Origin of the sequence: Roseateles sp., from assembly GCF_047654785.1 — a bacterium.
Lineage (GTDB): Bacteria > Pseudomonadota > Gammaproteobacteria > Burkholderiales > Burkholderiaceae_C > Pelomonas.
Genome location: NZ_JASGKQ010000001.1, coordinates 165,278 through 276,312 on the forward strand (window position 1 = coordinate 165,278; position 111,035 = coordinate 276,312).

Sequence of the window (111,035 nt, forward strand, 5' to 3'; positions counted from 1 at the left end):
GGCGGTCATGCTGGCGCTGCGGCTGGGGCTGGGCTGGTGAGCGGGCGGCGAGAATCGCGGCCGTCTTTTCCGGTTTCCCAACTCCCTTCCGCACGACCATGAACGTCATCCGCTTCTCCGACCTGATCGCCGCCGGCCAGGTGGCCGGCCAACGCGTCTTCATCCGCGCCGACCTCAACGTGCCGCAGGACGATGCCGGCCACATCACCGAGGACACCCGCATCCGCGCGTCGCTGCCCGCGATCCGGATGGCGCTGGATGCCGGCGCGGCGGTGATGGTCACCTCCCACCTGGGCCGCCCGACCGAGGGCGAGTTCAAGCCCGAGGACTCGCTGGCGCCCGTGGCCGCGCGCATGGCCGAGCTGCTGGGCCGCCCGGTGCCGCTGAAGGCCGACTGGGTGGACGGCGTCGCCGTGCAGCCGGGCGAGCTGGTGCTGCTGGAGAACTGCCGCGTCAACAAGGGCGAGAAGAAGTGCGACGACGCGCTGTCGCGCAAGCTCGCCGCGCTGTGCGACATCTTCGTGCATGACGCCTTCGGCACCGCCCACCGCGCCGAGGCCACCACCTACGGCATCGCCAAGTACGCCAAGGTCGCCTGCGCCGGCCCACTGCTGGCGGCCGAGATCGACGCCATCACCAAGGCGCTGGCCAACCCGAAGCGCCCGCTGGTGGCCATCGTCGCGGGCTCCAAGGTGTCGACCAAGCTGACCATCCTGCAGAGCCTGGCGAGCAAGGTGGACGGCCTGATCGTCGGCGGTGGCATCGCCAACACCTTCATGCTGGCGGCCGGGCTGAAGATCGGCAAGTCGCTGGCCGAGCCGGACCTGCTGGACCAGGCCCGGGCCGTGATGGCCGCGATGGCCGCGCGCGGCGCCGAGGTGCCGATCCCGGAAGACGTGGTGACGGCCAAGACCTTCGCGGCCGGCGCCACGGCCGCCGTCAAGGCCGCCACCGACGTGGCCGACGACGACCTGATCCTCGACATCGGCCCCAGGACCGCCGCCAAGCTCGCCGACAAGCTGCGCGCCGCCGGCACCATCGTCTGGAACGGCCCGGTGGGCGTGTTCGAGTTCGACGCCTTCGCCCAGGGCACCGAGACCATCGCCCGCGCCATCGCCGAGAGCCTGGCCTTCAGCATCGCCGGCGGCGGCGACACGCTGGCGGCGATCGCCAAGTACGGCATCGAGAAGGATGTGGGCTACATCTCCACCGGCGGCGGCGCCTTCCTGGAGGTGCTGGAGGGCAAGACGCTGCCGGCGTTCGAGATCCTCGGCCGGCGCGCGGCGGCTTGACCACGAATTCACGCCCGCGCCCGCGCGCATCTGCCTTGCGCCACCCGGTGATGGCCACAATGGCCTGATGGTTCTGCGCTGGCTGCTCGCCCTGCTCGTCGTCGCGACGCTGGTGGGGCTGTACGCCAACGAGCACTGGATGACCCGCCGGCTGCTGCTGGACGGGCGCAGGCCGGGCCAGCTACTGAAGGTGCAGAGCGACCGCCACGACGGCGGCCGCAGCGAGGCCTGGCTGCAGCGGCTGCCGTCCGGCGGCGCCGACATGCGCTGCGAGCTGCGCCCCGGCTATGCGTGGCCGTACTGCGAGCTGCAGGTCGCCATGGAGGGGCGGGATCTCGATGCCGGTGCCTTTCGGCTCATCCGGCTGTGGTTGCGGGCCGAGGGCCCGACGCAGGAGGGCGGCCCGGCACAGGTGCGCGTCTTCCTGCGCCACTTCGACCCGGCCTATTCGCGCTCCGGCGGGCTGGTGGACCTGAAGCCGCACGAGGTCGTGCTCACGCCTGCCGCCCAGCCCCAGCCGGTGGAGCTGCGGCCCTCGCAGTTCATGGTCAGCTCCTGGTGGTCGCAACGCTACCCGCTGCCGGTGCCGCTGATGGGGCCGCAACTGGACCGGGTGCGCGTCTTCGGCATCAGCACCGGCGGGCAGGCCGCGCCGGGCATCCACCGCATCCGGCTGGAGCGGGTCGAGCTGGTCGGCCACTGGGTGGCGCCCGAGACCTTCCGGCTGGGTCTGGTCGGGCTGTGGATGTTCAGCCTGCTGGGCTACCTGGCCTGGGAGGCCTGGCACACGCGCCGCCGGCTGCACAGCTCGGTGCGGCGCTCGCATGCGCTGGAGGAGATGGCGCTGCGCGACCCGCTCACCCAGGTGGCCAACCGCGACGGGCTGAACCACGAGCTGGACCTGCTGCTGCAGGTGCAGGGCGACATGGCCTTCCCGCTGTCCGTGGTGTTCCTCGACGTGGACCACTTCAAGGCCGTCAACGACACCCATGGCCACGAGACGGGCGACCAGGTGCTGGCGCTGCTGGCGCGGACGCTGCGCGCCAACCTGCCGCGCGACGACATGGTGGCCCGCTGGGGCGGCGAGGAGTTCGTCGTCGCGATGCCGCAGACGCCGGCCCACGAGGCCGCCGTCGTGGCCGGGCGGCTGCGCGAGGTGTTCGCCCGCGCCGCGTGGCCGGCCGGCCTGCGGGTGACGGCGAGCTGGGGCGTGGCCCAGGCCGGCGGGCCGGCGGAGATGGAGGCCGCGCTGCGCGAGGCCGACCAGGCCATGTACCGCGCCAAGCGCGAGGGGCGCGACCGCGTGGTGGTGGCCGCTACATAGATCACGAAGCGTCCGGCGCCGCCGGCGGCTGAAACCCGACGTAACCTCGCGGTTTCCCCTTTGGAGACCCAGCCGCATGGAAAACAACGACGCTCCCTTCGCGCCCGAGCTGGCGCCGGCCGAGGCCTCGCTGCGCGAGGCCGCGCTCGACTACCACCGCGCCCCCGTGCGCGGCAAGATTTCCGTCACGCCGACCAAGGCGCTGTCCAACCAGCGGGACCTGTCGCTGGCCTACTCGCCGGGCGTGGCCTACCCCTGCCTGGACATCGAGCGCGACCCGCAGCTCGCGGCCGAGTACACCTCGCGCGGCAACCTGGTGGGCGTCATCACCAACGGCACCGCGGTGCTGGGCCTGGGCGACATCGGCCCGCTGGCGGCCAAGCCGGTCATGGAAGGCAAGGGCTGCCTGTTCAAGAAGTTCGCCGGCATCGACGTGTTCGACATCGAGCTGGCCGAGCGCGACCCCGACAAGCTCATCGACATCATCGCGGCGATGGAGCCCACGCTGGGCGGCGTCAACCTCGAGGACATCAAGGCGCCCGAGTGCTTCTACATCGAGCGCGAGTTGAGCAAGCGCATGAACATCCCGGTGTTCCACGACGACCAGCATGGCACGGCCATCATCTCGTCGGCCGCGCTGCTGAACGGGCTGGAGCTGGTGGGCAAGGACATCGGCCAGGTCAAGGTCGCCGTGTCGGGCGCGGGCGCGGCGGCCATCGCCTGCCTGGACGTGATGGTGGGCCTGGGCGTGCGGCGCGACAACGTGTTCGTCTGCGACTCGCGCGGCGTCATCCACAGCGAGCGCGAGGACGCCCGGGCCGGCCGGCTGGACGAGTCCAAGCAGCGCTACTGCCAGGTCACGGCGGCGCGCACGCTGGCCGACGTCTGCCTGGGCGCGGACGTGTTCCTCGGCTGCTCCGCCGCCGGCGTGCTCTCGGCCGACATGGTCAAGGCCATGGCGCCGCAGCCCATCATCCTGGCGCTGGCCAACCCCGAGCCGGAGATCCGCCCCGAGCTGGCCAAGGCCGTGCGGCCGGACTGCATCGTCGCCACCGGCCGCAGCGACTACCCGAACCAGGTCAACAACGTCCTGTGCTTCCCCTACATCTTCCGCGGCGCGCTGGACTGCGGCGCCACCAAGATCACCGAGGGCATGAAGCTGGCCTGCGTGCGCGAGATCGCGGCGCTGGCCAAGGCCGAGACCAGCGATGAAGTCGCCGCCGCCTACGCCGGCCAGCAACTGGCCTTCGGCCCCGACTACCTGATCCCCAAGCCCTTCGACGCGCGGCTGATCCTGCGCATCGCGCCCGCCGTCGCGGCGGCCGCGGCCGCCGACGGCGTGGCCACCCGCCCGGTGCCGGACCTGGACGCCTACCGCCAGTCGCTGGAGCGCTTCGTCTACCAGACCGGCATGTTCATGCGCCCGGTGTTCGCCGCGGCCAAGGCGGAGAAGGCGCGCGTCATCTACCCCGAGGGCGAGGACGAGCGCGTGCTGCGCGCCGTGCAGGTGGCGCTGGACGAAGGCCTGTGCCGGCCGACGCTGATCGGCCGCCCGGCCGTGCTGGCCGCGCGCATCCAGCGCGCCGGCCTGCGCCTGCGGCTGGGCGAGGACGTGGCCGTCATCGACCCCGAGGACGACCCGCGCTTCCGCCAGTACTGGGAGGCCTACCACCAGCGCATGAAGCGCAACGGCGTGACGCCCGAGATGGCCAAGTCCGCGGTGCGCCGCTCCAACACCGCCATCGGCGCGCTGGCCATCCAGCTCGGCGACGCGGACGCGATGATCTGCGGCATGGTGGGCCGCTTCGACCGCCACCTGGAGCAGGTCGCCGACCTCATCGGCCTGCGCCCGGGCGCCCGCCAGTTCGCGGCGATGAACGCGCTGATGCTGGACAAGATGACGCTGTTCATCGCCGACACCTTCGTCAACGACGACCCCGGCGCCGAGCAGCTGGCCGACATCGCCGCCATGGCCGCCGACGAGCTGCGCCGCTTCGGCCTGCCGCCCAAGCTGGCCTTCGTCAGCCACTCGATGTTCGGCTCCAGCACGCGGCCCTCGGCGCTGAAGATGCGCCGTGCCTACGAGCTGTTCGCGCAGGCCCACCCCGAGGTGGAGTGCGACGGCGAGATGCACGGCGACGCGGCGCTGTCGGAGAGCGTGCGCCAGGTCTTCATGCCCGACAGCCCGCTCACCGGCGCGGCCAACCTGCTGGTGCTGCCGACGCTGGACGCGGCCAACATCCTGTTCAACGTGCTGAAGATCAGCGCCGGCCAGGGCGTGACGGTGGGCCCCATCCTGCTGGGCGCGGCGGCGCCGGTCCACATCCTGACGCCCTCGGCCACCGTGCGCCGCATCGTCAACATGACGGCGCTGGCGGTTGCGGACGTGCGCGAGGCGCGGGCCGCGAAGGGCTGAACTGCGCCAGCGCCACGCCGGCCAGGATGACGCCGGCGCCCAGCAGCTTGGGCAGCGTGAACCGCTCGCCGCCCCACAGCCAGGCGGTGAGGCCGGCGACCAGCGGCATCAGGTAGAGCAGCGGCGCGGTGCGTGCCACGCCGTGCCGGTCGTTCGCCCAGCCCCAGGCCAGCCAGCCCAGGAAGCCGCCGCCGATGACCTGCCAGGCCGTGCCCGTCCACACCCACGCGGGTTGCGCGGCCCAGTCCAGCGCGGCCAGCTGCGGCGCGCACCACAGCAGCAGCGGCGGCGTGCACACCAAGCTGCCGTAGCCCAGCACCGTGACGCCGCCGTGGTGCTGGATCAGCGGCTTGCTGGCGACGGTGTAGTAGCTGAACAGCGACGCGGCCACCAGCAGCGTCAGGTCGCCCAGGCCGGCGCGCCAGTCGGCGGCCAGCAGCTTGTCGGACGTGAACAGCAGCGCGCCGCAGGCCGCCGCGGCGACGCCGGCCACCTGGCCGCGCGACAGCCGCTCCAGGCCGCTGAAGCGCAGGATCAGCAGCGTGAACACCGGCCCGCAGGCCAGCAGCACGCTGGCGCTGAACGCGGTGGAGCCCTGCATGCCGCAGGCCGCCAGCAGCAGGTGCAGGCCCTGGCCGATCAGTGTCAGCCGCACCAGCGGCCACAGCTCGGCGCGGTCCAGCCGTGGCCAGCGCAGGCCGAAGCGCCAGCACAGCAGCGCCACGGCGCAGAACGGCATCAGCAGGTAGCGCAGCCCGATGAAGCCCACGGCCCCGACCTGGCCGTACAGCGCCTTCTGCAGCGGGAAGTTCAGGCCCCAGACCAGCACGACGGTCAGTGCCGCCAGCAGCGGCAGCGAATTCACGGAAGCAGGTCGGGACATGGGCTCGGGGCGGGTGGACGCGGGATTGTCCATGCCGCCCGCAGCTGAAACGCGATGAAACTCCGCGTGGGCCGCGCGGCCCATAATTCCCCGCCCTCCCTGACCCGTCGAGACCGCCCATGACCCGCGCCAGCAAGATCGTCGCCACCCTCGGCCCCGCCTCCAACACCCCGGAGGTGCTGGAGCAGATGATCCGGGCCGGCGTCGACGTGGTGCGGCTGAACTTCTCGCACGGCAAGGCGCAGGACCACATCGACCGCGCGACCATGGTGCGCGCGGCGGCCGAGCGGGTCGGCAAGTCCGTCGCCATCATGGCCGACCTGCAGGGGCCCAAGATCCGCGTCGGCAAGTTCGAGGGCGGCAAGGTCGAGCTGGTGCCCGGCGCCAAGTTCATCCTCGACGCCGACCGCGCCGAACCCGGCACGCAGGAGATCGCCAGCCTCGACTACAAGGAGCTGCCGCGCGACGTGAAGCCCGGCGACACGCTGCTGCTCAACGATGGCCTGCTCGTGCTGACCGTGGACGCCGTGCGCGGCGCGCAGGTGCACACCACCGTCAAGCTCGGTGGCGAGCTGTCCAACAACAAGGGCATCAACAAGCAGGGCGGCGGCCTCACGGCCCCGGCGCTGACGGCCAAGGACATGGACGACATCAAGACCGCGATGTCCTTCCAGTGCGAGTACCTGGCCGTCAGCTTCCCGAAGAACGCGACCGACATGGAGATGGCGCGCCAGCTCGCCAACGTGGCCGGCGAGCCCTGGCGGCACAAGCCGGCCATGATCGCCAAGATCGAGCGCTACGAGGCCATCCCGCACCTGGAGGCCATCCTGAAGGCCAGCGACGGCATCATGGTCGCGCGCGGCGACCTCGCCGTGGAAGTGGGCAACGCCGCCGTGCCGGCGCTGCAGAAACGCATGATCAAGCTCGCCCGCGAGCTGGACAAGGTCGCCATCACGGCGACGCAGATGATGGAGTCCATGATCGTCAACCCGGTGCCGACGCGCGCCGAGGTCAGCGACGTGGCCAACGCCGTGCTCGACGGCACCGACGCGGTAATGCTGTCCGCCGAGACGGCGGCCGGCAAATTCCCGGTCGAGACCATCGAGCAGATGGCCGCGATCGCGCTGGAGGCCGAGCGCGCCGAGTTCGTCACGCTGGACACCGACTTCGCCGGCCGCCAGTTCGGCCGCATCGACCAGAGCATCGCGATGGGCGCGCTGTTCACGGCCCATCACCTCGGCTGCAAGGCCATCCTGGCGCTGACCGAGTCGGGCTCCACGGCGCTGTGGATGAGCCGCCACCGCATCAACGTGCCGATCTTTGGCCTGACGACGACGCAGCAGAGCCAGCGCAAGATGGCGCTCTACCGCAACGTGCAGCCGCTGCTGATGCCCAAGTTCGACGACCGCGACGCGGCGCTCGCGGCGGCCGAGAAGCTGCTCATCGAGCGCGGCGTGCTGATGCCGGGCGACACCTACGCCATCACCTGCGGCGAGCCGATGGGCTACCCGGGCGGCACCAACATGCTGAAAGTCTGCCGGGTGGCCTAGAAAGCTTCTTGAGCGCGGCGGCGGCGCAACAGCAGCACTCCCAGCCCGCCGGCCAGCAGCGCCCAACTGGCCGGCTCGGGCACGGCCGAGGTCATGAACTGGCCGGAAGCGGAACTGGTGGTCACACCGTCAGGCAGCGTCCAGTTGAAGTGCAGCGTGTTGCCGAAGTCGGCGCTGGCATGGGGCGCGTCCGCATAGGGCGGTGCGAAGGCCGACGTTGACAGCTCGGCAAAGATGAACACCGTGGTGTTGCCCAGCGGGATGGCCAGCTCGTCACCCAGCACCGTGGTGCCCGAGGTGAGCGCCACCGCTGGCGCGTAGTAGTCCAGGCGGTTGAAGAAGTCGGGCTGGGCATAGCCGACGTAGAACCGCGCCGACGCCTGCGCGTTCTGCGTCAGCGTGCCATCGATGCTGACACTGAGCTGGGCCAGGCCCAGGTTCTGGCCGTTGCTGAAGGTCACCGTGTCCCAGTAGCGGGCGACTGACTGGGCGCCGCTGGTGCTGTGGCAGGACGGGCACGGCGTGGCGCTGGAGGCGGCGTGCAGGGTGCCGTCGCCCAGCCCGGCCATGGCCCAGGCATAGGAGTATTTGTAGTACGAGGGCGCGTTGGCCATGGCCGAGAAGCTGCCTTCGCCGCCGTTGCGCACGCCGCCCGTGGAGCCGGCGTAGGCACCGTAGCTGGGCGCAGCGGCGTGTGCGGTGACGGCCAGCGCGGCCAGGGCAAGGGTGATCAGGGTCTTCATGGTGTTTCTCCTTCAGGTTGGGGATGGGGGTTTTCGTCAGTTCAACAGCGCCGCCAGGCGCGACAGGTCCAGTGCGGCGATGGCGTCGCGCATCGGCTGGGCGTAGGCGGGGTTGTTCGGATGGGTGCTGGCGCAGACCGTCAGCAGCTGGATGCGCGTGCGGTTGCGGGCGTCCCATGGGAAGGCGGGGTCGAGCTTCACCAGCCGCTTCAGCGCCCGGCCGGCTTCGCCCGCGCCGGGCAGGCGGTGGCGGCCGGTGCCCAGGCGGTAGGGCTCGGCGAGCTGCCCGGCGCTCATGCCGGCGCGGGTGCGGCGCAGGTCGTCCAGTTCGTCCGCGAGTTGCTGGCGGACGCGGGCGAGTTGCGCGTGGTGGCCTGCCTCGCCGGCCTTGCGCTGGCGGGCGACCGCCAGCAGTGTGTCGGCGGCCCGGGCGTTCTGCGGGCGGATCTGCGCGGCCCGGCGCTCGGCGGCGGCGAGGTCGAAGGGCTGGAGCGCCTGCGCATGGCGGCGGTCCCAGTCGGCGAGCCGGCGCTGCTGCTCGCGCTCGAAGTAGTCCAGCATCTCGCCCACCGTGACCGGCACCCACGGCAGGCGGCCCTCCGGCGCGATGACGGCGCAGTCGTGGAACACCGGCCAGCCCTGCAGGGGCTCGCCGCGCTCGCCTTCGAGGTAGGCCGTGAGTTGCTCGTCGTGCGCCCAGCGGTTCATCGTCGCCAGCGGCGCGTTGATGAAGACGCTGAAGCCGGCGCGCGGGCCGATGCGCTGGGCCGCCTGGGCGTGGATGTCGCAGCCGTCGCCCGTCCAGGTCTTCGGGCCGAAGCCCTGGGCGTGGATGACGGCCTCGCGCGGCCGGCGCTGCGGTGCGTCGGAGTCCAGCACCGCGCGGGTGATGCGCAGGCGCACGTCGGGCAGCGCCAGCAGGCCGGCATTGGCGCGCGCCTGGGTCTCGAACTGGTCCATGGCCGCGTGCAGCGGCTTGAACGCGGCGTGGTGGACCGGCAGGCCGTCGGTGCTGATGGGCTCGGCGGCCGGGGCGGCCAAGCAGGCCGCGGCGCGCGCGCTGTCGGCGCACAGCAGCGCCAGCGTGAAGAGCAGGGAGGGGTGCTTCATTGAGCGGGTGGATCGGCGGGAGACAGGCAGCGGACTGTGGCTGGCCTGCGCCCGGCGCGCTGCTAGATGTCGGCTAAGGACTTGTTAAGTCTTTGCTAACCTTCCGCGCTCCGTTGCCGAACCCTTGCCGATGGCCCGTCTGCCCGAACCCTGGATCGCCCACCTGAAGCGCGGCGTCACGCTGCGCGTGGGCTCCAGCACGCCCGAGGGGCGGCCGGAGCTGCACGTCGGCCACGGCATCTGGGTGCTGCCCGACGGCCGCGTCGAGTTACTGGTGCGCCGCGTGCCGGGCGCCGAACTGCTGGCCGCGATCACCGCGACCGGCCGCGTCGCGGTGTCGGCCGGCGAGCCCGCCAGTTACCGCGTGCTGCACGTGAAGGGCGTGGACGCCGAGGTGCTGCCCACCGGCGACGCGCAGTGGGCGCAGTTCCAGCCGGGCTTCGAGGCCTGGCTGCGGCAGATCGAGCGCTTCGGCGCCGACCGCCGCCACGTGCTGGCCATCCTGGGCGACCTCACCCCGGCCGACATGGGCTGCGTGCGCTTCACGCCGCTGGCCGCCTGGGACCAGACCCCCGGTCCCGGCGCGGGCCAGGCCATCGAGTTGCTGCCATGAGCGACGTCACCGCACGGGCCGACCGCCGCGGGCTCAAGCTGCGCGACGTGCGCCGCCTGCTCGAAGGCGTGATCCCGCCGTCGATGTGCTCGGTGGCGGCCGACGGCATGCCGCACGTCAACTACCTGTCGCACGTCGAGTACGTGGACGACGAGCACGTCGCGCTGACCTACCAGTTCCTGAACCGCGCGCGCGCCAACGTGCTGGCCACTGGCCGCGTCGCGGTCAGCGTGGAAGACCCGGTCACCGGTGTCTCCGTGCTGCTGCAACTGCGCTACGAGCGCACCGACACCGAGGGCCCGGTGTTCGAGCGCCTGCGCGCCAAGCTCGCCGGCATCGCCGCGCAGACGGGCATGGAGCGCGTGTTCCTGCTGCGCGGCGCGGACGTGTACCGCGTCGAGTCGCTGCGCAAGCTGGACCCCGCCTGCCCGCTGCCCGCGCTGCAGCCGCGCTGCGACCTCGCCGCCGGCGTGCGCGCCTTGAGCGAGCGGCTGAGCGAGGCGCCGGACCTGCACGGCCTGCTGCAAGCCTTCATCGACGGCCTGCGGCACGAGCTGCGCATCGGCCACGCCATCGTCTGGCTGCTGGACGAGCGGCGGCAGGGCCTCTACACGCTTGCCAGCCTCGGCTACGAGCAGGCCGGCAGCGGCTCCGAGCTGCCGCTGGCCGAGGCCGGCCTGGCCGGCGTGGCGCTGCGCGAGAACGTGCCCATCCGCATCGGCCACATGAGCCAGATGTACCGCTACGGCCTGTCCTGGCGCACCCGAGCCGAGCAACTCGGCCTGCAGGCCGCGATGGCCGACACCATCCCCCTGCCCGGCCTCGCGACCCCCTGCAGCCAGCTCGCCGTGCCGCTGCGTGCGCGCGGCCGCGCGGTGGGCGTGCTGCTGGTGGAGAGCGAGCGCGACCAGTTCTTCGGCTACGACGACGAGGATGCGCTGGCCGCCGTCGGCGCCCAGCTGGCCCAGGGCCTGGCGGCGCTGGGCGCGCAGGAGCTGGAGGCCGTGCCCGCGGTGCCGGCCGCGCCCGCCGCCTCCGCCGCGGCCGGCGAGGTGCTGCGCGTGCGCCACTACCCGCGCGACCACAGCGTCTTCGTCAACGACCAGTACCTCATCAAGGGCGTGGCCGGCGCCATCATCGCCAAGCTGGTGCGGGACCAGATCGACACCGGCCGCCAGGGCTTCAGCACCCGCGAACTGCGTCTGGCCGGTGACGACCTGCGCCTGCCCGAGGTGCAGGACAACCTGGGCGTGCGCCTGCTGCTGCTGGAGCGCCGCCTGGCCGAGCGCGACGTCGGCCTGCGCATCGAGCGCAGCGGGCGGGGGCAGTACCGGCTGGTCGCCCGCGGGCCGCTGCGCCTGGTCGTCGAGGGGCCGGGCTGAACTTCAGCCTTCGGCGATGCGCCGCGCCAGGTGCGCGAGCGCCTCTTCCACCTGATCGACCAGCACCAGGCACAGGTCGCCCGGCCGCAGGCGCTCCAGTGCGCGGTCGATGGCGGTGAACTCGCCGACGATCTCCTCGACGTGCGTCGTGCGCGAGGCGCCTTCGAGCCCGGCGCGCAGCAGCGCGACGACCTCGCCGGCCGCGCGGCCGCGCTGGCAGGCGTCTTCGTACAGGATGACCTCGTCGAACGCGGCGCCGAGGATCTCGGTCTGCACGCGGATGTCCTCGTCGCGCCGGTCGCCCGCGCCGCTGATGACGACCACGCGCTTGTTCGCCGGCATCGCCGACACGGCGCCCACCAGCGCCTTCATCGCGTCGCCGTTGTGGCCGTAGTCGGCGATGACGGTCGCGCCGCGGTGGTCCATCACGTTGAAGCGGCCGGGCGCGTTGTCGGCGTCGTTGGCGAAGCTGCCGGCGCCGCGGCGGATGGTGTCCCAGTCCAGCCCCACGCCCCACGCGGCGGCGACGGCGGCCATCGCGTTCTCGACCTGGAAGCCGATGACGCCGCCGCGCGTCAGCGGGATGTCGCGCAGCGGGATGCTCTCGCGCCAGGCGCCCTGCGCGGCGACGAGCTGGTCGCCGTCCACGTAGACGCAGCGCTTGCCCTGCGCGCGGTGCGTGGCCATGACCGGGTGGTGGCGGTCGGCCGCGAAGTAGATGACCTGGCCCGGGCACACGGCGGCCATCGCGGCCGTCAGCGGGTCGGTGGCGTTCAGCACCGCGAAGCCGGTGGGCGCCACGTTCTGCACGATGACGCGTTTGACCAGCACCAGGTCCTCGGCCGTGTGCAGGAAGTTCATGCCGAGGTGGTCGCCCGCGCCGAGGTTGGTGACCACGGCGACCTGGCAGCGGTCGAAGCCCAGCCCCTCGCGCAGGATGCCGCCGCGCGCCGTCTCCAGCACGGCGGCTTCCACGTCCGGGTGCATCAGCACGTTGCGCGCGCTCTTGGGGCCGGAGCAGTCGCCGCTGTCGATCTGGCGGCCGTCCACGTAGACGCCGTCGGTGTTGGTCATGCCCACCTTGAGGCCGCAGCTGGCGAACAGGTGCGCGATCAGCCGCGTGACGGTGGTCTTGCCGTTGGTCCCGGTGACGGCGACGACCGGCACGCGGCCGTCCTCGGCCCGGGTGCCGGCGCCGAACAGGTGGTTGACGATGGCCTCGCCGACGTTGCGGCCCTTGCCGAAGCTCGGGCTCAGGTGCATGCGCAGCCCCGGCGCGGCGTTGACCTCGACGATGCCGCCGTTGATCTCCTCCAGCGGCCGCAGCACGCTCTCGGCCACCACGTCCACGCCGCAGACGTGCAGGCCGACCACCTGCGCCGCGGCGATGGCGCGCGCGGCCACCTCGGGGTGGACGTCGTCCGTCACGTCGGTGGCGGTGCCGCCGGTGGACAGGTTGGCGTTGTTGCGCAGGATCACGCGCTGGCCCTTGTCGGGCACGGACTCGGGCGTCAGCCCCTGCTGCGTGAGCCGCGCGACGGCGATGTCGTCGAAGCGGATCTTGGTCAGCGAGGTCGCGTGGCCGTCGCCGCGGCGCGGGTCGGCGTTGACCTTGTCCACCAGCTGCTTGACGGTGTGCCGGCCGTCGCCGATGACGTGCGGCGGGTCGCGGCGCGCGGCGGCGATGAGCTTGTCGCCGACGACGAGCAGCCGGTAGTCGCCGCCCGGCAGGAACTTCTCGACCATGACCTGGCCGATCTCGTCCGCCGCCTTGTAGGCCAGCGCCAGCCCCTCGCGCGTCGTCACGTTGACGGTGACGCCCTTGCCCTGGTTGCCGTCCTGCGGCTTGACGACGACGGGCAGGCCGATCTCCTCGGCCAGCGCCCAGGCGTCGTCCACCGAGTCCACCGGCCGGCCGGTGGGCACCGGCACGCCGGCCGCCTGCAGCAGGCGCTTGCACAGGTCCTTGTCCTGCGCGATGGACTCGCTGACGGCGCTGGTCGCGTCCACCTCGGCGGCCCAGATGCGGCGCTGCTTGGCGCCCCAGCCGAACTGCACCAGGCTGCCCTGCGTGAGCCGGCGGAACGGGATGCCGCGCGCCAGCGCCGCGTCGACGATGGCGCCGGTGGACGGGCCGAGGCGGATGTCCTCGTCCAGCTCGCGCAGCGCGCCGAGTACCGCGTCGGCATCGAACCCGCCGCCGCCCAGCGCGGCCTCGACGAGCTTGACCGCGTGCTCGAACGCGAGGCGGCCGACGTCCTCCTCGCTGTACTCGACGACGATCTGGTAGGTGCCGGCCTCGGGCGTCACGTGGGTCTGGCTGAAGGTGACCGGGCAGCCGGCCTGGGCCTGCAGCGCCAGCGTGGCCTGCTCCAGCACCTGGGCCAGCGAGGCGTCGGCGCGCAGCTCGCCGATGGTCGGGAAGAGCCGGCGCAGGCTGGCCTCGAAGCCGGGCAGCCGCTCCAGCGAGCGTTCGGCCTCGCTGCAGTGCACGACGGCCTCCAGGGTCGTGTGGCGGCTCCACATGTTGGGGCCGCGCAGCGCGCGGGTGCGGGAAACGTCCATGGTGTGTGGGGGTGGGTTGGCGTCAGGCCAGGTGGAGGTCGGGGACGAAGGTGTCCAGGCCGGCGGCGATCAGCTCGGGCGAGATGCCCAGCGCCCAGGCCGCGGCGACGGCGGCCAGCAGCGTGGGGGCGTCCACCGGCGTGGCGCCGAAGCGGTGCAGCAGCGCGTCGATGTTGGCGCCGGGCGTCTCGGCCGGGCCCCGCGCGAGCACGGCCGCGCCGCCGCGCAGGAACACCGCGCGGCCGCCGCGGTCGCGGTGCTGGCGCAGCGCGTCCAGCGCGCCGTCCTCGGCGTAGAGGACGACCTCGCCGTCGCTCAGCCCGGCCATGTCCACCAGGCGCGGATGGGCCGCGTGCAGCACGCTGGCGCCGTCGCCCAGCACCACGTCGACCTGGGTGCGCAGCACCTTGTAGAGCTGGTCGGTGTCGTGCACGTCGAAGTCGGCCAGGGCCTCGATGCCGTCCAGGTCGGTGACGACGCCGACGGCGGCGCGGTCGTAGGCCAGGCCGTCGCGCAGGATGGCGGCGGCGTCGTTCTCGACGACGACGGCGTTGACGCCGCGGTTCATCAGCAGGCGGTGAGCGGCGTCCCAGCGGGCGCTGTCGCGCTTCTCGACGCGGCGGGTGCCGAGGAACAGCCCGTCGCGGCAGGCCAGGCCGACGTGGCGGCCGTTCAGGTGCAGCAGCCAGGCGACCAGGCGCGCGACGATGCGCCCGCCGCGCGAGCCGGCCACGCCGACGATGGGGATGCGGCCGGTCTCGTCCTCGGCGAACAGGTGGTCGATGATGGCCTGGCCCACCGGCTGCGGCGCGCCGCCGGCCGGCTTCAGGTGCATCAGCAGCCCCGGGCCGGCGTTCACCTCGACGATGGCGCCGCCGGTCTCGGCCAGCGGCCGGGCGATGTCTTCGGTGACGAGGTCCACGCCCGCGATGTCCAGCCCCACGGTGCGCGCGGCCAGCGACACGGCGTGCGCGACCTCGGGGTGGACGTCGGGCGTGCAGTCGATGGCGACGTTGCCGTTGCGCTGGATCAGCACCGCCTTGCCGGCCGGCGGCACGCCGTCGGGCGCGAAGCCCTGGCGCTGCAGGTCCAGCAGCACGACCGGGTCTTCGCCGAGCGTGATGCGGTTCAGCGGGAAGTCTTCCGTCAGGCCGCGGCGCGGGTCGGTGTTGATCTGCAGGTCGACCAGCTCGGCCACGGTGTGCTGGCCGTCGCCGTGTACCCAGGCCGCCTCGCCGCGCGCGGCGGCGACGACCCGGCCGCCCACCACCAGCACGCGGTGCTCATTGCCGCGGATGTAGCGCTCCACCAGCACGGCCGAGCCCTCGGCGTCGGCCAGCTGGAAGGCGGCGTGGCAGTCGGCCTCGCTGGCGATGTCCAGCGTGACGCCGCGGCCGTGGTTGCCGTCGCTGGGCTTGACGACGACCGGCAGGCCGATGTCCTGCGCGGCCTCCCAGGCCTCGGCGGCGGTCTTGGCCTCGCGGCCCTCGGGCACGGGCACGCCGACGGCCTTCAGCAGCGTCTTGGTCAGGTCCTTGTCGCCGGCGATGCCCTCGGCGATGGCGCTGGTCATGTCGGTCTCGGCCGTCCAGATGCGGCGCTGGCGCGCGCCGTGGCCCAGCTGCACCAGGTTGCCGTCGTTCAGGCGGATGTGCGGGATGCGGCGGTCGGTCGCGGCGGCGACGATGGCCGCGGTGGACGGGCCCAGGTAGCAGTCGTCCAGCTTGTCGCGCAGGCGGGCCGTGGCCGCGGCGACGTCGAAGGGCCGGTCGTTGATCATGGCCATGATGAGCGCATGGCCCTCGGCCAGCGCGGCGCGGGCGACCTGCTCGTCCCGCGCGCGGAACACCATGCGGTAGACGCCGCGCCGGCTGGTGCTGCGCGTCTGGCCGAAGCCGGTGGGCATGCCGGCCTGGTTCAGCAGCTCGATGACGATGTGCTCCAGCACATGGCCCATCCAGGTGCCGCCGCGCAGCCGCTCGATGAAGCCGCCGCGCTCGCCGACGCCGCAGTGGTGCTCCACCAGCGCGGGCAGCGCGGCGATGAGCCGGTCGTTGAAGCCGGGCAGCAGGTGGGAGGGGTGGTCCTCCAGCTCGCCCAGGTCCAGCCACACCTCCAGCACCGGCCGGTAGGTCCACATATTGGGCCCGCGCAGGTAGTTGATGCGCAGCAGGCGGATGTCGTTCATCTGGCTCATGGAGCGTGGCGGGTGAGGGGGTTGTACGGGGCGCGGGGCATTGTGCGCTGAAGCTATGGCGGAGAATTCCGGCCGTCCGCAAGTGCCAGGAACCCCATGCAAGCCCCTTCTTCCGACGCAGCGCCCCATCCCCGCGCAGCCGCCCTCGACGGGCAGCTGCAGGCTGGCGAGAACGCGGTGGCCCTGCTGGCGGTTGACCTGGACGCGCACGGCCGCTTCGCCGACGGCCTCGTCGCGCTGACGACGCAGCGCCTGCTGGCCTTCGAGCCGGCCACCGGCGCCTGGACCGCGCATGCGCTGGCCCCGGGCCAGAGCCTCAGGCTCAGCGACCACGGCGGCCTGGCCTTCCTGGAGCTGTTCGACGCCCGCCGCCGCCTGGCGCGCTGGCGCTTCACGCTGGCCGGCAACCCGGCGGCCGTGCGGCTGGTGGACGCCTTCGAGCGCGAGCTGCAGCGGCTGTCGGGCGCGGCGCCGCAGCCGCACGAGGATGAGGGCGAGGACGCGGCGTTCGACTTCGGCGAGGCCGGCGCGCCGCCCAGCACCTGGGTGCTGCTGCGGCTGTGGCGCTTCGCGCGGCCCTACCAGGGCCAGCTGCTGCTCGGCTTCGCGCTGATGCTGGGCGCGACCGGCGCGACGCTGGTGTCGCCCTACCTGACCATGCCGCTGATGGACCAGGTGCTGATCCCGTTCCAGAACGGCCAGGCCATCGACCCCCACCTCGTCACGCTGCTGCTGGGCGGGCTGCTGGGCGCGGCGCTGTGCTCGTGGCTGCTGGGCTGGGCCAAGACCTATCTGCTGTCGCTGGTGTCGGAGCGCATCGCCGCCGATTTGCGGACGGCCACCTTCGAGCACCTGCTGAGCCTGTCGCTGGAGTACTTCGGCAACAAGCGCACCGGCGACCTGATGGCGCGCATCGGCTCCGAGACCGACCGCATCAGCGTGTTCCTGAGCCTGCATGCGCTGGACTTCATCACCGACGTGCTGATGCTGGGCATGACGGCCGTCATCCTGTTCAGCATCCATCCCGGCCTGGCGCTGGCCACGCTGGTGCCGCTGCCCTTCATCGCCTGGCTGATCCACCTGGTGCGCGACCGGCTGCGCACCGGCTTCGAGAAGATCGACCGCGTCTGGGGCGAGATCACCAACGTGCTGGCCGACACCATCCCCGGCATCCGCGTCGTCAAGGCCTTCGCGCAGGAGGCCCGCGAGGCGCGCCGCTTCAAGGAGGCGAACGCGAAGAACCTGCTGGTCAACGACCGGCTGAACAAGACCTGGAGCCTGTTCACCCCCACCGTCGCGCTGCTGACCGAGATGGGCCTGCTGGTGGTGTGGGGCATCGGCATCTGGCTGATCGCGCACCAGAGCATCACGGTGGGCGTGCTGACGGCCTTCCTCGCCTACATCGGCCGCTTCTACGCGCGGCTGGACTCGATGAGCCGCATCGTCTCCGTCACGCAGAAGGCCGCGGCCGGCGCCAAGCGCATCTTCGACATCCTGGACCACGTCTCCAACGTGCCCGACCCGGTCAACCCGCAGCCGCTCGAGCGCGCCACCGGCGCGATCTCGCTGCAGGGCGTGAACTTCCGCTACGGCTCGCGCTCGGTGATCCGCTCGCTGAACCTGGACATCCGCCCCGGCGAGATGGTGGGCCTGGTGGGCCACAGCGGCTCGGGCAAGAGCACGCTGGTGAACCTGATCTGCCGCTTCTACGACGTGACCGAGGGCGCCATCAAGGTGGACGGCGTGGACCTGCGCCGCGTCAGGGTGGCCGACTACCGGCGCCACATCGGCCTGGTGCTGCAGGAGCCCTTTTTGTTCTTCGGCACCATCGCCGAGAACATCGCCTACGGCAAGCCGGATGCGACACGGGACGAGATCGTCGCCGCCGCGCGCGCCGCGCATGCGCACGAGTTCATCCTGCGCCTGCCGCACGGCTACGACAGCCTGGTGGGCGAGCGCGGCCAGGGCCTGTCGGGCGGCGAGCGCCAGCGCATCAGCATCGCCCGCGCGCTGCTGATCGACCCGGCCATCCTGATCCTCGACGAGGCGACCTCGGCGGTGGACACCGAGACCGAGAAGGAGATCCAGCGCGCGCTGGACAACCTCGTGAAGGGCCGCACGACCATCGCCATCGCGCACCGGCTCTCGACGCTGCGCAAGGCCGACCGCCTGGTGGTGATGGACCGCGGCGAGATCGTCGAACTCGGGCCGCACGACGAGCTGATCGCGCTGCAGGGCCACTACTGGCGGCTGTGGGAGGCGCAGGCGCGGCGCGTCGATGCCGAGGCCGCCGACGATGGCGGCCTGCTGGTGGTGGCGCCCAACCCCAGCGCCCACACGGAGAACGCATGAACAGCCTGCCCTTGCGCGACCTGCAGCTGGACGGCCACGGCCGGCTGGTGCTGACCGACCTGGACGGCGTGGCCCACGTGGGCGTCACGCCGGTGCGCGCCCACCCGCTCTCGGCGCCCGACGAAGGCGTGTCGCTGGTCGGCACGCACGGCCACGAGCTGGCCTGGGTGCCGCGCCTGTCCACGCTGCCCGAGGGCCCGCGCCGGCTGCTGGAGGCGGAGCTGGCCGCGCGCGAGTTCCACCCGGTGCTGAAGCGGCTGGTCTCGGTGAGCACCTTCGCGACGCCCAGCACCTGGCGCGTCGAGACCGACCGCGGCGAGGTCGACTTCGTGCTGAAGAGCGAGGAAGACATCCGCCGGCTGGACGAGGGCCGGCTGCTGATCACCTCCAGCCACGGCCTGCAGCTGCAGCTGCCCGACCGCTGGGCGCTGGACAGGCACTCCAAGCGGCTGCTGGAGCGGTTCCTGTGAAAAGCATCGCGCGCCCTCGAGGGGCGCGCGATGCGTGCAGAGGGGCTTATTCGCCCATCTGCGACTGCAGGTAGTTCTGCTCGCCGACCTTGCCGACCAGCTCCAGCTGGGTTTCGAGGTGGTCGATGTGCTCCTCGGTGTCGTCCAGGATCTTCACGAACAGATCGCGGGACACGTAGTCGCGCACCTGCTCGCAGTAGGCGACGGCTTCCTTCAGGTGCACGTGCGAGGCGCGTTCGATGACGAGGTCGCAGCGCATGGTCTCCACGGCGTCCTCGCCGATGTAGAGCTTGCCCAGGTCCTGCAGGTTGGGCAGGCCCTCCAGCGTCAGCACGCGCTCGATCAGCTGGTCGGCGTGCTTCATCTCCTCGATGGACTCCTCGTACTCGTGCTTGGCCATCTTCATCAGGCCCCAGTTCTTCAGCATGCGGGCATGCAGGAAGTACTGGTTGATGGCGGTCAGCTCCAGCTTCAGCTGGGCGTTGAGGTGGGCGATGACTTGGGTGTCGCCTTTCATGGGGGAGCTCCGGAACGTGAAATCGGCCCGCAGTATCCCCAGGGAATGCCCCTCAGCAAAACCGCTCTTTTTGCAAATGAGAGCGATTCGCATTAGACTGCCGCCCATGATTGTCTGCGTCTGCCACCGCGTCTCCGACCGTGACATTGCGATCGCCGCCTCCAGCGGCTGCCCGAATTTCGAGGCGCTGCAGGACGATTTGCGCGTGGCGACGGCCTGCGGCGCCTGCCACGACTGCGCCTGCGCCGTCTTCGAGGAAAGCCGCGTGCAGGGCGGCGGAACCCATGTCCGCAGCATCGCCATCGTGCCCCAGGCGATGATGGCCGCCTGAGCGGCTACAATCCCACGTTCCGGTCGGCGCCCGCTGGCCGGGTCTCTGTCTGATCTTGAGTGTTGTGTTTTGCCGCAGCCGCTCGGGCTGAAGGCGAATTTGATCCAACGACACCAAGGAAATTTTTCATGAGCACCATGCAATCCGGCATCGTCAAGTGGTTTGACGACGGCAAGGGCTTCGGCTTCATCACGCCCGCCGACGGCGGCAAGGACCTGTTCGCCCACCACAGCGAAATCAAGAACAACGGCGGCTTCCGCACGCTGGCCGAAGGCGCGCAGGTCGAGTTCGAAGTGAAGCAGGGCCCCAAGGGCCTGCAGGCCGCGAACATCCGCGCGCTGTAAACCGCGCCCGGCCCGGCGCCACGGCCCGCTCTTCGAGCGGGCTTTGTGCTTTCTGGGCCGTCGCCACGACAATCCACCGCCTCGAACCAGCCCTCCGGGCCTGCTTCGCCCCCGGTCTCCGGACCGCGAGCGCGGGGCGGCCCGGCGCCACCGACATGTCCGCACTGCCCGCCACGCCGCCGAAGGCGCTGACCGCCTACCGCCCGTTCTGGGCCAAGCGCTTCGGCCCCGCGCCCTTCCTGCCGATGAGCCGGCAGGAGATGGAGCAGCTCGGCTGGGATTCCTGCGACATCGTCATCGTCACCGGCGACGCCTACGTCGACCACCCCAGCTTCGGCATGGCCGTCATCGGCCGCACGCTGGAGGCGCAGGGCTTCCGCGTCGGCATCATCGCGCAGCCCGACTGGCAGAGCGCCGACGCCTTCAAGGCGCTTGGCAAGCCCAACCTGTTCTTCGGCGTCGCGGCCGGCAACATGGATTCGATGATCAACCGCTACACGGCCGATCGGAAAATCCGCAGCGACGACGCCTACACGCCCGGCGGCCAGGGCGGCCGCCGCCCCGACCGCGCGACGCTGGTCTACACGCAGCGCTGCCAGGAGGCCTTCAAGGACGTGCCGGTCGTCATCGGCGGCATCGAGGCCTCGCTGCGCCGCATCGCCCACTACGACTACTGGCAGGACAAGGTGCGCCGCTCCGTGCTCGTGGACAGCAAGGCCGACCTGCTGTGCTACGGCAACGCCGAGCGCGCCATCATCGAGATCGCGCACCGCCTCGCGCGCCGCGAGCCCATCGAGGCGCTGACCGACGTGCGCGGCACCGCCTTCATGCGCCGCACGGGCGACCCGACGGCCGAGGGCTGGTTCGAGCTGGACTCCACCGAGGTGGACCGCCCCGGCCGCATCGACGAGCTGATCAGCCCCTACCAGGAGATCAAGCAGGACGCCTGCGCCACCGAGCCGGACGCGCCCCAGCCCATCAGGATCCACAAGACCGGCCGCATCACGATGCCGCCGCGCGAGCGCACCGTCGTGCGCCTGCCGGCCTACGAGGTGGTCAAGAGCGACCCGGTGCTCTACGCCCATGCCAACCGCGTTCTGCACCTGGAGACCAACCCCGGCAACGCGCGCGCGCTGGTGCAGCGCCACGGCGAGCGCGACCTCTGGATCAACCCGCCGCCGCTGCCGCTGAGCACGCCGGAGATGGACCACGTCTTCGACCTGCCCTATGCGCGCAGCCCGCACCCCAGCTATGCGGACGAGCACGGCGGCCACGACGGCGCGACCAAGATCCCCGCGTGGGAAATGATCCGCTTCAGCGTCAACATCATGCGCGGCTGCTTCGGCGGCTGCACCTTCTGCTCGATCACCGAGCACGAGGGCCGCATCATCCAGAGCCGCTCGGAGGACTCCGTGATCCGCGAGATCGAGGAGATGCGCGACAAGGTCAAGGGCTTCACCGGCATCGTGTCGGACCTCGGCGGCCCGACGGCCAACATGTACCGCATCGGCTGCAAGAGCCCCGAGATCGAGGCCGCCTGCCGCAAGCCCAGCTGCGTCTACCCGGGCATCTGCCCGAACCTGAACACCAGCCATGACCCGCTGATCAGGATGTACCGCCGTGCCCGCGCGCTGCCGGGCGTCAAGAAGATCCTGATCGGCTCCGGCCTGCGCTACGACCTGGCCGTGCAGTCGCCCGAGTACGTGAAGGAGCTGGTCACCCACCACGTCGGCGGCTACCTGAAGATCGCGCCCGAGCACACCGAGGCCGGCCCGCTGTCCAAGATGATGAAGCCGGGCATCGGCACCTACGACCGCTTCAAGCAGATGTTCGAGGCCGCCAGCGCCGCGGCCGGCAAGAAGCAGTACCTGATCCCCTACTTCATCGCCGCCCACCCCGGCACCCGCGACGAGGACATGATGAACCTCGCCGTCTGGCTCAAGCGCAACGGCTTCCGCGCCGACCAGGTGCAGACCTTCTACCCGAGCCCGATGGCGACCGCGACGGCGATGTACCACTCGGGGCTCAACCCGCTGAAGGGCATCAGCCGCGACGAGGCGCGCGGCGAGCGCGTGGACATCGTGCGCGGCGAGCGCCGCCGCCGGCTGCACAAGGCCTTCCTGCGCTACCACGACGCGAACAACTGGCCGCTGCTGCGCGAGGCGCTCAAGGCCATGGGCCGCGCCGACCTGATCGGCAACGGCCGGCACCACCTGATCCCCAGCTACCAGCCGCTCACCGACGGCAGCTACGACAGCGCGCGCCGCAAGAACTCGACGGCCGCGCCCGCGAAGCCCGCCACGCCGCGCAAGGGCCAGCTGCTGACCGCGCACACCGGCCTGCCGCCGCGCGTGACCGGCGCGGCGCGCAGCGGCGGCCCGCGTCCGGGCAAACCCGGTAAGCGTTGACACGCAGAGCGGGACATTTGCCCGCGCTTTTCGTGATGACGGGCCTGAGGATGCACTACGCTTGCGCCTCCTGACCGACGAGGGCGGCCACCGCGCAGGCCGCCTGTGCCTGGAGCCCTTCCTCCCATGCAAGAACTGCCTGCCGCGGACGACGACCTGCTGGAACTGCTCGACGAGCCCGAGCACGGCGACGCGGAACGCTGCTCGCACGACCGGCCCTGGCGCGTCCTCATCGTCGATGACGACGGCGACGTCCACAAGGCCACCGAGCTGGCGATGCAGGGCCTCACCGTCGAGGGCCAGCCGCTGGTCTTCCTGCACGCCTCGTCGGCCGCGCAGGCGCGCCAGCTGCTGGCCAGCGAGGGCGACCTCGCCGTCGTGCTGCTGGACGTCGTCATGGAGAGCGAGGACGCCGGCCTGCAGCTCGTGCACCACATCCGCGACGAGCTGCGGCTGAACGCCGTGCGCATCGTGCTGCGCACCGGCCAGCCCGGCTACGCGCCGGAGATCGAGACGGTGCAGGCCTATGACATCAACGACTACAAGACCAAGTCCGAGCTGACCCGCACGCGGCTGTACACCGTGCTGACGGCGGCCGTGCGCTCCTACCGCCAGATCCGCGCGCTGGAGGCCAACCGGCGCGGGCTGGAGATGATCGTCGAGAGCAGCACCGCGCTGTCGCGCATGCGCGGCCTCTCGCGCTTCGCCGAAGGCGTGGTCACGCAGCTGTGCGCACTGCTGGGCATCCTGCCGGAGGGCCTGGTGTGCGCGCAGCTCAGCGGCGAGACGGGCGGCGAGGTGCGCATCGTCGCCGCCGCCGGCCAGTACAGCGGCCTGATCGACCGGCCGCTGGCGCAGGTGCAGATCGCCGCGGTGCGCGAGCGCCTGGAGCGCTGCCTGGCCCGCCGGGAGAACATCTACGACGACGGCACCTGCCTGTACTTCGGCATGGGCCAGGGCCGCGCGATGGCCGCGCTGGTGGACGTGGGCCGCGAGCTCGACGAGCTGGACCAGCAGCTGCTGCGCGCCTTCTGTTCCAACATCGCCGTCGGTTTCGAGAACGTCGTGCTGTACAGCCAGCTGCTGGACCAGGCCTACAACGACCCGCTGCTGCGCCTGCCCAACCGCAACCGCTTCGTCGAGCTGCTCGACAAGAACCTGAAGGACCCGCAGGGCGTCACGCTCGCGCTGGTGGACATCGACGACTTCTCCGACATCAACGACGCCTTCGGCCACCACTTCGGCGACCAGGTGCTGCAGGCCGTGGTGCAGCGCATGAGCGAGATGCTGGGCCTGGACACCGCGATGGCCCGCGTCGGCGCCGACACCTTCGGCGTGCTGGGCGAGCACGCCACCGTCTGCCCGGAGCGGGTGCAGGCCGTGTTCGCCGAGTCCTTCGTCGTCGCGGGCGAACGGCTGCAGCTGTCGGCCACCACCGGGCTGGTGCGGCTGGGCGAGTCCACCGCCGTCGGCTCCGAGCTGCTGCTGGACGCGCAGATCGCGCTGAAGCGCGCCAAGCAGCGGCAGCGCGGCTCGTCGCAGTACTTCTCCGCCGCGATGGGCAGCGACGCGCGCGAGCGCTTCAAGCTGCTCAAGGGCCTGCGCACCGGCTTCGAGGAGAGCCGGCTGTTCGTCGTCTACCAGCCGCAGGTGGACCTGGAGAGCCGCCGCGTCATCGGCGCCGAGGCGCTGCTGCGCTGGCGCACCGACGAGGGCCACTACATCGCGCCTGACCAGTTCATCCCGCTGGCCGAGCAGAGCGGCCTGATCATCCCGATCGGCGAGTTCGTCATGCGCACGGCCTGCCACCAGCTCCGCAAGCTGCAGGCCCAGGGTCACGCCCATTTCCGCATGGCCGTCAACATCTCGATGGCGCAGTTCCGCCACCCGGGCTTCCTGGACATGCTGGCCCGCGCGCTGGAGGACTGCGGCGTCAGCGGCCAGAACATCGAGCTGGAGATCACCGAGTCCATGGCCATGGAGGACGCCGAGCTGGTGCAGCGCGTGCTGGCCGACATCAAGCACCTGGGCTTCTCGGTGGCCATCGACGACTTCGGCACCGGCTTCTCGTCCCTGAGCCAGCTGCGCCAGCTGCACGTGGACCGCCTCAAGATCGACCGCGCCTTCGTGCAGGAGGCGCAGGCCTCGTCGGCCGGCTCCACCATCGCGCAGATGGTCGTCAACCTCGGCCACGGCCTCGGGCTGGCCGTCATCGCCGAGGGCATCGAGACCGAGGCGCAGCGCCAGTACCTGATGGCGCTGGGCTGCCGCGAAGGCCAGGGCTGGCTGTTCGCCAAGCCGCTGCCAGCCGACGAGCTCGAAGCCTGGATGACGCGCTGAATACCGGCTGCGGGCCGGCCGCCGCACGATGTGCCTGCTGTTCCGTGCCGGTTGAGGCGCAGCCGCGCCAGCGGCACTCCGGGAGTCTATCCCTAGCCCAGCGGGGATGCCGGCGCGCGTCGGCCGCCCGATGATGTGGCGTGTCGTTGCCGCACCTTCGGCGACCCCAATGGGAGGACATCCATGCAAATCATCCGACGCTTGATGGCGTTGTGTCTGTTCGCCTGCACGTTGGCCGCGTTCTCGACGGGCGTGCGAGCGGCACCCGTGCAATTCCAGGCCAGTGGGCTTGCTGCGCTGGGGCCGTCGGCGCTGCTGGCGCTGGACTTCATCGACGGCGATGGTCCGTCCAACCAGATCACCACCTTCGGCTATGCCAGCGACGGCACGCTGGCGCTGCAGTCGCTGACCGGCGGCGCCAGCGGCAGCCCGGGCTCGGTGCTGGCGTTGCAGGACACCAGCTTCTTCAACGAGGCGCTGCTGCTGCTGGGCCAGGCCAACACGCTGAGCTTCCGCTTCGACGCCAGCGCCCATGCGCCGGCCGCGGTCGGCTTCGCCGACGCGTTCTCGGCGTTCCTGCTGGATGCGGTGACGGGGCTGTCGCTCATCGAGACCGACGACCCCACCGGCGCGAACGCGCTGCTGCTCTTCGTCATCGACGGCAGCGGGGCCGGGCTACTGCAGGTGTATGGCCAGGTCGCCGGCCCGGCCATCGCCTGGCAGGCGGAGCCGGTGGATGCCAATGCGGTGCCCGAGCCGTCGCCGGCCGCGCTGGTCCTGCTGGCGCTGGTCGCGTTGGCCCTGGCCTGCCGCCCGGCCGCACGGCGCGCGGCGCTGGCGGCGGCACTGGCGCTCGGGGCGGGCATCGCCGCGGCGGCCGACCTGGGCGCCAGCGTGCAGATCACGCGCTCCGGTTTCGTGCTGAACCGCACGAGCAACACCTACGACACCCAGGTCACCGTGCGCAATACCTCCGCCGACGCGCTGCTCGGCCCGCTGCGCCTGGTGCTCGACTCGGCCACACCCGCCAACGTCACGCTCTACAACAGCTACGGCAAGACGGCGACGGGCGCCGACTACCTCGTGCTGCCGCTGCCCACGGGCACGCTCGCGCCGGGGGGCTCGACGACAGGCATCGTCAAGCTGATCAACATTGGCCAGGCCGTCGCGCAGGTCGCCTTCGGCGTGCAGGGCGAGCGGCTGGCCGCTGCGCAGGCCGTCACGCTGAACGTCAGTGCAGCCTATGCGGCCGGCCCCAACGGCGACCAGGCCGGCGCCGCCGTGGGTGCGGGCTGGACGGTGCGGGTCGATGGCGTCGTGCGCGGCGTCACCGACGCCACCGGCAAGCTGACGCTGCAGGCGCCTGCGACGGCCACGCTGGTCGGCGTCGAGCAGGCGCCCAGTTCGGCCGGCAGCGTGGTGCTGCCGCCGCTGTCGCCGGGCCAGCCGCGCAACGTGCAGGTGCTCGTGGACGACGGCAAGGAAATCGCCGGCGAAGGCCTGCTGCGCTTCGACCAGGTGCAGCAGTTGCTGCTGCCGCGCCATGCGACGCGCGTCTCGCTGCGTTTCCTGAAGGACGAGCAGCCGATCCGGCTGGGCAGCTTGAACTGGGTCTCGCTGGCCGACGTCACCGGCAACCAGTTCAACCTCTCCAGCCTGTTCGCCGTGCAGGCCGACGGCATCGTGTCCGCGACGCCGGCGGCCTTCTTCCAGGCGCTGGCCGGCAAGGCCGGCCGGCTGGCGCTGAACGTCAACGGCAACGATGCCGGCGGCCAGGTGTTCGACGGCACGGCGGTCTTCCACATCGCCGACTACCGCGTGCGCATCCAACTGCAGGCACCGCCGTCGCAGCCCGCCCTGGCGCTGGCCGGCGTGCGGCTGACCGGCCAGGTGCTGAACACCGACATCCGCTTCAGCGCCCAGTCCGACGCCAGTGGCTACGTGGTGCTGCCCGACCTGCCGGCCGGCAACCTCAGCCTGAACGCGAGCACCAGCGCCGGCGGCATTGTCTATGGCGGCGTTGGCACGGCCGCCATCAACGCGAACGCGCTGATCCGCCTGACGCTGCGCGGCCCGCAGGACGTGCTGAACAACGTGCCGCCGATCGCCGTCGGCCCGCTGCCACCGGGTGCGCTGTCCCAGCCGGGCCTGAACGGTCTGGCCGCGCCGGGCAGCGCCGAGCGGCCGATCTTCTCGGTCGCCGAGCAGCAAACCCGTGCCGAACTGGCCGCGCGCTCGCGTCCGCTGCCGCCGCCGCGCAAGGCCGCCGCCGCCGACCCGGTGCCGCAGGTGTCGGTGTCCGCCAACGCCGCGGCGCTGAACCAGATCGTGCAGAGCACGGCGCAGCTCAGCGTCAAGAAAGGCCTCAAGAAAGCCACGCTGAAGTACACGGTCTACACCGCCGAATATCCCCATTACGTATTGCAGCAGAGCATCTACAACGACGTATGGAGCGTTTCCGTGCTGGGTGGCGATGGCAGCACGCTGTTCGACATCACGCGCCAGATCAACTCCCAGTTGTCCCAGGAGCCCGTGTGGCAGAGCAACGGCTCGACCGGCGAGATCAAACAGGACATTGACGTGTCCGCGCTGACCGCCGCGGCCGACGCCACGCTGATCCTGCGCGCGACGGCCGTCAACATCGGCGATGAACAGTTGCCGACGATGGCCAGCGCGACGCTGGAGGCGTCCGAACCCCTCATCATCGACAAGATCACGCCCAGCGCGATGCCGGCGAACACGGCCAACGACGGCAGCTACTACAGCATCCCGCGCAGCGGCGCCACCAACACGCTGGCACGCAGCTTCACGCTGGACGTCACCAAGCCCAGCGGCGCGACGCTGACCGGCGTCAGCCTGGAACTGCGCGACGCCAACGGCGCCGCGCTGATGACGGTGGTTCAGGAAGCGGCACCGGGCTCGGCCGACATCGCCGTGCTCAGCGAAACCGACACCAGCGTGCAACTGCGCGTGCGCGGAACCATCGCCAATCCGGCCTCCACGATCGCCGGCACGCCGCCGCCGACGCGCGACCTGACCTACCACTTCGTCGTCAAGGGCAAGGACAGCCAGGGCGGCGACATCCGCGACGAGAAGGACGCCAGCGGCAAGCGCTCGCTGTGGCGCATGCCCGACGGCCTGGGACGCTATGGCGCCCGTGACGCCGGTGGCGACGACTGGGCGGCGCGCGGCACCTACAACTGGCTGGCCACCAATACGGCGCTGCTGAGCGAGATCAACGATGTATCCGGCGAGCATGGCCGCAACCTCTCTCACCAGACGCACGCCCGCGGCACCGACATCGATATGTTCCATTTCTACCGCTTCCCTGGCGTCACGACGGCGCCTGGCGGTGGGGCGGCCAACCACACGGCGCTGCGCGACGGCATCGTGCTGGCCTTCCAGACGGTCGGCGTGCAGAACCCGCCGGCAGCCGCGACGGCCGCGCTGAACCGCGTGACGGCCTGGCTGCAGGCCACGCGCAACGGCCTGACCGCCATCGCCGCGCGGCCCGAGGTGTCGCAGGTCATCCATTGCCGCGGCCAGGCCGCAGGCGGCATGGCGGGCGGCTGGTGTGACACGCTGCTGCGCACCGGCGCGGTCACGCGCACCGTCACCCTGCCGAACACGGCGCCGCAGACACAGACGCTCAACGTCGCCGGCGCTTACGCCAACGCCAAGATGCTGAACAACGATGTGCACAACGACCACATCCACATTACGTTGAACCCCGGCCAGATCGGCGAATGAGATGGCCCCGGCAGCGGGCCTAAACTGGCCGGCCCCGTTGCCTGCCAGGAGCGTCCATGAGCCTCGCCAAGATCCTCGTCGCCCAGGGCGGCGGCCCGACCGCCGTCATCAACCAGAGCCTCGTCGGCGTCGTGCTCGAGGCGCGCCGCCAGGCCGGCGTGGCGGCCGTCTACGGCGCGCGCCACGGCGTGCGTGGCATCGTCAACGAGGACTTCGTCGACCTCGCGCAGGAGACCAGCCACAACCTGGAACTGGTGGCCGGCACCCCCGCCTCGGCGCTGGGCTCCACGCGCGACAAGCCCGATGCCGCCTACTGCCACGAGATCTTCACCGTGCTGCAGGCGCACGGCATCACGCACTTCTTCTACATCGGCGGCAACGATTCGTCGGACACCGTGCGCATCGTCTCGGAAGAGGCCGCTGCTGCGGGCTACCCGCTGCGCTGCATCCACATCCCCAAGACCATCGACAACGATCTCGTCGGCAACGACCACACGCCCGGCTACGCGTCCGCGGCGCGCTTCGTCGCCCAGGCCTTTGCCGGCGCCAACCTCGACAACGCGGCGCTGCCGGGCGTCTATGTCGGCGTCGTCATGGGCCGCCACGCCGGCTTCCTGACCGCGGCCGCCGCTTTGGGCAAGAAGTTCGACGACGACGGCCCGCACCTGATCTACCTGCCCGAGCGCGACTTCGACATCGACCGCTTCCTGCGCGACGTGAAGGCCATGCACGCGCGCTACGGCCGCTGCGTCATCGCCGTCAGCGAGGGCATCCACGACGCGGCCGGCACGCCGATGCTGTCGCGCCTGGCCGGCGACCTGGAGCGCGACGCGCATGGCAACGTGCAGCTCAGCGGCACCGGCGCGCTGGCCGACCTGCTGTGCGAGGAGATCAAGAGCAGGCTCGGCATCAAGCGCGTGCGCGGCGACACCTTCGGCTACCTGCAGCGCAGCTTCCTCGGCTGCGTCAGCGACATGGACGCGCGCGAGGCCCGCGAGGTCGGCGAGAAGGCCGTGCAGTACGCCTTCCACGGCGACCGCGACGGCTCGGTGGCCATCAAGCGCGTGGGCTACTACTCGGTGGACTACGAGCTGCTGCCGCTGGCCGCCGTGGCCGGCAAGACGCGCACGATGGAAGACCACTTCATCAACGACAGCGGCACCGACGTGACCGACGCCTTCCGGCTGTACCTGCGCCCGCTGCTGGGCTCGCGCCTGCCGGACGCGTTCCGGCTGCGGCCGAACCCGGTGGCCAAGGTGCTGAACCGGGGTTGATTCAGCCTAAATCCGGCAGTTGGGCATGCAGCGGTGCTCACCGAAGTGCTGATCTCCGCATGGGCGACAAGGTGTTGAAACATCAGCGCTTTCGATGAATGGCAAGCGGTCAACTGCCGGATTTAGAGCGGCTAACACAACCCTGTCATCGTCAGGCGGTTGAAGTGCGTTTGACGGTACATGGGTCGAACCAAGAACAAGGAAATCAGCGCGGCGCTGTTCAAGAAGATTGAGCCACTGCTGCCGGTATTCGTGCCCTCGGTCAAGGGCGGTCGTCCACGGGTGAGCGACGAGATGGCTCTGAACGGCATCCTGTTCGTGCTGCGCACCGGCATCCCCTGGGAAGAGTTGCCCCAGGAACTGGGCTTCGGCAGTGGCATGACCTGCTGGCGGCGACTGCGCCAATGGCAGGATGCCGGTGTGTGGCACCAATTGCATATGCTGTTGTTGGCCGAACTGCGTAGCGCCGGGCGGCTGGACTTCAGCCGAGCCAGCCTGGACGGGGCCAGCGTGCCCAGCCCCCGGGGGGCTCGCACACTGGCCCCAACCCCACGGACAGAGGAAAACTCGGCAGCAAACGTCACATCATCACGGACCGCCAGGGCATCCCGCTGATGTTCTGCGTGACCGGAGCCAACCGCCACGACTCGGTGGTCTTCGAGCAGTTGATCGATGCCTTGCCCGATGTGCGAGGAAAGCGTGGAAAGCCGCGCCGCTGGCCCGACAAGCTGCACGCGGACAAGGGCTACGACTTTGCACGCTGTCGGGAGCACCTCAAGCGCCGAGGCATCCAGGATCGGATCGCCCGCAGGGGTATCGAGCGCAACGACCGACTCGGGTGCCATCGCTGGGTCGTCGAACGCACGCATGCTTGGCTGGCCGCCTTCGGCAAGCTGCGCGTGCGTTTCGAGCGAAGCGTTCATACCCATGTGGCCTTGCTATCCCTGGCGTGCAGCGTCATCTGCGTGCGAGCATTGATTCAGTTTTGTTAGCCGCTCTTAGGCTCAGCCGCGCCTGGCCAGCAGCGCCCGCGCGACGCGCGACGCCGGCGGGCGGCCCAGCACGCCGGAGATGAAGGCGCCGGCATCCACCAGCCGGTCGAGGTCCACGCCGGTGTCGATGCCCAGGCCGTCGAGCATGAATACCACGTCCTCGGTCGCCACGTTGCCGGTCGCGCCCTTGGCATAGGGGCAGCCACCCAGGCCCGCCACGCTGGCGTGGAAGCTGTGCAGGCCGAGTTCCAGGCAGGCGTAGATGTTGGTCAGCGCCTGGCCATAGGTGTCGTGGAAATGGCCGGACACCTCCGCGAGCGGGAAGTGCTTCAGCGCCCGCTCCATCGCCGCCTGCACCTTGCGCGGCGTGCCGACGCCGATGGTGTCGGCGATGTCGATCGCATCCACACCCAGTTCGCGCAGCGGCTTCACGACCGCCTCCACCTGGCCGGGGCCGATGTCGCCCTCGTAGGGGCAGCCCAGCGCGCAGGACAGCGCCGCGCGCACCTTCACGCCGGCCGCATGCGCGCCCGCGACGACCGGCGCGAAGCGCTCTAGGCTCTCGGCGATGGAGCAGTTGATGTTCTTCTGCGTGAAGGCCTCGCTGGCCGCCGTGAAGACGAGGATCTCGTCGGGCTTGCTTGCCAGCGCCGGCTCCAGCCCCTTCAGGTTGGGCACCAGCACCGAGTAGCGCACGCCCGGCCTGCGTTCGATCGCCGCCATCACGGCCGCGTTGTCGCCCATCTGCGGCACCCACTTCGGGCTGACGAAGCTGGTGACCTCGATCTCGGTCAGCCCGGCGTCCTGCAGCATCGCCACGAGCTGCGCCTTGTGCTCGGTGGCGACGTTCTCCTTCTCGTTCTGCAAGCCGTCGCGTGGGCCGACGTCGAGGAGCTTGACGTGCGAGGGCAGCGTGGCCATGTCAGCCCTCCAGCCTCAGCAACTCGGCACCATCGCCCACTTGGTCGCCCACCGCGAACAGCAGCTCGGCGACCTTGCCGTCGCGCGGCGCCGAGATGGTGTGCTCCATCTTCATCGCCTCCATGACGGCCAGCGGCTGACCCTGGGTCACGGCGTCGCCGGGTTGGGCGAGGAAGGCGATCAGCTTGCCGGGCATGGGCGCCGTCAGCCGGCCGCCCTCGGCGGGGCTATCGCCGGCATGGGCGATCAGGTCCACCTCGGTCAGGACGGCCGAGCCGGTGGGCGCGAAGACGGCGATGCGCTCGCCCTGGGCATAGGTCTTCACACGGACGCGGTCGGCGTCGAGGAAGAGCTCGTGCGTCTCGGCGTCGCTCGATTGCACGGCGAACTCGATGGCCTCGCCCGCGACGGTCAGCGTCATGCCGCCGCGGTGGTGGCGGGACAGCAGCACCTCGTGGTGGGCCTCGCCCTGCGCCAGGTCGAAACGGCGCGTGGCCGCGCCGAACATCCGCCAGCCGTCGCGGGCGCTCCACGGGTCGGTGCCCTGCGTTGCCGCTTCCACGGCCAGCGTGTGGGCGACGACGGCGGCCGCGCCGACGCACAGCGGCAGGCTCGGCTGGTCGAACAGCGCGGCGCGTTCGCGCTCGATGAGGCCGGTGTCGAGGTCGGCGCCCGCGAACGAGGCGGTCGCTGCGCAGCGGCGCAGGAAGGCGACATTGGTGTGCAGGCCGACGATGTGGGTGTCGCGCAGCGCCGCGTCCAGCCGGGCCAGCGCCTGCGCGCGGTCCTCGCCCCAGACGATGAGCTTGGCGATCATCGAGTCGTAGTAGGGGCTGATCGCGTCGCCCTCGCGCACGCCGGCATCAATCCGAACCGGGCCGCGCTCGAAGGCCACGTGCGCCGGCCAGCGCGCCACGTCCAGCGTCCCGGTGGCGGGCAGGAAGCCGCCGTCCGGGTTCTCGGCGCAGATGCGGGCCTCGATGGCGTGGCCGTGCATGCGCAGTTCGTGCTGCTTCAGCGGCAGCGGCTGGCCGGCTGCGACGCGCAACTGCCACTCCACGAGATCCTGGCCAGTGATCGCCTCGGTGACCGGGTGCTCCACCTGCAGCCGCGTGTTCATCTCCATGAAGTAGAAGCGGCCGTCCTGCTCGGCGATGAACTCCACCGTGCCCGCGCCGACATAACCGACCGCCTTGGCGGCGACCACGGCGGCCTCGCCCATCTGCGCGCGGCGCTCCGGCGTCATGCCGGGTGCGGGGGCTTCCTCCAGCACCTTCTGGTGGCGGCGCTGCACGGAGCAGTCGCGCTCGAACAGGTAGACGCAATCGCCCTGCGTGTCGCCGAACACCTGGATCTCGATGTGGCGCGGGCGCTGCACGTAGCGCTCGATCAGCACCGCGTCATCGCCGAAGCTGTTGCTGGCCTCGCGCTTGCACGAGGCCAGCGCCGCGTCGAACTCGCCGGCCGCGTAGACCGCGCGCATGCCCTTGCCGCCGCCGCCCGCGCTGGCCTTGATGAGCACGGGGTAGCCGATGCGGTCGGCCTCGCGTTTCAGCAGCGCCGGGTCCTGGTCGGCACCGTGGTAGCCCGGCACCAGCGGCACGCCGGCCGCTTCCATCAGTCGCTTGGATTCGGCCTTCAGTCCCATGGCCAGGATGGCGCCCGGCGGCGGGCCGATGAAGACGACGCCGGCCTCGGCGCAGGCTTGCGCGAACGCCTCGTTCTCGGACAGGAAGCCGTAGCCCGGGTGGACGGCCTGCGCGCCGGTGCGCCGGGCGGCGTCGAGGATGCGCTCCCATTGCAGATAGGAGTCGCGCGGCGCCGGGCCGCCGATGTGGACGGCTTCGTCGCAGGCCTTGACGTGCTGCGCATCGGCATCGGCCTCGGAGTAGACGGCGACGGTCTGGATGCCGAGCCGCTTCGCAGTGGCCGCGACGCGGCAGGCGATCTCGCCGCGATTGGCGATCAGGATCTTCTTGAACATTCGGAGTCTCCTCAGCCGTCTTCTTGTGGATTCGGGATCGGGGTGCGCCGTGGCTCGGTAGGCTGTCGGCGCGCGATGTCGCGGGGGGTCAGTGCGTGCAGACCTGTACCTTGGCCGCCGCGTCCGTCGCCAGCCCGGATTCCGTCGCGCAGCGCATGCCCAGCCGCTCCAGCAGCGCGCGGTCCTTCTCGGCCTGCGGGTTGCTCGTCGTCAGCAGCTTGTCGCCGTAGAACATGGAGTTCGCGCCGGCCAGGAAGCACAGCGTCTGCATCGTCTCCGGCATCTGCTCGCGGCCGGCCGACAGGCGCACCATCGCGCGCGGCATCGTGATGCGGGCTACCGCGATCGTGCGGATGAACTCCAGCGGGTCCAGCGGCGCGGTGCCGGCCAGCGGCGTGCCTTCCACCTGCACGAGGTTGTTGATCGGCACGCTCTCGGGGTAGGGGTCGAGGTTGGCGAGTTGCACGATGAGGCCGGCGCGCTGGCGGCGCGTCTCGCCCATGCCGACGATGCCGCCCGAGCACACCTTGAGGCCCTGCTGGCGCACGCGCTCCAGCGTGTCGAGGCGGTCCTGGTAGGTGCGCGTCGTGATGATCTGGCCGTAGAACTCGGGCGCGGTGTCGAGGTTGTGGTTGTAGTAGTCGAGGCCGGCGGCGGCGAGCTGTTCGGCCTGGCCGTCTTCCAGCATGCCGGCCGTCAAACAGGTTTCCAGGCCCAGCGCCTTGACCTCGGAAATCATCGTGCTGATGGCCTCCAGGTGGCGGGGCTTCGGGCTGCGCCACGCGGCGCCCATGCAGAAGCGCGTCGCGCCGTTCGCGCGTGCCGCGCGGGCGGCTTCCATCACCTCTTCGAGCGGGATCAGCTTCTCGGCCTTCAGCCCGGTGTCGAAATGGGCGGACTGCGGGCAGTAGGCGCAGTCCTCCTCGCAGCCGCCGGTCTTGATGGACAGCAGCGTGGACAGCTGCACCGCGTTGGCGTCGAAGTGCTCGCGGTGCACCTGCTGGGCGCGGAACAGCAGGTCGTTGAAGGGCAGGTCGAACAGCGCCACGACGTCCTTGACCGTCCAGGGCGTGGCCTGGCGGCGGTCGGCGTCGGTGGTGGGCGTGAGGGTCTGGATCTGGTTCATGCGGGCAGCAGCGGTGAGAGGTCGAGGCAGGCGGGTGCGGCCAGCGGGTCCGCGAGGCGCGGCAGGTGGCCGAGGCAGGGCGTTTGCAGGCCGGCGCGCAGGGCGGCGAGATTGTCGGCCACGTGGGCTTGGTGCGGGTCCACGGTGTTGGCGACCCAGCCGGCCAGCGCCAGCCCCCGGGCGCGCACGGCCTCGGCGGTCAGCAGCGCGTGGTTGATGCAGCCCAGGCGCAGGCCGACGACGAGGAGGACGGGCAGGCCGAGGTCGGCGGCGAGATCGGCGGTGTCCCACGAGTCCGTGAGCGGCACGCGGAAGCCGCCGACGCCTTCGACGAGGGCGAGGTCGGCGTTCTCCGCCGTCGCGCGGATCGCGGCGAGCAGTGCGCCGCGGTCGATGGCGCGGCCTTCGAGCCGCGCGGCGATGTGCGGCGCGCAGGGCTCGCGGAACTGCAGCGGGCCGACGTCGGCGTCGCTCAGGCCCAGGTTCTGTGCGACATGCAGCGTGGCCACGTCCTCGTTGACCCAGCGGCCGTCGCGCAGTTCCTGCCCCGCCGCCAGCGACTTGATCGGCGCGACGCGCAGCCCGCGCGCCGCGAGCGCGCGGGTCAGGGCGGCGGTGACGAAGGTCTTGCCGATCTCGGTGTCGGTGCCGGTGATGAAGAAGCCCTTCACGCGGTCTGCTCCAGCGCCGCCAGCAGCGCGTCCACGTCGGCCTCGGTATGCGTCGCGCACAGCGTGATGCGCAGCCGCGCCGTGCCGGCCGCGACGGTGGGCGGGCGGATGCCGGGCACGCGCAGGCCGGCCTGTTCCAAGGCCGCCATCAGGGCCATGACCTCGGCGTTGCCGCCGACGATGAGGGGCTGGATCGGCGTGGCCGAGTCGGTCAGCCGCCAGCCGGGGCGGCGCGCGGTCAGCGCGAGCAGGCCGGCGCGCAGCCGCGCCTGCAACGCCGCTAGATGGGCGCGGCGCTGCTGGCCGACGGGGCCTTCGATCAGCGCGAAGCTGGTCAGCAGCGCGTGCTCGACGGCCGGCGGCGAGGCGGTCGAGAAGATGAAGTTGCGCGCGGCCTGCAGCAGGTACTCGACGATGGTCGCGTGCGCCGCGACGAAGGCGCCCGCGAGGCCGGCGGCCTTGCCCAGCGTGCCGACGAGGATCAGCCGCTCGCTGCGCAGGCCGAAGTGTTCGAGCGCGCCGCGGCCCTGGTCGCCCAGCACGCCGAAGCCGTGCGCGTCGTCCACGATCAGCCAGGCGTCGAACTCGTCGGCCAGCGCGAGCAGGCCGGGCAGCGGGGCGAGGTCGCCGTCCATGCTGAACACGGCGTCGGTGACGATGAGCTTGACGCGGGCCGTGCTGGCCTGCAGCGCGCTACGCAGCGCGACGAGGTCGGCGTGCGGGTAGCGCGTGACCCGGGCCTTGGCCAGCCGCGCGGCGTCGATCAGCGAGGCGTGGTTGAGCTGCTCCGAGAAGATTTCCGCGTGCTCGTCGCCCAGCGCGGTGACGACGGCGAGGTTGGCCATGTAGCCGGTGCAGAAGCCGATGGCGCGCGCCTGCGGGATGTGCGGCGCGTACCAGCGCGCGAGCGTGTCGGTGACGGCGGCGTGCGCGGCGCTGTGGCCGCTGACCAGCGGCGACGCGCCCGAGCCGCCGCCCCAGCGGCGCGCGCCCTCGGCCAGCGCGTCGGCGATCGCGGGCTCGGCGGCGAGGCCGAGGTAGTCGTTCGAGCAGAACATCAGCAGCGGGCGGCCGTCGACGGTCTGGCGGGGCGCGGTGCCGGTGTCGGCGTTGCGGAGCTTGCGGGTCAGGCTTTGCGCGGCGATGGCGTCGAGCTTGGCGCCCAGGTGGTCAAGCAGGGACATCGTTCAGCACATCGTCCAGCGTTTGCGTCACGGCGCCGGCCAGGAAGGCGGCGGCCGTGTCGTCGATCAGATAAGGGGGCATCAGGTAGACGGTGTTGCCGATCGGGCGGATCAGCAGTTCGTGCGCGCGCGCCGCGAGGTGGAAGCGTTCGGCGAAGCGCGGCGGCGCGTCCGGCACGTCGAAGGCCAGGATCATGCCGCGCTGGCGCAGGTGTGCGACGCGCGACGCCAGCGGCGCGAAGGCGCGAGTCAGCCGGGCGGCCTGCGCGCGGTTGTCGTCGAGCTGGCCGGCGTCGAAGCGGTCCAGCACCGCGTTCGCCGCCGCGCAGGCCAGCGGGTTGCCGGTGTAGGAGTGCGAGTGCAGGAAGCCGCGCGTCACGTCCTCGCTCCAGAAGGCGGCGAACACGTCGTCGGTGGTCAGCACCAGCGACAGCGGCAGCGTGCCGCCGGTGATGCCCTTGCTCAGCAGCATGAAGTCGGGCCAGTCGGCTTGCGTTTGCTCCCACGCGAAGAAGCTGCCGGTGCGCCCGCAGCCGACCGCGATCTCGTCGGCGATCAGGTGGACGCCGAACTCGCGCGTCAACTCGCGCAGGCCCTTCAGGTAGGCCGGCGAATGCATGACCATGCCGGCCGCGCCCTGCACCAGTGGCTCGACGATGACGCAGGCGATGGAGGCGTGCCGCCCGGCCAGCAGCGTGCGCATCGCGGCCAGCGCCTCGGCCTCGTTGCCCAGGCGCGCGTCCGGCGACGCGACGATGTGGGCGCGCATCAGCAGCGGGTCGTAGGCGTCGCGGAACACCTGCACGTCCGTCACGCTCAGCGCGCCCAGCGTCTCGCCGTGGTAGCCGTGCTTCAGGCAGACGAACTCGCGCTTCCCGGGCAGGCCGCGGTTCTTCCACGCATGGAAGCTCTGCTTCAGCGCGATCTCGACGGCGCTGGCGCCGTCGCTGCCGAAGAAGGCATGGCCCAGCGCCCCGCCGGTGCGTGCCGACAGCCGCTCGGCCAGCCGCACGGCGGGCTCGTGCGTACAGCCGGCCAGCATCACGTGGGGCAGGGTGTCGAGCTGGGCCTTGATCGCGTCGTGCAGCGCGCGGTCGCTGTGGCCGAACAGGTTGACCCACCAGGACGAGTTCGCGTCGAAATAGCGCCGGCCGTCGCTGTCGAACAGCCAGGGACCGGCGCCGCGGGCGATGGGCAGCGGCGGCACGTCGGCCAGCCGGGCCATCTGCGTGCAGGGGTGCCAGACGGCCGCGCGGCTGCGGTCTTGGAGGGACGTCATGTGGATGCGGGGCGCACGCGCCGGGCGAGGGCGCGCACGAACCGGAAGCAGAACCAGATCAGCACGGCCATCACGGCGAGCGCCAGCACCAGCAGCGGGAAGAACACGAAGGGGTGGGCCCAGGCCAGCCACAGCATGGACGGCACGGCCACGTCGCCGAGCAGCGACAGGCCGACGTTGGAGAAGGGCTCGGGCGAGGTGTTGGCCGCCGCGCGCGTGCTGGCCTTGGCCGTGTGCGCGGCCGCCGCGAGGCCGCCGCCGGCCAGCGCGGCGACGAAGGTCCAGGCCTCGCCGTGGTCGCCCGCCCAGCCGCTGAACAGCCCCGCCACCAGCGCCGCGCCGGCGGGGATGCGGATCAGCGTGTGCAGTGCATCCCAGGCGCTGTCCACCAGCGGGATCTTGTCGGCCAGGAACTCGACCAGCGCCAGCGCCCCGGCGCAGCCCATCACCAGCGGCGAGGCCAGCAGCTGCAGGCCGGGCGGCAGCGGCACCCAGCCGAAGTGGCCGGCGACGCCGACCAGCAGCACCGTCAGGTACAGGCGCAGGCCGCTGGCCCAGCCCAGGGCGGCGGCCAGCGCGAGCAGTTGGAGCGCGTCGAGTTTCATGGTTGCTGCCAGGCGGGCCGGGTTTTGTTGAGGAAGCTCCGCACGCCCTCGCGGCCCTCGGCGCTGGCGCGGATGTCGGCGATGCGGCGCGCGGTGTCGTCGCGCAGCGCGGGCGTGACCTCGCGGCCGGCCACGTCCTTCACCAAGCGCTTGCAGGCGCGCGCGGCGGCGGGGCCGTTGGCAGTGATCGCGGCGACGAGTTCAGCGACCGTGGCGTCCAGCGCGTCGGCCGCGACGACCTCATGCACCAGGCCCAGCCGCCGCGCCTCGGCGGCGGAGAAGCGCTCCGCCGTGACGAAATAGCGCCGCGACGCCTGCTCGCCCAGCGCCCGGACGACGTAGGGCGCGATGGTGGCGGGCAGCAGGCCGAGCCTGGCCTCGGACAGGCAGAAGCCGGCGCTGTCCACGGCGACGACCACGTCCGCGCAGGCCGCCAGGCCCACGCCGCCCGCGTACACGTCGCCCTGCACGCGCGCGACGACGGGCACGGGGCAGGCGTAGATGGCCCACAGCATGTCGGCGAGCTTCGTGGCGTCGGCATGGTTCTCGTCCCACGAGTAGCGGCCAAAAGCCTGCATCCAGTTCAGGTCGGCCCCGGCGCAGAAGGCTTTGCCCTCGGCGGCGAGCACGATGGCGCGCAGGTCTTCGCGCTGGCCCAGTTCGGTGAAGGCGGCCGTCAGCTCGGCGATCAGGCCCTCGTTGAAGGCGTTGCGCACCTCGGGCCGGTTCAGCGTGACGCGGGCGACGGGGCCGGCGGTGGTGATGTGCAGCAAGGGGGAGGTCATGGTGATGGGTGCGTCGTCAGGCGGTCAGCGGCCAGGCGCGCAGGCCGAAGCGCTCGACGTAAGGCAGGAAGTCGCGGTCGCGGTGCAGCAGGATGTGGTCGTGGTCGATGCAGTAGCTGGCCAGCAGCGCATCGACGCCGCTGCGCACCGTGTAGCCGACCGCGCGCAGGCTGCGGTAGCGCTCGGCGGCGCGCAAGGCAGCGGCTTCGCCGCCGATGGCGCGCGCGCCCATGGGTGCCAGGATGCGCATCGCGTCGCGCATCTCGCGGTCGGTGCGGAATCCGCGCACGATCTCGAACAGCACGAGGTCCGGCATCAGCACCTCGGCATCGCCCTGTATCAACCAGCCTTCCAGCGCGTCGCTGGCGGCGTTGCCGGCGCCGTTGAAGAAGTCGATCCAGACGCTGCTGTCGGCCACGAGCATGGTGTCAGCCTTTGGCGGCAGCCTTGCGCGAAGGCTTGGCGATGTAAGTCGCGCGAGGCTCCTGGACCATGGATGCGCCTTGGGGCTGCCGGGGTTCGCTGTAGGACCAGTTCGGCTCACCATTCAGCCGCTCTTCGTCACCCCAGCCCCATTGCAGCTTGCCGCGCCACTTCAGGATTTCGCCGTAGGCCGCTTGGCGCTCCAGCAGGCGCAAGCCGGCCTCGACGGCCTCCTTCTTCGTCTTGAACGGCCCGGCCGCCAAGGCGCGGGCCATCAACTCATCGTCGATCTCGATGTTGGTGCGCATGATGTGTATTGGGTTGGGTTTGTGTGTGCATTATGCGCGAATGACTCTGACCAAGTCCAGCGCCCGGGCCGATGCCCATCACATCCTGAACACCCCGAACTTCGTCTCCGGGATCGGCGCATTCAGCGCCGCCGACAGCCCCAGCGCCAGCACGCGGCGCGTGTCGGCCGGGTCGATGACGCCGTCGTCCCACAGCCGTGCCGACGCGTAATACGGATGTCCCTGGTCCTCGTACTGCTGGCGGATCGGCGCCTTGAACGCCTCTTCCTCCTCCGCCGACCAGGCCCCGCCCTTGGCCTCGATGCCGTCGCGGCGGATCGTGGACAGCACGCTGGCCGCCTGCTCGCCGCCCATCACCGAGATGCGCGCGTTCGGCCACATCCACAGCCAGCGCGGGCTGTAGGCGCGGCCGCACATGCCGTAGTTCCCCGCGCCGAAACTGCCGCCGATGATGACGGTGAACTTCGGCACCTGCGCGCAGGCCACGGCCGTCACCATCTTGGCGCCGGCGCGGGCGATGCCCTCGTTCTCGTACTTGCGGCCGACCATGAAGCCGGTGATGTTCTGCAGGAACACCAGCGGCACCTTGCGCTGGCAGCACAGCTCGATGAAGTGCGCGCCCTTGTTGGCGCTCTCGGCGAACAGGATGCCGTTGTTGGCGACGATGCCCACCGGCATGCCCTCGATGTGCGCGAAGCCGCAGACCAGCGTCGCGCCGTAGCGGACCTTGAACTCGTCGAACTCTGACGCATCGACGATGCGGGCGATGACCTCGCGCACGTCGAAGGGCTTGCGGGTGTCGGTCGGGATCGCGCCGTGCAGTTCGGCCGGGTCGAAGGCCGGCGCCCGGGGCGTTTGCACCGCCAGCGGGTGGGCCTTGACCCAGTTCAGCCGCGCGACCGACTGCCGCGCGAGGGCCAGCGCATGCGTGTCGTTGTTGGCGAGGTGGTCGGCCACGCCGGAGAGGCGCGTGTGGACGTCGCCGCCGCCCAGGTCCTCGGCCGTGACGACCTCGCCGGTCGCCGCCTTCACCAGCGGCGGGCCGCCGAGGAAGATGGTGCCCTGATTCTTGACGATGATGGTCTCGTCGCTCATCGCCGGCACGTAAGCGCCGCCGGCCGTGCAGGAGCCCATGACGACGGCGATCTGCGGGATGCCCGCGGCCGACAGGTTGGCCTGGTTGAAGAAGATGCGGCCGAAGTGGTCGCGGTCGGGGAAGACCTCGTCCTGGTTCGGCAGGTTGGCGCCGCCGCTGTCCACCAGGTAGAGGCAGGGCAGGCGGTTCTGCTGCGCGATCTCCTGCGCGCGCAGATGCTTCTTGACGGTGATCGGGTAGTAGGTGCCGCCCTTCACGGTCGCGTCGTTGCACACCACCATGCACTCCACGCCGGCGACGCGGCCGACGCCGGCGACGAGGCCACCGCCCGGCGCCGCGTTGTCGTACAGGTTCAGCCCGGCCAGCGGCGCCAGCTCCAGGAAGGGCGTGCCCGGGTCCAGCAGCATCTCCACGCGCTCGCGCGGCAGCAGCTTGCCGCGCGCGGTGTGCTTGGCGCGGGCCGCGTCGCCGCCGCCCAGCGCGATGCGGGCCAGCGTGGCGTTCAGGTCGTCGAGGTGGCCGCGCATGGCCTCGGCATGGGCCTTGAAATCGGCCGAGCGGGGGTTGAGCTGGGTGGTCAGGACCGGCATGGCGTCTCCCGGCGAGCCTGCCGTGCGGACGCTTAAGCAGGGCTCAACTTGATCATGGATGCAGCCGCGTGGCCGCGCGAGGACCGGCAGGATAGTCCAGTGTGAATCCGGGTGCAATCGGAACTTGAGTGTTACTCAATAAATGCGCAGAATGCGCCAGCCATGCCGTCCGCCGCGCCCACCCCGCAACGCCGCTCGCCCGCCGGCCCCAAGGCCGAGCAGCGCGTGCGCGACATCCTGCGCGTCGGCCGCGAGGTGTTCGCCGAGCGTGGCTACGAGCGCGCCACCACCACCGAGATCGCGCAGCGCCTGGCCATCTCGGAGGCCACGGTCTTCACCTACTTCCGCGGCAAGCGCGAGCTGTGCCGGCGCGTCATCCAGGACTGGTACGACGAAATCATCGCCGCCATCGAGGCCGGCCTGCCGCGCGAGGCGCCGGTGCGCGAGCAGCTGGAGTTCGTCGTGCTGACCCATCTGCGGCTGTTCCTCATCCAGGGCACGGGGCTGTGCGCGCTGGTGCTGTCGGAGGGCCGCAAGGACGCCGGGCAGGGCGGCCCGGACCTGGGCGACGACGGCTTCGTCGGGCTGCAGCGCCGCTACACCGCGCCGCTGATGGACCTGCTCGCGCGTGGCCAGCAGGCCGGCGAGGTGCGCCAGGACATCCCGCTGCGCCTGCTGCGCTCGCTGGTCTTCGGGCCGATGGAGCACATGCTGTGGGAGGTGGTCATCACCGGCCGGCAGATCGATGTGGAGGCGAGCGCGCGCGACCTCGTCGCGCTGCTGTGGCCGGCGCTGCAGGCGCCGGGCCGGGAGCTGCAGCGCCTGCGCCAGCTGCGCGCGGAACTGGCGCAGGCGCTGAGCCAGCACTGAGCCGGCACCGGGCACCTCGTTACCATGCCCGCCATGGGCAATCAAAGATTCCACATGAAGATTTCCTGCGTCTGGCTGGCGGCCGGGCTGCTGCTCGGCGGCGCGGCGCATGCGCAGGCCGAGGCCGACTGGCGCTACCGCGTGCAGCCGGGCGACACCCTGCTCTCGCTGACCGGCGCCTGGATGGCGCCGCCGCGCACCTGGCGCGACCTGCAGCAGCTCAACCGCGTGGCCGACCCGCTGCGGCTCCGGCCCGGCAGCACGCTACGCATGCCCGTCGCCTGGCTGAAGCGTGAGGCCGGCGTCGCCGAGGCCGTGTTCGTGCGTGGCGACGTGAGCCGCGAGCGCGGTGCCACCCGCGAGCCCCTTGCCGCGGGCGCCACGCTGCAAAGCGGCGACCGGCTGCGCACCGGCGAGCAGTCCAGCGCCAGCCTGCGCTTCGCCGACGGCTCGCGCCTGCTGATCCCGCCCGGCAGCGACATCGCGCTGGAGCAGTTGCTGGTGCTGGGCCGCGGCGCGCTGCCGGCGGTGCAGCTGCGCATCGCCAAGGGCGGGGCGGACAGCCGCGTCGCGCCCAACGCGCAGCGCCTGCCGCTGTACGACGTGCGCACGCCGCACGTCAACCTGGGCGTGCGCGGCACCGAGTTCCGCGTGCAGGCCGACGGCGCCACCACGCACATGCAGGTGCTCTCCGGCGCCGTGCATGCGGACGGCCTGCGCGCCGACGTGGCCGCCGGCCAGGGCCTGCTGGCCGAGGGCGCGGCTCGCGACGTCTCGCCGCTGCTGCCCGCGCCCGACCTGGGCGGCCTGGAGCCGCGCGTCGAGCGCCTGCCGCTGCGCCTGGCCTGGGCCGGCGGCCCGGCCGGCGCGGTCACCTGGCGCGCGCAGCTCTACGCCCGCGGCGACTTCGCCCATTTGCTGCTCGACGCCCACGTCGCCGAGCCCGTCGCGGCCTGGCCCGAGGCGCGCGACCTGCCCGACGGCGACTACACGCTGCGCGTGCGCGCCATCGACGCCCGCGGCCACGAAGGCGCCGCGGCGGACGCCGACATCCGGCTCGCCGCGCGGCCCGAGCCGCCGTTCATCCAGTCGCCGCCGCCCAGCGCGACGGTCTACGGCGAGCGCGCCGTCGCGCTGGCCTGGACGCGCAACACCGCCGCGCCGCGCGTGCGCCTGCAGGTGGCGCGCGACGCCGGCTTCGCCGACAAGGTGCTGGACACCCCGCCGCTGGACGGCAACGGCCGCCAGCTCGACCTGCCCTTCGGCGTCTACCACTGGCGCATCGCGTCGGTCGCGGCCGACGGGCGCAGCGGCCCCTTCGGCGACCCGCAGACCTTCGAGCTCAAGCCCCCGCCGCCCGCGCCGCCGCCGGCCGCGTCCGAGGTCGAGGGCGACCAGCTCAAGCTGCGCTGGCGCGCCGACCCCGGTGTCGCGCACTACGAGCTGGAGTGGGCCGGCGACGACGCCTTCGCCGGTGACGGCGTCCAGCGCTTCCAGGCCGCGCAGCCCGAACTGGTGCTGCCCAAGCCGCCGCCCGGCCGCTACTTCCTGCGCGCCCGCGCCGTCAACGCGGCCGGCGCCGCCGGGCCCTGGGGCCAGACCCAGGCCATCGAGCAGCCCGCGCCGCCGGTGCGCTGGCCGTGGCTGCTGCCGCTGCTGCTCCTGCCGCTGCTTTGAAGCCCCGCTGGCCCTGGCTCGCGCTGCCCGGCGCCCTGCTGCTCTGGGCCGGGCTGGCCCTGGTCGGCGGCCAGCCGCGCGTGGACCGCGCGCTCGGCGACCTGCTGCTGCGCGCCACGGCGCCCGCGCCCGGGGCCGTGCCGGGGCCGAGCCTGGTCGTCGACATCGACGACGCCTCGCTGCGCGCGCTGCGCGGCTCGCTGGGCGAATGGCCCTACCCGCGCGAGACCTACGCGCTGATGCTGGGCTATCTGCGCGATGCCGGCGCCCGCCTGGTGGTCATGGACATCGTCTTCACCGGCCCGCGCGACGGCGATGCCGCGCTGGCGCAGGCCCTGTCCGGCGGCCTGCCCGTCGTGCTGGCCGCTGCGGGCCAGCAGGCGCAGCCGCGCACCGCCGAGGCGCCGGAGCCGGCCGGCGCGGCCGAGCAACGCGCGCTGCAGCGCCTGGCCATGCCGGACACGCCCGGCCTGCGCTGGGACGCGCTCGCCCCGCCCGCCGACGCGCTGCTGGACGCGCTCACCGTGCCGGCCAGCCTGGGCGTCATCTCCGCCGCGCTGGACGACGACGGCGTGTTGCGCCGCCTGCCGCTGCTGCACCGCGTGCAGGGCCGCAGCCTGCCCAGCCTGGCGCTCGCGGCGCGGCTGCGGGCCGACGGCACGGCCGCCTGGCGGGTGGCCGACGGCGTGCTGGCGGCCGGCCCGCGCCGCTGGCCCGTCGACGCGGACGGCCGGCTGCGGCTGCGCCTGCCGCCGCATGCCGGCCGGCCGGCCATCCTGCCCTGGCAGCGCCTGATGCGCGCCGCGCTGGGCGAGGCGGACGACCCGGCGCTGGCCCGCGAGCTCGCCGGCCGCGCGGTGTTCGTCGGCAGCAGCGCCTTCTTCGCCGACGAGGCCGTGACGCCGCTGGGCCGGCTCCCCGGCGCCGCGCTCAACGCGGCGGTGTTCGACGCGCTCGGCGCCACCCCGCCGCCGCTGCTGCGCGACCGCGGCCCGGCCGCCTGGGCGGCGACCGCGCTGCTGTTCGCGCTCGGCGCGCTGCCGCTGCTGTGGCCGCGCCGCCCGCTGCTGGCCGCCGGCCTGGCGCTGGCCGGCATCGCGGCCGGCGCGGCGGGCGCGGCCTGGGCCGGCGTGCTGCCCGCGCCGGCGCCGGCGCTCTACCTGCTGGCGCTGGCGCTGGGCCTGACCGCCCTCGAGCGCCGGCGCCAGGCCCGCGCGCGCGGACGCGAGCTGGCGCGCCAGCGCGAGTTGGCCGACGCGCGCAGCCGCGCCAAGACCGAGCTGCTGGCCCAGGTCAGCCACGAGATGCGCACGCCGATGACCGCCGTGCTGGGCCTGGCCGACATCCTGGCCCGCTCGCCGCTGCGGCCCGGGCAGGCCCACCACGTCGAGCTGCTGGGCCACGCCGGCCGGCAGGTGTTCGCGCTCGTCAACGACCTGCTGGACGGCGCCCGCATCGAAAGCGGCCGGCTGGCGCTGGACTCGCAGCCGTTCAACCTGGCGGACCTCGTCGAGCTGCAGCTGGAGCTGCTGCGCGGGCGGGCGCAGCGCCAGGGCCTGTGGCTGCGCGCGTTCGCGCGCCCCGAGGCCGCCGGCTGGCTGCTGGGCGACCCGCAGCGCGTCGCGCAGATCGTCGCCCACCTGGTCGGCAACGCCATCGAGTTCACGCGCCGCGGCGGCGTCCTGGTGGACCTGTCGCGCGACGACGAGGGGCGCGTGCTGCTCAGCGTGCAGGACACCGGCATCGGCATCGAGCCGCAGCAGCTGGCGCGCTGGGCGGTGGCGGAGGAGGCCGAGCCCCGCGGCCTGGCCATCACGCGCGGCCTGGCGCGGCTGATGGGCGGCGACCTGCGCATCCACAGCCAGCCCGGCGAGGGCAGCCGCTTCGACGTGCTGCTCGACCTGCCCGACGCCCGCCCGCCCCAAGACGACGACCTGCTGGACGCCCCGGCCGGCCGCGTCGCGCCCGACCGGCCGCTGGCGCTGCTGCTGGCGGAGGACGACGACGTCAACGCGCTCGTCGTCGAGGAGATGCTGGCGCCGCTGGGCCACCGCATCACCCGCGTGCGCGACGGCGCGGCGGCGCTGGACGCGCTGCGCGCGGGCGGTTTCGACCTGGTGCTGATGGACCTGCTGATGCCCGGCATGGACGGCCTCACGGCGACGCGGCAATGGCGCGCGGCCGAGGCCGCCGGCGGGCATGCGCGCCTGCCCATCGTCGCGCTGACGGCGCGCGCCGCCGACGGCGACGTGCAGCAGGCGCTGGACGCCGGCTGCGACGCCCACCTCGCCAAGCCGGCCAGCCTGGCGGCGCTGCTGCAGGCGCTGGCCCGGCATGCGCGCCGGCCATGAAAAAGGCGGGCCCGTGGCCCGCCCGTGATGCAGCGGGTGCCGGCCTTCAGCGCTTGCCGGCGCTGCGGCGGCAAGCGCCGGCCGCGGCCAGCAGGGCCGTCAGCGCGAGGCCGGCGGACATGGGCTCGGGCAGGTCGACGGGCTGCGCGCGGGCAATGGGCGGGAACGGGTCGCCCGAGCGCGCGCCGGCGCCGCAATAGGACGTGAACGGCTCGCCGGGGCCGGGGCCTTCGCCGTCGTCGGCCACCGCGGCGGTCCGCTGGAGCCGCGGCTCCTGGCCGCCTTCGCCGCCGCCCTGCAGCACGGCCGTGCAGATGCCGGTCGTCAGGATGTTGCCGGACGCCTCGGAGGTCATGATGTAGGAGATGTCGTGCGTGCCGTCGCCCAGGTCGACCGCGTACTGGCCGCCCGACAGGCCATAGCTGAAGTAGCCCGTGCCGCTGAGGACGGAGGAGCCCACGGACAGGGCCACGTCGGTGTCGGCGCCCGAGGTGAAGCTGTTGGTGATGACGCCGCCCGCGCCGACCTCGGCGCTCCAGGCCTCGTCCAGGTACTTCTTGCCGTCGATGATGAGCTGGATGGTCAGCCGGGCCTTCTGGAACTCGCCGCTGGTGAACGCGGTGCTGCCGAAGGCGCCGATCTCGCCGGGGTGGATGTAGAAGCTGAAGAGGCCGTCGTCGGCGGTCGTCAGCGTGCCGGTCACCGAGGCCACGCCGCGCGCGAAGAAGGTGTTCTCGCCGGAGGAGCGGCTGCCGAAGTCGATGCCCCAGTCGCTCTCGCACGCATAGGCGTGGATGCCGATGCTGTTGATGCCCGAGCCGTCGAAGGACAGCGCGTCCTGGCCGTTCACGTTGCCGCAGCTGGTCTGGCCGGCGGGCGTGGCGCCGGGGCCGCTGGCGCTGCCCAGGTTGTAGGCGCCGGTGCCGGTGAGCGTCAGCGCGGCCCAGGCGGGGGCGGTCAGGGCCGTCAGCGCGGCGGTCAGGCAGAGTTTGTTGAGGGTGGACATCGCGGTCTCCAGACAGGGAATGGCGGCGATGCTAGGGGGCCGCACCGGGCGGGCACATCCCGGGTTCGAAGCGCCCCCCGCGAATGCGGGGGGGGGGCATGAGCAGGGGCTCAGGGCGCGGGCGGGTAGCCGGCCTGGGCCAGCGCGGCGGCCAGCGTGTCGCGGGGCAGGGCGCTGTCCACGCGGGCGATCCGGGCGTCGCGGTCGATGTCGATGCGGGCCTGCGCGTCGGCGGCGCGCACGGCCTCGGTGATCGCGGCCACGCAGTGGCCGCAGCTCATGTCGGGCAGGGTGAATTCATGCATCTCGGGCTCCGCGACGCGCCGGCATCACGCCTGCCCCTGGCCGCGCCGGCGGCGCAGCGCCATGGCCAGGCCGGCCAGGCCGAGCGGCAGCAGCAGCGCGCTGGCGGGTTCGGGCACGGGGCTGACCGTGCGCGTGAAGAGGGTGGCGCCGGCCGCGAGGCAGTCCTGGGCGGTGCTGAAGCCGCAGGTGGCGGCCGGGTCGAGCGTCGACCAGATCTTGTTGCCGTCGGCGTCCAGGCCGTCGATGTGCAGCACCATCAGCGAGCGGTAGAACTCGTAGTTGCCCGGGGCGGCGCTGCCGCCCACCGGCATGAAGGTGCCGAACAGGTAGGTGTGGCTCGCGCCGGCCGCCAGCTCGTAGGGCTCGGTGAAGGGCTCGGCGGCGAAGTCGAATGCGTAGGGGGTGTCATCGCAGCCGTGCGTGAACGTGCCGCTGCAGCTAAAGCCGATGTTGAGACTGAACGCCGTGTAGCTCGCGAACGGGACTTCGGCCGACTGCTGGGTGACGGGGTCATACCGCCAGCTGGTGGTGGGGATGTCGGCCGGGTTCAGGCCGGCCAGCGGCAGCGAGTTGTCGAAGACGAAGGCCTGGCTGCTGGTGTTCGTCAGGCGGACGTAGACGGGGATGTCGTCGGTGGTCAGCGCGGTGCCGGCCGGCTGCGCGAACTCCAGCTTCAGCGACGAGAACGCCGCTTGCGCCAGCGCGCCGGTGCTGGCGAGGGTGGCGCCGAGCGCCAGCGTGGCGGCGCGCAGGAGGGTCGAGATTTTCATGGGGGGCTTTCCGGGGGGGCTTGATGGAATTCTTGGGGGCGTGCGCGGGTGCGTCAAGGCTGCAGTGTCCCGCAGCGGCACGGGCTCTCATGTCACCCGCGCGATCTTCACCAGCGCCTCGATGCGCGGCGTAGCGTTCACCGCCACCAGCTCGACCTGCGGATTGGCGCCGGCGAACACGCGGAACAGCTCGTCCGTGAAGCCGTGGCCGACGTCGGTCACGCCGTCGAAGTCGATCTCGGCGCGCTTGAAGGTGGCCAGCCGCGCGCCGACGCGGCGGGCCTGGGCGCGCGAGTCCAGCGCCTGGCCCTCGGTGGTCAGCAGGCGCAGTGGCACGCGGGTCTGGTCGAACGCGATGCCGTCGCCGCCGAGGCTCCAGGCGTTCAGCACGCCGTCCAGCGTGCGCGTGGTGTTCAGCGCGATGGCCATGTAGATGCTGCTGCCCTGGCGCGGCAGCGCGCGGCCTTTCTGCCAGCCGCCGCCCTCCCAGGCGCGCCGCTGGTAGGCGGTGTTGTTGGCGTGGATGTCGAACACGTCGGCCAGCTGGCTGCTGAAGAACAGGCCGCGGCCGGTGTGGGCGTGCGGCGCGCTGGTCAGCCGGCCCTTGCTCAGCTCCAGCATCGCGTGCTGCGGGCCGTCCAGCGTGAAGGCGGCGCAGATCCTGTCGAACACGCCGACGCCGTCGTCGCTGACGAGCAGCTGCGCGTGCGTGGGCGTCTGGCGCAGCGACACGGTGACGCTGGTGCCGCCGGAATGGTCCGCGGCGTTGTTGACCAGCTCGGTGAAGCCGTGCTGCACCATGCGCGCGACATGCGGCGGCAGCGCGAAGTGCGGCGCGAAGTCGCGCTGCCAGGGCAGGTCTTCCTGCAGGCCGTGCAGCGTGTAGGCGCGCGCCACCTGGCGCAGGCCGCCGGGTGCGAACACCGGGCGGCGGCTGCTGCCGGTGCGGGCCAGCCAGCCGGCGTCCACCAGGCGCCGCAGCGCCGCCTGCGCCGCGCGGCGGCTGGCGCCGGTGCGCGCTTCGACGTGGGCGGCCAGGTCGTGCGAGTGCTCGCCGGCGGCGGCGGTGATCCAGTTGGTGAGGTCGTCGAGCACCAGTCGCGTCATGACCGCGCATTGTGCTGAGCACTCCCGACCGAGGGGGCTGGGGCATGCCCGCGACTCCCTAGAATCCCCCACCAGTTACGGCGCGGTTACGGCTCACGGCTGCCGCTGCGGCCCAGAAAAGTTTTTCAACTCCACCGGGAACCTCCCATGCCTCTCGTTTCCATGCGCCAGCTGCTGGACCACGCCGCCGACAACGGCTACGGCATCCCAGCCTTCAACGTCAACAACCTGGAGCAGGTGCAGGCCGTGATGGCCGCGGCCGACGAGGTCGGCGCGCCGGTCATCCTGCAGGCCAGCGCCGGTGCGCGCAAATATGCCGGCGAGCCCTTCATCAAGCACCTGATCCAGGCCGCCTGCGAGGCCTACCCGCACATCCCGCTGGTCATGCACCAGGACCACGGCACCAGCCCCAAGGTCTGCGCCGGCGCGATCGACCTCGGGTTCGGCTCCGTGATGATGGACGGCTCGCTGATGGAGGACGGCAAGACGCCCGCCTCCTTCGACTACAACGTGGACGTGACCCGCCGCGTCGTCGAGATGGCGCACCAGGTCGGCGTCACCGTGGAAGGCGAGCTGGGCTGCCTGGGCAACCTGGAGACCGGCGAGGCCGGCGAGGAGGACGGCATCGGCGCCGAAGGCAAGCTCGATCATTCGCAGATGCTGACCGACCCCGAGGAAGCCGCCGTGTTCGTCAAGGCCACGCAGCTGGACGCGCTGGCCATCGCCATCGGCACCAGCCACGGCGCCTACAAGTTCAGCCGCAAGCCCACGGGCGACATCCTGGCCATCGGCCGCGTGAAGGAGATCCACGCGCGCATCCCCAACACCCACCTGGTCATGCACGGCTCGTCGTCGGTGCCGCAGGAGCTGCTGGCGATCATCAACCAGTACGGCGGCAGGATGAAGGAGACCTTCGGCGTGCCGGTCGAGGAGATCCAGGAGGCCATCAAGCATGGCGTGCGCAAGATCAACATCGACACCGACATCCGGCTGGCGATGACCGGCGCGGTGCGCAAGTTCATGGCCGAGAACCCCGACAAGTTCGACGCCCGCGAGTGGCTCAAGCCGGCCCGCGAGGCCGCCAAGGCGATCTGCAAGCAGCGCTACCTGGAATTCGGCTGCGAAGGCCAGGCCGGCAAGATCAAGCCGCGCACGCTGGCCGACATCGCCGCCGCCTACGCGCGCGGCGAGCTGGCGCAAAAGGTGCAGTGAGCCCGCGCCACTGCTTCGCCTACGGCTCGCTGATGTGGGCCGACATCATGGACCGTGTCTGCGGGGCGGCGTTCGCCAGCGAGCCCGCTGCGCTGGCGGACCATGCCCGCCACCCGGTGCGCGGCCAGGACTATCCCGGCCTGCGGGCGGCGCCCGGCGGCCGGGTGGCGGGCCGGCTCTACCGCGACGTGGACGCCGCCGCCTGGGCGCGGCTGGATGCCTTCGAGGGCGAGGAGTACGAGCGCGTGGCGGTCGTTGTCACGCTGGCCGACGGCACGGCGCTGCCGGCCCAGGCCTACCGTTTCCGGCCTGAGTTCGCTGCCCGGCTGCTGCCCGGCGACTGGGACGCCGAGGCCTTCGGCCGCGAGGGCCATGCGCGCTTCACGGCCCGCTACGCCGGTTTTGGCCTCCTAGAATCCGCCGCCATGCCCCAAGCCCTCTATGAATCCCGCCTGACCTCCCTGCCGCTGCTCGGCCGCGGCAAGGTGCGCGAGAACTACGCCGTCGGCGACGACCGCATCCTGATGGTCGCCAGCGACCGCCTGTCGGCCTTCGACGTCATCATGGGCGAGCCCATCCCGGGCAAGGGCGCGCTGCTGACGAAGATGGCGCTGTTCTGGTTCGACAAGCTGCAGGGCATCGTCCCCCACCACCTGACCGGCGACGACCCGCTGTCCGCCGTGGCGAGCGACGCCGAGCGCGAGCAGATCCGGGGCCGCGCCATGCTCGTCAAGCGCCTGAAGCCGCTGCCCATCGAGGCCGTGGTGCGCGGCTACCTCGCCGGCAGCGGCTGGGCCGAGTACCAGAAGACGCAGAGCGTCTGCGGCGTCCAGCTGCCCGCCGGCCTGCGCAACGCCGACAAGCTGCCCGAGCCCATCTTCACGCCCGCGACCAAGGCCGAGATGGGCGACCACGACGAGAACATCAGCTTCGAGCAGGCGGCCGCCCTGATCGGCCCCGAGCTGGCGGCGCGCGTGCGCGACATCTCCCTCCAGCTCTACCGGCGCGCCGCCGACTTCGCGCTGGCCAAGGGCATCATCATTGCCGACACCAAGTTCGAGTTCGGCCTCGATGCCGACGGCACGCTGACGCTGATGGACGAGGTGCTGACGCCCGACTCCTCGCGGTACTGGCCCGTCGAGAGCTACGCGCCGGGCAGCAACCCGCCCAGCTACGACAAGCAGTTCGTGCGCGACTGGCTGGAGCAGGCCGCCGTCGACGGCAAGCCCTGGGGCAAGACGGCGCCGGCACCGGCGCTGCCGGCCGAGGTGATCGCCCGCACGGTGCAGAAGTACGAGGAAGCGCTGCAGCGGCTGACGGCTTGATGGCCTGAGGGCCGAGCAAATCCGGGGCCATCGCGGCCCCGGCTTCGCTTACGCTGCGCCCATGTCCAGCGCCCCGCATCCGCCTTCGGCGGCCGTCAGGCTGCGCAGCCGGCTGGCCCAGCGGCTCGACGGCGAGATCGCGGCCGCCGCCGGCCAGCCGGCGCGCGCCGCCGCGCTGCAGGTGCAGCGCGCCATCCTGTGGCTGCGCCACGGCCGCGAGGCCGAGGCCCGCGAGGAGCTGGACCGCCTGCATGTCTGCGCGCTGCGGACGCCGGACGTCGAACTGGCCGGCTGGCTGCACCTGGCCGAGGGCGTGATGGCCTATTTCGGCGCCTTCGGCGGCGATGCCCGCGACCGCGCGCGGCGCGCCCGCGCCATCGCCGCGGCGGCCGGCCTCGCGCCGCTGCAGGCGCTGGCCGATGCCTGGCTGGCGCAGATCGCCTACGTCGGCCGCGACATCGCCGGCATCCTGGACCATGCCCCGGCTGCGCTGGCGACGCTGGCCGCGCTGCCGGCCGCCGACCACGGCGCCGGCCACCGCATCGCCACCGCGCTGGCCTCGGTCTGGGGCCAGGTCGGCGGCGAGGCCGCCGCGTCGCCCTGGTATGCCTGGGCGCGCCAGCATGCCATCGCCGGGGGCGACGACGCCGGGCTGGCCGCGCTGCACTACAACCAGACGCTGAGGCGCGCGCTGTGCATCCGCCGCGCCGCGCTGACGGGCGAGCCCGGCGAGGCGCCGCCCGGGCTGCTGGGCGTGGCCTCCATCGACCATTTCGACGATGCCGTCGGCGGCTCCGCGCGCGCCGACCTGACGCCGCTGCTGCGCGCCCAGCTGCTCACCACGCAGGGCGATTTCGCCACCGCCGCCGCGCTGCTCGAAGCCCAGTTGCCCGCCGCCACCGCGGCCGGCCTGGCGCGGCTGGGCATCAGCCTGCTGGCGGACCTGGCCTGGTGCTGGGCCAACACCGGCGACCTGCCGCGCGCCCGCGCGCTGGCCGCCCAGGCCGCCGCCGAGGCGCTGGCCGAAGACCCGGCCTGCTGCGACTTCGACGAGCTCGCCACCCTGCATGCGCGGCTGGCCCAGGTCTACGCCCGGCTGCGCGAGGACGGCCTGGCCGCCGCCCAGGCCGACGCGGCGGCCGCCGCCTGGGCGCGGGACGCCGTGCTGCGCCGCGACTGGGCCGGGCGGCTGGCCGCGGCCGGGCTCGCGGTGCCGCCGCGCTGACGCCGGCCGAGGCTCCCGGTCCTCAGAACAGCGCCATCGACAGCTTGCGCCGGTAGCCGTCGATCAGCGGGTCGCTGTGCACCACAGCGGCCTTGCCGGCGATCTCCAGCGTGCCGCTCTTGGCCTCGGCCGCGGGCTTGGGCGCCGGCTTGGCCAGCAACTCCAGGATGGCCACGTAGGCCTTGCGCGCCGCCTCGTCGTTCCAGGCCTTGTCGCGCATGATGATTTCCAGCAGCTCGTCCATCGCATCGGTGAAGCGCTGGCCGGCCAGGTGGGTCTGCGCCAGCGCGAAGCGGGCGGCGAAGTCGCGCTTGTTGGTGGCGATGGCCGCCTGCAGCGCGGCCGGGTCGGCCTGCACGTCGCAGGCCTTCAGCCAGGTGGCCAGCGCGGCCAGGCGCGGCGAGGGCACCAGCGTGTCGGCGGCCTTGGCGGCCACCGGCTCGAAGGCGGCCCGCGCGTCGGCCACCCGGCCCGCTTCCAGCAGCGCCTTCACGTAGTCGAAGCGCGCTGCGTCGTTGGCCGGGTCGGTCTGCACCGCGTGCGCGAGCTTGTGCAGCGCGGCGTCCAGGTCGCCCTCGGCGAGCAGGTCCCCGGCGGCCTCCACGTCGGCGGCCGCCTCGATGTCCTCGCCGGCCGGCACGTGCTTGTCCAGGAACTCGCGGATCTGCGCCTCCGGCAGCGCGCCGACGAAGCCGTCCACCGGCTGGCCGCCCGCGAACATCACGCAGAACGGGATGGAGCGCACGCCGAACATCTGGCTGAGCTGCGTGGCGATCTCGGGCACCTCGTCGCTGTTCAGCTTGGCCAGCGTGAAGCGGCCGGCGTAGTCCGCCTCCAGCTTCTCCAGCACGGGGCCGAGCGTGCGGCAGGGGCCGCACCACGGCGCCCAGATGTCCAGCAGCACGGGGCGCTGCTGGGACGCGGTGATGAGTTCGGCTTCGAAGTTCTGGAGGGTGATGTCGATCATGGCGAGGGAGAAGGATGAGGGGCGCCACCTACAATTCAAGGCTTTCCTGAGCCTCGGAGCGCGCCTTGTCCACGTCAGCCCCCCAGAACCCGGACGCCGTCATCGGCATCGTCATGGGCTCCAGCAGCGACTGGGAGACGATGAGGCAGGCGGCCGAGATTCTGACCGAGTTCGGCATCGCCTTCGAGGCGCGGGTCGTGTCGGCCCACCGGATGCCGGACGAGATGTTCGCCTACGCCGAGGCCGCCGCCGGCCGGGGCCTGGCGGCCGTCATCGCCGGCGCTGGCGGCGCGGCCCACCTGCCGGGCATGCTGGCCGCCAAGACCACGGTGCCGGTGCTGGGCGTGCCGGTGGCCAGCCGCCACCTGCAGGGCGTCGATTCGCTGCATTCCATCGTCCAGATGCCCAAGGGCATTCCGGTGGCGACCTTCGCGATCGGCGCGGCCGGCGCGGCCAACGCGGCGCTGTTCGCGGTGGCGATGCTGGCCACCGGCGACGCGGCGCTGCGGGCGAAGCTCGAGGCCTTCCGGGCCCGGCAGACCGAGGCCGCCCGCGCGATGAGCGGGGAGCTGCGTTGAGCGCGCTGCTGCCGGGCGCGGCGACGCTGGGCGTGCTGGGCGGCGGCCAGCTCGGCCGCATGTTCGTGCACGCGGCGCAGGCCCTGGGCTACCGCTGCGTCGTGCTGGACCCGGACGCGATCAGCCCGGCCGGCGCCGTCGCCGAGACGCACATCCGCGCCGGCTACCTCGACCCGGTCGGCCTGGCGCAGCTGGCGCGCGACTGCGACGCGATCACCACCGAGTTCGAGAACGTGCCGGCCGTGGCGCTGCAGACGCTGGCCGGGATGCGCACCGTCGCGCCCGCGGCCGAGGCAGTCGCGGTCTGCCAGGACCGGGCCGTCGAGAAGGCGCATTTCGAGGCGGCCGGCGTCCCCTGCGCGCCGCACGCGGTCATCGCCGACGCGGCCGGGCTGGCCGCCGTCGACGCGGCGCTGCTGCCCGGCATCCTGAAGACCAGCCGCCTGGGCTACGACGGCAAGGGCCAGGTGCGCGTGGCCACCGCCGCCGAGCTGGCCGCCGCCTGGGACGGCCTCCAGCGCCAGCCCTGCGTGCTGGAGCGGCTGCTGCCGCTGCGGGCCGAGCTCAGCGTGCTGGTCGCGCGCGGCGCGGACGGCCGGACCGTCCACTACCCCGTGCAGCAGAACCTGCACCGCGGCGGCATCCTGGCCGTCACCGAGGTGCCGGCGCCGGACGTGCCGGCCGAGGTGCAGCGGCAGGCCGTCGCCGCCGCCCGCCAGGTGGCCGGGGCGCTGGGCTATGTCGGCGTGCTGTGCGTCGAGTTCTTCTGGGTGCAGGAGGACGGCGCGGCCGGCGGCGGCCGCCTGGTCGTCAACGAGATGGCGCCGCGCCCGCACAACTCCGGCCACTGGACCATGGACGGCTGCGACCATTCGCAGTTCGAGCTGCAGGTGCGGGCGCTGGCCGGCCTGCCGCTGCCCGAGCCGCGCCAGCATTCGGCGGCCGTCATGCTGAACCTGCTGGGCGACCTGTGGTTCGGCGACGACGGCGGCCCGACGCCGCCGGCCTGGGACCGCGTGCTGGCGCTGCCCGGCACTCATCTGCACCTGTACGGCAAGGCCGAAGCGCGGCACGGCCGCAAGATGGGCCACCTGAACATCACCGCCGCGACGCCCGAGGCGGCGCGCGGCGTGGCGCGCCAGGCCGCGGCCCTGCTGGGCCTGCCGGCCGATTTCTGACGCCGCCCGCGCCGATGCCGCTCCTGCCCGGCCACGACCCCGACGCCATCCAGGCCGCCGCGCGGTGCCTGGCCGGCGGCGGGCTGCTGGGCCTGCCGACCGAGACGGTCTACGGCCTGGCCACGCGCGCCGACCGGGACGCGGCCGTCGCCCAGGTCTTCGCCGCCAAGGGCCGGCCGGCCGACCACCCGCTGATCGTCCACGTGCTGGACGCCGCCGACGCCGAGCCGTTCGCCGCCGGCCTGCCCGCGCCGGCGCGCCGGTTGATGGACGCCTTCTGGCCCGGCCCGCTGACCGTCATCGTGCCGCGCCGGCCCGGCGTCGCCGAGGCCGCGGCCGGCGGCCAGGCGACGGTGGCGCTGCGTGCGCCCGCGCATCCGGTGGCCCGCGCGGTGCTGGCGGCGGCGCGCGCGCTGGGCGTGCAGGGCGTGGCCGCGCCCAGCGCCAACCGCTTCGGCCGCGTCAGCCCGACGCTGGCCCGCCACGTCGCCGAGGAGTTCGGCCCCGGCCTGATGGTGCTGGACGGCGGGGCCTGCGAGGTGGGCATCGAGTCCAGCATCGTCGACTGCAGCCGCGAGCGCCCGGCGCTGCTGCGCCCCGGCCTCATCGGCCGCGCGCGCATCGAGGCCGCGCTGGGCCAGCCGCTGGCCGAGCCCGACGCCGCAGCGCCCAAGGCCTCGGGCACGCTGGCCGCGCACTATGCGCCGCGTGCCCGCGTGCGGCTGCTGGCCGCCGGCCCGCTGGCTTCACGTCTGGCGGCAACGGCCGCCGGCGGGGGGCTGGAGGGGGTGGCGGTATATTCACGCGCCCAGCCGCCGGCCGGGCTGGCCTGCCGCTGGCAGCCGCTGCCGGCCGATCCGGCGGCGGCTGCCCACGAGTTGTTCGCGGTGCTGCGGGCGCTGGACGCGGCCGGCGCGCGCGAGATTCTGGGTCGAGGCGCCGCCCGCCGACCCGGCCTGGGACGGCGTGCGGGACCGGCTCGGCCGGGCCGCCGCCGCCTTCACCGATTGAGTTTTCCCTGTCCCCTGAGTTGATCGTCATGCAACGTGTTGTCTCCGAAAGAATCAAGCGCGGCCTGGTCGCGGTGGCGGCGGCAGCGCTGATGGCCGGCTGCGGCGGCGGCGGCACCTCGCAGATCGACCCCTTCCAGCCGACCCGGGTCATCGCCTTCGGCGACGAGACCGGCGTCATCCTGCAAAGCGGCAAGAAATACACGATCAACGGCCTGAACAGCGACACCCGGCTGGTGGACTGCAAGCTGCAGCCGGTGTGGAGCCAGATCCTGGCCAGCGGCTTCGGCTTCGTCTACCCGCAGTGCAACACCGACTACGTCGCGCTGCCGCAGGGCATCATGTACGCCTCGCTGGGCGCGAAGGTGGCGGACGTGCGCGACAAGATCGACCAGCACCTGTCCAACGACCGCTTCGGCCCCAAGGACATGGTGGCCATCATGGTCGGCGTGAACGACGTGCTGGAGCTGTACCGCCAGTTCCCGGCCGTCAGCAAGGACTCGCTGGTCAACGAGGCCCGGGCGCGCGGCAAGCTGCTGGCCGAGCAGGCCAACCGCATCGCCAACGCCAACGGCCGGGTGCTGATCGCCACCATCTTCGACGTGGGCCTGACGCCCTTCGGCCAGAAGGAGCGCCAGCAGCAGACCGACATCGATCGCGCCGCATTCCTGGACGAGCTGAGCAACGCGTTCAACATCTCGATGCGGCTGAACCTGCTGAACGACGGCCGCCTGATCGGCCTGGTGCTGGTGGACGAGTCCATGCAGCAGATCGCGCGCTACCCGTCCGCCTTCGGCTACGCCAACGTCACCCAGGCCGCCTGCCGCAGCGACGTGGCGCCGCAGGACTGCACGACCGAAACGCTGGTGACCGACGCCAGCGCGACGACCTGGCTGTGGGCCGGCGACACGCTGATGGCCCCGAGCGCGCAGCAGCGCGTGGGCGAGGCCTTCCTGCTGCGCGCCAAGAACAACCCGTTCTAGACAACCCACCCCGAGGCGCTGACGCGCCGCCTCCTCGAGGGGGGCGCAGCCTGCGGCCGGCCGGTGCTGGCGTGGGGTCAGGCGGCCGGGGAGCGCAGCTCGCGGCGCAGGATCTTGCCGACGTTGCTCTTGGGCAGCTCGTCGCGGAACTCGATGAAGCGGGGGCGCTTGTAGGCCGTCAGCTGCGCGGCGCAGTAGCTGGCCAGGTCTTCCTCGGCCAGCGCCGGGTCGCTCTTGATGACGAACAGCTTCACCGCCTCGCCGGACTTGGCGTCCGGCACGCCCACCGCCGCGCACTCCAGCACGCCGGGGTGCAGGTTGACGACCTGCTCGATCTCCGTCGGGTACACGTTGAAGCCGCTGACGAGGATCATGTCCTTCTTGCGGTCGACGATGCGCACATAGCCATGCTCGTCCATGATGCCGATGTCGCCGCTCTTGAAGAAGCCGTCGGCGCACATGACGTTGGCGGTCTCGTCGGGGCGCTGCCAGTAGCCGGACATCACCTGCGGGCCGCGGATGCAGATCTCGCCGCGCTCGCCCAGCGCGACGTCGCGGCCGTCGTCGTCGCGGATGGCGATGTCGGTGGACGGCATGGGCAGGCCGATGCTGCCGTTGAACACGCGCAGGTCCAGCGGGTTGATGGTGGCCACCGGCGAGGTCTCGGACAGGCCGTAGCCCTCGACGACCGGGCAGCCGGTGACCTTCAGCCATTTCTCGGCCGTGGCCTGCTGCACGGCCATGCCGCCGCCGTTGGAGATGACCAGCTCGGAGAAGTCCAGCCGCGCGAAGGCAGGCTCGTTGGCCAGCGCGTTGAACAGCGTGTTGACGGCCGGGAAGATGTGGATCTTGTGGCCGCGCAGCGTCTCGACGAAGCCGGGGATGTCGCGCGGGTTGGGCACCAGGATGCTGAGGTGGCCCATGCGCGTGCCGAGCATGAAGCAGGCAGTCAGCGCGAAGATGTGGTACAGCGGCAGCGCGCAGACGCTGGTGAACTGCACGCTGCCGTCGGCGTAGCCGGGCACCTTGGACAGCATGGGCTGGAACCAGGCCTCGACCTGCAGGATGTTGGCGACGACGTTGCGGTGCAGCAGCGTGGCGCCCTTGGACACGCCGGTGGTGCCGCCGGTGTACTGCAGGAAGGCGACGTCGTCCGGCCCGAGGTCGGGCTTCTTCAGCGTCAGGCGCTCGCCCTGGCGCAGCGCCTCGTTGAAGCGCAGCACCTGGCGGCCGTCGCCGACGGGCAGCCGGAACTCCGGCACCATCTTCTTCAGGTGGCGCACGGCGAAGTTGGTCAGCGGGCCCTTCCACCAGCCCAGCAGGTCGCCGATCGAGGCCAGCACGACGTGCTTCACGCCGGTCGCGCCGATGACCTCGGCCAGCGTGTGCGCGAAGTTCTCCAGCACGACGATGGCGCGCGCGCCGGAGTCCTTGAGCTGGTGCTCCAGCTCGCGCGGCGTGTACAGCGGGTTCACGTTCACGACGACGAAGCCCGCGCGCAGGATGGCGGCGATGGCCACGCCGTACTGCAGCAGGTTGGGCATCATGATGGCGACGCGGTCGCCCGGCTGCAGCCCCTGCGCCTGCAGCCAGGCGCCGAAGTGCTGGGACAGCTCGTCCAGCTCCGAGAAGCGCATGCGCCGGCCCATGCAGATCGCCGCGTCGCGCCGGGCGTGCTGGCGGAAGGACTCGTTCAGCAGTTCGGCCAGCGAGCGGTAGGCGGCGGTGTCGATCCGTGCCGGCACGCCGGCCGGATAGCTGGCCAGCCAGGGCTTGTCTTGGGCGGTCAGGGCGGGAGCGGCATCCAGGGTGGCAGCGGTCATCGGCGGGGTCTCGGAGGGTCTCGGCGGGAGAAGGCCTGCGATCTTGAGCGGGGCCGGCGGCCCGGGCCAGGGGAGTTGCCCTACGTCGCCGCAGCGACAGGCCGTGGCCGTGGGCGTCAGCCGCCGTCGAAGAGCGTGCGCGCCAGCGCCTCCTCGCGCTGCTTGACGGTGGCGAGGAACTCGCCGGCGCCGCGCATCGCCTTGAAGGTGTCGAAGCCGCTTTCGAGGAAGTGCTGCAGCGCGCCCAGCCCGGCCGCCTGCGCGGGGCCGCGCATCAGCTTCAGCGCCTGGCGCAGCAGCGGCTTGCGGGTCAGCCGGTCCAGCGAGCCGCCGACGGCCAGGGTCAGGTCGATCTGCTGCTGCCGGGCGGCCGGCTCGCCGCAGGCGCGCCAGGCGGCGGCGTAGCCGTCGGGCGTGACGCCGGGCGAGGGCAGCTGCTCGGCCATGCGCGTGTCCAGCCGCTCGGACAGCGCATGCAGCCGCGCCAGCCTGGCGACGGTGTCCACCACCTCGGCGGGGAACAGCCGGGTGAGCGTCGGGATGACGCGGGCGAACTGCGCGTCGCGCTGGCGGTAGTCGCCGGGGCCGTACAGCTCGTCCAGGAAGAAGTGCGCCGCGGCCTCGTAGCGCGGGTGGGCGAGCAGGTCGGCATAGGTCTGCGCGAAGCGCTGCTGCTGGTAGGCCTTGAGCGCGTGGACGCGCCCGGCCAGCGCCGGGTCGGCCGCGCGGCGCGCGCGTTCGGCATCGACGGCGCGCAGCTCGTTCAGCAGGGATTCGGCAGGCAGCGGGTCCATGGGCGCGCCGGATTTTGCCCCGCATAGACTGGGGCGATGAACGGGACGCTCCAAAGGATCTGGATGCTGCTGCGGCTGGCGGTGGCGCTGTGGGTGGGCTGGCGCTTCGGCTGGGGCTGGGGGTTGCTGACGCTGGGCCTGCACGCGGCCGTGCTGGCGCTGGGCTTCGCGCGGCTGCGCTGGGTGAACCGCGGCGCGGCGCGGCCCGGTTGGGGGCAGCTGTTTTCCGCCTGGTGGCGCGAGGTGCTGGACAGCGAGCGGGTGATGTCGTGGCGCCAGCCGTGGCGGGAAGGGGCGGAGCCCGACTTCCTGCCCGCCGGGGCGCCGGCCGCCGTGCTGCTGGTGCATGGCTTCACCTGCAACCGCGGCTTCTGGAACGGCTGGATGAAGCGGCTGCGCGCGCAGGGCGTGGCCTTCGTCGCGCCGTCGCTGGAGCCGGCGTTCGGCAGCATCGACGCCTATGCCGACCAGGTGGAGGCCGGCGTGCGCCGGCTGCAGGCGCTGACCGGCCGGCCGCCGGTGCTGTGCGCGCACAGCATGGGCGGCCTGGCGGTGCGGGCCTGGTGGCGCAAGTTCGGGGCGGCGCATGCGGCGCCGCCGCGCGTCATCACGCTGGGCTCGCCGCACGGCGGCACGCGCATGGCGCTGCTGGGGCTGGGGGCCAACGCGCGGCAGATGCGGCTGGGCAGCCCGTGGGTCACCGGGCTGGCCGCGGTGGCCGACGTGGACTGCTTCTGGACGCCGTGCGACCAGATCGTCAACCCGGCCGAGACGGCCATCCTGCCGGGCTCGCGCGCCCACCGCGTGGACGGCCTGGGCCACATGGGCCTGCTGCGCGCGCCCGCAGTCTGGCAGTGCCTTCAGGAGGCCTTGGCGTCGGCCAGCACGCCGCGGCGGATCTGATCCAGCTCGATGCTCTCGAACAGCGCCTTGAAGTTGCCCTCGCCGAAGCCCTCGTTGCCCTTGCGCTGGATCAGCTCGAAGAAGATCGGGCCGATCACTTCCTTCGTGAAGATCTGCAGCAGCAGTTCGTCGTCCGCGCCCATGTGCGTGGCGCCGTCGATCAGGATGCGCAGGCGGCGCAGCTCGGCGACGTTCTCGCCGTGGCCGGGCAGGCGCTTGTCGATCAGGTCGAAGTAGGTGTCGATGGTGTCCTGGAACGCCACGCCGCCGTGCTTCATGCCCTCGACCGTGCCGTAGATGTCGGTCGTGCCCAGCGCCACGTGCTGGATGCCCTCGCCGTGGTACAGGTCCAGGTACTCGGCGATCTGGCTCTTGTCGTCGCTGCTCTCGTTGATCGGGATGCGGATCTTGCCGCAGGGGCTGGTCATGGCCTTGCTCTTCAGGCCGGTCAGCTTGCCCTCGATGTCGAAGTAGCGCACCTCGCGGAAGTTGAAGAAGCGCTCGTAGAACTCCGACCACTCCTTCATGCGGCCGCGGAACACGTTGTGCGTCAGGTGGTCGATCTCGGTCAGGCCGTGGCCGGCCGGGTTGGGCTCGACCGGCTGGCCCTGCGCGTCCAGCAGCGGCACGAAGTCCACGTCGTAGATGCTGATGTTGCCGATCGCGCCGGCTTTGGCGCCGCCCTTGCCCTGCCAGCGGTCGACGAAGTAGATCAGCGAGTCGCCGATGCCCTTGATGGCCGGGATGTTCAGCTCCATCGGGCCGGCCTTGTTGTCGAAGCCCCAGGCGCCCAGCTCGAGCGCGCGCCGGTAGGCGAACGCGGCGTCCTGCACGCGGAAGGCGATCGCGCAGATCGACGGCCCGTGCAGCCGCGCGAAGCGCTGCGCGAACGAGTCCGTCTCCGCGTTGATGATGAAGTTCACGCCGCCCTGGCGGTACAGCGTCACGTCCTTGTGGCGGTGCCGGGCCACGGCGGTGAAGCCCATGGTCTGGAACAGCTGGCCGAGCGCGGCCGGGTCGGGCGCGGCGAACTCGATGAACTCGAAACCCTCGGTGCCCATGGGGTTGTCCCAGGGGATGAATTTGGCCATGACTGCCTCGCGTCGGATTGCTGGAGAAGCCCGGAATTCTGCGGCGGGAGGCGCGCAGGATTCATGCAAAAGAGGGCGCCAGAACCCCGTTGGACGCAGGATTCCTGCGCCGCCGGCCGCATTCGCGCTTCAAGGCTGCGTCCAGTCCTGCAGGCCGTAGGCCGCCATGATGGCTTTCAGCCGGCCGCTGCGGCGCAGCCGGCCCATGCCGTCGGTGAACAGCCGCGCGTACTCCTGTGCCTTCGGGTGGCGCGGCGAGATCGCCATGTAGGCATAGGTGGGCGCCTCGCAGCCCGCCACGCGCGCGGCCAGCGCGGGCTGCTGCCGGGTCGCATGGGCCACCAGGTTCTCCTCTTCGATGAAGGCGTCCATGCGGCCCAGCTGCAGCCGGCGCAGCATGCGCTCGGTCAGGCCTTCGCCGGTGTGGACCTCGAAGCGCCGGGGCGTGGCCTTGATCACCGCGTCCAGCCCCGGGCCGTAGGCGTAGTCGCGGATGACGCCGATCCGCCCCAGCCCGGCCAGGCTGGCCGGGCCGTGGTAGGTCCAGCGGCTGTCGGCCGGCACGAAGACGCAGTAGCGGTTGCGCGAGATCGGCGCCGCGGGGAAGACGAAGTCCGGCGCCTCCTCGTGGAAGGTGGACGGCGTGGCCGTGTACAGGCCGGCGCGCACGTCCAGCAGCGCGCGGCTGTAGTTCTGGTTGACCAGGCGAACCGTGTGCCCGGCGGCGGTGAAGATCTCGCGCACGATGTCCACCGTGAAGCCCTCCTGCGCCGCGCCGGCCTTGCAGCTGAACGGGCACCAGTACTCCGGCGATGCGAGCACGATCTCGTCCGCCGCCACGGGGCGGGCGGCCGGCAGCAGGCTGAGCAGGCCCAGGCACGAGGCCAGGACGGATCGGGCGGTCATGGGCAAGGCGGCAGGGAGCGGGCGACGGGGACTGTAGGCGCGGCCGCCGGTGGGGAGGCGGCACAATTTCGCGGATGGAAGTGTCCCCCGAACTCGACGCCATCGACCGCCGCATCCTGCGGGCGCTGCAGCAGGACGCCCGGCTGACCTACGAGGCGCTGGCCGCGCAGGCGGGGCTGTCGGCCAGCGCCGCGCTGCGCCGCGTGCACCGGCTGGAGGAGGCCGGCATCATCGGCGCCTACGTGGTGCTGGTGCCGCCCGAGCGGGTCGGGCTGCACCTGACGGCCTACATCAATGTGCGGCTGGAGAAGCAGGCCGACAACAGCCAGCGCAACCCGCGCGAGCTGTTCCGCGCCGCCGTGCAGGCCTGGCCCGAGGTCGTGGAGTGCGCCGCGCTGACCGGCGAGATGGACTACCTGCTGCGCGTGCTGGTGCAGGACATGCAGCACTACGCCCGCTTCATCGACGACACGCTGCTCAAGCACCCCTGCGTGAAGGACTGCAAGACCAGCTTCGTGCTGGAGCGCTTGAAGAACACCACCGCGATGCCGGTGTGAGCCCGCTCAATCGAAGTCGCGCAGCAGCTTCAGCGTGTGCTCCGGGCTCAGGTTGAGCAGCGCGGCGATGTCGTGCAGGTCGCCCTGCACGGCGCTGTCGTCCCAGCCGCGGGCGGTGTGCCGCGCCAGCCGCACGGCCAGCGACACGCAGCGCACCTGCGGGTCGCGGGCGTGCCGGTCGTCGGTGATGCGGGCCAGCAGCTCGGGCAGCTGCCAGCGCCTCATCAGCGCCTGCTCCAGCTCGGCCAGCGTGATGCCCAGCACCTGCCGCTGCGCCGCGGCGCAGCGCAGGCCGCGGTCGGCGTCCTGCAGCGCGGCGATGCGCAGCGCCAGCGCGGGCGCATGCACCCATAGCAGCATCTCGGCGAAGTCGTGCAGCAGCGCGGCGCCGTGCAGCAGCGCCGCGTCGGGGTCGGCGCGGTGCGCGGCGAAGCCCAGTGCGTAGCGCGAGGCCCGCTCGGCGCGCTGCAGGACACGCGACAGGCCCAGCAGCGCCTCGTCCTCGCCGGCCAGCGCCTCCTCCAGCGTCGGCTGCGGGCCGAAGGCGCGGAAGAACGGCGGGATGCCCATCAGCACCAGCGCCGCCGTCACCGTCTCCGGCGCGCCGTGCAGGCCGTCGCTGCGGCCGCGCTGCAGCGCGTTGGCGTGCGCCAGCACCTTCAGCGTCATCAGCGGGTCGGCGGCGATCAGCTCGCCCAGGCTGTGGGCGTCCACGTCGTCCTCGCCGGCGCGCAGGTAGGCCAGCGACTCGGCCGTCTCGGCCAGCACGGGGATTTCGGCGTCCGCGAGCGCGTCGACCCAGGCGTCCAGGCTGGGCGGCGGGGTGGTCAGGCGCGGGCGGTGGGGCATGGTGGCCGGATGCTAGGCGCGGGCGGGGCCGCCCGCTCGCCGCAGGCGACCCCTTTTTGCGGCCCAGTTCACGGCCTGCGCACGCCGGGCAGCGCCCCTTCGGGCGCGCCCGCCTCGGCGTAGAGCGCCAGTTGCGGGAGGTCGCCGCGGCGGGCGGGCCAGAGCCGGCGCCGGACGGCGCGCGCCGCGCGTTCGAGGCGGACCTCGAGGCGGCGCCAGCGGCGGGCCCAGGCGTCGTGGGTCTCGGCGGCGTCGGGGCCGCGCAGTTCCATCCATCTCATGAGGGTCTCCTTGCTGGCGCCGGGCCGGCCCTCATGGCATGGGACATGGCGGAGGGCCGGGGCGGTGCGGGTCTGTCAGGGGCTGTCGCCGGGGAAGCGGTCGCGCAGCAGGCGGCGCAGCTCCTGGCGTGCCTGCTGGCGTTGCGCCTGGGCGTCGTGCGGGCTGCGGTGGCGGCCGGCCTGGCGCTGCAGGGCGGGCGCCACGAGCGGGTTGCGCGGCTTGCGCTGCGGGATCTGCAGGGGGCGCGGGGCGGTGAACTGGGGCATGGCGTGCTTTCGGTCGGCAATGCAGCGGCCTGGCCCGGGGCGGGCCGGCGGTTGCGGTGGGGAGGGGCCGCCCGGGCGGGCGGTCAGGGGCTGCGGCGCACGGGCTGGCATGCCGCAACTTGCGCAAATGATAAACAAACGTTTCTCATGCGCAAGCGATTTTTATCAACGACCCTCAATTCGTAGGGGGTGCGCCGCAGCCGGGCGGCCGGTCAGCGCTTCTTGGGCTTCAGCGGCGCGACGCCGGATTGCAGCTGGCGCCATGCGTCCAGCTCGGCCTGCGGGCTGGCGGCGGCGGGCCGGGCCGGCGGCGGTGGTGCGGGCTCGGGCGCCAGCACCTCGCCGAGCAGGTCCAGCAGCCGGGTGCGGGCGCGCTGCGGGTGGCGGCGGTAGTAGGTCAGCACCAGGCCGACGATGAAGCGCTCGTCGTCGTCCTGCGGCAGGTTGTCGCTGCCCCCCGCCGGCGAGTGCGCAGCCGGCCCGCCGGGCTGGCCCGGCATGGACATCGGCTCCTGCCGGGCTTGGGACGGCCCGGCGCCCGCCTGGACGTGTTCCAGATCCAGCCAGCCCGGCGGCTTGTGGCAGAGCTGCTCGAACTGCCGCGCCAGCCGTTCGCCGATCTGGCGCGAGCGGCCCTTGATCTGGCTCCAGTAGCTGGGCTGGATCTGCAGGCGCTCGGCGAAGCGCCGCTCCAGGCCGCGCAGGGCGGCGGCATCGGGGTGTTTGACGGTCGCGCTGACGAACTCTTCGAACAGCCGCATCGCGTTGTCCAGTCGGATCTGCGCGACGTCGCGGGGGGCGCTGGGCATGGGGCGCGATGATAAATGCGTGCTGCCCGCCGCCCTCGGCGCGTCGGGACCTGGCCTCGCGGCAGGCGATGCGTGGCGGCGCGGTGACCGGCCTCGCCCAGCCCGTGAGCAGATCCTCAGCCCGCCTCGGCCCGGGCGGCCGGCAGGCGGGCCAGCACCAGCGTGCCGCGACCCGGCGCGGACAGCAGCTGCAGCGTGCCGCCCAGGCTCTCGATGCGGTAGCGCATGCCGAGCAGCCCGTGGTGGCCGGCGCCGACGGCGTCGGGCTTGAAGCCCTGGCCGTCGTCGCGGATGTGCAGCTGCAGCCAGCCGTCGGCCTCGGCCAGCGACACGCGCACATGCTTGGCCTTGGCGTGGCGCAGCACATTGGTCAGCGCCTCCTGCACCAGGCGGTACAGCGCCAGCTTGCCGTTCTCGTCGGTGGCCACGTCGGCCAGCTCCAGGCTGAGCTGCAGGCCGGAGCGCTGCGAGAACTCCTGCGTCAGGATCTCCAGCGCCGGCACCAGCCCCAGGTTGGACAGCGCCGAGGGGCGCAGGTCCTCGATGATGCGGCGCTTCAGCGCGATGCCCTGGTCCAGCAGCTCGCTCATGTGGCCGAGGCGCTCGCCGATGTCGGGCACGGCCTTCGTCATGCGGCGGATGCGGGCCACGTCCAGCTTGGCGGCCGTCAGCAGCGCGCCGAGCTCGTCGTGCAGCTCGCGGGCCAGGTGGGCGCGCTCGTCCTCGCGCACGGACTGCAGGTGGCGGGCCAGTTCGGTCAGCTCGGCGGTGCGGCGGGCCACCTCGCGGTCCAGGCGGTCGCGCTCCAGCGCCAGTTCCTGCGCATGCTCGCGGCGGGAGCGGTGCAGCGCCTCGTTGCGGTGCAGGAACACGGCCAGGCCGAACAGGCTCAGCAGCGTGAGGCCGTGCACGCCGAGGCGGCCGTAGGTCAGCGAGCGCGTCACGGCCTCGCGCTCGCGGGCGATCTGGGCCAGCTCGTGCCGGTCGAGCTGGGCGACGGCGTCGCGCACGGCCTGCATCTTCTCGCGGCCGATGTCGGACTCCACCAGCCCCTGCCACGCCGGCTCATTGCCCTCGCGGTAGAGCTGGACGACGAGCAGCAGCTCCGAGAGCTTCTCGTTGGCGCGCCGGGTGGCGTCGGCCACCAGCGCCTCCCATTCGGAACTTTCGTACTGGCCGCGCAGGCGCTTGAGCACCTCGGGCAGGTCGCGCTCGGCCTGTTGCACCGGGGCCAGGTAGTCGGCGCGGCCGGTCAGCAGGAAGCCGCGCTGCGCGGTCTCGGCGTTGGTCAGCAGCTCGCGCAGGCGCAGGCTGTCGTCGCGGGCGGCGTGGCGGGCGGCGGCCTGGTTGAGCGCCTGGTCGGCGCCGCGGAAGGCGGCCTCGCTGACGCCCATGACGGCCGCGGCCGCCAGCGCCGCGCAGGCCACCGCGAGGCCGCGGTTGCGCGTGGCGCCCTCCAGCCAGGGGTCGAGGTGGCGCAGCACGGCCGGCCGTTCAGCGCGCGGTGGTGGCCGGGCCGGCATCGACGTCGTCGGCCAGTTCGGCGCAGTAGGTGATCAGGTCGTCGAGCTCGCGGCTCTTGTCGAACACGCGCTCGGCGCCGAGGCTGGCGCAGCGGCGGCGCATTTCCTCGGTCGCGTAGTTGGTGAGCACCACGCGGCGCGCGCGCACGCCCAGCTGCTGGGCGGCCTGCAGCACGCCCAGGCCGGTGCCGGCGCGCAGGAACACGTCGACGATGAAGAGGTCGGCGCCGCCCGCCGGGTCCCGGCTCATCCAGCGCACCGCGCCGGCCTCGTCCGGCACGGACCCCACCACCTCCACCTGGGCCAGCTCCTCCAGCGTGGCGGCCAGGTTCTCCAGGATCACCGGGCTGTCTTCGACGATGAAGGCTTTGAGTGCGGGCATGGCCGGGGGCGGCGATGGCGGAAAGGGCTGCGGGAGGGGCGGAGTATGGATGGCCCGGGCGGGTGCCCGGCGCGGCGGCGGCGTGGCGGACCGTGGCAATTGTCCCGGTCCGGGCGCCGCCGGGCGCCGGACCGAGCCGGTCAGGGACGGATGGAGATGTCGTTGCGCACGGCCACGACGCCCGAGGTCTCGCGCGCCAGCTTGCCGGCCATGGCCTTTTCCTCGTTGCTCTTGGCGAAGCCGGACAGCTGGACCGTGCCCTTCATCGTCTCCACGCTGATGGCCATGGCGCTGACCTTGGGGTCGGCGGCGAACTTGGACTTGACGCGGGCGGTCAGCGTGGCGTCGTCGATGTAGGCGCCGACGGTTTCCTGCTTGCGGGCGACGGCGCAGCCGCTGGTGCCGGCCAGCGTGGCGACGAGGGCGGCGGCGAGGGCCAGGGTCAGGACGGGCTTGTTCAGCATTTGCAATCTCCTTGGGGTGGGCGGCTCGCGGGCCGCTGGGAGCCACTATCGCGGCGCGCCGGGGGCCGGGCGCATAGTCCCGCAGCGCGGCGCCTTGTCGGACACCGCCGGCACCGTTGTAGGACAAGCGCCGCTGGAGGGCGCCGCTGCGGGCTGCTACGCTGCCCGGGCCCCGACCCACCCAGGCCCCACCATGATCCGTATCGGCATCGTCGACGACCACGCCATCGTGCGCTCCGGACTGCGCCAGTTCCTGTCCGAACACGTCGACCTGCGCATCACCGGCGAAGGCGGCAGCGGTCACGAGGCGCTGGAAATGGCCCGGCGCGGCGACGTGGACGTGCTGCTGCTGGACATCTCCATGCCCGACCAGAGCGGCGTGGACGCGCTGGCCGCCATCAAGGCGCGCTTTCCGGAGCTGCCGGTGCTGATCCTCAGCGGCTTCCCCGAGGCGCACTACGCCACGACGCTGCTGCGCCAGGGCGCCGCCGGCTACCTGAACAAGGAGTGCGACCCCGAGGAGATCGCCAACGCGATCCGGCTGGTCGCGCGCGGGCGGCGCTACATCAGCCCGGCGGTGGCGGAGCAACTGGCCGACAGCGTGGTCGGCGGCGGCGCGGCCGGCGTGGTGGCCGACAAGCTGCCGCACGAGGCGCTGTCCGAGCGCGAGTTCCAGGTCTTCCTGCGCCTGGCCCAGGGCGAGACCGTGGGCCACATCGCCGAGGCGCTGTTCCTCAGCGTCAAGACCGTCAGCACCTACCGCACCCGCGTGCTGGACAAGCTCAAGCTCGCCACCAACAGCGACCTGACCTACTACGCGCTGAAGAACGGGCTGATCCAGTAATCCCCCAGGGGGCGGCCTGCGGGCACCGGCCACAATCCGGCCTGGCTTTCGGGGGGATCTGGATGGAGTACGGCACGGGCCGCAGGCCTGGCGGCGCTGCTGGCTTGCGCGGGACCGGCGGGCGCGGTCGAGAAGCCGGCCGTCCAGCGGAGCGTCGCGCCACCTGCGGCGGCCTCGGCGGCGCCCGCCCCGGTGTTGGACGAGGCGGCGATGGCCGAGTTCAACCACGTGTTCAAGACCTACGCGGCGCCCCGCTTCACGGTGCTGCCCGAGGACGAGCTGGCGCCCGACGTCCGGGCGGCCGCGCAGGCGATGCAGGCCGAGCACCTGCCGCGCATGCGGGCGCTGATGGAGCGCTGGATGCGCGAGGAACTGCAGCAGCCCCGTCCGGAGCGGGCGCTGCAGCGTGTGGTGGCGCGCCTGGCCAACGAATTCGCGCTGTGGGGGCGGGACAGCACCGGGCCGGCCCAGGATGCGGCGTTCGCCCAGGCCTTGCAGACGCCGGGCATGTGCCGCCCCGCAGGCGGGACGGCGAGTGAACTGGTCATGCGCCTGGCCCGGCTGCGCGGGCTGGCGCCGGACGTGCAGCGGGCGGCGGTCCAGGCCGAGGCCGAACTGCTGGCGCGGTGGGGCCAGCCGCGCGCGGTCAGCGAGGCCGAGCCGCTGGCCGCCGAGGACGCGCTGCTGCAACTGCGGGCGACCGGGCAGGCGCCCGCGGTGCCGCTGCCGCCCGCTCTGGCCCTGGAGTATCTGGGCGACGGCGACGAGGCCCGCCGCGACCCGCTGCTGGCCACGCCGATGCTGCGCTGCGCGATGCACCAGTGGGCCGGCGCCGATCCGGCCCAGTTCCGCGCCGCGATGGCGATGCAGGCGGCCGACGTGCTCTGGGCCGACCGCCGCCAGGCCGCTGCCCCGGCCGGCGACGACAGCCCCTATCCCCGTCTGGCCCAGTTTCTGGACATCCGCGGCCGCGTCACCGTGATGGCCGAGGTGGACGGCGCTGGCCGCGTGCTGCGGGTCCAGGTGGTCCGGCGCGCCGTGGAGGTGCCGGGCGTGCGCGATGCACGGCCGTTCGCGCACGAAGCCGTGCTGGAACTGGCGACCCTGGCCCGGGCGCGGGAGATGACGGACTGGTCGGCCGCCGCCCGGTCCGGTGTGGTCACCCAGGTGGAGCGTGAGTTCGACTGGAGTCTGAAATGACAGCGATCCGCATGGCGTGGAGGCGTCTGACGCTGGCGGGCCTGCTGGCGGTGGCGCAGGCCGGGGCCGCGGCGCAAGCGGTGCAGCCGGCGCGGCTGGCCGATGTGATCGAGGACCGGACGGCCATGGCGCTGCTCTGGGGCGATTGGGGTGAACTGGAGCGGCTCTATGCCGCCGCCCGCGAGGACATGCAGCGGTCCGGGGAGGGCTGGCTGGCGATCTGCCTCTTCGGCGCCGGGGCGGACCGCGACTACCGGGACAGTTCGCAGGCCTACCACGACGCCCGCCTGGCGAGCACGCTCGACTGGGCGCGCCGCCGGCCGGATTCCCCGCTGGCCCATGCGATGCACCTGGATGCGCTCGTGGACCGTGCCTGGTTCTATCGCGGCGGCGGTTTTGCGAACACGGTGTCGGAACAGCGCTTTGCAGAGTTCCGCGCCAAGCTGAACGAGGCGCTGGCCTATGCGCAGGCCAACGCGGCGGTCATGACGCGGGACAACTACTACGTCCGCCCGATGATGACGCTGCTGCGCGGCCTGGGCGTGCCCATCCGGCAGCAACTGGACATGGCGCGCAAGAGCATGCGCGGCGAGGCGGCGGACGAATGCCTCTACAACCGCACCATCGACAGCCTGCTGCCCAAATGGGGCGGCGATGCGCAGCAACTGGAACGTTGGATCCGGGAGTCCATGAAGGGGTTGCCCGGCGACGAGGCGCTGATGCGCTACACCCGGCTCTACGACGTCGCCGCGACCGGGGGTTATGAGCAGGGGCTGTTCGGCGACAGCCTGGCGCGCTGGCCCCTGATGCGCGATGGCCTGAAGCAGTGGATCGCCCGGTCGCCGAACAGCCGTTACTGGCGGAACCGGCTGGCCTACTTCGCCTGCATGGCCCAGGACCGCGAGACGGCCGTGCCGGCGCTGGAGGCCATCGAGGGCCGCGTCAGTCCCGGCGACTGGGGCGCCACCGGTCAGCGCAACCACCTGGCCTGCAAGCGCTGGGCGCTGCAAGGCTGACGTGGCGCCCGCGGCGGCTCAGTCCGCCGCGCCCGGCTCCGCCATCAGCAAGCCCTTGCCGGCGCGGCGGGCCTCGTACAGCGCGGTTTCGGCGCGGCGCTGCAGGTCGGGCAGGCCGCGGTCGCCGGGGCGCAGCCGGGCCCAGCCGGCGCTGAACGACAGCGCCGGGCCCAGCTCGCCGGGCGCGCGCTCGGCGAGCGCGGCGCGCAGCCGCGCGTCCAGCGCCCGCGGGCCGTCCGGCAGGCAGCGTGCCATCAGCACGCCGAAGCGCTCGCCGCCCAGCCGGCCGGCCAGGTCGCCCAGCCGCATCTGCGCCTGCATGCAGCTGCCGAACAGCGCCAGCGCGCGCTCGGCGACGTCCACGCCGTGCTCGGCCTGCAGCGTGTCGAAGTCGTCCAGCTCCAGCACCAGCAGGACCAGCGGCTCGTCGAAGCGGCGCGCCATCGAGAACAGCTCCAGCGAGCGCGTGGCGAAGGCGGCGCGGTCGGTCAGGCCGGTGAGGGCGTCGGTGTGGGCCAGGCAGGCCAGGTCGGCCTCGGCCTGGCCGCGCCAGGCCAGCAGCAGCATCGGCAGCGCGAGCAGCAGCGCGAGCTGGCCGGCCAGCGCCAGCAGCAGGTCGGGCCAGGCGGCCGGGTGGTGCAGCAGCGTGGCGGCGGCGCGGGCCAGCAGCGCGGCCGCCAGCGGCAGCACGGCCGCGAGGCCGAGCAGCCGCCAGCGCCGGGTGGTGAGGCCCTGCAGCACGGTGCTGCGCTGGGGCCGCGTCAGCGCCACGCCCAGCCAGGCCAGCTGGGCGGCGAGCACGGCGTCGGCCAGCGCCTGGGCGGCGGCGCGGTCGGCGTGCAGCAGCGCGTGGGCCGCGCCCAGCAGCACCGGCACGGCGGCCATCGCGCGGCGGCCCGGGCGCGGCGTGAGCCACAGGCCGAAGGCCCACCACAGCGCGGACAGCCCGCCGCTCATCAGCGCCACGCCCAGGCTGCGCAGCCCGTGCGGTGCGGTGGCGGGGCCGAGCAGCGCCAGGCCCAGCGCCAGCGCGATCACGCCGGCCTGCGCCCAGCGGCCGCCCGCGCTGGCGCCGCGCCAGCCGACCAGGGTGATCAGCACCAGCGCCGCCGCCAGCGCCTGCAGGGGCAGCAGCGCGAACAGCGCGTCGGCGAAGCTCACCGGCGCCCCCCTCGGCGTCCCGCCAGGCGGGTGCGGGCGGGCTGGGCGCGGCGCGGCGCGGCGCTCATTTCCTGACGGGGATGGGGGCCTCGCCGCCGACCGGGACCGCGGTGATGCTGTTCTGCGGCGAGCCGTCGATGAGGCGGTCGGAGTAGGTCAGGTAGACCAGCGTGCGGCGCTGCGCGTCCACCATGCGGACGATGCGCAGCCGCTTGAACACCAGCGAGATGCGCTCGTTGAACACCTCCTCCTGCGCCGGCAGCGGCTGCGGGATGGTGATGGGGCCGACCTGCCGGCAGGCGATGGAGGCCTCGGCCTTGTCCTCCGCCAGCCCGAGGGCGCCCTTGATGCCGCCGGTCTTGGCGCGCGACACGTAGCAGGCCACGCCGGGCACCTTGGGGTCGTCGTAGGCCTCGACGACGATCTTGTGGTCGGGGCCGATGAGCTTGAACGCGGTGTCCACCGCGCCGATGGCCTCGGCGCGGGCCGGGGCCGACGCGGCCAGCAGGGTGCAGAAGAGGGCGAGGGCGGGGGCGGCGTGTTTCATCGGGCCAGTCTAGGGCCAATGGCGGCTTGCTACAGTGCGCGGCCACCCCGGCGGGCGGGCGCCGGGCCCGGTGCCGATGGCCCCGCCCCTGCTTCCCGCCCACCTCCTGCGCCGCGGCCCGCCGCCCTTGCGATGAACACGAAATACCTGCCCGCCTTCCCGATCCTGGCGCTGTGCGCCGCGCTGCTGCTGGCCCGGCAACCGGCCGGGGCGGCGGACCAGGCCGGCGCGGCGTCCGCGCCGCGGCCCGCGCTGACGGTGGCGCCGGTGCAGGCGCGCAGCGAGCACTGGCCGCGGACGCTGGCCGCCAACGGCAGCCTGGCCGCGTGGCGCGAGGTGCAGGTGGGCACCGAGGCCAGTGGCCAGCGCGTGCAGCGCGTGGCGGTGGACGTCGGCCAGCGCGTGAAGAAGGGCCAGCTGCTGGCCCAGCTCGCGTCGGAGGGCCTGGCCGCCGAGCTGGCCGCCAGCCGGGCCGCGCTGCTGGAGGCGCAGGCCGCCGCGCAGGACGCCGCCGCCACCGCCGCGCGGCTGAGCGGGCTGACGGACGCCGTCAGTGCCCAGCAGATCGAGCAGGCCCAGGCCGCCGACGCCACCGCACGCGCCCGCGTGGCCGCCGCGCAGGCGCGCGTGAAGGCGGACGAGCTGCGCCTGTCGTACACCCGGGTCGTCGCGCCGGTGGACGGCGTGGTCGCCACCAAGGACGCCGTCGAGGGCGGCCTGCCACAGCCCGGCCAGACGCTGTTCACGCTGATCCGCGACGGCCGCGTCGAGTGGCGCGCCGAGGTGCCGGGCGCCGAGCTGGGCGCCATCGCGCCGGGCCAGAAGGTGCGCATCACGCCGGCCGGCAGCAGCGCCGCGCTGGACGGCCGCGTGCGGCTGGTGGCGCCCACGGTGGACCCGGCCAGCCGCATGGGCCGCGTGCTGGTGGACGTGCCGGCGCACCCGGGCGCGCGCGCTGGCATGTTCGCGCGCGGCGAGTTCGTGCTGGGCGAGGCGGCGGTGCTGACGCTGCCGCAGGGCGCGCTGCTGCTGCGCGACGGATTCGCCTACGTGTTCCGCATCGAGGGCGGCAAGGTGCGCCAGGCCAAGGTGCAGGCGGGCCGCCGCCAGGGCGACCGCGTCGAGATCCAGGCCGGGCTGAAGGCCGGCGAGCCGGTCGTCGCGCAGGGCGTGGGCTTTTTGTCGGACGGCGACACGGTGCGCGTCGTGGCCGCGAAGTAAGCCGGCGAGGGCCAGCCCATCATGTTCAATTTCTCCGCCTGGGCCATCCGCCAGCCCATTCCCGCGCTGCTGCTGTTCGTCATGCTGACGGCGGCCGGCCTGCTGGGCTTCAAGGCCATGAAGGTCCAGCAGTTCCCCGACATCGAGCTGCCCACCGTGCTGGTCACCGCCAGCCTGCCCGGCACCGCGCCGGCGCAGATGGAGACCGAGGTGGCGCGCAAGGTCGAGAACGCCATCGCCACCGTGCAGGGGCTGAAGAACCTCTACACCAAGGTGCAGGACGGCACGGCCGTCATCACCGCCGAGTTCCGGCTGGAAAAGCCCGTGCAGGAGGCGCTGGACGACGTGCGCAGCGCCGTGCAGGGCGTGCGCGCCGACCTGCCCGCGGACCTGCGCGACCCGGTCATCGCCAAGATGAACCTCAGCGGCTCGCCGATCCTGACCTACACGGTCGCCTCCAGCGGCATGGACGACGAGGCGCTGTCCTGGTTCATCGACAACCAGGTCGCCCGGCGCATGCTGGCCGTGCGCGGCGTGGGCTCGGTGGCGCGCGTGGGCGGCGTCTCGCGCGAGGTGCGCGTGGAGCTGGACCCGGCGCGGCTGCTGGCGCTGAACGCCAGCGCGGCCGAGGTGTCGCGCCAGCTGCGCCAGGTGCAGCAGGAGGCGCCGGGCGGCCGCGCCAACCTGGGCGGCGCCGAGCAGAGCGTGCGCACCATCGCCACGGTGGGCAGCGCGCAGGAGCTGGCGGCGCTGGAGATCGCGCTGGCCGACGGCCGCCGCGTGCGGCTGGACCAGCTCGCCGCCATCAGCGACACGACGGCCGAGCGCCGCGCCGGCGCGCTGCTGAACGGCCAGCCGGTGGTGGGCTTCGAGATCACGCGCACCCGCGGCGCCGGCGAGGTGGACGTGGCCGAGGGCGTGCGCGCGGCCGTCGAGGAGCTGAAGGCCGCGCACCCCGACATCACCGTCACCGAGGCCTTCAACTTCGTGGACCCGGTGGTGGAGAACTTCGACGGCAGCATGTCGCTGCTGCTGGAGGGCGCCGTGCTGGCGGTGCTGGTGGTGTGGTTCTTCCTGCGCGACTGGCGCGCCACCTTCGTCAGCGCGGTGGCGCTGCCGCTGTCGGCCATCCCGACCTTCGCCGTCATGCACTGGATGGGCTTCACGCTCAACGTGGTGACGCTGCTGTCGCTGTCGCTGGTGATCGGCATCCTGGTGGACGATGCCATCGTCGAGATCGAGAACATCATGCGCCACCTCACCGGCGGCAAGAGCCCCATCGACGCGGCGCGCGAGGCGGCCGACGAGATCGGCCTGGCCGTCATCGCCACCACCTTCACGCTGATCGCGGTGTTCCTGCCGACCGCCTTCATGGCCGGCGTGCCGGGCAAGTTCTTCGTGCAGTTCGGCTGGACGGCGGCGATCGCGGTGTTCTTCAGCCTGGTCGTCGCACGGCTGCTGACGCCCATGATGGCCGCCTACATCCTGAAGAAGCCCAGCCACGACCCCGGCGAGCCGTTCTGGATGGCGCGCTACCTGCGCGTGGTGCGCTGGTGCCTGACGCACCGCGGCAAGACCCTGGCCGCCACCGCCGCGTTCGCGCTGGCCAGCTGCTCGCCGCTGTTCGCCGGCAAGATCGCCGGCGCCTTCATCCCGCCGGACGATCTGAGCCAGACGCAGGTGTCCATCCAGCTCGAACCCGGCAGCACCTATGCCGACACGCTGAAGGTGGCCGTGGCCGCGCGCGACGCGGTGGCCCGCAACCCGCATGTGAAGATGGTCTACACGGCGGTGGGCGGCGGCGCGGCGGGCTCGGACCCGTTCGCGCTGGGCGGCGCGCCCGAGGCCCGCAAGGCCACGCTGACGATCAACCTGACGCCGCGCGGCGAGCGCAAGGGCACGAGCAAGCAGGACATCGAGCGCGAGCTGCGCGCGGCGGTGGAAACCATTCCCGGCGCGCGCTTCACGGTCGCGTTCGGCGGTTCGTCCGAGAAGTACGTGCTGGTGCTGGCCGGCGAGGACGGCGACGCGCTGCAGGCGCATGCCGCCAAGGTGGAGCGCGAGCTGCGCGGCCTGGCCGGCATCGGCCAGGTGACCAGCAGCTCGGCGCTGCAGCGGCCCGAGCTGATCGTGAAGCCCGACAGCGCGCGCGCGGCGGACCTGGGCGTGACCACCGCGGCCATCGCCGAGACGCTGCGCATCGCCACGGCGGGCGACTACGACCAGTTCTTGCCCAAGCTCAACCTCGCGCAGCGCCAGGTGCCCATCGTCGTCAAGCTGCCCGAGGGCGCGCGCGCCGACCTGGCGCTGCTGCGCCAGCTCAGCGTGCCGGGCACGCGCGGCCCGGTGCCGCTGGAGCAGGTGGCCGAGCTGCGGCTGGGCACCGGTCCGGCGCAGATCGACCGCTACAACCGCGCCCGCAACGTCAACTTCGAGATCGAGCTGAACGGCCAGGCGCTGGGCGACGTGCAGCAGCGCGTCGCGGCGCTGCCCTCCGTCGCCAAGCTGCCGCCGGGCATCCTGAAGACCGAGGTGGGCGACGCCGAGGCCTTCGCCGAGCTGAGCGAGAGCTTCCTGCTCGCGATGGGCACGGGCGTGGCCTGCATCTACGTCGTGCTGGTGCTGCTGTTCCACGCCTGGGTGCAGCCGGTCACGATCCTGGGGGCGCTGGTGCTGTCGATCCCGGGCGCGATCCTGGCGCTGTTCGTGACCGGCACCGACCTGTCCATGCCGGCCATGATCGGCATGATCATGCTGATGGGCATCGCCACGAAGAACTCCATCCTGCTGGTGGAGTACGCCATCATGGCCGAGCGCGAGCAGGGCCTGACGCGGCTGGAGGCGCTGCTGGACGCCTGCCACAAGCGGGCGCGGCCCATCGTCATGACCACGCTGGCGATGGGCGCGGGCATGCTGCCCATCGCGCTGGGCTTCGGCACCGACCCGTCGTTCCGCGCGCCGATGGCGATCGTCGTCATCGGCGGGCTGATCACGTCGACCTTCCTGAGCCTGCTGGTCATCCCGGTGGTGTTCACGCTGGTGGACGACATGATCCGCAGGCTGACGCCGAGGCGTTGGCGGCGTGGCGAGGTGCCGGTGGCTTGAGACCCGGCAGGGTGGGCGGGGCCTTGCGTGATGGGCCCCTTGTCTTGCCTTGTCGGGTTGCGGTTGGGGCTGTGGCTGCTTTTGCGGGGAGCCTTTCGACCCGGTGCACCGCGCCGGGAATCCGCCCCGGCGGGCGGGTAACTTTCTTCTGTCGGCGCCAGAAGAAAGTCACCAAAGAAGAGGTGCTGAACCGCACGCGAGTGGAAGCCCGCCGTGAGCCTCTTCGAAAACACGCGCTCTGATCCAGGCAAGAAGCGACCCGCTGCGCTCTCGCCGCTGTCCCTATGACGAGCCCGAGCCTGCCACCATCGGCCCGGCCAACGTCGGCTGCACGCCGAACTCACGAGTCGAAATGCAAGCGTCGCTGGGGCGACGCGTCGGCGCGGCTGGTGCCTTGCCCGGTGAGCCCGGCGTGAAGGTCCGAGTTGTGGTGCTCTTCACAGGGACAGCGGCGAGAGCGCAGCGGGTCGCCTCGGGGCGCTCGTCGGGCGCTGGTTTTCGTGCGTGGCGCTTGCGCCAGGGTGCTGGCGTGCGGTTGGCGCCTCTTCTTTGGTGACTTTCTTCTGGCGCCGACAGAAGAAAGTTACCCGCCCGCCGGGGCGGGGTCCCGGCGCGGTGCACCGGGTCGAAAGGCTTCCCGCAAAAGCAGCCCCAGCTCCAGCCCCAACCAACAACCCCGGTCAAGTCCTGAACGTCGACACCAACCGCACCAACTCATCGGCCTGCTGGCGCAAGCTCTCCGCCGCCGCGGCGCTTTCCTCGACCAGCGCGGCGTTCTGCTGCGTGGCCTGGTCCATCTGCGTGATGGCCTCGCCGACCTGCGCCACGCCCGCGCTCTGCTCGCGGCTGGCCGCGCTGATCTCGCGCACGATGCCGGCCACGCGGCCGATGGACGTGACGACCTGCTGCATGGTGTCGCCGGCCTGGTTCACCAGCTCCGCACCCTGCTCGATGCGCTCGACGCTGTCGCCGATCAGGCCCTTGATCTCGCGCGCCGCCTCGGCGCTGCGCTGCGCCAGCATGCGCACCTCGCTGGCCACCACCGCGAAGCCGCGGCCCTGCTCGCCGGCCCGCGCCGCTTCCACCGCCGCGTTCAGCGCCAGGATGTTGGTCTGGAAGGCGATGGTGTCGATGGTGCCGATGATGTCGCCGATCTTGCGCGAGCTTTCCTCGATGCCGCGCATGCGGGCGACGGCCTCGCCCACCACCTCGCCGCCCTGCTGGGCCACACGGGTCGCGTCCTGCGCGAGGCGGTCGGCCTGCTCGGCGTTGTCGGCGTTCTGGCGCACGGTGGCGGACAGCTGCTCCATCGACGCCGCCGTTTCCTCCAGTGCGCTGGCCTGGGCCTCGGTGCGGGAGGACAGGTCGTTGTTGCCGGTGGCGATCTCGGCGCTGGCCGTGGCCACGCCGTCGGCGTTCTGCCGCACCGAGCCGACCAGGCCGCGCAGCGAATGCTGCATGCCGGCCAGCGCCTGGGCGAGCTGGGCGGTCTCGTCCCGGCCGGCGGCGCGGATGTCGCGCGACAGGTCGCCGCGGCCCACTTCCTCGGCCTCCTGGATGGCCACGCGCAGCGGCTGCACCACCGAGCGCGTGATCAGCCACGACGCCAGCGCGCCCAGGCCCAGGCTCACGGCGGCCAGCGCCAGCAGCAGCATCTGCGTGTGGCGGGCGCTGGCGGTGATCTCGTTCGTGCTGTGGCTGACGCGCTCGGCCTGGTAGTCGGTCATCGCGCCGATCTTGCCCAGGTAGGCGTCGGCGGCCGGCCGCATGCGCCCGTCCAGCGCCTGCATGGCCGCGGCGGTCTCGCCGGCCTTGAGCTGCGCGAAGACCTTGTTGCGCTCGTCGATGTAGGCCTGGCGGGCCGCCGCGATCTCGTCGAGCAGCCGCTTGCCCCTGGCGCTGTCGATCAGCTGGGTCAGAGATTCCTGCAGCTTGCTGATCTGGGCGCTGGTGGCCTTGATCGCCGGGGCGAAGGTGTCCTGCACCGGCCCGGAGCCGCCCGCGTGGGCCACCGCGTCGGTGCGGGTGATGTTCAGCAGCGTGTTGGTGCGCCAGTCCTGCGCCAGCGCCTGGCGGCGCTGCAGGTCCAGCAACTGCCCGATCTGCGGACCGACGCCGCCGATCTGCTGGTAGCTCAAGCCGACGGCGCCGGCCAGCAGCGCCAGCACGATGCCGAATCCCAGCGCCAGCCGGGCGCCTATCTTCAATGACTGAATGCTCATCCGCCTCTCCGGGGTTGCGGTCGGTACGCCGGAGAGCGGCGCACCTGGCCGGTGCGAGCCACTGTAGGGCGCCACCCCGCCGAGCAGGGGGTGGCGGGCCGGCAGCGATGAGCAATTCGGCCGCTTTTGCCGGCTTTTGGCGTGTTCTCCCTGTCGGGTTTGCGACAGTGGCGACGTTCTGGCGGCTGCGCTGGGTCGTTGGGGTCTCCGCTCACACCGCAAGCGAAGCGGTATGAGCCCAAGGTTTGCTGGCGCGAACGCGTGGCCTACAGCCCCGCCGCTGCGCGCAACGCTGGGTCGTTGTGGTCTCCGCTCACATCGCAAGCGATATGAGCTGCGCCCCAAAGCCCGAGGTTTGCTGGCGCAAACGCGTGGCTTACAGCCCCGCCGCTGCGCGCAGCGCTTGGGCTTTGTCCGTCCGTTCCCAGGTGAATTCCGGTTCCTCGCGGCCGAAGTGGCCGTAGGCGGCGGTCTTCGCGTAGATGGGCCGCAGCAGGTCCAGCATCTGGATGATGCCCTTGGGCCGCAGGTCGAAGTGCTCGTTCACGAGCCGGGCGATCTGCTCGTCGGGGATGACGCCGGTGCCTTCGGTGTAGACGGTCACGTTCATCGGCCGCGCCACGCCGATGGCGTAGGCCACCTGGATCTGGCACTGGCGCGCCAGGCCGGCGGCAACGATGTTCTTGGCCACGTAGCGCGCGGCGTAGGCGGCCGAGCGGTCCACCTTGGTCGGGTCCTTGCCGGAGAACGCGCCGCCGCCGTGCGGGCAGGCGCCGCCGTAGGTGTCGACGATGATCTTGCGGCCCGTCAGCCCGCAGTCGCCCTGCGGGCCGCCGATGACGAAGCGGCCGGTCGGGTTGATCAGGTATTTCGTGTCGGCCGTCAGCCAGGCCTTGGGCAGCACGGGCTGGATCAGCTCCTCGCGGATGGCCTCGTAGAACTCGGGCGTCATCTTGTCGCCCAGGCTCATCTCGGGGCTGTGCTGGGTGGACAGCACCACGGTGTCGATGCTGTGCGGCTTGCCGTCCACGTAGCGCATCGTCACCTGGCTCTTCGCGTCCGGGCGCAGGAAGGGCAGGCGGCCGTCCTTGCGCAGCTGCGCCTGGCGCTCGACAAGCCGGTGCGCGTAGTAGATCGGCGCGGGCATCAGCTCGGGCGTCTCGTCGCAGGCGTAGCCGAACATCAGGCCCTGGTCGCCGGCGCCGGTGTTCAGGTGGTCGTCGGAGGCGTGGTCCACGCCCTGGGCGATGTCGTTGCTCTGCTTGTCGTAGGCGACGAGCACCGCGCAGCCCTTGTAGTCGATGCCGTAGTCGGTGTTGTCGTAGCCGATGCGCTTGATCGTGTCGCGTGCGACCTGGATGTAGTCCACGTGCGCATTGGTCGTGATCTCGCCGGCCAGCACGACCAGGCCGGTGTTGCACAGCGTCTCGGCGGCCACGCGGCTGCGCGGGTCCTGCTCGAAGATGGCGTCCAGGATGGCGTCGGAGATCTGGTCGGCCACCTTGTCGGGGTGCCCTTCCGAAACCGATTCGGACGTGAAGAGGAAGTCGTTGGCCACTTTTAAACTCCTGAGTGATGGTGGGCGGCGTTGCCTGACCCCAGGAGGTGCGGCGAACGCTTTAGCAGGATTTGTGAATCGCCCCGCAAGTAGTTCATTAACTCGGCGATGCGCGAAGTATAGAAACATGGGCTGGCTTTTTCGTCTCTTGTCCCGCTGGCCGCTGGCCCTTTTGCACGGATTGGGTGCGGGCCTGGGCTGGCTGGTGTATGCCGCCTCGCCCACCTACCGCCGGCGCTTCCAGGCCAACGTGGCGCAGGCCGGCGTGCCCTGGGGCCGGGCGCGCCCGGCCATCGCCGCCGCCGGGCGCATGGCCGCGGAGCTGCCGTGGCTGTGGATCGCGCGCAAGGGCCGCCCCTTCGGCGGCCGGCTGCGCTGGGACGGCGGCGAGCTGATCGAGGCCGCGCTGGCCGGCAAGCGCGGCCTGGTGCTGCTGACGCCCCACCTGGGCTGCTTCGAGATCTGCGCGCAGGCCATCGCCGAGCGCTTCACGACGCCGGAGGCGCCCATCACCGTGCTGTACCGACCGGCGCGCCAGGCCGCGCTGCGCGAGGTGATGGCCGGCTCGCGCGAGCGCCCGGGCCTGGCGACGGCGCCCGCGTCGCTGGCGGGCGTGCGGCAGATGATCCGCGCGCTGCGCCGGGGCGAGGCTGTCGGCCTGCTGCCGGACCAGGTGCCGCCCGACGGCCTGGGCGTGTGGGCGCCGTTCTTCGGCCGCCCGGCCTACACGATGACGCTGGCCGCCCGCCTGGTGCAGCAGACCGGCGCGGCGCTGCTGCTGATCTGGGGCGAGCGGCTGCCGCGCGGGCAGGGCTTCACCGTCCACGTGCTGCCGGCGCCGGAGATTCCCGCGGCCGCCTCGGCCGAAGACGCGGCGGCCCTCGTCAACGCGGCCATGGAAGGGCTGATCCGGCGCGCGCCGGGCCAGTACCTGTGGGGCTACCACCGCTACAAGCAGCCGCGCGGGCTGGACATCGGCGCGGCGCCGGAGTGATGCCGCCCACCCCCTGCCGGCGTCGCCGCGCCCGGGCATGGCGCCGCCTGGATAATCCGGCGCCATGAAATTGCGCTTCACCAAGATGCAGGGCGCGGGCAACGACTTCGTCGTCATCGACGCGACGCGCGAGCCCTTCGCGTTGACGCCCGCGCAGATGCGGCGCCTGGGCGACCGCCGCTTCGGCGTCGGCTGCGACCAGATCCTGGTGATCGAGCCCGGCCGGGAGGCCGGCGCGGACTTCCGCTACCGCATCTTCAACAACACCGGCGACGAGGTGGAGCACTGCGGCAACGGCGCGCGCTGCTTCGCGCGCTACGTTGCCGACGCCGGCCTGACGGGCAAGCGCGAGATCCACGTCGACACGATGAACCGCCGCCTGCTGCTGCGGCTGCAGGACGACGGCCGCGTCACCGTGGACATGGGCGCTCCGGTGTTCGACCCGGCCGCGCTGGCGTTCGACACGGCGGGCCTGGCGCCGCGGCTGGAAAACGGCTTCGGGCTGTGGCCGGTGGACGGCGTCGAGTTGGCCGTGCTGTCGATGGGCAACCCGCATGCGGTGCAGCGCGTGGCGGACGTGGCGGCGGCGCCGGTGGCCACGCAGGGCCCGCGCATCGAGCGCCACCCGCGCTTCCCGCGCGGCGTCAACGCCGGCTTCATGCAGGTGCTGGCGCGCGACCGCATCGCGCTGCGCGTGTTCGAGCGCGACGCCGGCGAGACGCTGGCCTGCGGCACCGGCGCCTGCGCGGCGGTGGTCGCCGGCATCCGGCTGGGCTGGCTGGACGCGGCCGTGGAGGTGCAGACGCGCGGCGGCCTGCTGCGCATCGAGTGGGCGGGGGGTGATGCGCCGGTGCGCATGACCGGCCCGGCCGAGAAAGTTTTTGACGGAGAGATCACGCTGTGAGTTCCAACCCCGCCGCCGATGCGGTGCAAGGCATCACCGAAACCGACATCGCCAACTACCTGGCGGCCACGCCCGGCTTCTTCGAGCGCCACGCGGCGCTGCTGGCCACCGTGCAGCTGCAGCACCCGCACGCCGCGCGCGCGGTGTCGCTGCAGGAGCGCCAGGCCGAGATGCTGCGCGACAAGATCAAGGGCCTGGAGCAACGCCTGGTCGAGATGATCCGCAACTCGCAGGACAACGCAACAATTGCCGACCGGTTGCACCGCTGGACGCTGGCCGTCATGCGCGCCGCCGCGACGCCGGCCGCGCTGCCCGAGGTGCTGCTGAGCGAGCTGCGCCACCAGTTCCTGATTCCGCAGGCCAGCCTGCGGCTGTGGGGCGTGGCGCCCGCGCACGAGGCGGCCGAGTTCGCCGCCGCGGTCAGCGCCGACGTGAAGAGCTTCGCGTCCAGCCTGAGCCAGCCCTACTGCGGCGTGAACTCGGGCTTCGAGGCCGCGCGCTGGCTGGGCCTGTCCGAGAGCGGCGGCACCGCCACGTCGCTGGCGCTGATCCCGCTGGCGCAGCCCAGCGCGAACGAGGGCAAGCCCTTCGGCCTGCTGGTGCTGGGCTCGCCCGACCCGACGCGCTACACGGCCGAGATGGGCACGGACTTCCTGACCCGCGTCGGCGAGATCGCCAGCGCCGGCCTGGCGGGCCTGCTGGCCGCATGACCGAGCTGCCGGCGGACTACCGGGACTACCTGCAGCACGCCCGCGTGCAGCAACGCCTGAGTCCGCGCACGCTGCGCCTCTACACGGACGGCCTGCAGCGCCTGCAGGCCCTGCTGGCGGATGCGGCCATCGACGCGCGCGCGCTGACGCTGGCCCAGGCGCGCCGGCTGGCCGCGCAGCTGCACCGCGAGGGCCTGGCGCCCAAGTCCATCGCGCTGCAGCTGTCCGTCTGGCGCAGCGCCTACCGTTGGCTGGGGCTGCAGGGCCGCGTCGCGCTGAACCCGTTCGACGGCCTGCGCGCGCCCAAGGCGCCCCGGCCGCTGCCCAAGGCGCTGGCCGTGGACGACGCGGTGCAGCTGGCCGCCCATGCGCCCGGCGAGGCCGCCGATGCGCGGCTGGAGGCGCGCGACCGCGCGCTGGTGGAGCTGCTCTACGGCGCCGGCCTGCGCGCGGCCGAGCTGATCGGCCTGGACGCGCAGGCCAGCGGCAGCGCCGCCGGCTGGGTGGACCTGCAGGCCGCCGAGGTGCATGTGCTCGGCAAGGGCGGCAAGCGCCGCAGCACGCCGCTGGGCCGCGCGGCGGCCGAGGCGCTGCGCGGCTGGCTGGCCGTGCGCGGCCAGCTCGCCGCGGCGGGCGAGCCGGCGCTGTTCGTCGGCGCGCGCGGCCACCGCCTCGCCGGCTCCACGCTGCGCGCCATGCTGGCGGCCCGCGCGGTGCAGGCCGGCATGCCGGCGCACGTGCATCCGCACATGCTGCGCCACAGCTTCGCCTCGCACCTGCTGCAGTCCAGCGGCGACCTGCGCGCCGTGCAGGAGTTGCTGGGCCACGCCCACATCACGACCACCCAGGTCTACACCCAGCTGGACCACCAGCACCTGGCGCGCATCTACGACGCCGCCCATCCACGCGCAAAGAAATGAACCACCCCCTACCGGCTGCGCCGGCCCCCTCAAGGGGGCGCCGCCCACGGCCCGGCAAAGCCGGTGCCGTGGCGGCCGCTCGAGTTGTCGCGGCGCTCTTCGCGCTCGCTCCGGGGCTCGTCGTGGCGACGCCCGACGACGCGCCTTTCGCGCGCATCGACACCGTGCGCCCGGCTGCCGTGGAGGCCAGCTGGACGCGCATGAAGATGCCCGACGGCGGCCGCACGGCGTTCGCGTCGCTGAGCTACCTGATGGCCTACGGCGACGACTGGGGCTTCGGCCCCGGCTTCTACGGCACGGCCAAGGGCAACTACGGCGGCATCTTCACGGTCGGCTTCACCGGCCAGCGGCGCTGGCGGCTGTCCGGCAACACGCACCTGGCGGCCAGCCTGTACGTGGGCGCGGGCGGCGGGCTGTCGAGCCGCGAGATGCGCTTCGGCGGCGGGCTGATGCTGCGGCCCGAGCTGTCGCTGCGCACCGAGACCGGCGGCTGGTACACCGGCATCGGCGTCTCGCAGATCCGCTTCCCGAGCGGCAACGTGAAGAGCGGCGTCGGCCTGGCGCTGACGCTGGGCCGCACGATGGACTTCGTCAGCTTCTCGCCCGACGACGCCGGCAAGCCCGCGCGCGCCGGGCGGCGCAGCGGCCTGGGCTTCGACGAGATCGCGCTGACCGGCGGCTTCGACAGGCCGCGCGCCGCCAGCCGCAACCGCAGCGGCCAGCCTTACGCGGGCCGGGTCGGCAAGGCCGGCGCGGAGCTGCGCCAGTACGTCGCCGACGGCAGTTGGTGGGGCGTGGAGGCGTCCGGCGCGGCCAAGGGCGGCGTGGACGGCTACATGGAAATCCTCGGCCAGATCGGCCAGGACTGGCCGCTGTTCGGCACGCCGCGGCTGCGCATCGGCGGCCAGCTGGGCGCGGGCCTGGGCGGCGGCGGCAACGTGGACAGCGGCAACGGCTGGCTGCTGCGCGGCGGGCCGACGCTGCGCTGGATCACGCCCTGGGGCCCCAGCCTGCGGCTGGACGCCGGCTACACGCATGCGCCCAGCGGCGCCTACCGCGCGCCCTATCTGCGCGCCGTGCTGGCGATGCCGCTGGACCGCACACCCACGCTGATCGGCGACGACCCCGGCGGCACCGTGCGCGTGCAGCAGCTCGGCGCCAGCGTCATGCACCTGCCGCGCATGCGCTTCAAGGACGGCCGCCGGGAGGCCGTCAGCCACCTGGCCGTGGGCCTGTCGCGCGAGTTCTCGCCGCGCGTGTACGGCACGGCGCAGGCGGGCAGCGCGGCGGCGGGCAGCGCGGGCGCCTACTCCTTCGGCCTGTTCGGCCTGGGCGTGCAGAGCGAGCCGCTGCCGGGCGGCCTGCGCGTCGGCGCGGAGCTGCTGGTGGGCGCGGCCGGCGGCGGCGGCGTGAAGGTGGGCGGCGGCGCGGTCACGCAGGCCGAGGCCTGGGCGCAGTGGGCGCCGGCCGAGCGGCTGCGGCTGCGCGCCGGCCTGGGCTGGTTCCGCACGCTGCGCGGCGGCGACCAGTCCACGCCGATGTCGCACCTGCAGCTGAGCTACGCGTTCGGGGCGCTGCAGCGATGAAGAAGATCAGGCTGCGGCCCGGCAAGGAGCGCTCGCTGCTGCGGCGCCACCCCTGGGTGTTCGAGAGTTCCGTCGCCCGCGGCGGCGCCGACGCCGGCGAGACGGTGCGCGTGGAGTCGGCCGACGGCGCCTTCCTCGCGTGGGCCGCGTTCAGCCCGGCCTCGCTGATCCGGCTGCGCGCCTGGAGCTTCGACGAGGCCGAGCGCATCGACGCGGCGTTCTTCCGGCGCCGCATCGAGCAGGCCGTCGCGATGCGCGCGCGGCTGGCGATCGCGTCGGACGCGTGGCGGCTGGTCCACGGCGAGGCCGACGGCCTGCCGGGCCTGGTGGTGGACCGCTACGGCGACACGCTGGTCGCGCAGTTCGGCAGCGCCGGCGCGGAGCGCTGGAAGGGCGCCATCGCCGACGCGCTGCTGGCGGCCACCGGCCTGGCGCGGCTGTACGAGCGCTCCGACGCGCAGGCGCGCGAGTGGGAGGGCCTGCCCGCGCAGACCGGCTGGCTGCGCGGCGCGGGCGGCACCGCGCTGACGATCCGCGAGCACGACTGGCGGCTGACGCTGGACGTCGCCGAGGGCCACAAGACCGGCTACTACCTCGACCAGCGCGACAGCCGCCGCCGCTTCGCCGACGCGGTGCGGCAGTACGGCTGCCGCACGGTGCTGAACTGCTTCAGCTACACCGGCGGCTTTTCGGTCGCCGCGCTGGCGGGCGGCGCGGCGCACGTCGTCAGCGTGGACTCCTCCGGCCCGGCGCTGGCGCGCGCGCAGGCGCATGTGGCGCTGAACGGCTTCGACGCGGGCCGCCACGAGGCCTGGGACGCCGACGTCAACGCCACGCTGCGCCGCTGCCTGGCCGAAGGCCGTCGCTTCGACGCCATCGTGCTCGACCCGCCCAAGTTCGCGCCCACCGCCGCGCACGCCGAGCGCGCCGCGCGCGCCTACAAGGACATCAACCGGCTGGCCTTCCTGCTGCTGAACGAGGGCGGGCTGCTGTACACCTTCTCGTGCTCGGGCGGCATCGCGCCCGACCTGTTCCACAAGATCGTCGCCGGTGCGGGGCTGGACGCGGGCGTGGACGGCTACATCGTCGACCGCCTCTCGGCCGCCGCAGACCACCCGCAGACCGTGTGCTTCCCCGAGGGCGACTACCTGAAGGGGCTGGGGCTGCTGAAGCGGTAGCGGTGGCGGACGGGCGTCACGCGCGGGCGAACCGCTCCCTGGCCAGCCTCGTTCCCGCGGCCAGCGCTTCGAGCTTGCGCCACGCCACGTCCCGCGCCATCGGCGCCAGGCCGCAATTCGTGCAGGGGAACAGCCGCTCCTTCGGCACGAACTGCAGCGCCCGGCCGATGGTGTCCGCCACGTCCTCCGCGGTCTCGACCACGTCGCTGGCCACGTCGATCACGCCGACCAGCACGTCCTTGCCGGCCAGCAGCTTCATCAGGTCGGGCGGCACATGCGAGTGGATGCATTCCAGGCTCACCTGGTCGATGCTGCTGCGGGCCAGCGCGGGGAACACCGCCTCGTACTGGCGCCACTCGTCGCCCAGCGTGCGCTTCCAGTCGGTGTTGGCCTTGATGCCATAGCCGTAGCAGATGTGCACCGCCGTCTTGCACCTCAGGCCCTGCGCCGCGCGCTCCAGCGCCCGCACGCCCCAGTCGGCGGCGTCCTTCATGTAGACATTGAAGGCGGGCTCGTCGAACTGGATGATGTCGACGCCGTCGGCCTGCAGCGCGAGCGCTTCCTGGTTCAGCAGTTCCGCGAACGCGAAGGCCATCTTGACCCTTCCTTCGGCGTCGCCGCCGTAGAAGCGGTCTGCCACCGTGTCGACGATGGTCATCGGGCCCGGCAGCGTGAACTTCAGCTTCTTCTTGGTGTGCGCACGCGCCAGCTGCGCTTCGAAGGCATGCACGCGGCCCTTCAGGCGCAGGGCCGACACCACTTGCGGCACCATCGCGTCGTAGCGGTTGTCGCGGATGCCCATCTTCACCTTGTGCTCGAAGTCGATGCCCTCGACCTGTTCGAGAAAGCCGTGCACGAAATGCTGGCGCGACTGCTCGCCGTCGCACACGATGTCCAGGCCGGCGTCTTCCTGGGCCTTGATCCACAGCAGGGTCGCATCGGCCTTGGCCTGGCGAAGCGCATCGCCTTCGGCCCGCCACTGCGGCCAGAGCTTGTTGGTTTCAGCAAGCCAGGCCGGCTTCGGCAGGCTGCCGGCGATGGAGGTTTCGAACATCTTGGAATCCTTCGTCATTGAATCGTTGGGCGCGTGGCCAGTCATCCGGCGTAATAGGCGGCCCAGTGCGCCAGGACGGTCTTGTGCGGCTTGATGAAATGCTCTTCGGTGAATTTCCCCTGCTTGACCGCCAGCTGGCTGCGCTCTTCCCGGTCATAGACGATCTGTGTCGATGAGTAGTCCGGATTCGTGAGGCTCGGGCGGTACAGCTTCCCGGCCGCAGAGTTGGCGTTGTAGATCTCGGGGCGGTAAATCCTCTGGAAGGTTTCCATCGTGCTGATCGTGCCGATCAGTTCAAGATTGGAATAGTCGCCCAGCAGGTCGCCGACGAAATAGAAGGCCAAGGGCGCCACGCTGCCGGAGGGCATGAAGAAACGAACCTGCATCCCCATCTTCTCGAAATACCGGTCGGTGGAGGAGAACTCGTCCTGCTGGTATTCGACGCCCAGGATGGGGTGCTGATTCTCGGTCCTGCGGTAGGTCTTGCTGCTCGAGGCGCTGATGCAGATCACCGGCGGTTTTTTGAAGCGCTCCTGGTAAGCCTTCGAGTTCAGGAAGTGCTTGAACAGCTTGCCATGCAGGTCGCCGAAGTCGTCCGGCGTGCTGAACGTGGGCTTGTCGCGGTTGTGCTCCAGCAGCAGAACGCTGAAGTCGTAGTCGCGCACGTAGGAGGAGAAATTGTTCCCCGCGATGCCCTCGATACGCTCGCCGGTTTTCCTGTCGACGATATGCGGATGCAGGATCTCGATCAGCGGGAAGGCTTCGCCGCGCTCGCCGGCCCCGACGCGCATCTCGACGGACACGATGTCAAGCTCTACGGCGTAGCGGTCTCCCGTCGGATTGTCCCAATGCGCCAGGGCGTTGAAACGGTTGTCGATCATCCGCAGCGTGTTGCGCAGGTTTTCCTGGCGCCTTTGCCCCCGGGCGAGATTCGCGAAGTTGGTCGTCGTGCGCGTGCTCTCCGACGGCTGGTAATGCTCATCAAAACGAAGGGTCTTGATGCTGAATTCGAAAACGTTGCTCATGTGGGTTCCAACTTCTGGATAAACAGGGTGTCAGGCCGCGGCCAATTCCTGGACCGTTCCAAATTTCGCCCGGCGCATCAGCTCGATCAACGGCAATCCCCGTTGGACCGCTAGGTGGGCCCGCTCGATCAGCGCCTTGTCCTGCACGCGGTGGTCGGCGAAATCCTTGTCGGTCGCGTAGACGCCCAGCGGCAAGGTGCGGGCCTGGAAGAAGCTGAACAGCGGCCGCAACTGGTGGTCGATCACCAAGGCATGGCGCTCGCTGCCGCCGGTGGCCGCGAGCAGGATGGGCTTGTCGACCAGGGCGTCCTGGTCGATGAAGTCGAAGAAATGCTTGAACAGTCCGGTGAAGGAGCCGCGGTAGACCGGCGTCGCCACCACCAGCACGTCGGCCTGCTCGACCGCGGCGAGTTCCCGCTCCACCGCAGCGGGCAGTTGGGAGCGCCACAGCGCACCGGCGAACTGCGGCGCGAGCTGGCCCAGCTCGACCAGGCGCTGTTCGCACGGGATGGCTTCCGCAATCAGGTCCAGCAAGTGTTCCGTCAAGGCGGTGGACCTGGAGGGGCGCTGCATCCCGCCGGAAACGGCGACCAATCGGAGGGGGCGAATCATGGTTGTTGTCATCGGCATGGCAAGGGACGCGAATGCTAGAGACGCGGATTAATGACGTAAAATGGTTTGTTTTCAATGATTCATGAATATGGTTCATCCGAATGCTTGAGCGCATCCACCTCACCATCGTTCAGCAGGTCGAGAAGCAAGGGTCGCTGACGGCCGCCGCGGGCGTGCTCCACCTGACCCAGTCGGCGCTGAGCCACAGCATGAGAAAGCTGGAGCAGCAACTGGGCACCGACGTCTGGCTGCGCGAAGGCCGGAGCCTGCGGCTGACGCAGGCCGGCCAGTACCTGCTGGCGGTTGCGAACCGGGTGCTGCCGCAGCTGAACCTGGCCGAAGAACGCCTGGGCCAGTTCGCGCAGGGCGAGCGCGGTGCGCTGCGCATCGGCATGGAATGCCATCCCTGCTACCAGTGGCTGCTCAAGGTGGTGTCGCCCTACCTGGCCGCATGGCCCGACGTGGATGTGGACGTGAAGCAGAAGTTTCAGTTCGGCGGCATCGGCGCGCTGTTCGGCTACGAGATCGACCTGCTGGTCACGCCCGACCCGCTGTTCAAGCCAGGGCTGAAGTTCGAGCCGGTGTTCGACTACGAGCAGGTGCTCGTCGTGGCCAAGGGCCATGCGCTGGCTTCGGTGGCCCATGTGAGGCCGCAACAGCTGACCCAGGAAGTGCTCATCAGCTACCCCGTGGACATCGAACGCCTGGACATCTACACCCAGTTCCTGCTACCCGCCGGCGTCACGCCGCGGCGCCACAAGGCCATCGAAACCACGGACATCATGGTGCAGATGGTCGCCAGCGGCCGCGGCGTGGCTGCGCTGCCGCGCTGGCTGGTCGAGGACTACGCGGCCAAGATGGACGTGGTGCCCGTGCGGCTGGGCGCGCGCGGCATCGCCAAGCAAATCTTCCTGGGCGCACGCGAGGCGGACATGGCGATCGACTACGTGCGCGCCTTCATCGAACTCGCCCGCCAGCCGGCCGCTGCCCAAGGAGCCCGCCCATGAACACCCACGCCGGCCGCCAACCGCTGCCGCCCTACCTGCAGGAGGGCCCGCGCAAGGTGCTGCTGCACTCCTGCTGCGCGCCGTGCTCCGGCGAGGTCATGGAAGCCATGCTGGCCACGGGCATCGACTACCTGGGCGAATAGCCTTCGAGCATGAAGCCGCAGCGGCGGGCGAGGGCGATGGAGATGGAGGCGGCGTTGCCGGGCTGGATGTTGGCCTCGACGCGGTGCAGGCCGAGGTTCCTGAACGCATGCGTCACGACGGCGTTCAGCCCCTGCGTCATCAGCCCGCGGCCCTCGAAACCCGCGAACGCGAAGTAGCCCAGGTAGCCGCTGCGCAGCGCGCCATGACGACGTTCGTCAGGTGGACGGCGCCGGCCAGTTCGCCTTCCGCCACGACGACGAAGCCGTGATGCGCCACGCCGTCGAAGCGGGCCAGGTAACGCGCGAAGGCTTCGGCGTCGCAGGGCGCCGTGACCCAGGGCCGGTGCAGGCGGCGGCTGGCGCGGGCGGCGGCGGTGAAGGCGCTCGCGTCGGCGGCGCCGACGGGGCGGATGGCGGCCCTCACCGGCCCAGCGGCGCGATGCCCAGCCAGGCCGCGTGCGCCCAGAACGCGAACAGCGCCCACAGTGCCGCGCCCGCGACGATCGTGAGCAGTGTGCCGGCGGCGGTGGGCGGCGCCAGTGGCGGCGCGGGCCGCCGCCGCGCCGCGCGGAAGACGAGGATGGACCAGACCAGGAAGCTGCCGAACAGCATCACGTCGGCCAGCGTGTTGTTGGCGATCAGGTGGGCGAAGGCCCAGGTCTTGACCGCCAGCGTCATCGGGTGCTGCAGCTTGGCCCGGATGTGGTTGCGCGGCACGTAGGCCGCGGCCAGCAGGACCATGGCGACGAGCATCAGCGCCGCCGCGAGGTGGTTCATGCCGCGCAGCGGTGGCCACAGCACGACGGGCTGCTGCCGCGCCAGCGCGTAGCCCCACAGGATCAGCCCGAAGCCGAGCAGCGACACGAGGGTGTAGAGCCCCTTCCAGCCCAGCGCGCCGAGGCGGGCTATCTGCGCCGCGCGCCAGTTCGACGCCAGGGCGCGGGTCAGGTGGATGCCGAGGAAGAGGGCGAGGCCGAGGGCGAGCCAGGTCATCGTGAGTCTCCGGTTCAGGGTTCAGGTTTGTCTGTCCACACGCAGCGCCAGCACCACCGAGCTGTTGGTGCGCAGCACGCCGTCGATGTCGCCGATCTCGTCGAGCAGCGCGTCGAGGCGGGCGGTCGTGTCGGCGCGCAGCAGCGCCATGTAGTCGAACTCGCCGCTGACGCTGGCGAGCTGGCGCAGCTCCGGCAACTCCGACAGGCGCCTGACGACCTCGCGCCCCGCCTTCGGGCTGACGCTGATGCCGACGAAGGCCTGCACGCCGCGCCCGGTCTCGTCGCCGCCCAGCCGCGCCGTGTAGCCGACGATGCGCCCGCCCGCCTCCAGCCGCGCCAGCCGCGCGACGACGGTGGTGCGCGCCACGCCGAGCTTGCGCGCCAGCGTCGCCGTGCTCTCCCGCGCATTGGCCTGCAGCAGCAGGATCAGCCGGCGGTCGAGCTCGTCCGGTGGCGGGCTGGTGTTTACCCGTGATTCATCCATAACGGCGAATCATGGTGACGAATCGTCGATCGAGCAATTGATTTCGTCGGATCAGCGCTTTCTTTCGTCGCGGCAGCTGCCTAGAGTCCGCGCCAGCGACACCCCCCCTTTTTGACGAAAGCCCCACCATGAAGATCGCCCTGCTCGGCGCCGGCCACATCGGCCAGACCATCGCCCGCCTGCTGCACGCCACCGGCGACTACCAGGTCACCGTGCTCGACAAGAACCCCGCCTACCTGAAGGTGCTGGCCGACGAAGGCATCGCCACGGCCGAGGTGGACAGCGACCACCGCGCCGCGCTGGTCGCGCAGCTGCGCGGCAAGGACGCGGTCGTCAACGCGCTGCCCTACCACTTGGCCATCACCGCCGCCGGGCTGGCGCTGGAGTGCGGCTGCCACTACTTCGACCTGACCGAGGACGTGGCCGCCACCAAGGCCATCAAGGCCATGGCCCGGGGCGCCAGGACGGCCTTCATGCCGCAGTGCGGCCTGGCGCCGGGCTTCATCGGCATCGTCGCCCACCACCTGGCCAGCGGCTTCGACACCGTGCGCGACGTGCAGATGCGCGTCGGCGCGCTGCCGGCCTTCCCGACCAATGCGCTGAAGTACAACCTGACCTGGAGCGTGGACGGCCTCATCAACGAGTACTGCCACCCCTGCGAGGCCATCCACGACGGCGAGACCATCGCCGCGCTGCCGCTGGAGGGCCTGGAGCACTTCAGCCTGGACGGCACCGAGTACGAGGCCTTCAACACCTCGGGCGGCCTGGGCACGCTGTGCGAGACCTGGGCCGGCAAGGTGCGCAACCTGGACTACAAGACCGTGCGCTACCCCGGCCACCGCGACCTGATGCAGTTCCTGCTCGGCGACCTGGGCTTCAAGGGCGACCAGGAGAACCTGAAGTCCGTGATGCGCAAGAGCATGCCGGCGACCATGCAGGACGTGGTGCTGGTGTTCGTCACCGTGTCGGGCATGAAGAGCGGCGTGCTGCTGCAGGAGGTGTTCGCGCGCAAGATCTTCGCCACGCGCGACGGCGCGCAGCCGCTGTCCGCGATCCAGATCACCACGGCCGCCGGCATCTGCGCCGCGGTGGACCTGTTCCGCGAGGGCAAGCTGCCGCAGAGCGGCTTCGTCCGGCAGGAGGAGGTCCGGCTGCCGGACTTCCTCGCCAACCGCTTCGGCTCGGCCTACCAGCAGAGCCGCCAGGTGGAGTCCATCTCGTAAAGAATGCCGGCCATGAAGCAACAGACCCTTTCCCTGCTCGGCGCCCTGGGCGTCACGCTGCCGGCCGCCGGCGACCTGACCGTGCGCTCGCCCATCGACGGCGGCGTGCTCGCGCAACTCCCCGCCGCCGGCGCCGCCGAGATGCAGGCCGCCGTGGGCCGCGCGTCCGAGGCCTTCAAGGCCTGGCGCGTCGTGCCCGCGCCGAAGCGCGGCGAACTGGTGCGCCTGCTCGGCGAGGAGCTGCGCGCCCACAAGGCCCAGCTCGCGCAGCTCGTCTCCATCGAAGCCGGCAAGGTGGCGAGCGAAGGCCTGGGCGAAGTCCAGGAAATGATCGACATCTGCGAGTTCGCCGTCGGCCTGAGCCGCCAGCTGCACGGCCTGACCATCGCCAGCGAGCGCCCCGGCCACCGCATGATGGAGCAGTGGCTGCCGCTGGGCGTGGTCGGCATCATCTCGGCGTTCAACTTCCCCGTCGCCGTGTGGTCGTGGAACGCGGCGCTGGCGCTGGTCTGCGGCGACGCCTGCGTCTGGAAGCCCAGCGAGAAGACGCCGCTGACCGCGCTGGCCACGCAGGCGCTGTTCGAGCGCGCGCTGGCGGCCTACCGCGCGGCCGACCACGCGGCGCCGGACGGCCTCAGCGAGCTCGTCATCGGCCGCGCCGATGCCGGCGAGGCGCTGGTGGACGACGCCCGCGTCGCGCTGGTCAGCGCGACCGGCTCGACGCGCATGGGCCGCGCGGTCGGCCCGCGCGTCGCGGCGCGCTTCGGCCGCTGCCTGCTGGAGCTGGGCGGCAACAACGCCATCATCGTCACGCCCAGCGCCGACCTGGACCTGGCCGTGCGCGGCATCCTGTTCGGCGCCTACGGCACGGCCGGCCAGCGCTGCACGACGACGCGCCGCGTCATCGCGCACGAGAGCATCCACGACGCCCTCGTCGAGCGCCTGGACCGCGCCCGCGCGCAGCTGCCCATCGGCTCGCCGCTGGAGGCCGGCACGCTGGTCGGCCCGCTGATCGACGCGCAGGCCTTCGACGCGATGCAGTCCGCGCTGAAGGCGGCCCGCGAGCAGGGCGGCCAGGTCAGCGGCGGCGAGCGCGCGCTCGAGCAGCGCCACCCCGACGCCTGGTATGCCGTGCCCGCGCTGGTGCGCATGCCGGCGCAGACCGAGGTGGTGCGCCACGAGACCTTCGCGCCCATCCTCTACACGCTGAAGTACCGGACTCTGGACGACGCCATCGCGCTGCAGAACGACGTGCCGCAAGGCCTGTCGTCGGCGATCTTCACGACCGACCTCCGCGAGGCCGAGGCCTTTATGAGCGCGGCGGGCAGCGACTGCGGCATCGCCAACGTCAACATCGGCACCTCGGGCGCGGAGATCGGCGGCGCCTTCGGCGGCGAGAAGGAAACCGGCGGCGGCCGCGAGAGCGGCTCGGACGCCTGGAAGGCCTACATGCGCCGCACGACCAACACGGTCAACTACTCCAGCGAACTGCCGCTGGCCCAGGGCGTCAAGTTCGACCTCTGATTTCTGGGCTATAGTCCGGCCTCCCTGAAAGCCCAGGTGGCGGAATTGGTAGACGCACTAGTTTCAGGTACTAGCGGGTAACTCCGTGGAGGTTCGAGTCCTCTCCTGGGCACCAAGACAAGCCAAGAAGCCGGCGCGAGAGCGCTGGCTTCTTTTTTTGCCGCCGCGCGTGCAGGAGTCGCGCAAGACGGCGCCCCGCGTGCCGCCTGCGCGTGGGGCCGTGGACCGCGATGGGCCACAATCGCGCCCGCCCGAGCCGTTCGGGCGCGTTTTGGACGAGAACTCCCGCATGAACAAGACCGATCTGATCGAACACCTGGCCGCCAAGCACGAGCTGAGCAAGGCCGAAGCCGGCCGCGTCCTCGAGACCCTGCTGGACGCCATCGTCACCACCGTCAAGAAGGGTGGTGCCGTGTCGATCCCGGGCTTCGGCTCCTTCAAGCAGCACGCCCGTGCCGCCCGCAACGGCGTGAACCCCAGCACCGGCGACAAGATCAAGATCGCTGCCGCCAAGCTGCCCAAGTTCACCGCCGGTGCCGGCTTCAAGGCCGCCGTGGATCCCAAGGCCGCCGCCCGCAAGGCCGCTGCGAAGCCGGCCGCCAAGCCGGCCAAGCCCGCCGCCAAGGCCAAGAAGAAGTAATTGCTTCTGCCGTGAGCGCACGCGGCGCCGGGCCCGCCATCGGCGGCGGGCGCCACGGCCCAGTCGCCGCGCTGCGTGCGCCCGCTCACTCCCCGCCGCCACCCTGAGCCCGCGAAGGCGCGCATTCCTCCGCGTTTGGCCCCGAGGCGGTTGGACATGCCGGGCAGGTTCAGGCGCTAAGCTCCCGCAAGGGCTGCGGACGGGGCGATTCCCCGAGCGTTCGCGGCCGTGATGGGCTGATTCGACAAGTAGGGCAGGAGACCGGTTCCAGGACCGTCGGCGCGGTGCCGATGCGGGAACTGCGGGAGGCCCGGCGTACGGGCTGTGAGCGAATGCAGGACAGATCAAACGATCCGCTGATCGACGTCAGCCAACTGGCCGTCGGGATGTTCATCCATCTCGACCTGGGCTGGATGTCGCATCCATTTCCGCTGTCGAGCTTCAAGATTGCGTCCAGCGATCAACTCCTGACCCTGCGCCGCCTGGGCCTGACCCAGGTGCGCTGGAGCCCCGCGAAGAGCGACCTCCTGCCGCAGCCCCGCCAGGGGGCATGGCTGGCCGACCGCGCCGCCGCAGATGCGGTCGCCGTCGAGGCGGGCGCCGAGCCGCCCAGCGCCGCCGAACTCGCCCGCGAGGCCCACCGCCTCGCCCTGGCGCGCCAGCGCGAGGCGCTGCGGCTGTGCGAGGCCCAGTACGCCGAGGCCGCGGAGGGCGTGCGCCGCGTCATGGGCCAGGTGCAGGCCGAGCCGCAGCAGGCCCGCGTCCAGGTCGAGCACCTGACCACCGCGCTGCTCGACAAGATGCTCGTCGAGGGCGATCTCAACATGCGCCTGCTCAACGAGGGCGCGGGCGACCGCAGCACCGCGCACGCGCTCAACGTGTGCATCATCGCGCTGCTGCTGGGCCGCACCTTCGGCCTGGGCCGCGAGGAGATGATGGACATCGGCGTCGGCGCGTTGATGCACGACGTCGGCAAGCTCGAAGTGGCCGCGCGGCTGCGCCACCGCGACGAGAGCTTCACGGCTGCCGAGACCCAGGCCTACCAGCAGCACGTCGCCAAGGGCGTGGCCATCGGCCAGGCCATGGGCCTGGCGCCCGCCCCGCTGCTCATCGTGGCCCAGCACCACGAGCACGCCGACGGCAGCGGCTTCCCGCAGAAGATCGGCATGGACCGCATGAGCACCGGCGCGCGCATCGTCGCGCTGGTGAACCGCTTCGACGGCCTGTGCAACCCGCTGATCACCTCCAAGGCGATGACGCCGCACGAGGCGCTGTCGCTGATGTTCGCGCAGGGCCGCAGCCGCTTCGACGCGACCATGCTGAACGCCTTCATCCGCATGATGGGCGTGTACCCGCCGGGCTCCACGGTGCAGCTGACGGACGACCGCTACGCGCTGGTCGTGTCCGTCAACTCCGCCCGCCCGCTGAAGCCGCGGGTGATGGTGCATGACCCCCGGGTTCCCCGCGACGAGGCGCTGGTGCTGAACCTCGAGGACATGCCCGACCTCGGCATCCGCCGCAGCCTGCGGCCGCAGGACCTGCCCCGCGCGGCGCTCGACTACCTGAGCCCGCGCACCCGCATCGCCTACTTCTTCGACGCGGTGGACACCGGGCCCGGGGAGCTGGCCGCGTGAGCGCGGCGCGCCGGGGCCGCCGAAGGGCCCGCCCGTGAGCGCCTGCCGCGAGGCGCATCCAGCCCGGCTCCGTACCAGCGCCGACGCGCCGCCGATGGTCGGCGCGGTGCTGGAGGGCCTGCCCGATCCGGCCTGGCTGGTCGATGGCCAGACGCTGACCGTCAGCGCCGTCAACCGCGCCGCGCTGCGGCTGCTGGGCCTCAAGCCCGAGCGCGCGCTGGGCCAGCCGCCGGTGGCGCTGTGCGGGTCGCTGGAAGACGAGGCCTTCTGGCAGGGTGCCGCGCAGGATCCGTTCGCGCGCATCCGCTCCGACACCGTGCTGACCCACAGCGACGGCCAGCCGCGCTGGGTCAGCCGCGCCATCAGCCCGCTGCACACGCCCGAGGGCGGCCACCACTGGCTGGTGCTGCTGCACGACCAGACGCGCCGCCGCCGCGCCGAGGCCGAGCGCGAGACGCTGCTGGCCGAACTGCGCGCGACGCTCGAATCCACCGCCGACGGCATCCTCGTCGTCGACCTGGCTGGCCGCGTGCGCAGCTTCAACCGCCGCTTCGCCAAGCTCTGGGGCCTGCCCGGCGGCCTGCTGCACGAGCCCGGCGACGCCGGCCTGTGGCTGAGCCTGCAGCGCGTCATGCGCGACGGCGAGCAGTACCGGCTGCGCATCGAGGCGCTGCTGGACGCGCCGCTGATGCGCTCCAGCGACATGCTCTGCCTGGCCGACGGCCGCGTGCTGGAGCAGGTGTCGCTGCCGCAGATGAGCCGCGGCGAGCCCATCGGCCGCGTGTTCTCGTTCCGCGACCTGTCCGAAAAGCTGGCCGCCCACCAGCGCATCGAGGAGCTGGGCCGCTCCGACGTGCTGACCGGCACGCCCAACCGCCGCGCGCTGGCCGACCGCATCGTGCAGCAGATGGCGGCGGCCGCCGCCGACGGCGAGCCGCCGCCCTGCTTCGCGCTGCTGCACCTGGACCTGGACCGCTTCAAGCAGATCAACGACACGCTCGGCAACAGCTATGGCGACCGCGTGCTGCGCGAGGTCGTCGAGCGGCTGCGCAGCGCCGTCGGCGCGAACGACACGCTGGCGCGCCTGGGCGGCGACGAGTTCGCGCTGCTCATCGACGGCGCGCAGATGTTCGAGGCCGAGGCCGCCGCGCGCCATGTGCAGCAGCTGCTCGCCCAGCCGTTCAACTTCGAGGCGCTGAGCTTCACGGTCACCGCCAGCTGCGGCATCGCGCTGTACCCGGGCGACGGCGGCACGCCCGACGAGCTGCTGTCCAGCGCCGAGCGGGCCATGCACTGGGTCAAGGAAAGCGGCCGCGCGGGCTTCCGCTTCCACGTGCCGCGCAAGGCGGTGGACCTGCTGTCGCGCATGCGGCTGGACCACGACATGCGCCAGGCGCTGGCCGAGGGGCGCTTCCGCCTGCACTACCAGCCCCAGGTCGAGCTGGGCAGCGACCGCGTCATCGGCGCGGAGGCGTTGATCCGCTGGCGCGACCCGCGGCGCGGCGACATCTCGCCGGCCGAGTTCATCCCGCTGGCCGAGGAGAGCGGCTTCGTCGTCGCCATCGGCGACTGGGTGCTGCGCGAGGCCGTCGAGCAGGCCGCCAGCTGGCTGGCGCACGGCATGCGCATGCCGGTGGCGGTCAATGTCTCCGCGCTGCAGTTCCAGCAGGCGCATTTCGTCGACACCGTCGCCAGCGTGCTGCGCGACGCCGCGCTGCCGCCCAGCATGCTGGAGCTGGAGCTGACCGAAGGCGTGCTGATGAGCGATGCCGAGGAGGGCCTGAAGCGCATGCAGGCGCTGGCGGCGCTGGGCGTCACGCTGTCCATCGACGATTTCGGCACCGGCTACTCCTCGCTGGGCTATCTCAAGCGGCTGCCCATCCAGCGGCTGAAGATCGACCGCAGCTTCGTCAAGGGCCTGCCCGGCGACGCCAGCGACTGCGGCATCGCCAACGCCATCGTGCAGATGGGCCGCGCACTCGGCCTGCAGGTCATCGCCGAAGGCGTCGAGACCGAGGCGCAGCGCGATTTCCTGGCCCAGGCCGGTTGCCACGAGTTCCAGGGCTATCTGTACGCGCCCGCGCTGGGCCCGGCGGATTTCGAGCGGCGCGTGCGCCCGCGCCGCCCGGTCGTCGATGCCGCCGTCTCCGGCTGGCTGGGCCTGGCCGGCAACGGTTGAGCGCGGCCGGGCCGCGGGGCCAGAATGCGGCCATGCTCTACCAATTCAAATCCAAGGCGGGTGCGGACGTCGTCATGCTGGCCGAGTCCGGCGACGCCGTGCTGCGCCTGATGGGCCGCGAGCCCGCGCCGCAAGGCATCCTCCAGGCGGCCGCGCTGCCGGGGCTGATCCAGGCGCTGGAGGCCGGCGTGGCGGCCGACGAGGCCGAATTCCAGCGCCGCGTCGATGACGCCAAGGCCGCCGGCGAGCCCGAGCCGCGCCGCCAGGGCGTGTCGCTGAGGCAGCGCGCCTGGCCGCTGCGCGACCTGATGCAGCGCAGCCAGCAGGACGGCGTGGACGTGGTCTGGGGCGTCTAGCCATGCTGGACGAGCCGACCCGCCTGCTCGTGATCCGCCACGGCGAAACCCTCTGGAACCGTGCCGCCCGCATCCAGGGCCACACCGACATCCCGCTGAGCCCGCTCGGACGGGCCCAGGCGGACCAGCTCGCCGCCGCCCTCGCCGACGAGCCGCTGGCCGCCGTCTACGCCAGCGACCTGAGCCGCGCCCGCCAGACCGCCGAGGCGCTGGCCCGCGCGCACGGGCTGCCCGTGCGGCTCGACGCCGGCCTGCGCGAGCGCAGCTTCGGCCGCTTCGAAGGCCTGAGCTGGGACGAGATCGCCCAGCGCCACCCCGAGGACGCCGCCCGCTGGCGCCGGCGTGAGCCCGATTTCGCCGTGGGCGGCGGCGAAAGCCTCACCGTGTTCAGCGCGCGCTGCCTGGCCGCCGCCCGCCGCGCCGCGGCGGCCCATGCCGGCCAGGCCATCGCACTGGTCGCGCATGGCGGCGTGCTGGACTGCCTGTACCGCGCCGCCACCGGCGCCGCGCTGGACGCGCCGCGCAGCTGGCAGCTCGGCAACGCCAGCATCAACCGCCTGCTCGCCACGGCCGGCGGCGGCCTGACGCTGGTGGGCTGGAACGACGACCGCCATCTGGCCGGCCTGAGCGCGGACGACGCCGCGGCGTGACGGCCGTGTGACGCCTGCGGGAAACCCGACCCAGGGCTTCCCCGAGCTTGCAAGATCCCCGGAGGCAGTGTTGCATCCGCGCGTCGCTTGTCTCGGCTACCCGGGGCGCCGCTCCTATACTGCCCAGCACTTGTCCCCCGAGGCAGGGCCGTCAACCCCGCCGCAACCCCCCCATTTTGCAAAGGCAAACGATGAAGAAGATTGCACTTGTCGCCGCCCTGGCTGCCGTCGCAGCCCCGGCCTTCGCCCAAAGCTCGGTCACCCTGTGGGGCCGCATCAACACCACCGTTGAGAGCCAGAAGTTCGGCAACAACGACCGCAAGGTGGCCGTGCAGAACAACGGTTCGCGCCTGGGCTTCAAGGGCGTCGAAGACCTCGGCGGCGGCCTGAAGGCCTCGTTCGCGCTGGAACACGGCCTGGACAGCGACAACGGCGCCGCCACCGGCGGCACGACGTTCTGGAACCGCGGTTCCTGGGTCCAGTTGGAAGGTGCCTTCGGTGCCGTGCGCCTGGGCAAGTGGTTCCCGGGTTCGTACTTCGCCACCGCCGACTACGTGAGCATGCACAACCATGACACGGGCACCTCGGCCGACAACCTGTACGGCACGAAGTTCACGACCAACAACAAGGTCTCGTACTTCACCCCGACCGCCGGCGGCTTCTCGGCCGAGCTGGGCGTCGCCGCTGGCGAAGGCACCGCGCCGCGCGCCATCGACGTGGCCGTCAACTACGACATGGGCCCTCTGCACGCCGGCTTCGGCTACGAGAAGGTCGACGACTACAAGCAGTACGCCGTCCGCGGCCTGTACGAGCTGGGTGCCTTCACCTTCGGCGGCTACTACCAGCGCGAAGAGGTCAAGGGCTTCAAGAGCCGTGACGTGGGCCGCCTGGCTGCCATGTACACCGTGGGCCAGTCCGAGTTCCACCTGAACGTCGGCGGCACCCGTGCGGGCGGCGACGGCGCCTTCCGCTTCGGCGGCGCCAAGCAGTACACCGCTGGCTACAACTACAACCTGAGCAAGCGCACCAAGGTCTACGGCTTCTACACCAAGACCGACTACAACGCGCCGCGCACCAGCGCCGACTTCAATTCGCTGGCCGTGGGCGTCCGCCACAACTTCTGATCCCCGCCGCGGATCGGAACCCAAAAAAGCGCTCCCCGGAGCGCTTTTTTCATTCCCCGAACAGGTCGGGCCCGCCCCTGCCGGTCGGCGGCGCGAGGCCCAGGTGGCGCCAGGCCGCCAGCGTGGCGATGCGCCCGCGCGGCGTGCGCTGCAGGAAGCCCTGCTGGATCAGGTAGGGCTCGATGACGTCCTCGATGGTGCCGGCCTCCTCGCCGATGGCCGCCGCGACGTTCTCCAGCCCGACCGGCCCGCCGTCGAAGCGGTGCACGATGGCCTCCAGCAGCTTGCGGTCCATCAGGTCGAAGCCCTGCGGGTCCACGTCCAGCATCGCCAGCGCCCGGTCGGCGATGCCGGCGGCGATGCGGCCATCGCCCTTGACCTCGGCGTAGTCGCGCACGCGGCGCAGCAACCGGTTGGCGATGCGCGGCGTGCCGCGTGAGCGGCGCGCGATCTCCAGCGCGCCGTCGGCGTCGATCGGTGCGCCCAGCAGCCCGGCCGAGCGGGTGACGATGCGCTGCAGCTCGGCCGGCGTGTAGAACTCCAGCCGCGCGACGATGCCGAAGCGGTCGCGCAGCGGGTTGGTCAGCATGCCGGCGCGCGTCGTCGCGCCGACCAGCGTGAAGGGCTGCAGGTCGAGCTTGATCGAGCGCGCGGCGGGACCCTCGCCGATCATGATGTCGATCTGGTAGTCCTCCAGCGCCGGGTAGAGGATTTCCTCGACGACGGGACTGAGGCGGTGGATCTCGTCGATGAAGAGCACGTCGTTGCGCTCCAGCCCGGTCAGGATGGCGGCCAGGTCCTTGGGCTTCTCCAGCACCGGCCCCGAGGTCTGGCGCAGGTTGACGCCCAGCTCGGCCGCGATGATGTGGGACAGCGTCGTCTTGCCCAGGCCCGGCGGGCCGAACAGCAGCACGTGGTCCAGCGCCTCGCGGCGCTTGCGGGCGGCGACTATGAAGATTTCGAGCTGCTCGCGCGCCTTGGCCTGGCCGACGTAGTCGTCCAGCAGCTTGGGCCGCAGCGCGCGCTCCAGCGCCTCCTCGCGGCTGGACTCGGGCGCGGCGTTCACCAGCCGCGGCGCGGGGGCGAAGTCGTCGGTCTGGATGCTCATGACCGGCCTTTCGCCGGGCCGCCCCAAGAAAGGCCGGCGCCCCCTCGGGGGGCAGCGAACGAAGTGAGCGTGGGGGCGAACATCATGACAGCTTCTTGAGGGCCAGCTTGATGCCGTCGCTGACGCCCACGTCGGCGGGCAGCGCCTTCAGCGCGGCGGCGGCGTCCTTCTCGCTGTAGCCGAGGGCGACCAGCGCCTGCAGGATGTCGGCCTGCGCGTCGCTGGCGACCGCAGCCGGCAGCGCGAGGTCGGGGCCCAGCTTGCCTTTCAGCTCCAGCAGCAGCCGCTCGGCCGTCTTCTTGCCGATGCCGGGCACCTTGGTGAGCCGGCCGATCTCCTGGCGCGACACGGCCTGCGCCAGCTCGGCGACGGACAGGCCGGACAGCAGCCCCAGCGCCATCTTCGGGCCGACGCCGCTGATGCGGATGAGCTGGCGGAAGGCGGTGCGTTCCTCGTGCGTCAGGAAGCCGAACAGCTGGTGCGCGTCCTCGCGGACGGTCAGGTGGGTCAGCAGCACGGCGCGCTCGCCGAGCTGCCCGAGGTTGAAGAACGTACTCATCGGCACGTCCACTTCGTAGCCGACGCCGGCCACGTCGATCAGCACCTGCGGCGGCGTCTTTTCGGCGATGACGCCGCTGAGTCTTCCAATCATGGGCAGATTGTGCCGCCCCCGGCCCGCGAGCCCGCGAGCCGCCCCGCGCGCGGGCGCAATGCCGTGTCAGTTGCGGCCGAACAGGCCCAGCCGCTGCGCTTCCAGCGCGGCCTCGGCGCGCGAGCTCACGTTGAGCTTGCGGTAGATCTGCTTCACGTAGTCGGCGATGGTGTGGCGCGACAGGCCCAGCTGCACGCCGATCTCCGGCAGCGTGAAGCCCTTGGCCACGCGCAGCAGCACCTCCGTTTCGCGGTCGGTCAGCGACACCTCGTGCAGCAGTGGCGACGCCGGCTTCTTCACCTGCGCGGCGAAGTAGGCGATGACCTTGCGCGCGATGGACGGCGACAGCGGCGGCTCGCCCTGGCTCATGCGTTGCAGTTGCTCCACCAGCAGTTCGCGCGACTGCTCCTTCAGCAGGTAGCCGAACGCGCCGGCCTGCAGCGCGGGGAACAGGTGCTCGTCGTCGTCATGGATGGTGACGATGACCGACTGCACCTCGGGCTGCTTCTCGCGCAGCGCGGCGATGACCTCGACGCCGGAGCCGTCCGGCAGGCCCAGGTCCAGCAGCGCCAGCGTGAAGCGCTGCGTGCCGACCAGCGCCAGCGCGTCCTGCACGCGCGAGCATTCGGTGATCTGGCTGTTGGCGAACACCTGCTTGACCAGCGCCTTCAGCCAGGCGCGGATCTCGGGGATGTCTTCGAGCAGCAGGATGTGGTTCATGGAGACCTCGACAGGATCAGAGCGGAATCGTCAGACGGATGACGGTACCCCAGCCCGGGCCGGATTCCACCAGGCATTGGCCGTGCATCTGCTTGGCGCGTGATTTCATGCTCGCCATGCCGTGGCCGCGATCCAGGCGGCCGTCGAGCTCCCTCGGGATGCCCTGGCCGTTGTCCTGGATGGTCAGGATGAAGTAGCCGTCCTGCACGGTGCTGGCGATGCTGGCGCTGGTGGCGCCGCTGTGCTTGATGATGTTGCTGACCGATTCGCGCAGGATGCGCGTGGTCTGCACGTAGGCGCGGGCTTGCAAGGTGTGCTCGATGTCCTCGGCGGGGCTCTTCCACTCCGCCAGGATGTTGGCCTGGCCCAGCCGCGACACCACCTCGGCGCGCCAGTCGCCCAGCGCGTCGATCAGGTGCACGGGCTTGCCGGTCAGGCCGCGCACCGACAGCCGCATCTCCTCCAGCGCCTCGCGCGCCAGCGTCGAGATGCGGTCGGACTCGCTGGTGTGGACGATGGTCAGCAGCTTGGCGCCCAGGTCGTCGTGCAGGTCGGCGGCGATGCGCTTGCGCTCGCGCTCCGTCACCTGCTCCAGCCGCTGCTCGGCGAGCTGGCCGTGGCTGCGCTCGACCTCGGCGATGCGCTCGGCCATGCGCTGCTCCACCGCGGCGCTGCGCTTCTCGGCGTCCGCGCGCGCCTGCGCCACCTCGCTGACCTCGCGCAGGCCCAGCGCCAGCATCAGCAGCGGCAGCATCAGCGACAGCCAGGGTGAGGCCTGCCACCACAGCGGTTCGTTGAAGGCCCCGAGCAGCACCTCCGCCAGCAGCGCCAGCATCGTCGGCACCAGCAGGCAGGCCATGACGCGGAAGTCGTGCCCATGCGCCGGGTCCGGCGCCGCCTGCCGGCGCCGGTGGCGCAGCCACAGCGCCCAGCCCATGGCGGCGACCAGCTCCAGGCTCAGCACCGAATGCCACAGCATGCCCAGCAGGCCGACCTGGCCGCCGGTCAGCAGCAGGCTGGCCGGCACGACCAGGCACTGGATCAGCAGCGCATGGTCGATCCAACTGCGCTTGCAGCCCATCTGCCGCAGCAGGTACTGCACGCCGTTCAGCACCAGCAGCGTCATCAGCAGCGGCCGCAGGCCGGCGGCGCTGGGCGCGGCCGTGGCGCGCAGCACCACCCAGCTCAGCATCATGCCGGCGAGGAAGCTCGTCGAGCGCCCGCGCGGCTGCTGGCTGGTCACCACGCCCACGACGGTAGCCATCAGCGCCAGCATCGCGGCCATCCAGCCGTGCAGCGTCGCGGCCCAGTACAGGCCGTGCGGCAGCTGGGCCTGCGCGTGGGCGGCGGCCGGGCCCAGCAGGGCGGCGGCGGTCAACAAGCGCCGCGTCGGCGCGGTCGGAGGCATCATGGGCCGGCATTGTGCGGGAGCCCCCGGCCGCCCCGCGCCGGGAAATGCACCAGCGACAATCACCATCCCTTCGATTTCCGGCATTCCTCGACGTGATCCTGCGCTTCACCCTCGACCCCGCCGACAACACGCGGCTGGCGCGCCTGTGTGGCAGCCTGGACGCCCACCTGCGCGACATCGAGGCGGCGCTGGGCGTGAAGATCGCGCGGCGCGACGCCGCCTTCCGCATCGACGGCGCCAAGGCCGCCGCCGAACGCGCCCGGGGCCTGCTGGAGGGCCTGTACGAGCGCGCCGGGCGGCCGCTGCCCGCCGAGGCGCTGCAGCTCGCGCTCGTGGAGGCGCGCGCGCCGGCCGCCCCGCCGGCGCCCGGGCTCGGCGAGGACGGCCCGCTGGTGCTGCGCACCCGCCGCGCGGACCTGTCCGCCCGCACGCCGCGCCAGCACCAGTACCTGCAGCAGATCCTGTCGCACGACATCACCTTCGGCCTCGGGCCGGCCGGCACCGGCAAGACCTTCCTGGCCGTGGCCTGCGCGGTGGACGCGCTGGAGCGCGCGGCCGTGCAGCGCATCATCCTGACCCGCCCGGCCGTGGAGGCCGGCGAGCGCCTGGGCTTCCTGCCGGGCGACCTGACGCAGAAGGTCGATCCCTACCTGCGCCCGCTGTACGACGCGCTGTACGACCTGCTCGGCTTCGACCGCGTCAGCAAGGCCTTCGAGAAGGGCCAGCTCGAGGTCGCGCCGCTGGCCTTCATGCGCGGCCGCACGCTGAACCATGCCTTCGTCATCCTCGACGAGGCGCAGAACACCACGCCCGAGCAGATGAAGATGTTCCTGACCCGCATCGGCTTCGGCAGCCGCTGCGTCGTCACCGGCGATACCAGCCAGATCGACCTGCCGCGCGGCGTCATGTCGGGGCTGGTGGACGCCGAGCGCGTGCTGGCCAAGGTCCGGGGCATCGCGATGACGCGCTTCACCAGCGCCGACGTCGTGCGCCACCCGCTGGTGGCCCGCATCGTCGAGGCCTACGAGGCCCGCGCGAAACGCGAGGCGCGCGAAGCATGAAGCCCGAACTCGGCCTGTCCCTGCAGTTCGCCGACCCGCGCCACCGCGCGCTGCTGCCGCGCCACAAGGTGGCGCGCTTCATCCGTGCGGCGCTGGCGCTGCCGGGCGAGATCGCGGTGCGCATCGTCGACGCCGACGAGGGCCGCGCGCTGAACCGCGAGTACCGCGGCAAGGACTACGCGACCAACGTGCTCACCTTCGACTACAGCCACGAGCCGGTGGTGGGCGCCGACCTCGTCATCTGCGCCGAGGTCGTCGAGCGCGAGGCGGCCGAGATGGGCATCCCGCTGCTGGACCACTACGCCCACCTGCTGGTCCACGGCACGCTGCATGCGCAGGGCTACGACCACGAGGCCGATGACGAGGCCGAGTGCATGGAGGCGCGCGAGACGGAGATCCTGGCCGGCCTGGGCATCGCCGACCCCTATGCCGAGCGCCGTCGCGGCTGAACGGCCGCGCGGTCGCCGCCGGGCTTACCTGCCGCCCAGGTAGCGCTTCCTGCGGAAGACGACCCACAGCGCCAGCGCGACCAGGGCCATCAGCAGCGCCGCGTCCCAGAAGCCGCCGGCATCGTGGATCAGCGGCATGCGCTCGAAGTTCATGCCGAAGATGCCGGTGATCAGGTTCAGCGGCAGGAAGATGGCCGTCAGCACGGTCAGCGTGCGCATGATGCCGTTGGTGCGGTGGCCCAGCGCGCTGAAGTGCATCTGCACGGCCGACTCGGCCGACGACTCCAGCCGCCGCACATGCGCCAGCACGCGCTCCACGTGTTCCAGCACGTCGCGCGAGCGCACGCGCAGCAGCTCGTGCTCGCGCGCCGCGTGCGGGTCGCCGGTGGCCGGCCATTCGTCCAGCGCGTCGATCCATTCCTGGATGGCGCTGCGCTGGTCCTCGCAGGTGTCCTCCAGCCGGTGCAGCGCATCGCGGCTCTCCAGCAGCAGCTGCCAGTCGTTGAACTCGCTGTTCTGGTCCAGCAGCACGCGCTGCAGCGTGCCGAGCTGGCGCGTCAGCAGGCGGCGCAGCTCCAGGTAGCTGTCCACCATGTGGTTGACCATGCGCAGCATCAGGTCCGCCGGGCTGGCCGGCAGCCGGGCGCTGCCGCGCGCGGCGGTCTTGTCGCGGCCTTCCGTCATGCGGCCCAGCTTCTGCGCGAAGAACTCGCGCACCTGGCAGTCGGTCGGGTGCACGGTGATCAGCACGCGGTCGAACACCGCGAAGCCCACCGGGCTGGTGTCGATGGCGCGCAGCGCGCGCTGCGCCGAGGCCAGCGTGCCGTGCTCGTCGTCGACGAACAGGTCCTGGCTGCCGGGCGCCGCGGCCAGGCGGCGGAACACCAGCATGTCGTACCAGGACGTGGCGTCGAAGTGCGAGGGCAGCTGGTTGTTGATGAGGTCCGACACATGCAGGTCGACCAGGCTGCCGCAGCCCCAGCGCGCCAACGCCTGCTGCACCTCCGCCTCGCCCACCTCGAACTCGCGCCGGCCGTAGCCCAGCCACAGGAAGCCGCGCTCGGGCAGCGCGTCCGGCAGCGCCGCCAGCTCCGTGAAGCTGTCGGCCTGGACGAGGAAGGCCCGCACGGGCTCAGCCCTTCTTCAGCAGCCGCGCCGCGTCCAGCGCGAAATAGGTCAGCACGCCGTCCGCCCCCGCGCGCTTGAAGGCCAGCAGGCTCTCCATCATGACGGCGTCGTGGTCCAGCCAGCCGTTGGCCGCGGCGGCCTTCACCATCGCGTACTCGCCGCTGACCTGGTAGGCGAAGGTGGGCGCGCGGAATTCGTCCTTCACGCGGCGCACGATGTCCAGGTAGGGCAGGCCGGGCTTGACCATCACCATGTCGGCGCCTTCGGCCAGGTCCAGCGCCACCTCGCGCAGCGCCTCGTCGCTGTTGCCGGGGTCCATCTGGTAGGTCTTCTTGTCGGCCTTGCCCAGGTTGGCGGCCGAGCCCACCGCGTCGCGGAAGGGGCCGTAGAAGCTGCTCGCGTACTTGGCGCTGTAGGCCATGATGCGCGTGTGGAGGTGGCCGGCCGCCTCCAGCGCCTGGCGGATGGCGCCGATCCGGCCGTCCATCATGTCGCTGGGCGCGACGATGTCCACGCCCGCCTCGGCCTGCACCAGCGCCTGCCGCGCCAGGACCGCGACGGTGGCGTCGTTGAGGATGTAGCCGGCCGCGTCGAGGACGCCGTCCTGGCCGTGGCTGGTGTAGGGGTCCAGCGCCACGTCGGTCAGCACGCCGAGCTGCGGGAGATGCCGCTTCAGCGCCCGCACCGCGCGCGGCACCAGGCCGTCGGGGTTCAGCGCCTCGGCGCCGTCGGGCGTCTTCAGCGCGGCATCGACGACCGGGAACAGCGCGATGACCGGCACGCCCAGCTCGACGCACTGCTCGGCGGTGCGCAGCAGGTGGTCCAGGCTCAGCCGCGAGACGCCCGGCATGGAGGCGACGGCCTCGACGCGGTCCTCGCCCTCGTGGATGAATACCGGCAGGATCAGGTCGCTGCATTGCAGCGAATGCTCGCGCACCAACGCGCGCGTGAAGGCGTCGCGGCGCAGCCGGCGCGGGCGCGCCGCGGGGAAGGCGGGAGGGATCGGCACGGGACGGGTCACGGGGAGAACCTCGGGCGGGACGGCAGGGTTGAGGGGCTGCGGCCCGTCGCACGGCGGGGCGACACATCCAGCATCACTTTTTATTGATGACGCTGCCGCTCAGGCGCGCTAAAATTGCCAGCGAATGATAGCCGCAAGGTGGTCATTCCCTGCTTTTCCTCCCTGAGCAGGAGCCTTCACGTGATGACAGCGTAAGGCTTTCTCAGCCCCGGTCTCGACCGGGGCTTTTTTTTGCTCGAAAGAGCCGCCCCGGCAGCGGGCGTTACGGGAAATCCATAATGACCCATGCTCTGGGTCAAAGCTTTCCACATCGTTTTCGTCTCGGCCTGGTTCGCCGGCCTGTTCTACCTGCCTCGCATCTTCGTGAACCTGGCCATGGTGCCGGCCGACAGCCACGCCGAGCGCGAGCGGCTGCTGCTGATGGCGCACAAGCTGCACCGCTTCACCGGGCTGCTGATGGGGGTGGCGCTGCTGCTGGGGCTGTGGGTGTGGCTGGGCTTCGGCGCCGGGCGCTTCGCCGGCAGCGGCTGGCTGCATGCCAAGCTGGCGCTGGTGGCCGTGGCCATGGGTCTGCACCATGTGAACCGCCGGCTGCTGCGCGGCTTCGAGTCGCTGTCCAACCGCCGCAGC

The 111,035-nt window shown here is 72.1% G+C and carries 101 protein-coding genes, 1 tRNA gene and 2 pseudogenes (2 of these 104 running past the window's edge); 54 read left to right on the forward strand and 50 right to left on the reverse strand.

Annotated elements, in window-relative coordinates; all coding sequences use genetic code 11:
- The 4 genes from QM788_RS00810 to QM788_RS00825 form a co-directional block, all read left to right on the forward strand.
- Nucleotides 1-40, forward strand: partial view of an AzlD domain-containing protein gene (locus tag QM788_RS00810; RefSeq protein ID WP_415659587.1) — the 3' portion only. The gene continues 278 nt to the left of window position 1, outside the view; the window shows 40 of its 318 coding nt (coding positions 279-318); its start codon lies beyond the left edge, outside the window; it ends in the stop codon at nt 38-40.
- 58 nt (nt 41-98) lie between these two features.
- Nucleotides 99-1,292, forward strand: coding sequence for a phosphoglycerate kinase (locus tag QM788_RS00815; protein ID WP_415659588.1), 1,194 nt, complete (start codon nt 99-101; stop codon nt 1,290-1,292).
- 67 nt (nt 1,293-1,359) lie between these two features.
- On the forward strand, nt 1,360-2,616 hold the full coding sequence (locus QM788_RS00820) for a GGDEF domain-containing protein (RefSeq protein WP_415659589.1): 1,257 nt from the start codon (nt 1,360-1,362) through the stop codon (nt 2,614-2,616).
- A 76-nt stretch (nt 2,617-2,692) separates the two neighbouring features.
- Entirely contained in the window at nt 2,693-5,032 is a 2,340-nt protein-coding gene (locus QM788_RS00825; RefSeq protein ID WP_415659590.1) for an NADP-dependent malic enzyme, read from the forward strand.
- Here QM788_RS00825 and QM788_RS00830 read toward each other — a convergent pair.
- The gene (locus QM788_RS00830) at nt 4,974-5,915 is read right to left on the reverse strand and encodes a DMT family transporter (RefSeq protein ID WP_415659591.1); all 942 of its coding nucleotides are present in this window, start codon (nt 5,913-5,915) and stop codon (nt 4,974-4,976) included. The two genes, QM788_RS00825 and QM788_RS00830, sit on opposite strands and share 59 nt — an antisense overlap.
- Nucleotides 5,916-6,034: 119 nt before the next feature.
- Here QM788_RS00830 and pyk point away from each other — a divergent pair, with 119 nt between their 5' ends.
- The gene (pyk, locus tag QM788_RS00835; protein WP_415659592.1) at nt 6,035-7,465 is read left to right on the forward strand and encodes a pyruvate kinase; all 1,431 of its coding nucleotides are present in this window, start codon (nt 6,035-6,037) and stop codon (nt 7,463-7,465) included.
- On the opposite strand, the gene QM788_RS00840 is transcribed toward pyk, so the two are convergent.
- Together QM788_RS00840 and QM788_RS00845 are read right to left on the reverse strand one after the other, a co-directional pair.
- Entirely contained in the window at nt 7,462-8,208 is a 747-nt protein-coding gene (locus QM788_RS00840; protein WP_415659593.1) for a PEP-CTERM sorting domain-containing protein, read from the reverse strand. The two genes, pyk and QM788_RS00840, sit on opposite strands and share 4 nt — an antisense overlap.
- 36 nt (nt 8,209-8,244) lie before the next feature.
- Entirely contained in the window at nt 8,245-9,318 is a 1,074-nt protein-coding gene (locus QM788_RS00845; protein WP_415659594.1) for a hypothetical protein, read from the reverse strand.
- Between the two features lie 130 nt (nt 9,319-9,448).
- Between QM788_RS00845 and QM788_RS00850 the strand changes: the two genes are divergently transcribed.
- Together QM788_RS00850 and QM788_RS00855 are read left to right on the forward strand one after the other, a co-directional pair.
- Entirely contained in the window at nt 9,449-9,931 is a 483-nt protein-coding gene (locus tag QM788_RS00850; RefSeq protein WP_415659595.1) for a hypothetical protein, read from the forward strand.
- On the forward strand, nt 9,928-11,313 hold the full coding sequence (locus QM788_RS00855; RefSeq protein WP_415659596.1) for a GAF domain-containing protein: 1,386 nt from the start codon (nt 9,928-9,930) through the stop codon (nt 11,311-11,313). The genes QM788_RS00850 and QM788_RS00855 overlap by 4 nt, the downstream gene beginning before the upstream one ends.
- A gap of 3 nt (nt 11,314-11,316) precedes the next feature.
- Here QM788_RS00855 and cphA (QM788_RS00860) read toward each other — a convergent pair whose 3' ends face one another.
- Both cphA (QM788_RS00860) and cphA (QM788_RS00865) read right to left on the reverse strand, forming a co-directional pair.
- Entirely contained in the window at nt 11,317-13,878 is a 2,562-nt protein-coding gene (cphA, locus tag QM788_RS00860; protein WP_415659597.1) for a cyanophycin synthetase, read from the reverse strand.
- Between the two features lie 22 nt (nt 13,879-13,900).
- A complete protein-coding gene (gene cphA / locus QM788_RS00865; RefSeq protein ID WP_415659598.1) occupies nt 13,901-16,075 on the reverse strand; it encodes a cyanophycin synthetase in 2,175 nt (724 codons plus the stop codon).
- A 96-nt stretch (nt 16,076-16,171) separates the two neighbouring features.
- On the opposite strand from cphA (QM788_RS00865), the gene QM788_RS00870 reads away from it, so the two are divergent.
- Both QM788_RS00870 and QM788_RS00875 read left to right on the forward strand, forming a co-directional pair.
- Nucleotides 16,172-18,427: an ABC transporter ATP-binding protein gene (locus QM788_RS00870; protein ID WP_415659599.1), complete on the forward strand. Its 2,256-nt coding sequence runs from the start codon at nt 16,172-16,174 to the stop codon at nt 18,425-18,427.
- Nucleotides 18,424-18,897, forward strand: coding sequence for a DUF1854 domain-containing protein (locus tag QM788_RS00875; RefSeq protein WP_415659600.1), 474 nt, complete (start codon nt 18,424-18,426; stop codon nt 18,895-18,897). The genes QM788_RS00870 and QM788_RS00875 overlap by 4 nt, the downstream gene beginning before the upstream one ends.
- 46 nt (nt 18,898-18,943) lie before the next feature.
- Here QM788_RS00875 and bfr read toward each other — a convergent pair whose 3' ends face one another.
- Nucleotides 18,944-19,414 (reverse strand): bacterioferritin, encoded by a 471-nt coding sequence (gene bfr / locus QM788_RS00880; RefSeq protein WP_415659601.1) that lies wholly within the window; start codon nt 19,412-19,414, stop codon nt 18,944-18,946.
- 106 nt (nt 19,415-19,520) lie between these two features.
- Here bfr and QM788_RS00885 point away from each other — a divergent pair, with 106 nt between their 5' ends.
- The 7 genes from QM788_RS00885 to QM788_RS00915 all read left to right on the forward strand — a co-directional run bounded on the left by QM788_RS00885 (nt 19,521) and on the right by QM788_RS00915 (nt 30,853).
- The gene (locus QM788_RS00885; RefSeq protein WP_415659602.1) at nt 19,521-19,745 is read left to right on the forward strand and encodes a bacterioferritin-associated ferredoxin; all 225 of its coding nucleotides are present in this window, start codon (nt 19,521-19,523) and stop codon (nt 19,743-19,745) included.
- A 137-nt stretch (nt 19,746-19,882) separates the two neighbouring features.
- Nucleotides 19,883-20,089 (forward strand): cold-shock protein, encoded by a 207-nt coding sequence (locus QM788_RS00890; protein ID WP_199702093.1) that lies wholly within the window; start codon nt 19,883-19,885, stop codon nt 20,087-20,089.
- A 155-nt stretch (nt 20,090-20,244) separates the two neighbouring features.
- Complete coding sequence (locus QM788_RS00895; protein WP_415659603.1) at nt 20,245-22,497, forward strand: YgiQ family radical SAM protein; 2,253 nt, start codon at nt 20,245-20,247, stop codon at nt 22,495-22,497.
- Between the two features lie 126 nt (nt 22,498-22,623).
- Nucleotides 22,624-24,837: a putative bifunctional diguanylate cyclase/phosphodiesterase gene (locus tag QM788_RS00900; protein ID WP_415659604.1), complete on the forward strand. Its 2,214-nt coding sequence runs from the start codon at nt 22,624-22,626 to the stop codon at nt 24,835-24,837.
- 183 nt (nt 24,838-25,020) lie between these two features.
- Nucleotides 25,021-28,587 carry a hypothetical protein gene (locus tag QM788_RS00905; protein ID WP_415659605.1) on the forward strand — a complete coding sequence of 1,189 codons (3,567 nt, stop codon included), beginning with the start codon at nt 25,021-25,023 and terminating at the stop codon, nt 28,585-28,587.
- 56 nt (nt 28,588-28,643) lie between these two features.
- A complete protein-coding gene (locus QM788_RS00910) occupies nt 28,644-29,861 on the forward strand; it encodes a 6-phosphofructokinase (protein ID WP_415659606.1) in 1,218 nt (405 codons plus the stop codon).
- 180 nt (nt 29,862-30,041) lie between these two features.
- Nucleotides 30,042-30,853, forward strand: a protein-coding gene (locus QM788_RS00915; protein WP_415659607.1) for an IS5 family transposase whose coding sequence is annotated in 2 segments (ribosomal slippage) — nt 30,042-30,372 and nt 30,372-30,853 — 813 coding nt in all. Because the reading frame shifts where the segments join, the coding sequence is not laid out codon by codon here.
- A 12-nt stretch (nt 30,854-30,865) separates the two neighbouring features.
- Here the strand turns inward: QM788_RS00915 and QM788_RS00920 are convergent.
- From QM788_RS00920 to QM788_RS00970, 11 genes are all read right to left on the reverse strand, one after another.
- On the reverse strand, nt 30,866-31,774 hold the full coding sequence (locus tag QM788_RS00920) for a hydroxymethylglutaryl-CoA lyase (RefSeq protein WP_415659608.1): 909 nt from the start codon (nt 31,772-31,774) through the stop codon (nt 30,866-30,868).
- 1 nt (nt 31,775) lies between these two features.
- Nucleotides 31,776-33,758 (reverse strand): biotin carboxylase N-terminal domain-containing protein, encoded by a 1,983-nt coding sequence (locus tag QM788_RS00925; protein ID WP_415659609.1) that lies wholly within the window; start codon nt 33,756-33,758, stop codon nt 31,776-31,778.
- Between the two features lie 88 nt (nt 33,759-33,846).
- Nucleotides 33,847-34,884, reverse strand: coding sequence for a biotin synthase BioB (gene bioB / locus QM788_RS00930; protein WP_415659610.1), 1,038 nt, complete (start codon nt 34,882-34,884; stop codon nt 33,847-33,849).
- On the reverse strand, nt 34,881-35,555 hold the full coding sequence (bioD, locus tag QM788_RS00935) for a dethiobiotin synthase (protein ID WP_415659611.1): 675 nt from the start codon (nt 35,553-35,555) through the stop codon (nt 34,881-34,883). The genes bioB and bioD overlap by 4 nt, the downstream gene beginning before the upstream one ends.
- A complete protein-coding gene (bioF, locus tag QM788_RS00940) occupies nt 35,552-36,739 on the reverse strand; it encodes an 8-amino-7-oxononanoate synthase (protein ID WP_415659612.1) in 1,188 nt (395 codons plus the stop codon). The genes bioD and bioF overlap by 4 nt, the downstream gene beginning before the upstream one ends.
- Nucleotides 36,726-38,018: an adenosylmethionine--8-amino-7-oxononanoate transaminase gene (gene bioA, locus QM788_RS00945; RefSeq protein WP_415659613.1), complete on the reverse strand. Its 1,293-nt coding sequence runs from the start codon at nt 38,016-38,018 to the stop codon at nt 36,726-36,728. The genes bioF and bioA overlap by 14 nt, the downstream gene beginning before the upstream one ends.
- Complete coding sequence (locus QM788_RS00950) at nt 38,015-38,623, reverse strand: DUF4126 domain-containing protein (protein ID WP_415659614.1); 609 nt, start codon at nt 38,621-38,623, stop codon at nt 38,015-38,017. Before QM788_RS00950 ends, bioA begins: the two co-directional genes overlap by 4 nt.
- Nucleotides 38,620-39,408: an enoyl-CoA hydratase/isomerase family protein gene (locus QM788_RS00955; RefSeq protein ID WP_415659615.1), complete on the reverse strand. Its 789-nt coding sequence runs from the start codon at nt 39,406-39,408 to the stop codon at nt 38,620-38,622. The genes QM788_RS00950 and QM788_RS00955 overlap by 4 nt, the downstream gene beginning before the upstream one ends.
- Nucleotides 39,409-39,424: 16 nt before the next feature.
- A complete protein-coding gene (locus QM788_RS00960) occupies nt 39,425-39,832 on the reverse strand; it encodes a PIN domain-containing protein (RefSeq protein WP_415659616.1) in 408 nt (135 codons plus the stop codon).
- Between the two features lie 4 nt (nt 39,833-39,836).
- On the reverse strand, nt 39,837-40,139 hold the full coding sequence (locus QM788_RS00965; RefSeq protein ID WP_415659617.1) for a type II toxin-antitoxin system VapB family antitoxin: 303 nt from the start codon (nt 40,137-40,139) through the stop codon (nt 39,837-39,839).
- Nucleotides 40,140-40,217: 78 nt separating this feature from the next.
- Nucleotides 40,218-41,825 (reverse strand): carboxyl transferase domain-containing protein, encoded by a 1,608-nt coding sequence (locus QM788_RS00970; protein WP_415659618.1) that lies wholly within the window; start codon nt 41,823-41,825, stop codon nt 40,218-40,220.
- Between the two features lie 162 nt (nt 41,826-41,987).
- Here QM788_RS00970 and QM788_RS00975 point away from each other — a divergent pair, with 162 nt between their 5' ends.
- The 3 genes from QM788_RS00975 to QM788_RS00985 are packed head-to-tail and all read left to right on the forward strand — an operon-like array spanning nt 41,988 to nt 46,723.
- Nucleotides 41,988-42,695: a TetR/AcrR family transcriptional regulator gene (locus QM788_RS00975; RefSeq protein ID WP_415659619.1), complete on the forward strand. Its 708-nt coding sequence runs from the start codon at nt 41,988-41,990 to the stop codon at nt 42,693-42,695.
- Nucleotides 42,696-42,728: 33 nt separating this feature from the next.
- Nucleotides 42,729-44,372: a FecR domain-containing protein gene (locus tag QM788_RS00980; protein ID WP_415659620.1), complete on the forward strand. Its 1,644-nt coding sequence runs from the start codon at nt 42,729-42,731 to the stop codon at nt 44,370-44,372.
- Nucleotides 44,369-46,723, forward strand: coding sequence for a CHASE2 domain-containing protein (locus QM788_RS00985; RefSeq protein WP_415659621.1), 2,355 nt, complete (start codon nt 44,369-44,371; stop codon nt 46,721-46,723). Before QM788_RS00980 ends, QM788_RS00985 begins: the two co-directional genes overlap by 4 nt.
- A 46-nt stretch (nt 46,724-46,769) precedes the next feature.
- Here QM788_RS00985 and QM788_RS00990 read toward each other — a convergent pair whose 3' ends face one another.
- The 4 genes from QM788_RS00990 to QM788_RS01005 all read right to left on the reverse strand — a co-directional run bounded on the left by QM788_RS00990 (nt 46,770) and on the right by QM788_RS01005 (nt 49,912).
- The gene (locus QM788_RS00990; protein ID WP_415659622.1) at nt 46,770-47,729 is read right to left on the reverse strand and encodes a hypothetical protein; all 960 of its coding nucleotides are present in this window, start codon (nt 47,727-47,729) and stop codon (nt 46,770-46,772) included.
- Between the two features lie 110 nt (nt 47,730-47,839).
- On the reverse strand, nt 47,840-48,034 hold the full coding sequence (locus QM788_RS00995) for a heavy-metal-associated domain-containing protein (protein WP_415659623.1): 195 nt from the start codon (nt 48,032-48,034) through the stop codon (nt 47,840-47,842).
- A gap of 24 nt (nt 48,035-48,058) precedes the next feature.
- Nucleotides 48,059-48,805 carry a PEP-CTERM sorting domain-containing protein gene (locus QM788_RS01000; protein WP_415659624.1) on the reverse strand — a complete coding sequence of 249 codons (747 nt, stop codon included), beginning with the start codon at nt 48,803-48,805 and terminating at the stop codon, nt 48,059-48,061.
- 87 nt (nt 48,806-48,892) lie between these two features.
- Entirely contained in the window at nt 48,893-49,912 is a 1,020-nt protein-coding gene (locus tag QM788_RS01005; protein ID WP_415659625.1) for an STAS-like domain-containing protein, read from the reverse strand.
- A 147-nt stretch (nt 49,913-50,059) separates the two neighbouring features.
- Between QM788_RS01005 and fba the strand changes: the two genes are divergently transcribed.
- From fba to QM788_RS01025, 4 genes and pseudogenes are all read left to right on the forward strand, one after another.
- Nucleotides 50,060-51,124: a class II fructose-bisphosphate aldolase gene (gene fba / locus QM788_RS01010; protein WP_415659626.1), complete on the forward strand. Its 1,065-nt coding sequence runs from the start codon at nt 50,060-50,062 to the stop codon at nt 51,122-51,124.
- A pseudogene (locus QM788_RS01015) lies at nt 51,121-51,459 on the forward strand (gamma-glutamylcyclotransferase family protein); the annotation flags it as partial. The gene fba and the pseudogene QM788_RS01015, both read left to right, overlap by 4 nt.
- Nucleotides 51,460-51,549: 90 nt before the next feature.
- Nucleotides 51,550-52,449 carry a phosphoribosylaminoimidazolesuccinocarboxamide synthase gene (locus QM788_RS01020; protein WP_415660293.1) on the forward strand — a complete coding sequence of 300 codons (900 nt, stop codon included), beginning with the start codon at nt 51,550-51,552 and terminating at the stop codon, nt 52,447-52,449.
- A gap of 61 nt (nt 52,450-52,510) precedes the next feature.
- The gene (locus tag QM788_RS01025) at nt 52,511-53,674 is read left to right on the forward strand and encodes a hypothetical protein (RefSeq protein WP_415659627.1); all 1,164 of its coding nucleotides are present in this window, start codon (nt 52,511-52,513) and stop codon (nt 53,672-53,674) included.
- Nucleotides 53,675-53,696: 22 nt separating this feature from the next.
- Here the strand turns inward: QM788_RS01025 and QM788_RS01030 are convergent, their stop codons facing one another.
- Nucleotides 53,697-54,641: a tetratricopeptide repeat protein gene (locus QM788_RS01030; protein ID WP_415659628.1), complete on the reverse strand. Its 945-nt coding sequence runs from the start codon at nt 54,639-54,641 to the stop codon at nt 53,697-53,699.
- Nucleotides 54,642-54,754: 113 nt separating this feature from the next.
- Here QM788_RS01030 and purE point away from each other — a divergent pair, with 113 nt between their 5' ends.
- The 4 genes and pseudogenes from purE (at nt 54,755) to QM788_RS01050 (ending at nt 58,390) form a co-directional block, all read left to right on the forward strand.
- Nucleotides 54,755-55,219, forward strand: coding sequence for a 5-(carboxyamino)imidazole ribonucleotide mutase (gene purE / locus QM788_RS01035; RefSeq protein ID WP_415660294.1), 465 nt, complete (start codon nt 54,755-54,757; stop codon nt 55,217-55,219).
- Nucleotides 55,216-56,397 (forward strand): 5-(carboxyamino)imidazole ribonucleotide synthase, encoded by a 1,182-nt coding sequence (locus QM788_RS01040; RefSeq protein WP_415659629.1) that lies wholly within the window; start codon nt 55,216-55,218, stop codon nt 56,395-56,397. Before purE ends, QM788_RS01040 begins: the two co-directional genes overlap by 4 nt.
- A 14-nt stretch (nt 56,398-56,411) precedes the next feature.
- A pseudogene (locus tag QM788_RS01045) lies at nt 56,412-57,408 on the forward strand (L-threonylcarbamoyladenylate synthase).
- Between the two features lie 28 nt (nt 57,409-57,436).
- Nucleotides 57,437-58,390 carry an esterase gene (locus QM788_RS01050; RefSeq protein ID WP_415659630.1) on the forward strand — a complete coding sequence of 318 codons (954 nt, stop codon included), beginning with the start codon at nt 57,437-57,439 and terminating at the stop codon, nt 58,388-58,390.
- 77 nt (nt 58,391-58,467) lie between these two features.
- Here QM788_RS01050 and QM788_RS01055 read toward each other — a convergent pair whose 3' ends face one another.
- Both QM788_RS01055 and QM788_RS01060 read right to left on the reverse strand, forming a co-directional pair.
- Nucleotides 58,468-60,213, reverse strand: a complete 1,746-nt coding sequence (locus tag QM788_RS01055; protein ID WP_415659631.1) for a long-chain-fatty-acid--CoA ligase — start codon at nt 60,211-60,213, stop codon at nt 58,468-58,470.
- A gap of 116 nt (nt 60,214-60,329) precedes the next feature.
- Entirely contained in the window at nt 60,330-61,007 is a 678-nt protein-coding gene (locus tag QM788_RS01060; RefSeq protein WP_415659632.1) for an FFLEELY motif protein, read from the reverse strand.
- Nucleotides 61,008-61,043: 36 nt separating this feature from the next.
- Between QM788_RS01060 and QM788_RS01065 the strand changes: the two genes are divergently transcribed.
- On the forward strand, nt 61,044-61,910 hold the full coding sequence (locus QM788_RS01065; RefSeq protein WP_415659633.1) for an esterase/lipase family protein: 867 nt from the start codon (nt 61,044-61,046) through the stop codon (nt 61,908-61,910).
- On the opposite strand, the gene hppD is transcribed toward QM788_RS01065, so the two are convergent.
- Nucleotides 61,868-63,001 (reverse strand): 4-hydroxyphenylpyruvate dioxygenase, encoded by a 1,134-nt coding sequence (hppD, locus tag QM788_RS01070; protein WP_415659634.1) that lies wholly within the window; start codon nt 62,999-63,001, stop codon nt 61,868-61,870. The two genes, QM788_RS01065 and hppD, sit on opposite strands and share 43 nt — an antisense overlap.
- A 129-nt stretch (nt 63,002-63,130) precedes the next feature.
- Nucleotides 63,131-63,907, reverse strand: coding sequence for a substrate-binding periplasmic protein (locus QM788_RS01075; protein ID WP_415659635.1), 777 nt, complete (start codon nt 63,905-63,907; stop codon nt 63,131-63,133).
- A gap of 74 nt (nt 63,908-63,981) precedes the next feature.
- Between QM788_RS01075 and QM788_RS01080 the strand changes: the two genes are divergently transcribed.
- Nucleotides 63,982-64,464 (forward strand): Lrp/AsnC family transcriptional regulator, encoded by a 483-nt coding sequence (locus QM788_RS01080; protein ID WP_415659636.1) that lies wholly within the window; start codon nt 63,982-63,984, stop codon nt 64,462-64,464.
- Between the two features lie 6 nt (nt 64,465-64,470).
- On the opposite strand, the gene QM788_RS01085 is transcribed toward QM788_RS01080, so the two are convergent.
- The 7 genes from QM788_RS01085 to QM788_RS01115 all read right to left on the reverse strand — a co-directional run bounded on the left by QM788_RS01085 (nt 64,471) and on the right by QM788_RS01115 (nt 69,039).
- Complete coding sequence (locus tag QM788_RS01085) at nt 64,471-65,313, reverse strand: HDOD domain-containing protein (protein WP_415659637.1); 843 nt, start codon at nt 65,311-65,313, stop codon at nt 64,471-64,473.
- Between the two features lie 68 nt (nt 65,314-65,381).
- On the reverse strand, nt 65,382-65,594 hold the full coding sequence (locus tag QM788_RS01090; protein WP_415659638.1) for a hypothetical protein: 213 nt from the start codon (nt 65,592-65,594) through the stop codon (nt 65,382-65,384).
- Between the two features lie 75 nt (nt 65,595-65,669).
- A complete protein-coding gene (locus tag QM788_RS01095; protein ID WP_415659639.1) occupies nt 65,670-65,861 on the reverse strand; it encodes a hypothetical protein in 192 nt (63 codons plus the stop codon).
- Nucleotides 65,862-66,073: 212 nt separating this feature from the next.
- On the reverse strand, nt 66,074-66,670 hold the full coding sequence (locus QM788_RS01100; protein ID WP_415659640.1) for a hypothetical protein: 597 nt from the start codon (nt 66,668-66,670) through the stop codon (nt 66,074-66,076).
- A 116-nt stretch (nt 66,671-66,786) separates the two neighbouring features.
- Nucleotides 66,787-68,154 (reverse strand): CHASE3 domain-containing protein, encoded by a 1,368-nt coding sequence (locus tag QM788_RS01105; protein WP_415659641.1) that lies wholly within the window; start codon nt 68,152-68,154, stop codon nt 66,787-66,789.
- 10 nt (nt 68,155-68,164) lie between these two features.
- Nucleotides 68,165-68,575 carry a response regulator gene (locus QM788_RS01110; RefSeq protein WP_415659642.1) on the reverse strand — a complete coding sequence of 137 codons (411 nt, stop codon included), beginning with the start codon at nt 68,573-68,575 and terminating at the stop codon, nt 68,165-68,167.
- Nucleotides 68,576-68,715: 140 nt separating this feature from the next.
- A complete protein-coding gene (locus tag QM788_RS01115; RefSeq protein WP_415659643.1) occupies nt 68,716-69,039 on the reverse strand; it encodes a BON domain-containing protein in 324 nt (107 codons plus the stop codon).
- 193 nt (nt 69,040-69,232) lie between these two features.
- On the opposite strand from QM788_RS01115, the gene QM788_RS01120 reads away from it, so the two are divergent.
- The 3 genes from QM788_RS01120 to QM788_RS01130 all read left to right on the forward strand — a co-directional run bounded on the left by QM788_RS01120 (nt 69,233) and on the right by QM788_RS01130 (nt 72,099).
- Nucleotides 69,233-69,883 (forward strand): response regulator, encoded by a 651-nt coding sequence (locus tag QM788_RS01120; RefSeq protein WP_415659644.1) that lies wholly within the window; start codon nt 69,233-69,235, stop codon nt 69,881-69,883.
- 210 nt (nt 69,884-70,093) lie between these two features.
- Complete coding sequence (locus QM788_RS01125) at nt 70,094-71,083, forward strand: hypothetical protein (RefSeq protein WP_415659645.1); 990 nt, start codon at nt 70,094-70,096, stop codon at nt 71,081-71,083.
- Complete coding sequence (locus QM788_RS01130; protein ID WP_415659646.1) at nt 71,080-72,099, forward strand: hypothetical protein; 1,020 nt, start codon at nt 71,080-71,082, stop codon at nt 72,097-72,099. Before QM788_RS01125 ends, QM788_RS01130 begins: the two co-directional genes overlap by 4 nt.
- 18 nt (nt 72,100-72,117) lie before the next feature.
- Here the strand turns inward: QM788_RS01130 and QM788_RS01135 are convergent, their stop codons facing one another.
- The gene (locus QM788_RS01135; protein ID WP_415659647.1) at nt 72,118-73,260 is read right to left on the reverse strand and encodes a GGDEF domain-containing protein; all 1,143 of its coding nucleotides are present in this window, start codon (nt 73,258-73,260) and stop codon (nt 72,118-72,120) included.
- A 64-nt stretch (nt 73,261-73,324) separates the two neighbouring features.
- Complete coding sequence (locus QM788_RS01140; protein WP_415659648.1) at nt 73,325-73,807, reverse strand: CreA family protein; 483 nt, start codon at nt 73,805-73,807, stop codon at nt 73,325-73,327.
- A gap of 132 nt (nt 73,808-73,939) precedes the next feature.
- Between QM788_RS01140 and QM788_RS01145 the strand changes: the two genes are divergently transcribed.
- Together QM788_RS01145 and QM788_RS01150 are read left to right on the forward strand one after the other, a co-directional pair.
- Entirely contained in the window at nt 73,940-75,028 is a 1,089-nt protein-coding gene (locus QM788_RS01145) for an efflux RND transporter periplasmic adaptor subunit (protein WP_415659649.1), read from the forward strand.
- 21 nt (nt 75,029-75,049) lie between these two features.
- The gene (locus QM788_RS01150; protein WP_415659650.1) at nt 75,050-78,133 is read left to right on the forward strand and encodes an efflux RND transporter permease subunit; all 3,084 of its coding nucleotides are present in this window, start codon (nt 75,050-75,052) and stop codon (nt 78,131-78,133) included.
- Between the two features lie 680 nt (nt 78,134-78,813).
- On the opposite strand, the gene QM788_RS01155 is transcribed toward QM788_RS01150, so the two are convergent.
- Nucleotides 78,814-80,355 carry a methyl-accepting chemotaxis protein gene (locus tag QM788_RS01155; RefSeq protein ID WP_415659651.1) on the reverse strand — a complete coding sequence of 514 codons (1,542 nt, stop codon included), beginning with the start codon at nt 80,353-80,355 and terminating at the stop codon, nt 78,814-78,816.
- A 376-nt stretch (nt 80,356-80,731) separates the two neighbouring features.
- Entirely contained in the window at nt 80,732-81,913 is a 1,182-nt protein-coding gene (metK, locus tag QM788_RS01160; RefSeq protein ID WP_415659652.1) for a methionine adenosyltransferase, read from the reverse strand.
- A 127-nt stretch (nt 81,914-82,040) separates the two neighbouring features.
- Here metK and QM788_RS01165 point away from each other — a divergent pair, with 127 nt between their 5' ends.
- The 6 genes from QM788_RS01165 (at nt 82,041) to QM788_RS01190 (ending at nt 88,205) form a co-directional block, all read left to right on the forward strand.
- On the forward strand, nt 82,041-82,907 hold the full coding sequence (locus QM788_RS01165; protein WP_415659653.1) for a lysophospholipid acyltransferase family protein: 867 nt from the start codon (nt 82,041-82,043) through the stop codon (nt 82,905-82,907).
- A 64-nt stretch (nt 82,908-82,971) separates the two neighbouring features.
- Nucleotides 82,972-83,811, forward strand: coding sequence for a diaminopimelate epimerase (gene dapF, locus QM788_RS01170; protein WP_415659654.1), 840 nt, complete (start codon nt 82,972-82,974; stop codon nt 83,809-83,811).
- The gene (locus QM788_RS01175; protein WP_415659655.1) at nt 83,808-84,521 is read left to right on the forward strand and encodes a DUF484 family protein; all 714 of its coding nucleotides are present in this window, start codon (nt 83,808-83,810) and stop codon (nt 84,519-84,521) included. Before dapF ends, QM788_RS01175 begins: the two co-directional genes overlap by 4 nt.
- On the forward strand, nt 84,518-85,441 hold the full coding sequence (locus QM788_RS01180; protein ID WP_415659656.1) for a tyrosine recombinase XerC: 924 nt from the start codon (nt 84,518-84,520) through the stop codon (nt 85,439-85,441). The genes QM788_RS01175 and QM788_RS01180 overlap by 4 nt, the downstream gene beginning before the upstream one ends.
- A gap of 122 nt (nt 85,442-85,563) precedes the next feature.
- Nucleotides 85,564-87,027, forward strand: coding sequence for a hypothetical protein (locus QM788_RS01185; RefSeq protein ID WP_415659657.1), 1,464 nt, complete (start codon nt 85,564-85,566; stop codon nt 87,025-87,027).
- Nucleotides 87,024-88,205 (forward strand): class I SAM-dependent rRNA methyltransferase, encoded by a 1,182-nt coding sequence (locus tag QM788_RS01190; protein ID WP_415659658.1) that lies wholly within the window; start codon nt 87,024-87,026, stop codon nt 88,203-88,205. The genes QM788_RS01185 and QM788_RS01190 overlap by 4 nt, the downstream gene beginning before the upstream one ends.
- 16 nt (nt 88,206-88,221) lie before the next feature.
- Here QM788_RS01190 and QM788_RS01195 read toward each other — a convergent pair whose 3' ends face one another.
- The 3 genes from QM788_RS01195 to msuE are packed head-to-tail and all read right to left on the reverse strand — an operon-like array spanning nt 88,222 to nt 90,896.
- Nucleotides 88,222-89,259, reverse strand: a complete 1,038-nt coding sequence (locus QM788_RS01195; RefSeq protein WP_415659659.1) for a methionine synthase — start codon at nt 89,257-89,259, stop codon at nt 88,222-88,224.
- Between the two features lie 41 nt (nt 89,260-89,300).
- Nucleotides 89,301-90,284 (reverse strand): DUF1852 domain-containing protein, encoded by a 984-nt coding sequence (locus QM788_RS01200; protein ID WP_415659660.1) that lies wholly within the window; start codon nt 90,282-90,284, stop codon nt 89,301-89,303.
- 30 nt (nt 90,285-90,314) lie between these two features.
- The gene (gene msuE, locus QM788_RS01205; RefSeq protein WP_415659661.1) at nt 90,315-90,896 is read right to left on the reverse strand and encodes an FMN reductase; all 582 of its coding nucleotides are present in this window, start codon (nt 90,894-90,896) and stop codon (nt 90,315-90,317) included.
- Between the two features lie 101 nt (nt 90,897-90,997).
- Between msuE and QM788_RS01210 the strand changes: the two genes are divergently transcribed.
- On the forward strand, nt 90,998-91,903 hold the full coding sequence (locus tag QM788_RS01210; RefSeq protein ID WP_415659662.1) for a LysR family transcriptional regulator: 906 nt from the start codon (nt 90,998-91,000) through the stop codon (nt 91,901-91,903).
- The gene (locus QM788_RS01215; protein ID WP_415660324.1) at nt 91,900-92,046 is read left to right on the forward strand and encodes an epoxyqueuosine reductase QueH; all 147 of its coding nucleotides are present in this window, start codon (nt 91,900-91,902) and stop codon (nt 92,044-92,046) included. Before QM788_RS01210 ends, QM788_RS01215 begins: the two co-directional genes overlap by 4 nt.
- Here QM788_RS01215 and QM788_RS01220 read toward each other — a convergent pair.
- From QM788_RS01220 to QM788_RS01235, 4 genes are read right to left on the reverse strand one after another with little or no spacing between them, the layout of a single operon-like run.
- Nucleotides 92,031-92,243, reverse strand: a complete 213-nt coding sequence (locus tag QM788_RS01220) for a GNAT family N-acetyltransferase (RefSeq protein WP_415660295.1) — start codon at nt 92,241-92,243, stop codon at nt 92,031-92,033. The genes QM788_RS01215 and QM788_RS01220 overlap by 16 nt on opposite strands.
- Nucleotides 92,186-92,470, reverse strand: coding sequence for a hypothetical protein (locus QM788_RS01225; RefSeq protein WP_415659663.1), 285 nt, complete (start codon nt 92,468-92,470; stop codon nt 92,186-92,188). The genes QM788_RS01220 and QM788_RS01225 overlap by 58 nt, the downstream gene beginning before the upstream one ends.
- Nucleotides 92,467-93,039, reverse strand: a complete 573-nt coding sequence (locus QM788_RS01230; RefSeq protein WP_415659664.1) for an NnrU family protein — start codon at nt 93,037-93,039, stop codon at nt 92,467-92,469. Before QM788_RS01230 ends, QM788_RS01225 begins: the two co-directional genes overlap by 4 nt.
- Nucleotides 93,040-93,060: 21 nt before the next feature.
- Entirely contained in the window at nt 93,061-93,525 is a 465-nt protein-coding gene (locus QM788_RS01235; protein WP_415659665.1) for an Lrp/AsnC family transcriptional regulator, read from the reverse strand.
- A 128-nt stretch (nt 93,526-93,653) separates the two neighbouring features.
- Here QM788_RS01235 and QM788_RS01240 point away from each other — a divergent pair, with 128 nt between their 5' ends.
- The 9 genes from QM788_RS01240 (at nt 93,654) to QM788_RS01280 (ending at nt 102,855) form a co-directional block, all read left to right on the forward strand.
- Entirely contained in the window at nt 93,654-94,748 is a 1,095-nt protein-coding gene (locus QM788_RS01240; RefSeq protein ID WP_415659666.1) for a saccharopine dehydrogenase NADP-binding domain-containing protein, read from the forward strand.
- Between the two features lie 3 nt (nt 94,749-94,751).
- On the forward strand, nt 94,752-96,272 hold the full coding sequence (locus QM788_RS01245; protein ID WP_415659667.1) for an aldehyde dehydrogenase family protein: 1,521 nt from the start codon (nt 94,752-94,754) through the stop codon (nt 96,270-96,272).
- Between the two features lie 30 nt (nt 96,273-96,302).
- Nucleotides 96,303-96,387 (forward strand) — tRNA-Leu (locus QM788_RS01250).
- A gap of 105 nt (nt 96,388-96,492) precedes the next feature.
- Nucleotides 96,493-96,912, forward strand: coding sequence for an HU family DNA-binding protein (locus QM788_RS01255; RefSeq protein WP_415660296.1), 420 nt, complete (start codon nt 96,493-96,495; stop codon nt 96,910-96,912).
- Between the two features lie 332 nt (nt 96,913-97,244).
- A complete protein-coding gene (locus tag QM788_RS01260; RefSeq protein WP_415659668.1) occupies nt 97,245-98,546 on the forward strand; it encodes an HD-GYP domain-containing protein in 1,302 nt (433 codons plus the stop codon).
- Between the two features lie 34 nt (nt 98,547-98,580).
- Nucleotides 98,581-100,725: a putative bifunctional diguanylate cyclase/phosphodiesterase gene (locus tag QM788_RS01265; protein WP_415659669.1), complete on the forward strand. Its 2,145-nt coding sequence runs from the start codon at nt 98,581-98,583 to the stop codon at nt 100,723-100,725.
- Between the two features lie 32 nt (nt 100,726-100,757).
- Nucleotides 100,758-101,081: a DUF1840 domain-containing protein gene (locus QM788_RS01270; protein WP_415659670.1), complete on the forward strand. Its 324-nt coding sequence runs from the start codon at nt 100,758-100,760 to the stop codon at nt 101,079-101,081.
- A gap of 5 nt (nt 101,082-101,086) precedes the next feature.
- Nucleotides 101,087-101,731, forward strand: coding sequence for a histidine phosphatase family protein (locus tag QM788_RS01275; protein WP_415660297.1), 645 nt, complete (start codon nt 101,087-101,089; stop codon nt 101,729-101,731).
- A 191-nt stretch (nt 101,732-101,922) separates the two neighbouring features.
- Entirely contained in the window at nt 101,923-102,855 is a 933-nt protein-coding gene (locus QM788_RS01280) for a porin (RefSeq protein ID WP_415659671.1), read from the forward strand.
- Between the two features lie 49 nt (nt 102,856-102,904).
- On the opposite strand, the gene ruvB is transcribed toward QM788_RS01280, so the two are convergent.
- The 4 genes from ruvB to QM788_RS01300 form a co-directional block, all read right to left on the reverse strand.
- Nucleotides 102,905-103,963 carry a Holliday junction branch migration DNA helicase RuvB gene (ruvB, locus tag QM788_RS01285; RefSeq protein ID WP_415659672.1) on the reverse strand — a complete coding sequence of 353 codons (1,059 nt, stop codon included), beginning with the start codon at nt 103,961-103,963 and terminating at the stop codon, nt 102,905-102,907.
- Nucleotides 103,964-104,045: 82 nt separating this feature from the next.
- Nucleotides 104,046-104,615: a Holliday junction branch migration protein RuvA gene (gene ruvA / locus QM788_RS01290; RefSeq protein ID WP_415659673.1), complete on the reverse strand. Its 570-nt coding sequence runs from the start codon at nt 104,613-104,615 to the stop codon at nt 104,046-104,048.
- 66 nt (nt 104,616-104,681) lie between these two features.
- The gene (locus QM788_RS01295; RefSeq protein ID WP_415659674.1) at nt 104,682-105,335 is read right to left on the reverse strand and encodes a response regulator; all 654 of its coding nucleotides are present in this window, start codon (nt 105,333-105,335) and stop codon (nt 104,682-104,684) included.
- Between the two features lie 16 nt (nt 105,336-105,351).
- A complete protein-coding gene (locus tag QM788_RS01300) occupies nt 105,352-106,746 on the reverse strand; it encodes a sensor histidine kinase (protein ID WP_415659675.1) in 1,395 nt (464 codons plus the stop codon).
- Between the two features lie 92 nt (nt 106,747-106,838).
- On the opposite strand from QM788_RS01300, the gene QM788_RS01305 reads away from it, so the two are divergent.
- Both QM788_RS01305 and ybeY read left to right on the forward strand, forming a co-directional pair.
- The gene (locus QM788_RS01305) at nt 106,839-107,807 is read left to right on the forward strand and encodes a PhoH family protein (RefSeq protein WP_415659676.1); all 969 of its coding nucleotides are present in this window, start codon (nt 106,839-106,841) and stop codon (nt 107,805-107,807) included.
- On the forward strand, nt 107,804-108,256 hold the full coding sequence (ybeY, locus tag QM788_RS01310) for an rRNA maturation RNase YbeY (protein ID WP_415659677.1): 453 nt from the start codon (nt 107,804-107,806) through the stop codon (nt 108,254-108,256). The genes QM788_RS01305 and ybeY overlap by 4 nt, the downstream gene beginning before the upstream one ends.
- Nucleotides 108,257-108,280: 24 nt before the next feature.
- On the opposite strand, the gene QM788_RS01315 is transcribed toward ybeY, so the two are convergent.
- Nucleotides 108,281-109,384: a CorA family divalent cation transporter gene (locus QM788_RS01315; RefSeq protein WP_415659678.1), complete on the reverse strand. Its 1,104-nt coding sequence runs from the start codon at nt 109,382-109,384 to the stop codon at nt 108,281-108,283.
- Between the two features lie 4 nt (nt 109,385-109,388).
- Nucleotides 109,389-110,405 (reverse strand): porphobilinogen synthase, encoded by a 1,017-nt coding sequence (gene hemB / locus QM788_RS01320; protein WP_415659679.1) that lies wholly within the window; start codon nt 110,403-110,405, stop codon nt 109,389-109,391.
- Nucleotides 110,406-110,690: 285 nt separating this feature from the next.
- Between hemB and QM788_RS01325 the strand changes: the two genes are divergently transcribed.
- Nucleotides 110,691-111,035 carry the 5' portion of a CopD family protein gene (locus tag QM788_RS01325; protein ID WP_415659680.1) on the forward strand. Its footprint extends 84 nt past the window's final position, so the window shows 345 of its 429 coding nt (coding positions 1-345); the start codon lies at nt 110,691-110,693; its stop codon lies beyond the right edge, outside the window.

What these genes read in the sequence shown, in the direction of transcription:
- hppD (WP_415659634.1), bottom strand. Translation starts at nt 63,001, where the DNA reads ATGGCCAAATTCATCCCCTGGGACAACCCCATGGGCACCGAGGGTTTC.
- bioF (WP_415659612.1), bottom strand. Translation starts at nt 36,739, where the DNA reads ATGTCCCTGCTTGACCACCTGGGCGCCAAGCTCGACGCCATCGCCGCG.
- QM788_RS01095 (WP_415659639.1), bottom strand. Translation starts at nt 65,861, where the DNA reads ATGCCCCAGTTCACCGCCCCGCGCCCCCTGCAGATCCCGCAGCGCAAG.
- QM788_RS01295 (WP_415659674.1), bottom strand. Translation starts at nt 105,335, where the DNA reads ATGAACCACATCCTGCTGCTCGAAGACATCCCCGAGATCCGCGCCTGG.
- QM788_RS01125 (WP_415659645.1), top strand. Translation starts at nt 70,094, where the DNA reads ATGGCCGAGTTCAACCACGTGTTCAAGACCTACGCGGCGCCCCGCTTC.
- QM788_RS00975 (WP_415659619.1), top strand. Translation starts at nt 41,988, where the DNA reads ATGCCGTCCGCCGCGCCCACCCCGCAACGCCGCTCGCCCGCCGGCCCC.
- QM788_RS00955 (WP_415659615.1), bottom strand. Translation starts at nt 39,408, where the DNA reads ATGACCTCCCCCTTGCTGCACATCACCACCGCCGGCCCCGTCGCCCGC.
- QM788_RS01055 (WP_415659631.1), bottom strand. Translation starts at nt 60,213, where the DNA reads ATGACCGCTGCCACCCTGGATGCCGCTCCCGCCCTGACCGCCCAAGAC.
- fba (WP_415659626.1), top strand. Translation starts at nt 50,060, where the DNA reads ATGCCTCTCGTTTCCATGCGCCAGCTGCTGGACCACGCCGCCGACAAC.
- QM788_RS00890 (WP_199702093.1), top strand. Translation starts at nt 19,883, where the DNA reads ATGCAATCCGGCATCGTCAAGTGGTTTGACGACGGCAAGGGCTTCGGC.
- QM788_RS01280 (WP_415659671.1), top strand. Translation starts at nt 101,923, where the DNA reads ATGAAGAAGATTGCACTTGTCGCCGCCCTGGCTGCCGTCGCAGCCCCG.
- purE (WP_415660294.1), top strand. Translation starts at nt 54,755, where the DNA reads ATGGGCTCCAGCAGCGACTGGGAGACGATGAGGCAGGCGGCCGAGATT.
- bfr (WP_415659601.1), bottom strand. Translation starts at nt 19,414, where the DNA reads ATGAAAGGCGACACCCAAGTCATCGCCCACCTCAACGCCCAGCTGAAG.
- QM788_RS01005 (WP_415659625.1), bottom strand. Translation starts at nt 49,912, where the DNA reads ATGACGCGACTGGTGCTCGACGACCTCACCAACTGGATCACCGCCGCC.
- QM788_RS01215 (WP_415660324.1), top strand. Translation starts at nt 91,900, where the DNA reads ATGAACACCCACGCCGGCCGCCAACCGCTGCCGCCCTACCTGCAGGAG.
- QM788_RS01110 (WP_415659642.1), bottom strand. Translation starts at nt 68,575, where the DNA reads ATGCCCGCACTCAAAGCCTTCATCGTCGAAGACAGCCCGGTGATCCTG.
- QM788_RS00840 (WP_415659593.1), bottom strand. Translation starts at nt 8,208, where the DNA reads ATGAAGACCCTGATCACCCTTGCCCTGGCCGCGCTGGCCGTCACCGCA.
- QM788_RS00920 (WP_415659608.1), bottom strand. Translation starts at nt 31,774, where the DNA reads ATGGCCACGCTGCCCTCGCACGTCAAGCTCCTCGACGTCGGCCCACGC.
- QM788_RS00910 (WP_415659606.1), top strand. Translation starts at nt 28,644, where the DNA reads ATGAGCCTCGCCAAGATCCTCGTCGCCCAGGGCGGCGGCCCGACCGCC.
- QM788_RS01240 (WP_415659666.1), top strand. Translation starts at nt 93,654, where the DNA reads ATGAAGATCGCCCTGCTCGGCGCCGGCCACATCGGCCAGACCATCGCC.
- QM788_RS01075 (WP_415659635.1), bottom strand. Translation starts at nt 63,907, where the DNA reads ATGACCGCCCGATCCGTCCTGGCCTCGTGCCTGGGCCTGCTCAGCCTG.
- QM788_RS00820 (WP_415659589.1), top strand. Translation starts at nt 1,360, where the DNA reads ATGGTTCTGCGCTGGCTGCTCGCCCTGCTCGTCGTCGCGACGCTGGTG.
- QM788_RS01195 (WP_415659659.1), bottom strand. Translation starts at nt 89,259, where the DNA reads ATGTTCGAAACCTCCATCGCCGGCAGCCTGCCGAAGCCGGCCTGGCTT.
- QM788_RS01080 (WP_415659636.1), top strand. Translation starts at nt 63,982, where the DNA reads ATGGAAGTGTCCCCCGAACTCGACGCCATCGACCGCCGCATCCTGCGG.
- QM788_RS01145 (WP_415659649.1), top strand. Translation starts at nt 73,940, where the DNA reads ATGAACACGAAATACCTGCCCGCCTTCCCGATCCTGGCGCTGTGCGCC.
- QM788_RS01230 (WP_415659664.1), bottom strand. Translation starts at nt 93,039, where the DNA reads ATGACCTGGCTCGCCCTCGGCCTCGCCCTCTTCCTCGGCATCCACCTG.
- QM788_RS00825 (WP_415659590.1), top strand. Translation starts at nt 2,693, where the DNA reads ATGGAAAACAACGACGCTCCCTTCGCGCCCGAGCTGGCGCCGGCCGAG.
- QM788_RS00980 (WP_415659620.1), top strand. Translation starts at nt 42,729, where the DNA reads ATGGGCAATCAAAGATTCCACATGAAGATTTCCTGCGTCTGGCTGGCG.
- QM788_RS01180 (WP_415659656.1), top strand. Translation starts at nt 84,518, where the DNA reads ATGACCGAGCTGCCGGCGGACTACCGGGACTACCTGCAGCACGCCCGC.
- QM788_RS01100 (WP_415659640.1), bottom strand. Translation starts at nt 66,670, where the DNA reads ATGCCCAGCGCCCCCCGCGACGTCGCGCAGATCCGACTGGACAACGCG.
- QM788_RS00970 (WP_415659618.1), bottom strand. Translation starts at nt 41,825, where the DNA reads ATGCCGGTCCTGACCACCCAGCTCAACCCCCGCTCGGCCGATTTCAAG.
- QM788_RS01140 (WP_415659648.1), bottom strand. Translation starts at nt 73,807, where the DNA reads ATGAAACACGCCGCCCCCGCCCTCGCCCTCTTCTGCACCCTGCTGGCC.
- QM788_RS00990 (WP_415659622.1), bottom strand. Translation starts at nt 47,729, where the DNA reads ATGTCCACCCTCAACAAACTCTGCCTGACCGCCGCGCTGACGGCCCTG.
- QM788_RS00875 (WP_415659600.1), top strand. Translation starts at nt 18,424, where the DNA reads ATGAACAGCCTGCCCTTGCGCGACCTGCAGCTGGACGGCCACGGCCGG.
- QM788_RS01300 (WP_415659675.1), bottom strand. Translation starts at nt 106,746, where the DNA reads ATGATGCCTCCGACCGCGCCGACGCGGCGCTTGTTGACCGCCGCCGCC.
- QM788_RS01150 (WP_415659650.1), top strand. Translation starts at nt 75,050, where the DNA reads ATGTTCAATTTCTCCGCCTGGGCCATCCGCCAGCCCATTCCCGCGCTG.
- QM788_RS01130 (WP_415659646.1), top strand. Translation starts at nt 71,080, where the DNA reads ATGACAGCGATCCGCATGGCGTGGAGGCGTCTGACGCTGGCGGGCCTG.
- QM788_RS01245 (WP_415659667.1), top strand. Translation starts at nt 94,752, where the DNA reads ATGCCGGCCATGAAGCAACAGACCCTTTCCCTGCTCGGCGCCCTGGGC.
- QM788_RS01155 (WP_415659651.1), bottom strand. Translation starts at nt 80,355, where the DNA reads ATGAGCATTCAGTCATTGAAGATAGGCGCCCGGCTGGCGCTGGGATTC.
- ruvA (WP_415659673.1), bottom strand. Translation starts at nt 104,615, where the DNA reads ATGATTGGAAGACTCAGCGGCGTCATCGCCGAAAAGACGCCGCCGCAG.
- QM788_RS01085 (WP_415659637.1), bottom strand. Translation starts at nt 65,313, where the DNA reads ATGCCCCACCGCCCGCGCCTGACCACCCCGCCGCCCAGCCTGGACGCC.
- QM788_RS00845 (WP_415659594.1), bottom strand. Translation starts at nt 9,318, where the DNA reads ATGAAGCACCCCTCCCTGCTCTTCACGCTGGCGCTGCTGTGCGCCGAC.
- QM788_RS01050 (WP_415659630.1), top strand. Translation starts at nt 57,437, where the DNA reads ATGCAACGTGTTGTCTCCGAAAGAATCAAGCGCGGCCTGGTCGCGGTG.
- QM788_RS01200 (WP_415659660.1), bottom strand. Translation starts at nt 90,284, where the DNA reads ATGAGCAACGTTTTCGAATTCAGCATCAAGACCCTTCGTTTTGATGAG.
- msuE (WP_415659661.1), bottom strand. Translation starts at nt 90,896, where the DNA reads ATGATTCGCCCCCTCCGATTGGTCGCCGTTTCCGGCGGGATGCAGCGC.
- QM788_RS01190 (WP_415659658.1), top strand. Translation starts at nt 87,024, where the DNA reads ATGAAGAAGATCAGGCTGCGGCCCGGCAAGGAGCGCTCGCTGCTGCGG.
- QM788_RS00965 (WP_415659617.1), bottom strand. Translation starts at nt 40,139, where the DNA reads ATGCGCACCAACATCGAGATCGACGATGAGTTGATGGCCCGCGCCTTG.
- QM788_RS01120 (WP_415659644.1), top strand. Translation starts at nt 69,233, where the DNA reads ATGATCCGTATCGGCATCGTCGACGACCACGCCATCGTGCGCTCCGGA.
- QM788_RS01260 (WP_415659668.1), top strand. Translation starts at nt 97,245, where the DNA reads ATGCAGGACAGATCAAACGATCCGCTGATCGACGTCAGCCAACTGGCC.
- QM788_RS01270 (WP_415659670.1), top strand. Translation starts at nt 100,758, where the DNA reads ATGCTCTACCAATTCAAATCCAAGGCGGGTGCGGACGTCGTCATGCTG.
- QM788_RS00905 (WP_415659605.1), top strand. Translation starts at nt 25,021, where the DNA reads ATGCAAATCATCCGACGCTTGATGGCGTTGTGTCTGTTCGCCTGCACG.
- QM788_RS01235 (WP_415659665.1), bottom strand. Translation starts at nt 93,525, where the DNA reads ATGGATGAATCACGGGTAAACACCAGCCCGCCACCGGACGAGCTCGAC.
- QM788_RS00995 (WP_415659623.1), bottom strand. Translation starts at nt 48,034, where the DNA reads ATGCATGAATTCACCCTGCCCGACATGAGCTGCGGCCACTGCGTGGCC.
- QM788_RS01020 (WP_415660293.1), top strand. Translation starts at nt 51,550, where the DNA reads ATGCCCCAAGCCCTCTATGAATCCCGCCTGACCTCCCTGCCGCTGCTC.
- QM788_RS01165 (WP_415659653.1), top strand. Translation starts at nt 82,041, where the DNA reads ATGGGCTGGCTTTTTCGTCTCTTGTCCCGCTGGCCGCTGGCCCTTTTG.
- dapF (WP_415659654.1), top strand. Translation starts at nt 82,972, where the DNA reads ATGAAATTGCGCTTCACCAAGATGCAGGGCGCGGGCAACGACTTCGTC.
- ruvB (WP_415659672.1), bottom strand. Translation starts at nt 103,963, where the DNA reads ATGAGCATCCAGACCGACGACTTCGCCCCCGCGCCGCGGCTGGTGAAC.
- QM788_RS01060 (WP_415659632.1), bottom strand. Translation starts at nt 61,007, where the DNA reads ATGGACCCGCTGCCTGCCGAATCCCTGCTGAACGAGCTGCGCGCCGTC.
- bioA (WP_415659613.1), bottom strand. Translation starts at nt 38,018, where the DNA reads ATGACGTCCCTCCAAGACCGCAGCCGCGCGGCCGTCTGGCACCCCTGC.
- QM788_RS00885 (WP_415659602.1), top strand. Translation starts at nt 19,521, where the DNA reads ATGATTGTCTGCGTCTGCCACCGCGTCTCCGACCGTGACATTGCGATC.
- QM788_RS00855 (WP_415659596.1), top strand. Translation starts at nt 9,928, where the DNA reads ATGAGCGACGTCACCGCACGGGCCGACCGCCGCGGGCTCAAGCTGCGC.
- QM788_RS01210 (WP_415659662.1), top strand. Translation starts at nt 90,998, where the DNA reads ATGCTTGAGCGCATCCACCTCACCATCGTTCAGCAGGTCGAGAAGCAA.
- pyk (WP_415659592.1), top strand. Translation starts at nt 6,035, where the DNA reads ATGACCCGCGCCAGCAAGATCGTCGCCACCCTCGGCCCCGCCTCCAAC.
- QM788_RS00850 (WP_415659595.1), top strand. Translation starts at nt 9,449, where the DNA reads ATGGCCCGTCTGCCCGAACCCTGGATCGCCCACCTGAAGCGCGGCGTC.
- QM788_RS00950 (WP_415659614.1), bottom strand. Translation starts at nt 38,623, where the DNA reads ATGAAACTCGACGCGCTCCAACTGCTCGCGCTGGCCGCCGCCCTGGGC.
- cphA (WP_415659598.1), bottom strand. Translation starts at nt 16,075, where the DNA reads ATGAGCCAGATGAACGACATCCGCCTGCTGCGCATCAACTACCTGCGC.
- QM788_RS00895 (WP_415659603.1), top strand. Translation starts at nt 20,245, where the DNA reads ATGTCCGCACTGCCCGCCACGCCGCCGAAGGCGCTGACCGCCTACCGC.
- QM788_RS01000 (WP_415659624.1), bottom strand. Translation starts at nt 48,805, where the DNA reads ATGAAAATCTCGACCCTCCTGCGCGCCGCCACGCTGGCGCTCGGCGCC.
- QM788_RS00870 (WP_415659599.1), top strand. Translation starts at nt 16,172, where the DNA reads ATGCAAGCCCCTTCTTCCGACGCAGCGCCCCATCCCCGCGCAGCCGCC.
- QM788_RS01025 (WP_415659627.1), top strand. Translation starts at nt 52,511, where the DNA reads ATGTCCAGCGCCCCGCATCCGCCTTCGGCGGCCGTCAGGCTGCGCAGC.
- QM788_RS01030 (WP_415659628.1), bottom strand. Translation starts at nt 54,641, where the DNA reads ATGATCGACATCACCCTCCAGAACTTCGAAGCCGAACTCATCACCGCG.
- QM788_RS01090 (WP_415659638.1), bottom strand. Translation starts at nt 65,594, where the DNA reads ATGAGATGGATGGAACTGCGCGGCCCCGACGCCGCCGAGACCCACGAC.
- QM788_RS00900 (WP_415659604.1), top strand. Translation starts at nt 22,624, where the DNA reads ATGCAAGAACTGCCTGCCGCGGACGACGACCTGCTGGAACTGCTCGAC.
- QM788_RS00830 (WP_415659591.1), bottom strand. Translation starts at nt 5,915, where the DNA reads ATGTCCCGACCTGCTTCCGTGAATTCGCTGCCGCTGCTGGCGGCACTG.
- cphA (WP_415659597.1), bottom strand. Translation starts at nt 13,878, where the DNA reads ATGGACGTTTCCCGCACCCGCGCGCTGCGCGGCCCCAACATGTGGAGC.
- QM788_RS00925 (WP_415659609.1), bottom strand. Translation starts at nt 33,758, where the DNA reads ATGTTCAAGAAGATCCTGATCGCCAATCGCGGCGAGATCGCCTGCCGC.
- QM788_RS01115 (WP_415659643.1), bottom strand. Translation starts at nt 69,039, where the DNA reads ATGCTGAACAAGCCCGTCCTGACCCTGGCCCTCGCCGCCGCCCTCGTC.
- QM788_RS00815 (WP_415659588.1), top strand. Translation starts at nt 99, where the DNA reads ATGAACGTCATCCGCTTCTCCGACCTGATCGCCGCCGGCCAGGTGGCC.
- QM788_RS01065 (WP_415659633.1), top strand. Translation starts at nt 61,044, where the DNA reads ATGAACGGGACGCTCCAAAGGATCTGGATGCTGCTGCGGCTGGCGGTG.
- ybeY (WP_415659677.1), top strand. Translation starts at nt 107,804, where the DNA reads ATGAAGCCCGAACTCGGCCTGTCCCTGCAGTTCGCCGACCCGCGCCAC.
- bioB (WP_415659610.1), bottom strand. Translation starts at nt 34,884, where the DNA reads ATGAACCAGATCCAGACCCTCACGCCCACCACCGACGCCGACCGCCGC.
- QM788_RS00960 (WP_415659616.1), bottom strand. Translation starts at nt 39,832, where the DNA reads ATGCTCGTGGCCGACAGCAGCGTCTGGATCGACTTCTTCAACGGCGCC.